The 113,760-nt window shown below is 70.6% G+C and carries 98 protein-coding genes and 2 tRNA genes; 57 read left to right on the forward strand and 43 right to left on the reverse strand.

Annotated elements, in window-relative coordinates:
• The coding region (locus ACZK5D_RS10970) for a transposase (RefSeq protein ID WP_463665297.1) at positions 1-503 on the forward strand (503 nt) is incomplete at its 5' end.
• Between the two features lie 124 nt (positions 504-627).
• The gene (locus ACZK5D_RS10975; RefSeq protein WP_463665298.1) at positions 628-1,299 is read left to right on the forward strand and encodes a hypothetical protein; all 672 of its coding nucleotides are present in this window, start codon (positions 628-630) and stop codon (positions 1,297-1,299) included.
• 187 nt (positions 1,300-1,486) lie between these two features.
• Here the strand turns inward: ACZK5D_RS10975 and ACZK5D_RS10980 are convergent, their stop codons facing one another.
• The 5 genes from ACZK5D_RS10980 to ACZK5D_RS11000 form a co-directional block, all read right to left on the reverse strand.
• On the reverse strand, positions 1,487-1,861 hold the full coding sequence (locus tag ACZK5D_RS10980; protein WP_463665299.1) for a hypothetical protein: 375 nt from the start codon (positions 1,859-1,861) through the stop codon (positions 1,487-1,489).
• A 234-nt stretch (positions 1,862-2,095) separates the two neighbouring features.
• Positions 2,096-2,326, reverse strand: a complete 231-nt coding sequence (locus tag ACZK5D_RS10985) for a helix-turn-helix domain-containing protein (protein ID WP_458995535.1) — start codon at positions 2,324-2,326, stop codon at positions 2,096-2,098.
• Positions 2,326-2,613: a hypothetical protein gene (locus tag ACZK5D_RS10990; protein WP_463665300.1), complete on the reverse strand. Its 288-nt coding sequence runs from the start codon at positions 2,611-2,613 to the stop codon at positions 2,326-2,328. The genes ACZK5D_RS10985 and ACZK5D_RS10990 overlap by 1 nt, the downstream gene beginning before the upstream one ends.
• Before the next feature lie 282 nt (positions 2,614-2,895).
• The gene (locus tag ACZK5D_RS10995) at positions 2,896-4,101 is read right to left on the reverse strand and encodes a tyrosine-type recombinase/integrase (protein ID WP_463665301.1); all 1,206 of its coding nucleotides are present in this window, start codon (positions 4,099-4,101) and stop codon (positions 2,896-2,898) included.
• Positions 4,102-4,248: 147 nt separating this feature from the next.
• Positions 4,249-4,321, reverse strand: a tRNA-Ala gene (locus ACZK5D_RS11000).
• A gap of 171 nt (positions 4,322-4,492) precedes the next feature.
• Between ACZK5D_RS11000 and ACZK5D_RS11005 the strand changes: the two genes are divergently transcribed.
• From ACZK5D_RS11005 to ACZK5D_RS11015, 3 genes are all read left to right on the forward strand, one after another.
• Complete coding sequence (locus ACZK5D_RS11005; RefSeq protein ID WP_463665407.1) at positions 4,493-5,800, forward strand: MFS transporter; 1,308 nt, start codon at positions 4,493-4,495, stop codon at positions 5,798-5,800.
• A gap of 103 nt (positions 5,801-5,903) precedes the next feature.
• Entirely contained in the window at positions 5,904-6,878 is a 975-nt protein-coding gene (locus tag ACZK5D_RS11010; protein ID WP_458995538.1) for a sugar-binding transcriptional regulator, read from the forward strand.
• 44 nt (positions 6,879-6,922) lie between these two features.
• A complete protein-coding gene (locus ACZK5D_RS11015; protein WP_463665302.1) occupies positions 6,923-7,849 on the forward strand; it encodes an enoyl-CoA hydratase/isomerase family protein in 927 nt (308 codons plus the stop codon).
• Positions 7,850-7,960: 111 nt separating this feature from the next.
• Here the strand turns inward: ACZK5D_RS11015 and ACZK5D_RS11020 are convergent, their stop codons facing one another.
• The gene (locus ACZK5D_RS11020; protein WP_463665303.1) at positions 7,961-8,296 is read right to left on the reverse strand and encodes a hypothetical protein; all 336 of its coding nucleotides are present in this window, start codon (positions 8,294-8,296) and stop codon (positions 7,961-7,963) included.
• 153 nt (positions 8,297-8,449) lie between these two features.
• Between ACZK5D_RS11020 and trxB the strand changes: the two genes are divergently transcribed.
• The 6 genes from trxB (at position 8,450) to ACZK5D_RS11050 (ending at position 13,467) form a co-directional block, all read left to right on the forward strand.
• On the forward strand, positions 8,450-9,385 hold the full coding sequence (gene trxB, locus ACZK5D_RS11025) for a thioredoxin-disulfide reductase (protein WP_463665304.1): 936 nt from the start codon (positions 8,450-8,452) through the stop codon (positions 9,383-9,385).
• A 68-nt stretch (positions 9,386-9,453) separates the two neighbouring features.
• A complete protein-coding gene (gene trxA, locus ACZK5D_RS11030) occupies positions 9,454-9,771 on the forward strand; it encodes a thioredoxin (RefSeq protein ID WP_458995542.1) in 318 nt (105 codons plus the stop codon).
• Positions 9,771-10,337, forward strand: a complete 567-nt coding sequence (locus ACZK5D_RS11035; protein WP_463665305.1) for a hypothetical protein — start codon at positions 9,771-9,773, stop codon at positions 10,335-10,337. The genes trxA and ACZK5D_RS11035 overlap by 1 nt, the downstream gene beginning before the upstream one ends.
• A gap of 183 nt (positions 10,338-10,520) precedes the next feature.
• Complete coding sequence (locus ACZK5D_RS11040; protein WP_458995544.1) at positions 10,521-11,825, forward strand: aminotransferase-like domain-containing protein; 1,305 nt, start codon at positions 10,521-10,523, stop codon at positions 11,823-11,825.
• An 11-nt stretch (positions 11,826-11,836) separates the two neighbouring features.
• The gene (locus ACZK5D_RS11045; protein WP_463665306.1) at positions 11,837-12,769 is read left to right on the forward strand and encodes a D-alanine--D-alanine ligase family protein; all 933 of its coding nucleotides are present in this window, start codon (positions 11,837-11,839) and stop codon (positions 12,767-12,769) included.
• Positions 12,770-12,786: 17 nt separating this feature from the next.
• Positions 12,787-13,467, forward strand: coding sequence for an SURF1 family protein (locus ACZK5D_RS11050; protein WP_463665307.1), 681 nt, complete (start codon positions 12,787-12,789; stop codon positions 13,465-13,467).
• 13 nt (positions 13,468-13,480) lie between these two features.
• On the opposite strand, the gene ACZK5D_RS11055 is transcribed toward ACZK5D_RS11050, so the two are convergent.
• From ACZK5D_RS11055 to rpmH, 9 genes are all read right to left on the reverse strand, one after another.
• Positions 13,481-13,864 (reverse strand): DUF3817 domain-containing protein, encoded by a 384-nt coding sequence (locus ACZK5D_RS11055; protein ID WP_463665308.1) that lies wholly within the window; start codon positions 13,862-13,864, stop codon positions 13,481-13,483.
• A gap of 64 nt (positions 13,865-13,928) precedes the next feature.
• Positions 13,929-14,816, reverse strand: coding sequence for a ParB/RepB/Spo0J family partition protein (locus ACZK5D_RS11060; RefSeq protein WP_463665408.1), 888 nt, complete (start codon positions 14,814-14,816; stop codon positions 13,929-13,931).
• Positions 14,816-15,799, reverse strand: coding sequence for a ParA family protein (locus tag ACZK5D_RS11065; RefSeq protein ID WP_463665309.1), 984 nt, complete (start codon positions 15,797-15,799; stop codon positions 14,816-14,818). The genes ACZK5D_RS11060 and ACZK5D_RS11065 overlap by 1 nt, the downstream gene beginning before the upstream one ends.
• A 1,579-nt stretch (positions 15,800-17,378) precedes the next feature.
• Complete coding sequence (gene rsmG / locus ACZK5D_RS11070; protein WP_458995549.1) at positions 17,379-18,008, reverse strand: 16S rRNA (guanine(527)-N(7))-methyltransferase RsmG; 630 nt, start codon at positions 18,006-18,008, stop codon at positions 17,379-17,381.
• Positions 18,005-18,475, reverse strand: a complete 471-nt coding sequence (locus ACZK5D_RS11075) for a Jag family protein (protein WP_458996475.1) — start codon at positions 18,473-18,475, stop codon at positions 18,005-18,007. The genes rsmG and ACZK5D_RS11075 overlap by 4 nt, the downstream gene beginning before the upstream one ends.
• A gap of 77 nt (positions 18,476-18,552) precedes the next feature.
• Positions 18,553-19,683 carry a membrane protein insertase YidC gene (yidC, locus tag ACZK5D_RS11080; protein ID WP_458995550.1) on the reverse strand — a complete coding sequence of 377 codons (1,131 nt, stop codon included), beginning with the start codon at positions 19,681-19,683 and terminating at the stop codon, positions 18,553-18,555.
• Entirely contained in the window at positions 19,684-19,983 is a 300-nt protein-coding gene (yidD, locus tag ACZK5D_RS11085; RefSeq protein ID WP_458995551.1) for a membrane protein insertion efficiency factor YidD, read from the reverse strand.
• Entirely contained in the window at positions 19,977-20,327 is a 351-nt protein-coding gene (gene rnpA / locus ACZK5D_RS11090) for a ribonuclease P protein component (protein ID WP_463665310.1), read from the reverse strand. The genes yidD and rnpA overlap by 7 nt, the downstream gene beginning before the upstream one ends.
• Positions 20,328-20,341: 14 nt before the next feature.
• A complete protein-coding gene (rpmH, locus tag ACZK5D_RS11095; RefSeq protein ID WP_182781119.1) occupies positions 20,342-20,479 on the reverse strand; it encodes a 50S ribosomal protein L34 in 138 nt (45 codons plus the stop codon).
• A gap of 344 nt (positions 20,480-20,823) precedes the next feature.
• Between rpmH and dnaA the strand changes: the two genes are divergently transcribed.
• Both dnaA and ACZK5D_RS11105 read left to right on the forward strand, forming a co-directional pair.
• Positions 20,824-22,197 (forward strand): chromosomal replication initiator protein DnaA, encoded by a 1,374-nt coding sequence (gene dnaA, locus ACZK5D_RS11100; protein WP_458995553.1) that lies wholly within the window; start codon positions 20,824-20,826, stop codon positions 22,195-22,197.
• A gap of 226 nt (positions 22,198-22,423) precedes the next feature.
• Positions 22,424-22,705, forward strand: a complete 282-nt coding sequence (locus ACZK5D_RS11105) for a metal-sensitive transcriptional regulator (RefSeq protein WP_458995554.1) — start codon at positions 22,424-22,426, stop codon at positions 22,703-22,705.
• Positions 22,706-23,019: 314 nt separating this feature from the next.
• On the opposite strand, the gene ACZK5D_RS11110 is transcribed toward ACZK5D_RS11105, so the two are convergent.
• Entirely contained in the window at positions 23,020-24,654 is a 1,635-nt protein-coding gene (locus ACZK5D_RS11110) for an FAD-dependent oxidoreductase (protein WP_463665311.1), read from the reverse strand.
• Positions 24,655-24,728: 74 nt separating this feature from the next.
• On the opposite strand from ACZK5D_RS11110, the gene ACZK5D_RS11115 reads away from it, so the two are divergent.
• The 9 genes from ACZK5D_RS11115 to ACZK5D_RS11155 all read left to right on the forward strand — a co-directional run bounded on the left by ACZK5D_RS11115 (position 24,729) and on the right by ACZK5D_RS11155 (position 36,310).
• Positions 24,729-24,896, forward strand: coding sequence for a DUF8730 family Cys-rich protein (locus tag ACZK5D_RS11115; protein ID WP_458995556.1), 168 nt, complete (start codon positions 24,729-24,731; stop codon positions 24,894-24,896).
• Positions 24,897-25,186: 290 nt separating this feature from the next.
• Positions 25,187-26,104: an ABC transporter ATP-binding protein gene (locus tag ACZK5D_RS11120; RefSeq protein WP_463665312.1), complete on the forward strand. Its 918-nt coding sequence runs from the start codon at positions 25,187-25,189 to the stop codon at positions 26,102-26,104.
• A complete protein-coding gene (locus ACZK5D_RS11125; RefSeq protein WP_463665313.1) occupies positions 26,105-28,669 on the forward strand; it encodes an ABC transporter permease in 2,565 nt (854 codons plus the stop codon).
• Between the two features lie 140 nt (positions 28,670-28,809).
• The gene (gene dnaN / locus ACZK5D_RS11130; RefSeq protein WP_458995559.1) at positions 28,810-29,970 is read left to right on the forward strand and encodes a DNA polymerase III subunit beta; all 1,161 of its coding nucleotides are present in this window, start codon (positions 28,810-28,812) and stop codon (positions 29,968-29,970) included.
• A gap of 36 nt (positions 29,971-30,006) precedes the next feature.
• Positions 30,007-30,888: a phosphogluconate dehydrogenase (NAD(+)-dependent, decarboxylating) gene (gnd, locus tag ACZK5D_RS11135; protein WP_463665314.1), complete on the forward strand. Its 882-nt coding sequence runs from the start codon at positions 30,007-30,009 to the stop codon at positions 30,886-30,888.
• A 133-nt stretch (positions 30,889-31,021) separates the two neighbouring features.
• On the forward strand, positions 31,022-32,176 hold the full coding sequence (gene recF / locus ACZK5D_RS11140) for a DNA replication/repair protein RecF (protein ID WP_463665315.1): 1,155 nt from the start codon (positions 31,022-31,024) through the stop codon (positions 32,174-32,176).
• Positions 32,177-32,908: 732 nt separating this feature from the next.
• Positions 32,909-33,436, forward strand: a complete 528-nt coding sequence (locus ACZK5D_RS11145; RefSeq protein WP_463665316.1) for a DciA family protein — start codon at positions 32,909-32,911, stop codon at positions 33,434-33,436.
• 679 nt (positions 33,437-34,115) lie between these two features.
• On the forward strand, positions 34,116-34,754 hold the full coding sequence (locus ACZK5D_RS11150) for an SIMPL domain-containing protein (RefSeq protein WP_463665317.1): 639 nt from the start codon (positions 34,116-34,118) through the stop codon (positions 34,752-34,754).
• A gap of 227 nt (positions 34,755-34,981) precedes the next feature.
• Entirely contained in the window at positions 34,982-36,310 is a 1,329-nt protein-coding gene (locus tag ACZK5D_RS11155; RefSeq protein ID WP_458995564.1) for a M23 family metallopeptidase, read from the forward strand.
• Between the two features lie 15 nt (positions 36,311-36,325).
• Here the strand turns inward: ACZK5D_RS11155 and ACZK5D_RS11160 are convergent, their stop codons facing one another.
• Positions 36,326-37,075 (reverse strand): sulfite exporter TauE/SafE family protein, encoded by a 750-nt coding sequence (locus tag ACZK5D_RS11160; protein ID WP_458995565.1) that lies wholly within the window; start codon positions 37,073-37,075, stop codon positions 36,326-36,328.
• 484 nt (positions 37,076-37,559) lie between these two features.
• Here ACZK5D_RS11160 and gyrB point away from each other — a divergent pair, with 484 nt between their 5' ends.
• From gyrB to ACZK5D_RS11180, 4 genes are all read left to right on the forward strand, one after another.
• On the forward strand, positions 37,560-39,557 hold the full coding sequence (gene gyrB, locus ACZK5D_RS11165; protein WP_458996476.1) for a DNA topoisomerase (ATP-hydrolyzing) subunit B: 1,998 nt from the start codon (positions 37,560-37,562) through the stop codon (positions 39,555-39,557).
• 492 nt (positions 39,558-40,049) lie between these two features.
• Positions 40,050-42,659 (forward strand): DNA gyrase subunit A, encoded by a 2,610-nt coding sequence (gene gyrA, locus ACZK5D_RS11170; RefSeq protein ID WP_458995566.1) that lies wholly within the window; start codon positions 40,050-40,052, stop codon positions 42,657-42,659.
• Complete coding sequence (locus tag ACZK5D_RS11175) at positions 42,652-43,545, forward strand: DUF3566 domain-containing protein (protein WP_458995567.1); 894 nt, start codon at positions 42,652-42,654, stop codon at positions 43,543-43,545. Before gyrA ends, ACZK5D_RS11175 begins: the two co-directional genes overlap by 8 nt.
• Positions 43,546-43,612: 67 nt before the next feature.
• Positions 43,613-43,686, forward strand: a tRNA-Ile gene (locus tag ACZK5D_RS11180).
• 186 nt (positions 43,687-43,872) lie between these two features.
• Here ACZK5D_RS11180 and ACZK5D_RS11185 read toward each other — a convergent pair.
• Together ACZK5D_RS11185 and ACZK5D_RS11190 are read right to left on the reverse strand one after the other, a co-directional pair.
• A complete protein-coding gene (locus ACZK5D_RS11185; RefSeq protein ID WP_463665318.1) occupies positions 43,873-45,312 on the reverse strand; it encodes a DUF2252 domain-containing protein in 1,440 nt (479 codons plus the stop codon).
• Between the two features lie 217 nt (positions 45,313-45,529).
• The gene (locus ACZK5D_RS11190) at positions 45,530-46,801 is read right to left on the reverse strand and encodes a glycosyltransferase (protein ID WP_463665319.1); all 1,272 of its coding nucleotides are present in this window, start codon (positions 46,799-46,801) and stop codon (positions 45,530-45,532) included.
• Positions 46,802-47,043: 242 nt separating this feature from the next.
• On the opposite strand from ACZK5D_RS11190, the gene ACZK5D_RS11195 reads away from it, so the two are divergent.
• The 3 genes from ACZK5D_RS11195 to ACZK5D_RS11205 are packed head-to-tail and all read left to right on the forward strand — an operon-like array spanning position 47,044 to position 49,781.
• A complete protein-coding gene (locus tag ACZK5D_RS11195) occupies positions 47,044-47,769 on the forward strand; it encodes a hypothetical protein (protein WP_463665320.1) in 726 nt (241 codons plus the stop codon).
• A gap of 16 nt (positions 47,770-47,785) precedes the next feature.
• Positions 47,786-48,268, forward strand: a complete 483-nt coding sequence (locus tag ACZK5D_RS11200) for a hypothetical protein (protein ID WP_463665321.1) — start codon at positions 47,786-47,788, stop codon at positions 48,266-48,268.
• Between the two features lies 1 nt (position 48,269).
• Positions 48,270-49,781, forward strand: a complete 1,512-nt coding sequence (locus ACZK5D_RS11205) for a multicopper oxidase family protein (RefSeq protein WP_463665322.1) — start codon at positions 48,270-48,272, stop codon at positions 49,779-49,781.
• Here the strand turns inward: ACZK5D_RS11205 and ACZK5D_RS11210 are convergent.
• Positions 49,743-50,381, reverse strand: coding sequence for a response regulator (locus ACZK5D_RS11210; RefSeq protein ID WP_463665323.1), 639 nt, complete (start codon positions 50,379-50,381; stop codon positions 49,743-49,745). The two genes, ACZK5D_RS11205 and ACZK5D_RS11210, sit on opposite strands and share 39 nt — an antisense overlap.
• Complete coding sequence (locus tag ACZK5D_RS11215) at positions 50,378-52,567, reverse strand: sensor histidine kinase (protein WP_463665324.1); 2,190 nt, start codon at positions 52,565-52,567, stop codon at positions 50,378-50,380. Before ACZK5D_RS11215 ends, ACZK5D_RS11210 begins: the two co-directional genes overlap by 4 nt.
• A gap of 246 nt (positions 52,568-52,813) precedes the next feature.
• Between ACZK5D_RS11215 and ACZK5D_RS11220 the strand changes: the two genes are divergently transcribed.
• The 4 genes from ACZK5D_RS11220 to ACZK5D_RS11235 all read left to right on the forward strand — a co-directional run bounded on the left by ACZK5D_RS11220 (position 52,814) and on the right by ACZK5D_RS11235 (position 56,724).
• Complete coding sequence (locus ACZK5D_RS11220) at positions 52,814-54,217, forward strand: ribulose-bisphosphate carboxylase (RefSeq protein WP_463665325.1); 1,404 nt, start codon at positions 52,814-52,816, stop codon at positions 54,215-54,217.
• 11 nt (positions 54,218-54,228) lie between these two features.
• Positions 54,229-55,296, forward strand: a complete 1,068-nt coding sequence (locus ACZK5D_RS11225) for a class 1 fructose-bisphosphatase (protein WP_463665326.1) — start codon at positions 54,229-54,231, stop codon at positions 55,294-55,296.
• 14 nt (positions 55,297-55,310) lie between these two features.
• On the forward strand, positions 55,311-56,201 hold the full coding sequence (locus tag ACZK5D_RS11230; protein ID WP_458995577.1) for a phosphoribulokinase: 891 nt from the start codon (positions 55,311-55,313) through the stop codon (positions 56,199-56,201).
• Positions 56,202-56,346: 145 nt separating this feature from the next.
• Positions 56,347-56,724: an SHOCT domain-containing protein gene (locus ACZK5D_RS11235; RefSeq protein WP_458995578.1), complete on the forward strand. Its 378-nt coding sequence runs from the start codon at positions 56,347-56,349 to the stop codon at positions 56,722-56,724.
• Between the two features lie 93 nt (positions 56,725-56,817).
• On the opposite strand, the gene ACZK5D_RS11240 is transcribed toward ACZK5D_RS11235, so the two are convergent.
• From ACZK5D_RS11240 to ACZK5D_RS11250, 3 genes are read right to left on the reverse strand one after another with little or no spacing between them, the layout of a single operon-like run.
• Positions 56,818-57,831 carry a serine hydrolase domain-containing protein gene (locus ACZK5D_RS11240; protein WP_458995579.1) on the reverse strand — a complete coding sequence of 338 codons (1,014 nt, stop codon included), beginning with the start codon at positions 57,829-57,831 and terminating at the stop codon, positions 56,818-56,820.
• A 46-nt stretch (positions 57,832-57,877) separates the two neighbouring features.
• Positions 57,878-58,795, reverse strand: a complete 918-nt coding sequence (locus ACZK5D_RS11245) for a CPBP family intramembrane glutamic endopeptidase (RefSeq protein ID WP_463665327.1) — start codon at positions 58,793-58,795, stop codon at positions 57,878-57,880.
• Positions 58,796-58,802: 7 nt separating this feature from the next.
• Positions 58,803-59,693 carry a hypothetical protein gene (locus tag ACZK5D_RS11250; RefSeq protein ID WP_463665328.1) on the reverse strand — a complete coding sequence of 297 codons (891 nt, stop codon included), beginning with the start codon at positions 59,691-59,693 and terminating at the stop codon, positions 58,803-58,805.
• 368 nt (positions 59,694-60,061) lie between these two features.
• On the opposite strand from ACZK5D_RS11250, the gene ACZK5D_RS11255 reads away from it, so the two are divergent.
• The 3 genes from ACZK5D_RS11255 (at position 60,062) to ACZK5D_RS11265 (ending at position 62,995) form a co-directional block, all read left to right on the forward strand.
• The gene (locus ACZK5D_RS11255; RefSeq protein ID WP_463665329.1) at positions 60,062-60,721 is read left to right on the forward strand and encodes a TetR/AcrR family transcriptional regulator; all 660 of its coding nucleotides are present in this window, start codon (positions 60,062-60,064) and stop codon (positions 60,719-60,721) included.
• The gene (locus ACZK5D_RS11260; protein ID WP_463665330.1) at positions 60,708-61,610 is read left to right on the forward strand and encodes a maleylpyruvate isomerase family mycothiol-dependent enzyme; all 903 of its coding nucleotides are present in this window, start codon (positions 60,708-60,710) and stop codon (positions 61,608-61,610) included. Before ACZK5D_RS11255 ends, ACZK5D_RS11260 begins: the two co-directional genes overlap by 14 nt.
• A 488-nt stretch (positions 61,611-62,098) precedes the next feature.
• Entirely contained in the window at positions 62,099-62,995 is an 897-nt protein-coding gene (locus ACZK5D_RS11265; protein ID WP_458995584.1) for an SGNH/GDSL hydrolase family protein, read from the forward strand.
• Between the two features lie 154 nt (positions 62,996-63,149).
• Here ACZK5D_RS11265 and ACZK5D_RS11270 read toward each other — a convergent pair whose 3' ends face one another.
• Together ACZK5D_RS11270 and ACZK5D_RS11275 are read right to left on the reverse strand one after the other, a co-directional pair.
• Entirely contained in the window at positions 63,150-63,941 is a 792-nt protein-coding gene (locus ACZK5D_RS11270) for a GntR family transcriptional regulator (RefSeq protein ID WP_458995585.1), read from the reverse strand.
• Between the two features lie 444 nt (positions 63,942-64,385).
• The gene (locus ACZK5D_RS11275) at positions 64,386-65,417 is read right to left on the reverse strand and encodes a LacI family DNA-binding transcriptional regulator (RefSeq protein ID WP_458995586.1); all 1,032 of its coding nucleotides are present in this window, start codon (positions 65,415-65,417) and stop codon (positions 64,386-64,388) included.
• A 115-nt stretch (positions 65,418-65,532) separates the two neighbouring features.
• Here ACZK5D_RS11275 and ACZK5D_RS11280 point away from each other — a divergent pair, with 115 nt between their 5' ends.
• From ACZK5D_RS11280 to ACZK5D_RS11310, 7 genes are all read left to right on the forward strand, one after another.
• Positions 65,533-66,708: a Gfo/Idh/MocA family protein gene (locus ACZK5D_RS11280; protein WP_458995587.1), complete on the forward strand. Its 1,176-nt coding sequence runs from the start codon at positions 65,533-65,535 to the stop codon at positions 66,706-66,708.
• Positions 66,705-67,709 (forward strand): sugar phosphate isomerase/epimerase family protein, encoded by a 1,005-nt coding sequence (locus ACZK5D_RS11285; RefSeq protein WP_458995588.1) that lies wholly within the window; start codon positions 66,705-66,707, stop codon positions 67,707-67,709. Before ACZK5D_RS11280 ends, ACZK5D_RS11285 begins: the two co-directional genes overlap by 4 nt.
• Before the next feature lie 152 nt (positions 67,710-67,861).
• Entirely contained in the window at positions 67,862-68,878 is a 1,017-nt protein-coding gene (locus tag ACZK5D_RS11290) for a sugar ABC transporter substrate-binding protein (RefSeq protein WP_458995589.1), read from the forward strand.
• Between the two features lie 4 nt (positions 68,879-68,882).
• Positions 68,883-70,397 carry a sugar ABC transporter ATP-binding protein gene (locus ACZK5D_RS11295; RefSeq protein WP_458995590.1) on the forward strand — a complete coding sequence of 505 codons (1,515 nt, stop codon included), beginning with the start codon at positions 68,883-68,885 and terminating at the stop codon, positions 70,395-70,397.
• Positions 70,394-71,398: an ABC transporter permease gene (locus ACZK5D_RS11300; RefSeq protein ID WP_458995591.1), complete on the forward strand. Its 1,005-nt coding sequence runs from the start codon at positions 70,394-70,396 to the stop codon at positions 71,396-71,398. Before ACZK5D_RS11295 ends, ACZK5D_RS11300 begins: the two co-directional genes overlap by 4 nt.
• A 70-nt stretch (positions 71,399-71,468) precedes the next feature.
• Complete coding sequence (locus tag ACZK5D_RS11305; protein ID WP_458995592.1) at positions 71,469-72,476, forward strand: Gfo/Idh/MocA family protein; 1,008 nt, start codon at positions 71,469-71,471, stop codon at positions 72,474-72,476.
• Between the two features lie 24 nt (positions 72,477-72,500).
• Positions 72,501-73,376: a sugar phosphate isomerase/epimerase family protein gene (locus tag ACZK5D_RS11310; RefSeq protein WP_463665331.1), complete on the forward strand. Its 876-nt coding sequence runs from the start codon at positions 72,501-72,503 to the stop codon at positions 73,374-73,376.
• Between the two features lie 279 nt (positions 73,377-73,655).
• On the opposite strand, the gene ACZK5D_RS11315 is transcribed toward ACZK5D_RS11310, so the two are convergent.
• The 4 genes from ACZK5D_RS11315 to ACZK5D_RS11330 all read right to left on the reverse strand — a co-directional run bounded on the left by ACZK5D_RS11315 (position 73,656) and on the right by ACZK5D_RS11330 (position 76,779).
• Positions 73,656-73,874 carry a YgaP family membrane protein gene (locus ACZK5D_RS11315; protein WP_458995594.1) on the reverse strand — a complete coding sequence of 73 codons (219 nt, stop codon included), beginning with the start codon at positions 73,872-73,874 and terminating at the stop codon, positions 73,656-73,658.
• A 217-nt stretch (positions 73,875-74,091) separates the two neighbouring features.
• Positions 74,092-74,979, reverse strand: a complete 888-nt coding sequence (locus tag ACZK5D_RS11320; RefSeq protein ID WP_458995595.1) for an ABC transporter permease — start codon at positions 74,977-74,979, stop codon at positions 74,092-74,094.
• Positions 74,951-75,730, reverse strand: coding sequence for an ABC transporter ATP-binding protein (locus tag ACZK5D_RS11325; protein WP_463665332.1), 780 nt, complete (start codon positions 75,728-75,730; stop codon positions 74,951-74,953). The genes ACZK5D_RS11320 and ACZK5D_RS11325 overlap by 29 nt, the downstream gene beginning before the upstream one ends.
• A complete protein-coding gene (locus ACZK5D_RS11330; RefSeq protein WP_463665333.1) occupies positions 75,727-76,779 on the reverse strand; it encodes an ABC transporter substrate-binding protein in 1,053 nt (350 codons plus the stop codon). The genes ACZK5D_RS11325 and ACZK5D_RS11330 overlap by 4 nt, the downstream gene beginning before the upstream one ends.
• A 295-nt stretch (positions 76,780-77,074) precedes the next feature.
• Between ACZK5D_RS11330 and ACZK5D_RS11335 the strand changes: the two genes are divergently transcribed.
• A complete protein-coding gene (locus ACZK5D_RS11335; RefSeq protein ID WP_458995598.1) occupies positions 77,075-78,679 on the forward strand; it encodes a peptide chain release factor 3 in 1,605 nt (534 codons plus the stop codon).
• 180 nt (positions 78,680-78,859) lie between these two features.
• Here the strand turns inward: ACZK5D_RS11335 and ACZK5D_RS11340 are convergent, their stop codons facing one another.
• Positions 78,860-79,459, reverse strand: a complete 600-nt coding sequence (locus tag ACZK5D_RS11340) for a TetR/AcrR family transcriptional regulator (RefSeq protein ID WP_458995599.1) — start codon at positions 79,457-79,459, stop codon at positions 78,860-78,862.
• Between the two features lie 391 nt (positions 79,460-79,850).
• Between ACZK5D_RS11340 and ACZK5D_RS11345 the strand changes: the two genes are divergently transcribed.
• From ACZK5D_RS11345 to ACZK5D_RS11355, 3 genes are read left to right on the forward strand one after another with little or no spacing between them, the layout of a single operon-like run.
• Positions 79,851-82,061 carry a beta-glucosidase family protein gene (locus ACZK5D_RS11345; RefSeq protein ID WP_463665334.1) on the forward strand — a complete coding sequence of 737 codons (2,211 nt, stop codon included), beginning with the start codon at positions 79,851-79,853 and terminating at the stop codon, positions 82,059-82,061.
• A gap of 15 nt (positions 82,062-82,076) precedes the next feature.
• The gene (locus tag ACZK5D_RS11350; protein WP_458995601.1) at positions 82,077-83,351 is read left to right on the forward strand and encodes an MFS transporter; all 1,275 of its coding nucleotides are present in this window, start codon (positions 82,077-82,079) and stop codon (positions 83,349-83,351) included.
• A gap of 37 nt (positions 83,352-83,388) precedes the next feature.
• Positions 83,389-84,129 (forward strand): TSUP family transporter, encoded by a 741-nt coding sequence (locus tag ACZK5D_RS11355; RefSeq protein WP_463665409.1) that lies wholly within the window; start codon positions 83,389-83,391, stop codon positions 84,127-84,129.
• A gap of 311 nt (positions 84,130-84,440) precedes the next feature.
• On the opposite strand, the gene cls is transcribed toward ACZK5D_RS11355, so the two are convergent.
• A complete protein-coding gene (gene cls, locus ACZK5D_RS11360; protein ID WP_463665335.1) occupies positions 84,441-85,892 on the reverse strand; it encodes a cardiolipin synthase in 1,452 nt (483 codons plus the stop codon).
• 448 nt (positions 85,893-86,340) lie between these two features.
• Between cls and ACZK5D_RS11365 the strand changes: the two genes are divergently transcribed.
• From ACZK5D_RS11365 to ACZK5D_RS11375, 3 genes are all read left to right on the forward strand, one after another.
• On the forward strand, positions 86,341-87,333 hold the full coding sequence (locus tag ACZK5D_RS11365; RefSeq protein ID WP_463665336.1) for a DUF4349 domain-containing protein: 993 nt from the start codon (positions 86,341-86,343) through the stop codon (positions 87,331-87,333).
• A gap of 210 nt (positions 87,334-87,543) precedes the next feature.
• Complete coding sequence (locus ACZK5D_RS11370; protein ID WP_463665337.1) at positions 87,544-88,815, forward strand: LssY C-terminal domain-containing protein; 1,272 nt, start codon at positions 87,544-87,546, stop codon at positions 88,813-88,815.
• 11 nt (positions 88,816-88,826) lie between these two features.
• Positions 88,827-89,840 (forward strand): alpha/beta hydrolase, encoded by a 1,014-nt coding sequence (locus tag ACZK5D_RS11375; protein ID WP_463665338.1) that lies wholly within the window; start codon positions 88,827-88,829, stop codon positions 89,838-89,840.
• Between the two features lie 166 nt (positions 89,841-90,006).
• Here the strand turns inward: ACZK5D_RS11375 and ACZK5D_RS11380 are convergent, their stop codons facing one another.
• Both ACZK5D_RS11380 and ACZK5D_RS11385 read right to left on the reverse strand, forming a co-directional pair.
• Positions 90,007-90,369 carry a DUF5997 family protein gene (locus tag ACZK5D_RS11380; protein WP_463665339.1) on the reverse strand — a complete coding sequence of 121 codons (363 nt, stop codon included), beginning with the start codon at positions 90,367-90,369 and terminating at the stop codon, positions 90,007-90,009.
• 56 nt (positions 90,370-90,425) lie between these two features.
• Entirely contained in the window at positions 90,426-91,433 is a 1,008-nt protein-coding gene (locus ACZK5D_RS11385; protein WP_463665340.1) for a magnesium transporter, read from the reverse strand.
• A 103-nt stretch (positions 91,434-91,536) separates the two neighbouring features.
• Between ACZK5D_RS11385 and ACZK5D_RS11390 the strand changes: the two genes are divergently transcribed.
• Entirely contained in the window at positions 91,537-92,196 is a 660-nt protein-coding gene (locus tag ACZK5D_RS11390) for a LysR substrate-binding domain-containing protein (RefSeq protein WP_458995607.1), read from the forward strand.
• A 434-nt stretch (positions 92,197-92,630) separates the two neighbouring features.
• On the opposite strand, the gene ACZK5D_RS11395 is transcribed toward ACZK5D_RS11390, so the two are convergent.
• The 7 genes from ACZK5D_RS11395 to ACZK5D_RS11425 all read right to left on the reverse strand — a co-directional run bounded on the left by ACZK5D_RS11395 (position 92,631) and on the right by ACZK5D_RS11425 (position 103,169).
• Positions 92,631-93,956: a lycopene cyclase family protein gene (locus ACZK5D_RS11395; protein ID WP_463665341.1), complete on the reverse strand. Its 1,326-nt coding sequence runs from the start codon at positions 93,954-93,956 to the stop codon at positions 92,631-92,633.
• A gap of 160 nt (positions 93,957-94,116) precedes the next feature.
• The gene (locus ACZK5D_RS11400; protein ID WP_463665342.1) at positions 94,117-95,802 is read right to left on the reverse strand and encodes a glycoside hydrolase family 10-like protein; all 1,686 of its coding nucleotides are present in this window, start codon (positions 95,800-95,802) and stop codon (positions 94,117-94,119) included.
• Between the two features lie 212 nt (positions 95,803-96,014).
• Positions 96,015-97,547 carry a serine hydrolase domain-containing protein gene (locus ACZK5D_RS11405; RefSeq protein ID WP_463665343.1) on the reverse strand — a complete coding sequence of 511 codons (1,533 nt, stop codon included), beginning with the start codon at positions 97,545-97,547 and terminating at the stop codon, positions 96,015-96,017.
• A 135-nt stretch (positions 97,548-97,682) separates the two neighbouring features.
• Positions 97,683-98,168, reverse strand: coding sequence for a VOC family protein (locus tag ACZK5D_RS11410; protein WP_463665344.1), 486 nt, complete (start codon positions 98,166-98,168; stop codon positions 97,683-97,685).
• Between the two features lie 209 nt (positions 98,169-98,377).
• Positions 98,378-100,294 (reverse strand): patatin-like phospholipase domain-containing protein, encoded by a 1,917-nt coding sequence (locus ACZK5D_RS11415; protein WP_463665345.1) that lies wholly within the window; start codon positions 100,292-100,294, stop codon positions 98,378-98,380.
• 2 nt (positions 100,295-100,296) lie between these two features.
• The gene (locus ACZK5D_RS11420; RefSeq protein WP_463665346.1) at positions 100,297-101,139 is read right to left on the reverse strand and encodes an HNH endonuclease family protein; all 843 of its coding nucleotides are present in this window, start codon (positions 101,137-101,139) and stop codon (positions 100,297-100,299) included.
• Complete coding sequence (locus tag ACZK5D_RS11425; protein WP_463665347.1) at positions 101,139-103,169, reverse strand: AAA family ATPase; 2,031 nt, start codon at positions 103,167-103,169, stop codon at positions 101,139-101,141. The genes ACZK5D_RS11420 and ACZK5D_RS11425 overlap by 1 nt, the downstream gene beginning before the upstream one ends.
• A gap of 283 nt (positions 103,170-103,452) precedes the next feature.
• Here ACZK5D_RS11425 and ACZK5D_RS11430 point away from each other — a divergent pair, with 283 nt between their 5' ends.
• The 6 genes from ACZK5D_RS11430 (at position 103,453) to ACZK5D_RS11455 (ending at position 112,219) form a co-directional block, all read left to right on the forward strand.
• Positions 103,453-104,442 (forward strand): LacI family DNA-binding transcriptional regulator, encoded by a 990-nt coding sequence (locus tag ACZK5D_RS11430; RefSeq protein WP_463665348.1) that lies wholly within the window; start codon positions 103,453-103,455, stop codon positions 104,440-104,442.
• 60 nt (positions 104,443-104,502) lie between these two features.
• Positions 104,503-105,387: a phosphatase PAP2 family protein gene (locus ACZK5D_RS11435; RefSeq protein ID WP_463665349.1), complete on the forward strand. Its 885-nt coding sequence runs from the start codon at positions 104,503-104,505 to the stop codon at positions 105,385-105,387.
• Positions 105,384-107,819 carry a glycoside hydrolase family 3 C-terminal domain-containing protein gene (locus ACZK5D_RS11440; RefSeq protein ID WP_463665350.1) on the forward strand — a complete coding sequence of 812 codons (2,436 nt, stop codon included), beginning with the start codon at positions 105,384-105,386 and terminating at the stop codon, positions 107,817-107,819. The genes ACZK5D_RS11435 and ACZK5D_RS11440 overlap by 4 nt, the downstream gene beginning before the upstream one ends.
• A gap of 8 nt (positions 107,820-107,827) precedes the next feature.
• Entirely contained in the window at positions 107,828-110,572 is a 2,745-nt protein-coding gene (locus tag ACZK5D_RS11445) for a glycoside hydrolase family 3 protein (protein WP_463665351.1), read from the forward strand.
• 357 nt (positions 110,573-110,929) lie between these two features.
• Positions 110,930-111,586: an SDR family NAD(P)-dependent oxidoreductase gene (locus ACZK5D_RS11450; protein WP_463665352.1), complete on the forward strand. Its 657-nt coding sequence runs from the start codon at positions 110,930-110,932 to the stop codon at positions 111,584-111,586.
• 138 nt (positions 111,587-111,724) lie between these two features.
• Positions 111,725-112,219 (forward strand): cupin domain-containing protein, encoded by a 495-nt coding sequence (locus tag ACZK5D_RS11455; protein ID WP_463665353.1) that lies wholly within the window; start codon positions 111,725-111,727, stop codon positions 112,217-112,219.
• Between the two features lie 77 nt (positions 112,220-112,296).
• On the opposite strand, the gene ACZK5D_RS11460 is transcribed toward ACZK5D_RS11455, so the two are convergent.
• Both ACZK5D_RS11460 and ACZK5D_RS11465 read right to left on the reverse strand, forming a co-directional pair.
• Positions 112,297-112,698 (reverse strand): hypothetical protein, encoded by a 402-nt coding sequence (locus tag ACZK5D_RS11460; RefSeq protein WP_463665354.1) that lies wholly within the window; start codon positions 112,696-112,698, stop codon positions 112,297-112,299.
• Between the two features lie 303 nt (positions 112,699-113,001).
• Positions 113,002-113,595, reverse strand: a complete 594-nt coding sequence (locus ACZK5D_RS11465; protein ID WP_463665355.1) for a carboxymuconolactone decarboxylase family protein — start codon at positions 113,593-113,595, stop codon at positions 113,002-113,004.
• Positions 113,596-113,760 lie beyond the last annotated feature (165 nt).

Below are 113,760 nucleotides of genomic sequence, written 5' to 3' on the forward strand. Positions count from 1 at the left end.
GGCAACGCGTCCAGCAAGAGACCCTCGGGCATCGGGGCCGCTCCGGGGACCCGCTCTACGGGATCCGTCGGGTCGCCCGGACCCGCGCTGGGCTGCTCACCGAGAAGCAACAGCACCGGCTCGCCAAAGTGCTCGCCGACCAGCGTCACGTCGCGTTCGAGACCACCTGGAGCGTCTACCAGGACGTGATCGACGCCTACCAAGCCGACGACCCCTCCGAGGGGAAGAAGATCATGACCCGACTCATCGACACCATCAAGACAGGAGTCCCCGCCGGCCTCGACGAACTCCGCGTCCTGGGCCAAACCCTTCATCGACGCCGCGACGACATCCTCGCGTTCTTCGACCACCCCCGCACATCCAACGGCCCCACCGAAGCGATCAACGGCCTCCTCGAACACCTCCGAGGCACCGCCAGAGGCTTCAGAAGCATCGTCAACTACATCGCCCGCTGCCTACTCGACGCAGGCGGGTTCAGACCCCAAATCCACCGCCTTCTGTGAAGAGCCAGTGAAGCCATCCCAGCACGGCGTAGGGTAACCCCCGTCGAGCCGGTTCGTGTGTCCCTTAGCCGCAAGGGAAAAGGTGGGCGAGAAGGCTGTGGTTGAAGGACAAGGTGGTCCCCTCATGTCAGATCCTAGGTCCGCAATCGCGAGCATCGAGGATTGGTGCCGGCCCAGGGCTCCGGAGGAGTGGCAGGACCTCTGGGGAAGGCTGGGCAATGGTCACGGCATTGACCCGTATCGCGAGTACTGGGTCATCTATCGTGGGTGGGGGCCTGAAGGTGTCGATCTGCGTTTCTCCGCTCACGCGGTAGATGTTCGTGAAGACTGGACGGCGTTCAGGGCCCTGTACGACTTGGCCTGCACCTCGGACGAGCGGCTGACCGCTCTGCGTGAGGCAGGTTATGGCTTCCAGATCGTGACGTCGACGGACAACACCCCTGAACAGGTCGCGGAGTACAGGCAATGGTTCTCGGAGATCGACCTTGGCGACTCGGAGGCTCAGGCCGAGTACTTGTATCACACGGTTCTGCTCGAAGTTGTTGACATAGACGCTGTTGAGGTAACTGAGGCAGATCTGGTTGAGTTCACCGGAGAGTTCCCATCCATCAAGGACTGGCGTCGAGCAACACAGTCGCTGTGGATGGTTGACTTCTCAGAGTATCCACGCCCGCTCAAACGGCGAGGTGTCATGGCGGTGAGCTTGGCCATCAACTATGAGCAGCACAACATCCTGCAGCGTGTGCACCGTCATCACAACGCGCACATCCGCGGAACTCACCGGAACGATGGTTGAGCACCTCGTCAGCAAACATGTCCGCTGGAGGACGGGCCTACCTGCCCACGCCCCGCCTAATGCTGTCCCATGAAGTGCAACCTCGCGGATCAGCGCGTTCAGGCATAGCGTCCGGCACGGCGCAGTCGCCGCGGCACGGCAATTGAGCGGATGGGCCGCAGTGCTCGCGACTGTGCTATCCAGCGCCTCACCCTATGGGGCCGAAAACGACGGCACCAAAGATGGCGAGCGGCGCGATCCACAGGGTGAGCGCGAATAGACCGAACGTTATCCACTGGGCGACCAAGGCCAGGCCGCGAATCGTCGCAGGACCCTTCGAGCCGGCGCGCTTGTGGAGTCTCCAGCCGAACCAGCCAGAGAGAGCCAAGGACAACGGCGTAGCGATTGTGAGCCACACGAACGCCCAATCGACGGTCATCGAGCTGGGATCAGAACTTCCGGTCAACCAGAGCCATGCCAGCGCCGCGATCAGGCAGACTTGGGCAGAGGCCACTGTCAGCCTCAGCTGCGTCGACCCCGGCTGCCTGCCCGGCACGTGCGTTGCAGCCATAGTGCTCTTCATTGCCACATGATCTCAGACGTCCGGACATGTCCACTCGCTCATCGGCATGAGAGTGAAGGTTGGAGAGTGAAACGCGAGCACCCCACTCTCATTCCTCGCGGTTGGCAAACTTCGAGAGCGACGTCGTGGGTAGGCAGAACCCGCCGCCCACGACGGTCGCGATCGATACAGCAACCGCGTCCTGGCTGTGGGCGTGCGGGCCAGGTCTGCTCCGTGGCTTCCCGGCCTACCGCGTCACCCAAGCAGCGTCTTGAGGCCGCCGGCGCTCGCAGTCACGAGATCGTCGAGTTCATCCAGGTCGACCATCACGCGTCGTCCCACGCGGTACCGGATCAAGGAACCGTCGCTGAAACGCCGCGTCAGGGTCTTGGGATGGACGCGGATGTACTCGGCGGCTTCTTTGAGAGAGGCCCAGCGTCGGGTCCTCACCTCCGGGGTGGGTGTCGAACTGTTGTGGCTCCTCATCATGGCTCCTCTCGATGGTTCTTCTTCAGCTTCGCCACTTCACGCGGTTCGAGTCCGCACAGTGCGGCGGCCTCCGCCGTGGTGACCGTCAGTTCCTCGAGTTCACACAACGCAGCGGCGATTCGGTGTTCGGTCAGGCCGATGACGCGCTCACGCTCCAGCAGCGCTGTGGTTGCCTCGAGCACGAGGTCCCGGATCCTGGCTTCGCGCGCCACGTGCTCTTCTCGACGCTTCTGGAACTGCTCGGCCGCGCGTCGTCTCGCGGCCTGACGCAAGGGCTGGGACATCGGTGTCTCCTACGGGATGTGACTCAGGTGAGTGACGGTTGGTCTGGATGGCTCGACGCGCACCTGGCCGGGCAAGTCGAAGACCGCGCCGAGACGAGCCGCCCGAGGTCCGCCTCCGTCGCGCTGCCCTGTGCCTTGTCCGTACGCCTACCCGCGTGTCGCATACCACTAGGAACCCCATCCAGACACCCCCAGCGTGAAACGGTGTCCCTCGACCAGCCCAGCAGGCCTCTCCCCGCCGAGACGGTCGCGCTCGACCATGGGGCCACGCCCGCCCGGGTCTCAGGCCACCACCACCGTCAGGCCCCTGAGGGCTTCATCCTGCTTGGGGCCCACACTCTCGACCCGGCGTGGGAAGACGCGGCTGTAGACCTCGAGCGCCATCCGCGAATCGCTCCACCCCAGCAGAAGCATGACTTCCGCGATCGTGTACCCCTCGCTGAAGAGCCAGGCGGCGTACGAAGCACGCAGATCGTGCAGCGTGATGTGGTCCTCCTTCGGTACCGGAAGCCCCTTCCGCCACAATCGGCGCCGCTCCGCCTCCGGGGTCCTCAACCCCATGTTGGCCAGCGCCCGGTTGTGCCGGCGATCGGCCTCGGCCGGCCCCATCGGTTTGCCATCCGCGACGGTGAACACCAGCTGCTCCGGCGACCGTGGGTACAACGCCAGGTGATCCCGCAGGATCGTCACCAAGGTCGTCGACATGGGCAGCGAGCGGATGCCGGCCGCGGTCTTGGGAACCTTCACCCCCACGCGGTAGGCGTTGCCGTCCTTGCCATGCTCGATCGCCTGGCGCACGAAGATCCGCCGACCCTCGAGGTCGAGGTCCATCCGACGCAAACCCCGGACTTCACCCGATCTCAATCCGCCCAACGCAACCGTGGCCAACATCGCCACGTGTTGGGGCTCCGCGGCCTGCAGATAGCGGCGCACATCGTCCAGGTCGAACACGTGCCGCTGCTCCATCGCCTTCGTCGTCCGCGGGATGCCAACCCCGGCGGCGGGGTTCTTGTCGATCCATCCCCAATGCGCAGCCTTCGCCAGCAGCTCGCTGAACAAGGCCAACGACGACCGGTCGCGGCGACGCTCAGCACCCAACGGACCCTGACGCCACTGCCACACGTCGTCGTGGGTGATGGTCTTCACGTCACGATCGGTCCCCCAGTGGGGGACGATGCGCAGCCGCCAATCCTGCTCATACGCGGTGAGGGTGGACAGCGCCAACGGCCGCGGACGCTGAGCCAGGAACCGCTCGTAAGTCTCCTGGAGGGTACGCACCATCGGCCGTCGGGCCTCAACCTCCGCGGCCGAGAGCCACTCACCTCGCTCAATGGCCCGCTCCTGCATCCTGAGCCAGTGCTCGGCATCGCCCTTGTGCGAGAACGTCGAGGGTGCCTTGACCCTCTGCCCTGGCGTCACGGGATCGGGGAAGGAAGCCTGGTACTTGTTGCTGGGCAGCTTCCGGACCCAGCCAAAATCGCGTCTCATGGAAGGTAGAACCCCACTCCAGGACGTGTAGCGCGTGCTGTGAACGTGCTGTTGGTGAGTCCTCTTCGGTCCCTCTGAGGGCTGTTGAGTCCAAGCTGAAACATACAAACTCCCTAGTCAAGGGCGTTTGACCAGGGAGTTCTGCTGTGGAGCATAGGGGACTCGAACCCCTAACTTCCACCTTGCAAAGGTGGCACTCTACCAATTGAGTTAATGCCCCGAATCGACGGCAAGTATAGGGCAGGGCGCGCCGGAGCCACCAACGGACGGCGGGTGGGCTGTCCAGTGTCGGTTCTTGCCGCGTCTGCCCGGGCAGAACCGACACTGGAGTTCGTCGTGGCGCTGAGCGGGCCCACCGGCGCCTCCGTGTCCTAATCTCGGGCGCGTGAGCATGTCCGACGCCCTCTACTCCAAGCTCGTCCGCCGCGACCCCGCCGCAGAGGCGGCCCTCCCGGGCCAGGGGGGCGGCAACGTGGCGCGCAATGGCCTGCGGCTGGTCACGTCGGGGGCGCTCCAGTCCTCGGGCGACCAGACGGTCAACGCCTCCACCGTCCTGCCCTGGCTGCTGCACGCGATGGGCGCGCCCGCGGCGCTGATCGGCCTGCTGGTCCCCATCCGGGAGTCCGGCTCGATGCTCCCCCAGGCGTTCCTCACGCCGATCGTCGTGAAGTTCCGCCGTCGCACGCCGGTTCTGGTGGTCGGCAGCCTGATCCAGGCGGCCGCCGTCGCGGTGATGGCCGTGACGGCCGCCGTCGGATCCGGCGTGGTCGGCGGTGTGGCGATCGTCGCGGCCCTGGCGGTGTTCTCCGCCGGGCGCTGCCTCACCTCCATCGCCTCCAAGGACGTGCAGGGCCGCGTCGTGCCGAAGGGCGAGCGCGGGCAGATCAACGGCCTCAGCACGACGGCGGCGGGCCTCGTCGCCATCACACTGGGCCTCGGCATCCGGCTGCTCGGCGGCGAGGATCTCTCCCCCGGCCAGATCGCGTGGCTGCTGGCGGGCGGGGCCGCGTTATGGGTGGCCACCGCCGTCGTGCAGGCGGGTATCCGCGAGCCCGAGGAGGACGTGAAGGACGACGACGCCGACGGATCCGCGCGCGGCGTGCTGCGCCTCCTCCGCGACGACAAGGAGTTCCGCAGCTTCGTCACCACCCGCAGCTTCCTCCTCGTCTCCGCCTTGAGCCCGCCGTTCGTCGTGACGCTGGCCGCCACCTCGGGCGCCACCGGGCTCTCGGGCCTGGGCGGCTTCGTCATCGCCTCCGGCGTGGCCTCGCTTATCGGCGGACGCATCTTCGGCCGATGGGCGGACCGGTCCAGCCGTCGGCTCATGGCCTTCGGCGGCGCCGCGGCCTCCACCGTCGTCCTGGTCCTCGTGGCCCTCGTCTCCGTGCCCGGCTTCGACGGCTCCACGACGGCGGGCGCGGTCACGCTGATCGGCGGCTACTTCCTGCTCACCCTGCTGCACACCGGGGTCCGCGTCGGCCGCAAGACCTACGTCATCGACATGGCCGACGGCGACCTCCGCACGGTCTACGTGGCGGTGTCGAACACGGCGATGGGCATCATCCTGCTCATCGTGGGAGGAATCAGCTCGCTGCTGGCCCTGGCCGGCGTGGCGTGGGCTCTGCTGTTCCTCGCCGGCCTCGGCATCCTCGGGGCGGTATGGGGGTGGCGCCTGCCTGAGGTGTCGCGGGGCCGGTAAGTCTGCACGTCCATGTCACCCCACCTGCACGTTCGTGCATGTCCTGGCCTAGACTGTCCTGACAGGCGGTAACGACACGACGAGGTGTCCCCAAGGAGGACGAGTGGTCACCAAGACGAGCGATTCGCTGCTCACCGTAGCCCGGATGTACTACGTCCAATCCGAGACCATGGACGCCATCGCGCACCACATGGGGGTCTCGCGCTCGACGGTGTCGCGGCTGCTGAAGGAGGCCCGCGACCGCGGCCTGGTGCGCGTGAGCATCGTGGACCCGGACCGCCCGCTCAACCGGATGGCCGAGCTGTTCGAGAAGTACTTCAACGTGCAGGCCCACCTCGTGCACGTGCGCCCCGGCGCGAGCAGCATCTTCCGGCTGGACCAGGTGGCCCGCATGGCCGCCGGCATCCTCGGCAACGCCGTCCACGACGGCGACGTGGTGGGCATCGCCTGGGGCACCACCGTCTCGGCCATCGCCACCCACCTCCGCCCGAGGGACCTCAGCGGCGTGACCGTCATCGGCCTCAACGGCGGAGCCAACCACCAGACCACCGGCCTGCCGTACGTGGGCAGCATCCTGCACAAGTTCGCCCAGGCGTTCGGCGGTCAGGAGCAGCTCCTGGCCTTGCCCGCCTTCTTCGACGACCCGGCCACCAAGGAGGCCATGTGGCGCGAGCAGAGCACCCGCCACATCCTGGCCGTGCGGGCGAACTGCCGCGTCGCCCTGTTCGGGGTGGGCGGGCTGCACTCGGAGCTGCAGAGCCACGTCTACTCGTCGAACTACCTGAGCGAGGCGGACCTCAAGCAGCTCCGCGACTCCAAGGTGGTGGGCGACGTGTGCACGGTCATGCTTCGCGAGGACGGCAGCTACCGCGACCTCGAGATCAACAAGCGCGCCACCGGCATGACCCCCGCGGAGCTGCAGGGCGTGCCGCGGCGCATCTGCGTGGTGAGCGGGCTGTCCAAGACGGCCTCGGTGCTGGGCGCGCTGCGCGCCGGGGTGGCCACGGATCTGGTGATCGACGCCGAGACCGCCCGAGCCGTCCTCAACCGGATGAAGCCCGGGATGCGCCTCCAGTAGTCCGCGGCTGACACCCTCCCCGGGGTTCACTTAGGCTTGCCCCCATGTCTGAATTCATCGTCACCGAGGTGCAGGACGGGATCGCCCGCATCACGCTGGACCGCCCGCGCGCGATCAACGCCCTCACCGAGGACATGTTCACCGCGATGTACGAGGCGCTGACCGCCTGGCACGACGACGACGCGGTGACCGCCGTCGAGCTCGCCGGCAACGGCGACCGCGGGTTCTGCGCCGGGGCCGACGTGCGCGCCCTGGCCCAGGTGGTGCGCGACGGCGGCCCGTTCCTGCGCTACCTGGAGACCGAGTACGCGCTCGACATCATGTTCGCCAACTACCCCAAGCCGGTCACCTCCTTCCTCCGCGGCATCGCGATGGGCGGCGGGCTCGGCATCGGCGGGCACGTGGACCGCCGCATCGTCTACGCCGACACGGTGATGGCCATGCCGGAGACGAAGATCGGCTTCTTCCCCGACGCGGGCGTCATGTACGAACTCTCCCGGGCGGGCGCGGTGGGCAAGCACGTGGCCCTCACGGCGGCCACCTTCACCGGCGGCGACGCCCTCCTCATGGGGCTCGCCGACGAGTCGGCCGACGGCGACCTCCCGGCCCCGCTGTTCGAGGAGTCCGCGGCCTGGATCCACGAGTGCTACGCCTCGGACGACGTGCTGGAGATCGTCGCCGCGCTCGAGAACCATCCGGCCGAGGATGCCCGGGCCGCGGCCCGCGAGCTGCGGGCCCGGAGCCCGTTCGGCGTCCACGTTGCGATGCGCGCGCTCGTGAGGGCCCGCCGCCTGCACCTCGCGGAGGTGCTCGCCCAGGACCTGCGGCTGGCCGAGACGGTCATCCCGTCGGGTGACTTCGTCGAGGGCGTGCGCGCCCTGCTGATCGACAAGGACAACACCCCCGTGTGGCGGCACGCCTCGCTCGAGGACGTGCCCGCCGACGAGGTGGACCGGGTCTTCGCGTACTGACCGCTCTGGTGTCAGAGCCCGGTGTCGGTCCACCGGGCGCCAGGGGCATCGAAGCGGCGGGGGCACTCCCCGCCGCTCAGGGTCACCAGCTGTCGGAACCCGCGCGCCGGCTCAGCCGGGCCGCTTGAACGCCATCGCGACGTTGACCAGCACGATGCCCACCCACACCATGAGCATCGCCGCGAAGCCGAACTGGCCCGTGATCGCGGTCAGCGGGATGGCCAGCACCAGCGACACGATGGCCAGCGCTAGCCGGCTCCCCTGCCCCTGCTTGTCCGCCACCCCGCGCTCCTTCGAGGCGGCGAGCTCCGCCTCGTAGCGGCGCCTCACCGTCGCCTCGACCTTCGCGGCCAGCGAGTCCACCAGCGCCGGCTCGATCTCCGGGCCCATCTCCCGCCGCACCTCGAGCGCGGCGTGGAGCTCCTCGCGGGACAACTCCTCACTCATGAGGCGAAGGCTACTCCGCGACACCCCGCCGCGACACCGTATCCCCCCGGGGGTATAGTTGACGTCCCGCAGCCCCGCCACGCAGGCGACTGATGGGCATCGACGGGAACGCATTACCATGGGGGCGGCTCACCGCCCCCGCGAAGGAGAACCATGCCCACCGTGCACGACGTCATCATCATCGGCTCCGGCCCCGCCGGCTACACCGCGGCCATCTACGCCGCGCGCGCGAACCTCAAGCCGGTGGTGTTCGAGGGCTCCTTCGAGGGCGGCGGCGCGCTGATGAACACCACCGAGGTGGAGAACTACCCCGGCTTCGCCGAGGGCATCATGGGCCCGGACCTCATGGACCAGATGCGCAAGCAGGCCGAGCGCTTCGGCGCGACCCTCATCACCGACGACGCCACCGCCGTCGACCTCACCGGCGAGATCAAGGTGGTCAAGGACTCCGACGACGTGGAGTACCACGCCAAGTCCGTCATCCTCGCCATGGGCTCGGGCTACCGCAAGCTGGGCCTGCCGGACGAGGAGCGCCTCTCCGGCCGGGGCGTGTCCTGGTGCGCCACCTGCGACGGCGCCTTCTTCCGCGACAAGCCCATCGCCGTGATCGGCGGCGGTGACTCCGCCGTCGAGGAGGCCACGTTCCTCAGCCGGTTCGGCTCCAAGGTGGTCATCGTGCACCGTCGCGACGAGCTGCGCGCCTCCAAGATCATGGTGGACCGCGCCATGCGTGACCCGAAGATCGAGTTCGCCTGGAACTCGGTGGTGGAGACCATCAACGGCGCGAAGTCCGTCGAGTCCATCACGCTCAAGGACACCCACACCGGCGAGCTGCGCGACCTCGACGTGCAGGGCGTGTTCATCGCCATCGGCCACGACCCCCGCTCGGCCCTCGTCAAGGACCAGGTGCACACCGACGCCGAGGGCTACGTGCTGGTCGAGGGCCGCTCCACCGCCACCAACCTGCCGGGGGTGTTCGCATGCGGTGACCTCGTCGATCACACCTACCGCCAGGCCATCACGGCCGCCGGCACCGGGTGCTCCGCGGCGCTGGACGCCGAGAAGTACCTGCAGGCGCTCGAGGACTGAAAACACGGGCCACCCACGCACGAACGCATAAACTGACGTGACCGAGCTTTCAACCGAGAGGCAGCACCATGGCAGTCATGGACGTGACCGAGAAGACCTTCGTCGACGAGGTCCTGATGGCCGATGGGCTCGTAGTGGTCGACTACTGGGCGGACTGGTGCGCGCCGTGCAAGCAGATGTCGCCGATCATCGACGAGCTCTCGTCGGAATTTGGCGCGGTGAAGTTCGTGAAGGTGGACACCAACACCAACCCCAACCTCGCCGCGGAGCAGGGGGTGCTGAGCCTGCCCACGCTCCAGTTCTTCCAGGGCGGACGCGTGGCGAAGTCCCTGTCGGGCGGCAAGACCAAGGGCGCCCTGAAGAAGGCCATCAACGAGCTGCTCTGATGAGCACGCCTTCGCCGGAGGACCCCGGCACCTGGACGGCGGTTCCCGCCGGGCAGGCCGATGCCCAGCCGTCGGCCCCGGCCTGGTCACGCTTCCTGGGCCCCGCCGTCGCGGCCGCCCTGGTGGTGACCGGCGGGCTGATCGGCGCCGGGCTGGGAGGACTCGACGGAGGGTCGGAGCCGGAGCCCGAGCCCTCCCCCACCCTGTCCATGGATCCTCCGGTGCAGGTGGGCGAGTTCGTGCGCGGCGAGGTGACCGAGAGCACTGGGCCCGCCCCCGAGAACCAGCGGATCGTGCGGGCGGACTACTCCGACGGCGCTGACAAGGTGATCTTCGTCATGACCTGGCCGGAGGAGGACCTCCCCACCTTCGTCGCCGACGCCGGTGTGCAGAGTGCCGCCGACGCGGCGGCAGGGACCCTCTGCGGCACCTCCGTCGACACCACGTTCCCCGCGTGCGGCCGGATCAAGGAGGAGACGGGCCTCCTCCTGCTGGCCGTGACCGAACAGACCGAGTCCTCGGTCCTCGAGCTCCTCGGCAGCTTCGACGCCGCCGTCACCCCCTGAGGCGACCACTGGTCAATCACGTCCCCGCGGCATCGCATCGGGCGATAGTGGCGCCCCTCCATCTGGATATGGACCGTGGGCGGCCGTGCGGTCCTTGCGGCACGGGATAGGGTGAGCGGAGCAACTCCCACGCGCGGGCGCGCCGTCGACGGCGATGCGCCCCGGACGGCAAGGTAAACGACAGTGACCGAACACTCCCGGCACGACACCCGGCTCGACCGGTTCGTCGACAGCTACTCACAGCGCACCAACGGCATGCGGGTCTCCGCCGTCCGAGCCCTGTTCGCCGTAGCCAACCGGCCGGAGATCGTCTCGCTCGCCGGCGGGATGCCCAACATCAAGGACCTGCCGCTCACCGAGATCGCCGCCTCGCTGTCCACCATGATCCAGACCAACGGCACCCAGGTGATGCAGTACGGCTCCGGTCAGGGTGAGCCGGTGCTGAGGGAGCAGATCCTCGACGTGATGGCGCTGGAGGGGATCACCGCGCACGCCGACGATGTGGTGATCACCGCGGGCTCGCAGCAGGGCCTGGACCTGGTCACGCGCATCTTCTGTGACCCTGGGGACGTGGTGCTGGCGGAGTCGCCGTCGTACGTGGGCGCGCTGGGCACCTTCCTCAGCTACCAGACCGAGGTGGTGCACGTCTCCTCGGACGACCAGGGGCTGGATCCCGTCGCCCTGCGTGAGACGGTGGGCCGCCTCCGGAAGGCCGGCAAGCGGATCAAGTTCCTCTACACGATCCCCAACTTCAACAACCCTTCGGGCACCACGCAGCCGTGGCAGCGCCGCCTCGACATCCTGGCCGCCTGCGCCGCCGAGGGGATCCTGGTCGTGGAGGACAATCCGTACGGGCTGCTCACCCTCGACGCCGATCCCATCCCGGCGATGCGCTCGGTGGACGCGGACGTGATCTACCTGGGCTCGTTCTCCAAGACGTTCGCGCCCGGCTTCCGTGTGGGCTGGGTGCTGGCCCCGCACGCGGTCCGCGAGAAGCTGGTGCTGGCGCAGGAGTCCGCCACGCTGTGCCCGCCCGTGTTCAGCCAGTTCGCCATCTCCACCTACCTGTCCACCCAGGACTGGAAGGGGCAGGTGGAGGTCTACCGGAGCATGTATCGCGAGCGGCGCGACACGATGCTCCACAGCCTCGCCGAGGAGATGCCCGACGGCGCCACCTGGACCAGGCCGGCGGGCGGCTTCTTCGTGTGGGTCACGCTCCCGGAGGGCGTGGATTCGCAGGCCATGCTGCCTCGCGGCGTCAACGCCCGCGTCGCGTTCGTGCCGGGAGGCGCCTTCTACGCCGACGGCCAGGGCGCCCGCAACGTGCGCCTCTCGTTCTGCTTCCCTCCGGCGGACCGCATCAGGACGGGCGTGCAGCGCTTCGCCGACGTGGTTCGCCGCGAGCTGGAGATGATGGACACCTTCGGCATCGCCTCCTCCCCCACCGACCGCACGCGGCCCGCAGGCCCGGGTCCAGACCTCAGCTGACAAGGAGTTTCATGACGATCATCGTGATTGCAGGCGGGCTGAGCCACGAGCGGGACGTGTCGCTGCGCTCGGGCCGACGGGTGGCGCAGGCCCTCCGCGACGTGGGCCGGGAGGTCATCGAGGCCGACGTCAACGCCGATCTGATCCCCCTCATCCGCCGCACGGCGGACGCCGTCGTGGTGCCGATGCTGCACGGCGGCCTCGGCGAGGACGGGGCCCTGCGCGAGGTGTTCGAGGTGCTGGAGGTGCCCTTCGTGGGGCCGGCCGGCGCGTCGTCGCGGCTCACGTTCGACAAGTCGATCGCCACCTCCGTCGTGCGGGGGGCCGGCCTGGCCACCCCGCGGCAGATCGCGCTCCCCCACGACATCTTCCGCGAGCTCGGCGCTCCCGCGCTCATGGAGGGCATCGGCGCGCAGCTCGGCTACCCACTCATGGTCAAGCCGTCGCGCAGCGGGTCAGCCCTGGGCGTCACGAAGGTCGACGACCCGTCGGGCCTGCCCGCCGCCCTCGTGGCCGCCTACGCCTACGGCTCCGTCGCGGTGATCGAGTCCTACCTGTCGGGCACCGAGATCGCGGTGACCGTCCTCGACGAGGGCGACGGGCCGGTGGCGCTCCCCGCCGTCGAGATCCGTCCCGAGTCCGGGGTCTACGACTACGAGTCGCGCTACACCGCCGGCGCCACCCGCTTCGTCACGCCCCCGGACCTGTCCGACGAAGCGCTCGAGGCGGCCGGGGCGCTGGCGGTCGCGGTGCACCGCGAGCTCGGGCTCCGGCACCTGTCGCGCGTGGACATGATCGTGGAGAGGTCAGGCCGCCCCGTCTTCTTCGAGGGCAACGTGGCGCCGGGCATGACGGAGACGTCGCTGGCCCCGCTGGCGTTCGAGGCCGCGGGCCGGGAGCTGGGCGAGGTGTTCGCCAAGCTGGTCGACCTCGCGCGCGGCTGAGAGGGGCCGTCGTGGGGGTGCGCGCGAAGCAGGTGGTCGCGGTGGTGGCCGGGTTCGTCGTCGCCGGGCTGATGCTGATGCTGGGGCTCTGGCAGATGTCGTCGTACCAGGAGTCCACCCGAGACGTGTCCGCCGAGCGGGCGGCGGAGGCCGCGGTCCCGCTGGCTGAGAGTGTCGCGGCAGACGGCGAGATCGCGGACGTGTACGGGCGTCGCGTCACGCTGTCCGGCGCCTACACAGCCGACGAGGTGCTCGTGGGCGAGGAGCCACCCCTGCGGGTGGTCACGGCCTTCCGGATGGACGACGGCCGGCACGTGGCCGTGGTGCGCGGCGCCGTCGAGCCCGGTGTCGCGGTGGGGCCGGCCCCGGCCGGGCCGCAGGACGTGACCGGGGTGTTCCTGGCCTCGGACTTCGCGGCCGAGGCTGTCGCGGAGGGGGCGGATCTGGGCTCCATCCGGGTGCAGGCGCTGGCACAGGAGTGGCCGTCGCCGCTCGTCGGGGGCTATGTCACCTTGTCGGAGGCGGATTCCGCGGCCCAGGGGCTGGCGGCGGCGGAGCTGGTGCTGCCCACTGCTGAAGGGTCGGCCACCCACCGGGGGTACGCCCTCCAGTGGTGGGTGTTCGCGGCTGGTGCTGTCGCGTTCGGCTTCTACGTGGCCCGGGGCTTCGGTAAGGAGTCCGAGGCGTCCACCCGCTGAGGCCCCACCGCTTCTAGAGCATCTCGGCGGCCTGGCTGGCGGCGACGGTGGCCCGCACGTTCTTCGTCGCGAAGTGCTCGGCGACGAAGGACAGGAACGGGACCGTTCCCGCCGCCATGATGAGCAGGAACCACTTGATGGACCACTTCACCCGTCGGCCCAGGTCGTAGGCCGTGATGAGGAGGATCATGTACAGCCAGCCGTGGGGCATGCCGGTCCACGTGACCACACGCCCGTCGCCCCAGATGTACTTGAGCGGCAGCCCCACACACACCAGCACGGCGAGCAGGATCCCCACCACGTACGCCATGATCCGGTAGCGCGTGAGGGCCCCACGGATCGCGGGGATGTCGGCTGGATCGACGGTGGCGGGGGCTGTTGGTGTCGCGGCGGTCATCGGTACCTCGTCATATGGTTCAGTCGTTTTGTCGTCAAAGTGATATACGTGTTTAGCGTCACATCTATACGGTTGTGCCGTCCAGGATCGCCATGATGCGCCCCAGGTCCTCCCCCGAGGCGAACTCGATGGTGATGCGGCCCTTGTTGCGGCCGATCGCCACCTTGACTCGGGTGTCGAAGTGGTCGCTCAGCTGCGTGGACAGGTCGAGCTCCTGTTCCGACGGCGTACGCGGGGCACGGGTGGTCGTGCGCCGGGGTGCACTCCCCCGGTCCAGCGCGACGATCTCCTCCGTCGACCTGACGGACAGGCCCTCGGCGATGATCCGTTCGGCCAGGCGCTCCTGCTGGTCGGCGTCGGAGAGGCCGAGCAGCGCCCGGGCGTGGCCGGCGGACAGCACCCCGGCCGCGACCTTCGTCTGGACCCGCTCCGGCAGGTTGAGCAGCCGGAGCGTGTTGGACACCTGGGGTCGGGAGCGGTGGATCCGCTGGGACAGGTCCTCCTTGGTGCAGCCGAAGTCCTGGAGAAGCTGCGCGTAGGCGTTGGCCTCCTCGATGGGGTTGAGGTTGGCCCGATGCAGGTTCTCGAGGAGAGCGTCGCGCAGGAGCGCGGTGTCGTCGGTACCACGCACGATAGCGGGGATGGTCTCGCGTCCGGCGAGCTGGCTGGCGCGGAGCCGTCGCTCCCCCATCACCAGCTCGTAGGTGTCGCGGCCGCTGCGCCTCACGACGATGGGCTGCAGAACCCCGAACTCGGAGATTGAGTCAGCCAGCTCGGCCAGATCGTCCTCGTCGAACACAGTGCGGGGCTGTTGGGGGTTCGGTGAGATCTGGCCCAGCGGGATATCGGCGAAGGTGGAGCCGTCGCTGAGCTCCTCGACCTCGTTGTCGTCCGTCCGGGCAAACAGGTCGCCCAGGCCTTGTCCGAGCGCGCTCTTCTTCATGCCGGCCATCATGCCTCCGCCTTCGTCGCCCGTTCGGCCATCTCCTTGGCGGCCGCGAAGTACGCGACGGCGCCGGGTGACTTGGGCTGATACGTCAGCACGGTCTGCTGGAAGCTCGGCGCCTCCGCGATCCGGACCGAGCGCGGGATCTCATTCGCCAACGTCTGTTCAGGGAAATGCTTGCGCACCTCCTCCGCGACCTCGCGGGAGAGGTTGGTGCGGCTGTCGTACATGGTGAGCAGGATGGTGCTCAGCTCCAGGTCGTCGTTGAGGTTGCCCTTCACGCGCGCAATAGTCCGCATCAGCTGGGTGACGCCCTCCAGGGCGTAGTACTCGGTCTGGATGGGCACCAGGATCTCGTTGGCCGCCACGAGCGCGTTGAGGGTGAGGAGGCCCAACGACGGCGGGCAGTCGAAGAAGATGTAGTCAACGCCCGACTCGTCCACGTACTGCTGGATGGCGTCGCGCATGCGGTGCTCGCGGCCTCGCATGTTGACCAGCTCCAGTTCGGCGGCCGCGAGGTCGATCGCGGCGGGCAGGACATGAAGGTTCGGGGAATGCGGCGACGGCTGGGCGTGCTCGATGATCCCGATGCCCTCGAGAAGCACCTCATATGTCCCCTTGGTGCCCGGCGTGTGGGCGACACCCAAGGCCGTGGATGCGTTCCCCTGCGGGTCGTTGTCCACCACCAGCACATTCAGTCCGCCCAGCGCGAGGGCGTGAGCGAGGTTGACTGTGGTCGTGGTCTTCCCCACACCGCCCTTCTGGTTCGCCACCACGACGATCCGCGGGCTCCCAGGACGGGGGAGCGTCGAGCTGGGGGCGTCGAAGTCCACGTACTCGTCGCCGTACTCCGACTCGACAGTGGCCCCGGCGTCGTTTACGGCGCGGCGGGGGAGCGACCCCGTTTCACGTGAAACGTTGCTGTGGGTCTTCCACAGTTCGTCGTCATTGGTGGGTTGGGTCTTTCGCTTGCGGAAGAACAGCGCCATCCGTGGCCTCCTCGGTGTCCGCGACGACTCTACCCAAGCTGATGAGGTCGCGCGATGTGAGCGTGTCGCGTTTCACGTGAAACGCGAGAAGACCTCTCCCATTCCGGCCACCAGTGTTCACTCCGCTAAGCCGACCACCCGGACACACACCGCCACCGACCGCGCCGAAGCCTCCGACCGCCAGCGGCTTGGCCCTGCTCAACCCAAGTCGACGCGCGCTGAGCCGCAGGCGGCGCGGTGCGGCTCAACCAGCGGAAGGTGCATCCGGCTCAACCACGCCGCTGGGTGAGCCAGTCGGACGCGAAGCGCCACCGACCGCGTCGAAGCCTCTCGCACCCGGTTCATGGACCCGGCCCGGGTCCATGGCGAACTCACGGCAGTTTCGACACGCGCTGAGCCGCAGGCGGCTCGGCGCGGCTCAACAAGCGAGAAGGACACGAGCGGAAAGGGCCCTGCTCAACCAGCGGAGAGGTGCCGGTCTCCGGGCGCGCAGGGGGTGAGGTGAGCACGAGGGTGGGGGACGGCAGGGCGGCTGGGCGCAGGGATGCCCAACCCGAGGGGCACCCAGAACAACCCGCCTGAAACAGACCCGGGCCAGGGCCGCCCTGCCGGCACACGCCCGGAGGGGACCACGCCACAGGCAGACGAGTGCAGGGAGACGTGGGACGAGGCCCGGGCGGCCTCAACTACCCAACCCAAGACCAACACGCCACCAACAAGCAGTAGGTAGTCAAGGGCCGCACGGGCCTCGTGTCAGGGCTCCCGGAACCCGCCGGTTGCTCAACCCACGCGTGTCGACGAGCACTCGGCGGCACTCAGCTCCACACGAAGCCAACGTTGGTTTCGACACGCGCGGAGCCGCAGGCGGCTCGGCGCGGCTCAACCAGCGGAAAGGGGACGGCTCGGCGCGGCTCTACCAGCGGAAAGGGGACGGCTCGGCGCGGCTCTACCAGCGGATGGGGGCGACGGGGTCGACGGTGGCGAGTGCGACGGCGGGGACGTGAGGTGGGCGCGAGGGTGGGGGACGGCAGGGCGGCTGGGCGCAGGGATGCCCAACCCGAGGGGCACCCGGAAGAACCCTCCTGAAGCATGCTCGAGCCAGGGCCGCCCTGCCGGCACACGCCCGGAAACGACCACACCACAAGCACACCAGTGCAGGGAGACGTGAGACGAGGCCCGGGCGGCCTCAACCACCCAACCCAAGACCAACACGCGGCCAACAAGCAGACGGCGGACAAGGGCCGGACGGGCCTCGTGTCAGGGCTCCCGGCACCGACAGCGTGACGCGGCGTCGGGGGTCGGTCCAGACGAAGCCAACGTTGGTTGGTTTCGACACGCGCGGAGCCGCAGGCGGCTCGGCCCGGCTCAACCCAAGTCGACACGCGCTGAGCCGCAGGCGGCTCGCCGCGGCTCACCCCGCGCAGGGGGCGGCTCGGCTCTGCTCAACCCCCGGACTCCTCGTGTCAGGGTTCCCTGCACCGACAGCGGGACGCGGCGGTAGTGCGGCCGCTTCGGGGTCGCGGCGTCGGTGACACCGTCACGGCAGTCCGCCTCGGGAAGGCCCAGCCACCCGTCGGGGTCAGTGGACGCGGATCGCGCGCGTGCCTTCGATGCCGGGGGCTACCGTCAGCTCCAGGACCTCGGCGACCAGGCGGGACCGTGCCAGGATTGCGCCCGCGTCACGGATCTCCTGCTCGGCCGACTCGCCCTTGAGGGCGAGGAGTTGGCCACCGTCGGAGAACAGGGGAGTGGTCCAGCCCAGGAGCCGCTGCAGGGGGGCGACGGCCCTGCACACCACCACGTCGAAGTGCCGCTTCATGTCCTCGGCGCGCCCACGGTGCACCTCCACGCGGTCCTCCAGTCCCAGCTCCTCGACGGCGAGGGTGAGGAAGTTGGCCCGCCGCAGCAGGGGCTCGATGAGGGTGACCCGCAGGTCCGGTCTGGCGATGGCGATCGGGAGGCCGGGTAGTCCGGCGCCGCTGCCGACGTCAGCGACCTCGACACCTGCGGGGATCGCGTCGATCAGCGCCACGGAGTTGGCGATATGCCTCTGCCACAGCTTGTCACCCTCGCGGGGGCCGAGAAGCCCCCACTCGAGCCCACGTGATGCCAATATAGCGACATATCGCTCTATCGTTTCAGCATTCTGCCCGTAAAGCGAGAGGAGGCCCTTGCGGGCCTCCTCCTCGACGACAGCCTCCTGCGTCACTTCGCCCGGACGACGACGCGACGTGCCGGGGGCTCGCCTTCGGACTCGCTCACCAGGCCGGCCGTGGCCACCTCGTCGTGCACGATCTTGCGCTCGTAGGCGTTGAGCGGGGCCATTCGCACCGGCTCGCCCGACTCCTGCACCTCGGCGATGGCGTCCTTGGCCATGGCGACGAGCTCCGCACGGCGGCGCGCGCGGTACCCCGCGACATCCACCATCAAGCGCGAGCGGTGACCGGTCTCCGTCATGACGACGAGGCGGGCCAGCTCCTGCAGGGCGTCCAGGACTTCGCCGTCCTTGCCCACGAGCTTGTCCGAATCGGTGTCGATCGCGACGAACGCGCGGCCGTCCTGGACGGAGTTCTCGATGTCGCCGTCGAGGTCGGCGATGTCCAGGAGCTCCTCGAAGTAGTCGGCGACCAGGTCGCCCTCCGCCAACAGGGCGGCTTCGGTCTCATTGTTCGACACGGAAGGTGTCCTCTCCTCGTGCCCGCGTGGGGGCGTGGTGGTCTCTGTGGGGGTGGGCGTCAGCGCCTCGGAGTCGGTCACTTCTTCTTGCGCGCCGAACGCGATGCCTGCTTGGGCTGCTGACGCGTGACGACCTGCTTGCCGTCCTCGGTGCGCACCGTCTGGCGCGTGACCTGCTGGCGGGCTACCTTCGTCGGCTCCTCGGTCTCCACCGTCGAGCCGTCCTCAGCCACAGTCGTGGCCTTCGCGACGGGGCGGGACGCCACGGCCCCGTTGCCGTTCTTCGGGGTGCGGCGACGCTTCTCCGCGCGGGCCAGCATGATGGCCTGCGGGTCCTTGCCCTTGGCCAGCATCCGCTCCTCCCACTCGATGAACGCGGGCGTGTTGGGAGCCGGGTTGTTGCGGATGAGCAGGCCCTGCTGCGCCATGGTCCAGAGGTTGGAGGTGAGCCAGTAGATCAGCACGCCGATCGGGATGACCACCGACGACGCGGCGTAAACGATGGGGAAGAAGTACAGCATCAGCTTCTGCTGCTGAGCCATGGGGCCGGTGAGCGACTCCGGGGGCAGGTTCTTGCGCATGAGCTGGAGCTGGGTGACGAAGAACACTGCGACCATGGCCACCACGAGGACGATGCCAACGGCCTGCGTGGCGCCGAACGAGGTCATGGGGAAGATGCGGTCCGCAAGGCGGGCGCCGAAGATCTCGGCGTTCTGCAGCGACGACACCAGGTCTGGGTTGATCTTGAAGAAGTGTCCGCGCACGTTGCCCGAGGACACGCCCTCAAGGACTCGGAAGAGGGCCAGGAAGATGGGCATCTGGAGCAGCAGTGGAAGGCACGACGCGGTGGGGCTGACGCCCTCCTCGCGGTACATCTTCATGGTCTCCTGGCCGAGCTTCTCCCGGTCGTGGCCGTGCTTCTTCTGCAGCTCGGCCATCTTCGGCTGGAGCAGCTGCATGTTGCGGGCGGAGTTGATCTGCTTGACGAACAGCGGGATGAGGAGGGTGCGGATCACCACCGTGAGGCTGATGATCGACAGCGTCCAGTTCCAGCCCGACTCGGCGCCGTTCGGACCGAACAGCGGCGTGTAGAGCCAGTGGAAGAACACGACGAGGCCGGACACGGCCCAGTAGAGCGGCTGCATCATGGCGGACAGCACTCCGTAGAAGCTGTCCCAGATGTTCAGCGTCACCAGCAGATCGACCACTTAAGCCACCTCAGTCTTCGGTTGGGACCCGTGCGGGTCCCGTGATTCGTTGGAAATCTCTTCGGCCCAGGCCGCCGCTTGGGGCGTCCCGGGTACATAGTCGACGCCGCCGGCCGCCCACGGGTGGCAGCGGACGAGCCGCCTCGCGGTGAGCCACACGCCCTTGACGGCGCCGTGCGTCTCCAGGGCGGTGAGGCCGTAGCTGGAGCACGACGGGTGGTACTTGCACACGTCCCCGTACGAGGGGGAGACGAACTTGCGCCACCCCTTGACGAACCAGATCAGCGGGTACCTCAGCATGCGGCCGCCTTGACGAACGCGCGACGCCAGGCGCTGGCCAGATCGGCGCCCAGGCGGTCGGGCGCGACGGCGGCCTCGGGCAACGCCCTGACCACCACGTCCGCCGCGACAGGTGTCTCCAGCTCGGCCACGAGGTGCCGCAGCCGACGCTTGACCCGGTTGCGGGTGACGGCGTTGCCCACCTTCTTGGAGACAACAAAACCCACCCGGCTCGCGTCGGGTGGATTCTGATCGGTGATGCGCTTCACGTGCACCACGACTGTCGGGGTGGCTGCTCTGGAGCCGTGCCGGACGGTGACACCGAAGTCAGCGGGCTTCTTGATCCGACGTGGACCTGGCAGCACCGACGCCCGGCCTCTTAGGCCGACAGCTCGGTGCGACCCTTGCCACGACGGGCCGACAGGATGGCGCGGCCGGCGCGGGTGCGCATGCGGGCGCGGAAGCCATGGGTACGGCTGCGACGGCGGTTGCTCGGCTGGAACGTGCGCTTAGTCATGGGATTACTCGCTCAGTTTCGTTGGTGTACAACTGCCCTGATGGGCAGGGGGGAAGAGGCCGCCTCAATGGCGACTGGTCAACGATACGTGCCAGACGGCTCGATGACCAAACCCGGCCGGGCTACGGCACCCACCGCCATGCAAATAACACTGATGTAGTCCAGTGACGCAGCGGCGTGTCGCGCAAATCGCCTTGCGCAGCGGCGCGGACGGTACTAACTTCGTTGTCCTGCCTTCCCGCTTATCCACAGGTGAGGGTCGGCCGACGGGGGGCTAGGGTGAGTTATACCCCCTTGTGGACAACCTTGTGGATTACTGATGATGGCGGACTTGCCGCCGGGAAGTGGGTGAGGTGAGCGAATCACCGACGCCAGACCTGGCGGGCTTGTGGGACGAGGTCATCGCCTCGGCCGACGCCCCCACGAAGGCCTGGCTGCGGCGGACCCGCCCACTCGACATGCACGGCAGCACCCTGATGCTCGCGGTGGGGGACGAGACCACCCGCGAGCGCATCGAGACCCGGCTGCGCCCCCAGATCGAGGAGCGCCTCAGCGACATCTGCGGGCAGAGCACCCACCTGGCGGTCATGATCAACCCGGAGATGGTCCAGCAGGCTGACAGCTGGTCGACGACGGAGACGGTCCCGGCCGCCGACGAGGAGCCGCGCCGCGCCGCTCCCCGGTCACGGCCGCAGGACGTCCGGCTCAACCCCCGCTACACGTTCGAGTCCTTCGTCGCCGGCTCGTCGAACAGGTTCGCGCACGCCGCGGCGGCCGCCGTCGCCGAGACGCCGGGCAAGTCGTACAACCCGCTGATGATCTACGGGCCCTCCGGCCTGGGCAAGACGCACCTGCTGCACGCCATCGGCCACTACGTCACCAGCTACTACGAGCAGCTGCGGGTCAAGTACGTCTCCACCGAGGAGCTCACCAACGACTTCATCAACGCCATCTCGTCGAACCGCACCGCGGAGTTCCGCAGCTCGTACCGCGACGTCGACGTGCTCCTGGTGGACGACATCCAGTTCCTGGAGTCGAAGATCCAGACGCAGGAGGAGTTCTTCCACACGTTCAACACGCTGCACAACGCGCAGAAGCAGATCGTGATGACCTCCGACCGCCCGCCGAAGCTGCTGGAGGCGCTGGAGCCGCGGTTGCGGTCCCGCTTCGAGTGGGGCCTGATGACCGACATCCAGCCGCCGGACCTCGAGACCCGCATCGCCATCCTGCGGAAGAAGGTCGCGTCGCAGCGGCTGACCGCCGGCACGCAGGTGCTGGAGCTCATCGCCTCGCGGATCCCCACCAACATCCGCGAGCTGGAGGGCGCGCTGACGAGGGTCGCGGCGTTGGCCAGCCTGAACCAGCAGGAGATCACCGTCGGGCTCGCCGAGCAGGTGCTCAACGACCTCATGCCCGACGACGCGGCCCCCGTCGACGCGCAGACCATCATGGACGCTGCCGCGAGGTACTTCTCCATCTCCCTGGAGGATCTGACGGGCAGCAGCCGCGTCGCCACCATCGCGTCGGCCCGGCAGATCGCGATGTACCTGTGCCGCGAGCTCACCGACATGTCCCTGCCGAAGATCGGCCACCGCTTCGGTGGCCGCGACCACTCGACGGTGCTGCACGCGGTGCGCAAGATCAACGAGAAGATCGGCCAGGACCGCGACCTGTTCAACCAGGTGACCGAGCTCACGAACCAGATCAAGCAGTCCTAGGGCGTCACCCGGATGGGGGACCCCTATCCCTGCGCTCCGCAGCCGGACCGTTCCCCCGTTCGTGTCCCTATGAGCTCGGCGGGCCTCTGACTCAGGACGCCGATCGCCCGGTAGTCCGGGGTGTGGTTGTCTGCGGTCACCGTCGGCGTGACAATAGACCCCTGCGGGGTAAACCCGCCGCCCGAGCAGCTAGGCCTACCTATACCGGTGGGGGTATACTCGGGTTATGGACGCGGAGGAAGACCCCATGCAGCTCGACCCGGAACAGATGACGTCGGTGGTCATGCGCCTCAAGCGCGCCCAAGGGCAGATCGGGGGGATCATCCGCATGATCGAGGAGGGGCGCAACTGCGACGACATCGTCATGCAGCTGGCCGCCGTCTCCAAGGCGGTGGATCGCGCGGGGTTCACCACGATCGCCGTCGGCCTGCGGCAGTGCATGGAGCAGCCAGATCCCGATCCGCTGGACACCGCCAAGATGGAGAAGCTGTTCCTCAGCCTCGCCTGATCTCAGACACGACGAAGGGCCCGAGCCACGACGGTGGACTCGGGCCCTTTTCGCGCGCCACGGCGTGCACGAAACGCCGCCTGGATCCGAGGCCGGACCCACATGGGGTCATGGGCGGGCATCCCGACGGCGTGTCGTGCCCCAGGGGAAGGGCCTCGGGGGAGGGGCGGGTGGGGGAGTGACGGGAGCGAGGGGAGTGGGCAGGTCCGCCCTGAGGCGGGGCGGGTCAGTGGACCGCGACCCCCGGCCGACCCTGATCAAGGCACCGCGACCCCCGGCCCACCCTGACCAGGGCACCGCGACCCCGGGGCGGGTCAGGAAACCGCGATACCCGCGCCGGCCTTCCACGTGGTGTAGCCGCCGTCGAGGTTGAGCAGCTTCCGGCCCGAGCTCTTCAGTGCCGAGAGCGCGGCATGGCTGCGGATGCCCACCCCGCAGTGCAGGATCAGGGGCACGTCGCCGCCCGGGACCTGGTCCAGCCGGTTGCGCAGCTCGTCGACCGGGATGTTGATCGCGCCCGGAATGGCGCCGGCCCTGAACTCGCCGGGCGTCCGCACGTCGACGACGACGGCGCCGGCGTTCTGCGCCTCCGCCACCTCGTGCCACTGGATGCTGTCCTCCCAGCCGCTGAGCCGGTTCTCGGCGATGAAGCCGAGCATGTTGACGGCGTCCTTCGCTGAGCCGAACTGCGGCGCGTAGGCCAGCTCGAGCTCGGCGAGGTCCTCCGCCCTCAGCCCGCCGGCCATCGCGGTGGCGATGACGTCGATGCGCTTGTCCACGCCGTCCCTACCGACGCCCTGGGCGCCGAGGATCTCTCCGGTTGCCGGCTCCACGAGCAGCTTGAGCGCCATCGACGAGGCGCCGGGGTAGTAGGTGGCGTGCGAGGAGGGATGGGTGTGGATGGCGAGGTACTCGCGGCCGGCGGCGCGCAGCCGCTTCTCGTTCCATCCCGTGGCCGCGACCTGGAGGCCGAGCAGCCCCACGATGGCCGTCCCGCGCACCGGGCGGGCCGGGCGGCCGCGGCCGGCGATGTCGTCGCCCACCCGTCGGCCCTGGAGGTTGGCCGTGTTGGCCAGCGGGACCAGGACGGACTCGTCGCTCAGGGCGTCGACCTTCTCGACGGCGTCGCCCACGGCGTAGATGGAGGGGTCGTTGGTGAGCTGACGCTCGTCGACGAGCAGCCCGCCGCGCGGGCCGACCCGCAGGCCTGCAGCCTTCGCTAACTCGGTGTCCGGCCGCACGCCGATGGCCGCGACCACCACGTCGGCCGGGAGCACCGTGCCGTCGGCCAGGGTCACGTCCTTCTCGCCGATGGAGACTACGCCGGAGCCGAGCCTGAGATCGATGCCCGCCGCGCGCATGACCTCGTGCACCGGGGCGACCATCTCAGGGTCAAGGGGGGCCATCACCTGGGGCAGGGCCTCGACGACGGCCACCTGCATCCCACGGTGCAGCAGGTTCTCGGCGACCTCGAGCCCGACGAATCCGCCACCCACGACGACGGCCGTGTGGGCGCCGGCGACGGCGGAGACCATCCGGTCGGTGTCCTCGACGTTGCGCAGGGGCAGCGCGCGCTCGATACCGGGGATGGGCGGCATCAGGGGCTTGGCGCCGGGGGAGAGGACGAGCTTGTCGTAGGCGAGGATCTCCTCGCGGCCGCCGGCGACGTGCCGGACGACGACCTCCTTGGCCTGGCGGTTGATCTGCACGGCCTCCACGCCCACCCGGACGTCGAGGCGGAACCTGTCGTGGAGCGCCTGCGGCGTCTGCAGGAGGAGGGCCGAACGGTCCTCGATCACCCCTCCCACGTGATAGGGCAGCCCGCAGTTGGCGAACGACACGTAGCCGCTCTTCTCCACCACGATGATCTCCGCGGACTCATCCAGACGACGCAACCGCGCCGCCGCGCTCATCCCACCAGCAACTCCACCGACCACAACAACTCTCATGTTGAAAACCCTATACCCCAGGGGGTATGGTTGGCGAACCGGGGTGACCCGAGACATCAACCAAGGAGATCATCATGTGCAGTCCCGTCAAGTGCCGCCAGTGCGGCAAGACCACCTGGGCCGGATGCGGCAACCACGTGGATGCCGTCAAGCGCTCCGTGCCGGCCGGCCAGTGGTGCGGCGGTCACCAATCCACCCAGAGCCAGGACAACGGATTCTTCAGCCGGATCATGGGCCGCTGACGCTGCGGACAACCATGTGAGACAGGCCGGGGCCGGGGTGTGGATAACTTCCCACCCCGGCCTTCTCCACAAATACTCCACGTGTAGTTTTCGATCCGTCCACAGCTGGTCCACACCTGGGAATCGGCGTTGACAAGCACGGACGCGGGTTATCCACCAGATCCACAGCCCCTATGAGTACAGCTGTTAAGTAATTACAAGAATCCCCTCAAAGTCAGGGCTGTGGTCAACGCCGGGAACCGTCGAAAATCGCCCCTGAGGCATCTGGTAGGCGCTGCTACCTTTGGGGCGTGAGCATCGCAGCGCGGGCCAGGGGCCTGACCAAGATCTACGGGTCCGGATCTGCCGTGGTGACGGCGCTCGACGACGTGGACTTCGACATCGTCGACGGCGAGTTCACCGCCATCATGGGCCCTTCCGGCTCCGGCAAGTCCACGCTCATGCACCTGATGGCCGCGCTCGACACACCGACCTCCGGCGAGGTGTACCTGGGAGACACCGCGGTCTCCACCCTCGCCGACACCCCGCTCACCGAACTCCGCCGCGACCGGATCGGCTTCATCTTCCAAGCCTTCAACCTCGTGCCCACGCTCACGGCCCGGGAGAACATCGTGCTGCCGCTGCGCATCGCCGGGAAGAAGGTCGACGAGGAGTGGTTCGACCGCATCGTCGACGTCCTCGCCCTGGGGGATCGGCTCACGCACAAGCCATCCGAGCTGTCCGGCGGCCAGCAGCAACGCGTGGCCTGCGCACGAGCGCTGATGAACCGCCCGCACATCGTGTTCGGCGATGAGCCCACCGGCAACCTGGACTCCACGTCGGCCACGGAGGTGCTCAACTTCCTGCGCCGCAGCGTCGACGAGTTCGGCCAGACGGTGGTCATGGTCACCCACGACGCGCACGCCGCCAGCTACGCGGACCGCGCCGTGTTCCTCTCCGACGGGCACATCGTGCATGAGATGCGCGGAGCCACCCAAGAGGACCTGTTGGGCGCCATGTCGCACATCTACCCGCGGCACACCCCCACCCACGGAGCCCCGGAACCGGTGGCGGATGAGCCCGCCGAGGTCGACGGTGTCGGCGCCGACGGGGCGGCCGTCTACCGCGACGGCGGCGCGGCCCCCACCTTCCAGAGCCCGGACGTGGCCGGCGACGTGGAGTCCACCCTCGAACGGTCCATCGCGCGCCGCGCCTCCCTGGACTCCTAGATGCTGCACGCCACCTGGAAGTCGCTCTGGGCGCGTAAGGTCCGCCTCCTGCTCAGCGCGCTGTCGATCGTGCTGGGCGTGGCGTTCGTGTCAGGCTCGCTCCTGTTCACCAACCTGTTGTCGTCCAGCTTCGACCAGCTGGTCAAGGGCGCCTTGGCGGACGTCAACGTCTCGCCCGAGGCCACCGGCATCGAGGGGTTCGACCCCACCGCGGGGCTGGCCCAGATCCTGCTCACCCCCGAGGAGATCGAGGCCATCGGCGCCGTCGACGGCGTCCGCGAGGCCGCCGGCCTCGTGTCCAGCAGCCAGGTGTTCCCCCTCGACAAGGACGACCGCCTGATCATGTTCCCCGGTGCACCGGGGATCGCGATGAACTGGATCGACGTCCCGGCGGCCGGCGGCCAGGTGGGCGCCCGGCTCGTCGAGGGTCGGGTGCCCGAGGCGTCGGACGAGGTGATGCTGGACCCGGCCACCGCGACCCGCGGCGGGTTCGTCGTCGGCGACAGCCTCAACGTCGCCACCCCTGTGGACGGCATCAGGACTTACACCATCGTCGGTCTCGGCACCTACGGGGCCGGCGCCACGGCGGGCGCGAGCTACCTGTTCTTCACGCTGGAGGAGGCCCAGGCGATCATCCAGGACGGCCGGCCCGGGTTCTACGCGGCGTGGGTGCAGACCGAGCCGGACGCGGACCCCGCCGTCGTGGCTGAGGCGGTCCAGGAGGTCCTGCCGGACGGTTTCGTCGCGGAGACCGGGGACGCCCTCTCGGACACCATCCAGGAGCAGCTCAACGTCGGGCTGGGCTTCGTCAACACGTTCCTGCTGGTGTTCGCCGGCATCGCCCTGCTGGTGGCCACGCTGCTGATCCTCAACACGTTCTCCATCCTGGTCGCGCAGCGCTCGCGCGAGCTCGCCCTGCTGCGGGCCATCGGCGCCACCCGCGCCCAGGTGCGCTCGTCGGTGCTGACGGAGGCGTTCGTGGTGGGCGTCATCGGCGCCACCGTCGGCCTCTTCGTCGGGTACGGGCTCGCCTGGGGGATCCTCGCGGTGATGCGGGTCTTCGGCATCGACCTGGGCACCGCGGTGCCCACCTTCACCTGGCAGTCGGTGGTGGCGTCGTACACCATCGGCATCCTGATCACCGTGGTCGCGGCGCTGCTGCCCGCCCGGAAGGCGTCGCGGACCCGACCCGTCGAGGCCATGGCCGCCTCCCAGCAGTCCGGCCCCGAGCGTCTCGGAGGGCTCCCGCTGCTGGGCGTGGGCATGATCGAGATCGGGATCGCCGCCCTCATCTGCGCCCTCTGGCTCGACGTGCCGCAGCCCCTCGTATGGGCGGGCGCGGGCGCCGTCCTGCTCCTCGTGGGCATGGTGTTCGCCGCCGTCGTGGTGGGCGGACCCCTGATCTGGCTCTTCGGCCACGCCTACCGCGCGCTGTTCGGGGAGGTGGGCAGGCTGGCCCGCCTCAACTCGGTGCGCCAGCCCCGCCGCACCGCCGCGACGGCCGCCACCCTGATGATCGGGCTGGCCCTGGTGGCCACCGTCGCCATCCTCGCCGCCAGCACCACCACCTCGATCCGGGACCGGCTGACCGCCGATCAGCGGGGAGACTTCACCATCAGCCCCGTGGCCTACCAGCCGTTCGACGCCGGCGTCGTCGATTCCGCGCGGGAGGTCGACGGGGTCGAGGCGGTCTACGAGTTCTTCCGCGGGGCGGCCGTCATCGACGGTGAGCCCGTCCAGCTGACGGGCGCCAGCGAGGAGGGCCTCGAGCGTGCCAGCAGCCTGGAGATCGTCGCCGGGTCGCTGAGCGGCGACGGCGGAGCTCCCCCCGTCGTGGTCTCCACGGACTTCGCCGACGAGCAGGACCTCAGCCTCGGGGAGCTCCTCGAGCTGCCCACCCCCACCGGCGGCACCGTCGAGCTGCTCGTCACCGGCTTCCACGACGGCGGCGGCGGGCCGCCCCCGCTGGGTGACCTCGTCGTTGACCTGGACACCTTCGCCCAACTCGGGGACCCCTCGCTCGTGCAGCGGGTCGTCATCTTCACCGAGCCCGGAGCGGACCTCTCCGCAGTGCGCGAGGGCCTCGAGGACGCCACCGCAGAGCTGCCCACCGTGGTGGTCGCTGACGTTGCGGAGTTCGTGGAGGCGCGGGTGGCCCAGTTCCAGCAGATCTTCTCCATCCTGTACGCGCTGCTGGCGCTCGCCGTCGTGATCTCGGTGCTCGGCATCATCAACACGCTGGGCCTGTCGGTGATGGAACGCACCCGCGAGGTGGGTCTCCTGCGCGCCGTCGGCATGACCCGGCCGCAGCTGCGCCGCATGGTCACCCTGGAGTCGGTGATGGTGGCCACCCTGGGCGCCACCCTCGGCGTGGTCCTGGGCGGCGTCTTCGGCACCGTGCTGGTTACGCTCCTGCGCGACGACGGCATCGACACGCTGGTGGTGCCGTGGCTGCAGCTCGGGGTGTTCGTCGTGGTCGCGGCCCTGTTCGGGGTGCTCGCGGCGGTGGGCCCGGCGCGTCGCGCGTCCCGGCTCAACGTGCTCGAGTCGATCGCCACTGAGTAGCGCTCCGGCCGGCATGGGGGGCCAGCCGCCCGGCTATGATGCAGGCGACGGCGTCCACGATGCCGTCATGATCGTGTGACCCTCCCAGGCCGCCAGCGGGGGCGTCGAGGGCAGGTAGGCAGCAATCGAAGGGGTGCTTTGTGAAGATTCGAGTTGAGCGGGACGCGTTGGCAGACGCCGTCGCCTGGGTGGCGCGCAGCCTCCCGACCCGCCCCACGGCGCCCATCCTCGCCGGCATGCTGCTGGAGGCGGACGCCGACGGCCTGACGCTCAGCAGCTTCGACTCGACCACCTCCGCCAAGGTCGTCATGCCGGCCACGGTCAACGACGAGGGCACGGTCCTGGTCTCCGGCCGCCTGCTCGCCGAGATCGCGCGCTCCCTCCCGAACAAGCCGGTGGACCTCGTCGCCGACCACTCGAAGGTGGAGCTGACCTGCGGCCAGGCGCGCTTCACCCTCCAGACGCTCCCCGTGGAGGAGTACCCCACGCTGCCGGACATGCCCACCCAGACGGGCGACGTCGACGCGGCCACGTTCGAGAAGGCCGTGGGCCAGGTGTTCGTGGCCGCCGGCCGCGACGAGCTGCTCAACGTCTTCACCGGCGTGAAGGTGGAGATCAACGGGGAGTCGCTGTCGCTGTTGGCCACCGACCGCTACCGCATGGCGCTCAAGGAGCTCACCTGGCACCCGTCGTCGCCGTCGGTGGAGGGCGCCGTCCTCGTGCCCGGCAAGGTGCTCGCGGACACCGCCAAGTCGATGACCTCGGGTGACAAGGTCACCATCTCCCTCTCCACCACCGAGGCCGAGGGCGAGGGCCTGGCCGGCTTCATCGGACAGAGCTCCAAGGGCTCCCGCGAGGCCACCACCCGCCTGCTCAGCCAGGCGTTCCCGAAGGTGCGCCACCTCATGGACGTGGACGCCACCGTCACTGTCCGCGTCAACACGGCAGACCTGCTGGCGGCCGTGAAGCGCGTGTCGCTGGTGGCCGAGCGCAACACGCCGCTGCGGATGCGCATCAACGAGGACCACATCGCGCTGGAGGCCGCCACGGGTGACCAGGCGCAGGCGTCGGAGGCCATCGAGGCCGAGGTCAGCGTGGTGGGGGACGAGCAGTCCATCACGGACGCCGGCTTCAACCCCCACTACCTGCTGGACGCTCTGACCGCCCTGGACGCGCCCTACGCGCAGTTCTCGTTCACGCTGCCCGGGAAGCCCTGCCTGATCATGGGCCTGCCCACGGCCGACGGTGACCCGCTCACCGACTACCGGCACGTGATCATGCTCATGCGCCTGCCCGGCTGACCCATCCCCCGCCATCCCGCCACTGAAGGAGCCCACATGCGCATCGGTCTGATCGGTCTCGGCAAGATGGGCGGCAACATGCGCGAGCGGCTCCGCCGCGGGGGCGTGGAGGTCGTCGGCCTGGACCACAATCCTGAGATCTCCGACGCGAAGGACGAGGCGGACCTCGTCGCCCAGCTGGGCGAGGGTCCCCGCGTGGTCTGGCTCATGGTTCCCATCCAGGCCGTCGACTCGCTCATCGAGACGCTCAAGCCGCTCCTGTCGTCGGGCGACGTCATCATCGACGGCGGGAACTCCAAGTGGACCCACGACGCCCGGCACGCCGCCTACCTCGCTGACAAGGGGATCCACTTCGTCGACGTCGGCACCTCAGGTGGCGTGTGGGGCCTGGAGAACGGGTACGCGCTCATGGTGGGCGGGCCGAAGGAGGCCGTCGAGCTGGCCATGCCCGCCTTCGAGGCGCTCAAGCCGGAGGGCGAGTTCGGCTTCGTCCACGCGGGGGAGAGCGGCGCGGGGCACTTCGCGAAGATGGTGCACAACGGCATCGAGTACGGCCTCATGCAGGCCTACGCCGAGGGCTGGGAGCTGCTCGAGGCCTCGGACGTGGTCACCAACGTGCCCGAGGTGTTCGAGTCCTGGCGCGAGGGCACCGTCATCCGCTCCTGGCTGCTGGACCTCATGGTGCGCGCTCTTGACTCGGATCCCCACCTGGAGGGCATTGAGGGGTACGCGGAGGACTCGGGCGAGGGTCGCTGGACCGTCAACGCCGCCGTCGACCTCGCGGTGCCGGTGCCGACGATCGCGGCCAGCCTGTTCGCGCGGTTCGTGTCGCGGCAGGAGGACTCGCCGGCCATGAAGATGGTCGCGGCCATGCGCAACCAGTTCGGCGGCCACGCGGTGGCGCCGTCGAAGGACTGATGGTCGGTGACCTGCCGAGGTCCGCTGCGCCCGACGCCCAGGGGGCTCGCCGCGCTTGCCCGGCTCGTCGACCCCGCGACGCATCTGCTGTGACACCGCCCTTCATCCACCCACTTCTGACGCAGGACACCGGGTGTTCGTCACCGAGCTCGCACTGACCGACTTCCGCAACTACACGCAGGCGTCGCTGGCGCTGTCGTCGGGCGTGACGGTGTTCGTCGGGTCCAACGGGCAGGGCAAGACCAACCTGGTGGAGGCGGTGGAGTATCTGTCCACCATGTCCTCGCACCGGGTCGCGGCCACGGCGCCGCTGATCCGGGCCGGCGCGGAGACGGCGGTGGTGCGGGCAAAGGTGCAGGCGGGCCGTGAGGATCCGCGGGTCATCTCGCTGGAGCTGGAGATCGCGTCGGGCCGCTCGAACGTGGCGCGGCTCAACCGGGCGCCGCTGGCCCGGCCGCGGGAGTTGATCGGCGCGTTGCGCACCGTCGTGTTCTCGCCCATCGACCTGGCCATCGTGCGCGGGGACCCGTCGGACCGTCGGGCGTGGCTGGATTCGCTCGTCGTGACGCGCTGGCCGCGCATGGCGGGGGTCAGGCAGGACTTCGACAGGGTGCTCAAGCAGCGCAACGCCCTCCTCAAGGCGATGGCGGGCCGGTCGTTCGTGCCCAGCGGCGGCGACGAGGACGTGACGCTGGAGGTGTGGAACGACCAGCTCGCCACCCTGGGCGCGGAGCTGCTCCACGCGCGCCTCGACACGCTGGCGGACGTGGTCCCGCATGCGCAGCGCGCCTACGAGACCATCGCCCCGCTCAACAACCAGATCTCGGCGGCCTACAAGACGGTCCTCGACCTCGACGGCGTGGCGGAGGAGGCGGACGTCCGCGCCGCGCTGCGCGACCGCCTGCTGGGGGCGATGGAACGGCTGCGCAGGGACGAGGTGTCGCGGGGCGTGACGTTGGTGGGCCCGCAGCGCGACGACGTGGATCTGGGGATCGGCGCACTGCCCGCCAAGGGGTACGCGTCGCACGGCGAGTCGTGGTCGTTGGCGCTCTCCCTGCGGCTGGGCGGGTTCACCCTGGTGCGCGACGACGGCGTGGAGCCCGTGCTGGTGCTGGACGACGTGTTCGCGGAGCTTGACGTGTCGCGGCGGGAGCGTCTGGCCGCGGCGATCGCCGACGCCGAGCAGGTGCTGATCACGGCGGCCGTGGGTGCGGACGTGCCCGATTTCCCCGCGGAGCGTCGCTTCCGCGTCGACTCCGGCACCGTCACCGCCGAACCCCCCGCCTGACCGCCTCTCCAAAGACCGGGTACCACTGTCGGTGCCGGGAGCCCTCCCGCGGTTGAGCTGCGCCGAGTCCCTTTCCGCTGGTTGAGCCGCGCCCTTTCCCGCTGGTTGAGCCGCGCCGAGCCGCCTGCGGCTCCGCGCGTGTCGAAACCAACGTTGGCTTCGTGTGGACCCGACCCCGACGCCGCGTCGGTCAAGTCCCGCCGTCGGTGCAGGGAGCCCTGACACGAGGCCCGTGCGGCCCTTGTCCGCCGTCTCCTTGTCGGTCGCATGTTGGTCTTGGGCCGGGTAGTTGAGGCCGCCCGGGCCTCGCCTCACGTCTCCCTGCACTCGTCTGCCCATGGCGCGGTCATTCCGGGCGGGTGCCGGCACGGCGGCCCTGGCTCGGGTCTGCTTCAGGCGGGTTCTTCTGGGTGCCCCTCGGGCTGGGCATCCCTGCGCCCAGCCGCCCTCCCGGCCCCCACCCTCCTGCGCATCCCACGTCTGGCTCGTCGCACAGTGCCTTCCTACGCCTAGCCGCCCTCCCGACCCCCACCCTCCTGCGCATCCCACGTCTGGCTCGTCGCACAGTGCCTTCCTACGCCTAGCCAATCTCCCGTCACCCACCCTCCTGCGCATCCCACGTCCGCTTCGTCGCACAGCGCCTCCCTGGCCAGGGAATAGCGCGTCGCCCTCCGGCCCTACCGAGTTCACCCGCGATCTCGGGGCCTGTCCCGCGCGAGTAGTCTCGGCGGCATGAGCGAGGAGGCGCACGACCCCACAGGGCTGGACCTGGCCTCGGAGATCGCCCGCGCCGCCGTCGAATCGGCGGCTTACGGCGTCGTGCTCCCGGAACTGTCCGCACCGAGGACCCCCCGCCGTCGCCAACGGCCCATGGAGCAGCAACGCTCCGGCGCCGGCCCCGACGACCGCGACCCGCAGCTCGTCGGCGACGTCCTCAACTCGGTCATCCAGGCCCGGGGATGGCAGCGGCGGATCAGCCTGTCGCACGTTCTGCGACGCTGGCCAGAACTGGTGGGCGAGTCCAACGCGCAGCACTCGACGCCGGTCAACTACGCCGACGGTGTGCTCATCGTGGACTGCGACTCCACCTCCTGGGCCGCCGCCATGAAGTACGCCTCGTCCCAGATCGTCGCGCGCCTCAACCGCGCTCTGGGCGAGCAGACGGTGCTGCGTGTCGAGTTCCGCGGACCCAAGGCCCCGAGCTGGAAGAAGGGGAACCGGGCCGTGCAGGGTCGCGGTCCGCGTGACACCTACGGATAGGAGAGCGGACGGCGGGGTCCACGGACTGGCGCGGGATGGTTTCGACACGCGCTGAGCCGCAGGCGGCTTGGCGCGGCTCACCCAGCGGAAGGGATGGGCTGCGATCTGTGTGGGCCAGCAGGGGCGCTGCTCGACGAACAGACGTGAGATGCGCAGGAGGGTGGGGGCCGGGAGGGCGGCTGGGCGCAGGGATGCCCAGCCCGAGGGGCACCCGGAAGAACCCGCCTGAAGCAGGCTCGAGCCAGGGCCGCCCTGCCGGCACCCGCCCGGAGCTGGCCACGCCATAGGCAGACGAGTGACGGGAGACGTGGGACGAGGCCCGGGCGGCCTCAACTACCCAACCGTCGACAAGCACGCGGCCGACAAGGTGACGGCGGACAAGGGCCGCACGGGCCTCGTGTCAGGGCTCCCGGCACCACACAGCGAGAGCTCCGATCGCGAGAACCTCGGCCAACTCCATGGACTGGTGTCAGTTGGGTGGTTTCGGCGCGGGCTGGGCCGCTTCGCGGCTCGGCCCGGCTCAACCCAAGTCGACACGCGCTGAGCCGCAGGCGGCTCGGCGCGGCCCAACCAGGGGGAAGGGGCCCGGCCCACCCAGGGAACGGCGTCCGGCACGCGACGAATCCCCAGCGCGTCACCGAACGGCGCGCGGCGTTCGCCCGGCTCCTAAGCTGGGCGCATGCGCATCACCGTCACCGGGACCAGCCGGATCAGCCTCCCTGCCGAGTGCGTCGCGGTCAACCTGACCCTCGGCTTCACCGGCCCGGACCGCGACTCTGTCGTCGCCGACACCGCCTCCGTCACGGACCGGACGAGGGCGCGCCTCGAGGCCGCGGCGTCCACCGGAACCGTCCGCGACATCAAGCTCACCAGTCTCCGCACCTGGACCTCCACCCCGCTCAACACCCGCGGGCAGCCGCAGCCGCCGCAGCACACCGCAGAGGTCCGCGGCTCGTTCCTGGTGCTGGAGCTCTCCGCCCTCGGGGAGCTGCTGGGGGAGCTCGCCGCGACACCTGGCGTCCAGGTGGGCTGGCTGGACTGGCGTCTCCGTGAGTCGACCCTGGCCGAGGTGCAGCCACGGGCCCTGGCAGATGCGTTCGACGACGCCCACCGTCGCGCCGAGTGGATCTCGACGGCGGCCCGCCGGGGCGGCGTCGAGGCCGTGGCCATCCAGGACCAGGGTGGCGGCATCGCGCCGGTCGCGTTCGCCCGGAAGGCCTCGCGGGAGATGATGATGGACTCGGCGCCGTCGATCGATCTGGACCCGCAGGACGTGGAGATCTCCGTCAGCCTCACGGTGGAGTTCACCGCCGCCTGACCAACCACGGATCACTCACCTCCTCTCCGCGAAACACCCGAGGGCGACTTGGCAGGCCTCCTCCTGGGAGGAAATCCGGGTCACAACCATCCCTGACGCGGGCAGGCGAAACCCGCGTCAGTCCCAGTGGTGCAACTCCTTCCAATCCGGCCCCCAAAGTGATTCGATGGATGGGCACGAGCGAACCGGTATCGGGGGACTGGATGAAGCTTCGAGGGCTATCGTCGGTGATCGCCGCAGCGATCTCGGCGGCCCTTGTGGGAGGAGCCGTCAGTTATGGGCAGGACCCGCTGACGGCGGTCGAGGCCGTGCCCGTTCCCCCGGTGATGCTCGTGGCGCCTGGCCCCATCGCCGCGCCCACCTCCACGTCGTCGCCGACGGGGCCCATGGGCTACCGCCTGGAGGGCTGGTCGTTCGACGAGGCGCCGGGCGAGTTCGATCCCTTCAGCGCGCCCACCCCGCAGATCGTCCCGCTCGACGGCCCCCGTCCCGCGGAGGCCCCTCCGCCCCCACCCCCCAAGAGCATCCCTGAGGAGAGCTCCCTCGGGTCGGTGGGGAAGGCCGGCAGCGACGACCTGCTCTCGATGCCCGTCAACGGGCGCCGCACGTCGGTGTTCGGCATGCGGTACCACCCGATCCTGCGCGTGTGGAAGCTGCACACCGGCCTCGACTTCGCCGCCTCCTGTGGCACCCCCGTCGGCGCCGCTGCCGCCGGGCGCGTCGTGTCCTCGGGCTGGGCCGGGGGCAACGGCGTGCAGGTCAAGATCGACCACGGGATGCTCGGCGGGTACCGCGTGGTCACCACCTACAACCACCTCTCCGCCATCGGTGTGCGGGTGGGCCAACAGGTCGACGCCCTCGACGGCGTGGGGCGCGTGGGCAACACCGGCTACTCCACCGGCTGCCACCTCCACTTCGAGGTGATCGTCAACGGCCGGTTCACCAATCCGGAGCCGTGGCTCAACGGCCAGGCGTCGCGGGTGGACCTGCGTGACATCGCCTTCCTGGACGTGAACGGCTCGCCCACTACCCCCAGCCTGATCCTGGGTGCCTCGCCCAGCGACGGCTCCTCCGCCGTGCCCAGCGAGAGCGTGTGGGACAGCCTCATCGCCAGCCTGGTCGGAAGTCCGAGTCCTTCACCCAGCGGGAGCCCGTCGGCGAGTGACAGCTCGTGGCTCCTCCCCTCCCCGAGCGACAGCCCCAGCCCCAGCCCCTCCAACCCGGCGTCGCCCAGCCCCTCGGATTCGCCCACCACCGCGAGCCCGGACCCCTCGGTCAGCGACACACCGTCCTCCGCTCCCTCCAGCACGGCGCCGGAGAGCTCGCCGCCACCGTCGACGACGGTGCCTGAGCCGACCACCCAGGCCCCGGCGCCGGATCCCACTACCCAGGCCCCCGCGCCGGATCCCACCACGCAGGCGCCCGCGCCCGATCCGACGACTGAGGCCCCACCGCCCCCGCCACCGGAGCCTGAGCCCGAGCCCGAGCCTCCTCCGCCACCACCGCCGGAGCCCGAGCCGGCGCCCACCTCCGACAGCGGGTCCGCCACGCCCTGAGGCCGTCGCGCATCGCTAGATGATCAGCAGCGCCCCCGCCGCGATCACCGAGGTGAGCAGGGTCAACACGTCGAAGGTGCGCTGAGGCACCCGGTGGATGAGCGCCACCCCGATGACGGTGCCGAGCAGCACCACGGGAATGCCCCAGGCCACCGTCGTCATCACCTGCGGCGTGAACAGGCCGAGCGACGCCGTGAGCGGGGTCTTGGCCACGTTGACGATGAAGTAGAACCAGGCCGAGGTGCCGAGGAAGCGCATCTTCTCCACCTTCGCCAGCTGCAGATAGACCGCCATCACCGGTCCCGCGGCGTTGGCCGCCATGGTGGTGAACCCCGCCGCGACACCAGCGCCCACCGTCAGGGCACGGTGCGGCGGACCCATGTCGACGGTGGGGTCAGGCGCCCGCCGTCGCGCCAGGGTGGACAGCACGAGCTGGATGAGCACCGACGCCAGGAGGATGGCGCCGATGGAGCGGCGCAGCACCAGGTCGTCGACGAACTGGATGAAGAGAGCGCCCAGCAGGATGCCGGGGACCACGGAGGGCAGCAGCGCCTTCAGCAGCGACCAGTCGGCTGAGCGGCGGTAGCGCAGGACGCCGATGATGTCGCCGGTGATGAGGAGCAGCAGCGCGGCCGCCGTCGACTCCTTGGTGGGCAGCGCCAGCGCGAGCAGGGCGACGGCCAGGGAGCCGAGGCCGCCGAAGCTGGTCTTCGCGATGCCGATGATCAGCGCGGCAGCGGCCGCCGCGATCCACGTCCACTCCACGGGGCGCCTCCCTCTGTCGCGGGCAGGCTACTCGATCGCCCCGCTGTCGCCCCAACCGCGCAGCGTTGTTGCCACGGCCACGGACCACCCCGCCATGCCGCGACAGCCAGGTGAGCCGGACGCGGCCGCCGAGTGCAGGGACTGCCACTTGAGCCCGCGCCGCGCCACCAGCCGATGATTCGTCGATTTGAGCGTTTCAAGCCCGTCGACCCCGGAATTCGGCCCAACGCCTCGCCGCCGATCTGGCGCGCTGCGGGCTCCGGAGGGATAGGGGACCATGCATCTGCCCCCAGTATCGGCGCCAATGGGTCGCTGGGCCCGTCCCAGGCCGGTTTCACCCCTCCACGATGTCCGGTTTTGTGCGCGAACGCGGTAGAATTGGCACGATCAACGGCGCCGGCCAGCCCGGCGCCCGTTTGTGTGGACAGGAGCTTTTGTGACGGACGACGTGCAGGTGGACGAGGACTACGCCCCGAGTGAGCGCATGGAGGGCCTGCAGGACTCAGCAGACAACACGGTCACCGGCAGCTACGACGCGGACCAGATCTCCGTCCTCGAGGGCCTCGAGGCCGTCCGGAAGCGCCCCGGCATGTACATCGGCTCCACCGGCGAGCGCGGCCTCCACCACCTGGTCTACGAGATCGTGGACAACTCCGTCGACGAGGCCCTGGCCGGCTACTGCGATTCCATCGAGGTGGAGCTCCTCGACGGCGGGGGCGTGCGGGTCAAGGACAACGGCCGCGGCATCCCGGTCAAGGAACACCCCATCGAGAATATCCCCACCGTCACGCTGGTGCTGACGGTGCTGCACGCCGGCGGAAAGTTCGGCGACGGCGGCTACAAGGTCTCCGGCGGCCTGCACGGCGTCGGCTCCTCGGTGGTCAACGCGCTGTCGGACAAGCTCATCGTCGACGTCTCGCGTGACGGCTACCGCTGGCAGCAGACGTTCCACCTCGGCACCCCCGTGACCGAGCTCCAGCAGATGGAGGAGACGGACCAGACCGGCACCACCATCACGTTCTACCCGTCGAACGAGATCTTCGAGACCACGCACTACAACTACGACACCCTCGCCACCCGCTTCCGCGAGATGGCGTTCCTCAACAAGGGCCTGCGGATCTCGCTGATCGACCTCCGCGAAGACCGCCAGGTGGCCACCGGCGACGAGGGGGAGACCGACACCCCCTACGACGAGTTCCAGTACATGGACGGCCTCATCGACTACGTCAAGTACCTCTCCTCCGGCAAGGACGCCATCCACCCCACCGTCATCGCCGTCGAGGCACACGCGCCCGAACAGGGCATGGGGGTGGAGATCGCGATGCAGTGGAACACGTCGTACACCAACAGCGTCTACACCTTCGCCAACACCATCAACACTCATGAGGGCGGCACCCACGAAGAGGGCTTCCGGGCGGCGCTCACCAACACCGTCAACCGATGGGGCGAGTCCTGGGGTCTGATCAAGAAGCGCGAGGACCGCGTCTCCGGCGACGACATCCGCGAGGGCCTCACCGCCATCGTCTCCATCAAGGTGTCCGAGCCGCAGTTCGAGGGCCAGACGAAGACCAAGCTCGGCAACACCGAGGCCAAGTCCTTCGTGCAGCGGGTCCTCAACGACCGCCTGGGGGACTGGTTCGAGCGCAACCCTGCCGAGGGCAAGGACATCGTCCGCAAGTCGCAGTCCGCGGCCGCCGCGCGGATCGCCGCCCGCAAGGCCCGCGACATGGCCCGCTCCCGCAAGGGCCTCCTCGGCGGCTCCGGACTCCCCGGCAAGCTGGTGGACTGCCAGTCCACGGACCCCAGCGAATGCGAGCTGTTCATCGTCGAGGGCGACTCCGCAGGCGGCTCCGCCCGCTCCGCCCGCGATCCCCGCACGCAGGCTATCCTCCCCATCCGCGGCAAGATCCTCAACGTCGAGAAGGCGCGCATCGACCGCATCCTCGCCAACAAGGAGGTCGAGGCGATCATCAACGCCCTCGGCGCCGGCATGCAGGAGGACTTCGACCTGGACAAGCTGCGCTACCACAAGCTGGTCCTCATGGCCGACGCGGACGTCGACGGCGCCCACATCCGCACCCTGCTGCTCACGCTGCTGTTCCGGTTCATGCGGCCGCTGATCGAGGCCGGCCACGTGTACCTCGCCCAGCCGCCGCTGTTCAGGCTCCGCTGGAGCAACGCGGCCCACGAACTCGCCTACGGCGACGCGGAGCGCGACGCCCTGCGTGACAAGGGGCTGGCCGAGGGCAAGAAGCTGCCGCAGGTCAACCCCATCCAGCGCTACAAGGGACTCGGCGAGATGAACGCCGACGACCTGTGGGACACCACGATGGACCCGGACAACCGGATCCTGCTCCAGGTCACCATCGACGACGCCGCCATGGCGGACCAGATGTTCTCCATCCTCATGGGCGAAGACGTGGAGCAGCGCCGCACGTTCATCCAGCGCAACGCGCGCGATGTGCGGTTCCTTGACATCTAACACTGGGGGGCTTCGCCCCCCACAACTACACACCGGGGGGGAGAAAACCCAAACCCCCCACGTGTTGGGCGCTTCTTTAGGATTTAGCGTTGTGTGTTTTGTCCCCCCAGGCCCCCCACTGGGGGCTACGCCCCCAGACCCCCCACTGGGGGCTACGCCCCCAGACCCCCCACTGGGGGCGATGCCCCCAGGCCCCCGCGGAGCTCGCTTCGCTCGCACAACTTCATAGGCCAGGAGACAGGCTCCTTCGGAGCGTCTCCTGGGCTCGCTTCGCGAGCGGGACAGCCTCTCCACGTTTGGGGGTTGGTTCTGGTCGCACAACTGAATGGCTAGCAATCAGACCCCTTCGGGCGTTTGCTGGGCGCTTCGCGAGCGGGACAGCCTCTCCAGGTTTCGGGGGTTGTTTTGGTCGCACAACTGAATGGCCAGGAATCAGGCTCCTTTCGGGGCGCCTGAGCCCGATCACGATTCCACCCGGAAGGTTCACTACGCATGGCTGACGACGGCACCCTGATCCCGCCCTCGCTGGGCCGGGTCGACCCCATCGACCTGCAGGTGGAGATCCAGCGCTCCTACCTCGACTACGCGATGAGCGTCATCGTCGGGCGCGCCCTGCCGGACGTGCGCGACGGGCTCAAGCCGGTCCACCGTCGCGTCCTCTACGCCATGTGGGACGGCGGGTACCGCCCGGACCGCGGATGGAACAAGTGCTCCCGCGTCGTCGGTGAGGTCATGGGCCTCTACCACCCCCACGGCGACACCGCCATCTACGACACCCTCGTGCGTCTCGCGCAGCCGTGGGCCATGCGGCACCCGCTGGTGACCGGCCAGGGCAACTTCGGCAGCCAGGGCAACGACAAGGCCGCCGCCATGAGGTACACCGAGTGCAAGATGGCGCCGCTCGCCGTCGAGATGGTGCGCGAGATCGAGCAGAACACCGTCGACTTCAAGCCCAACTACGACAACCGCGAGGAGGAGCCCGTCGTCCTCCCGGCGCGCTTCCCGAACCTGCTCGTCAACGGCTCCACCGGCATCGCCGTCGGCATGGCCACCAACATCCCCACGCACAACCTGCGCGAGGTCAACGACGCCGTCCAGTGGGCGCTGGCCCACCCCGAGGCCACCCGCGAGGAACTCCTCGACGCGGCCATGCACCGCATCCAGGGCCCCGACTTCCCCGGCGGCGGCCTCATCGTCGGCCGCTCCGGCATCGAGGAGGCGTACCGCACCGGGCGCGGCTCGGTCACCATGCGCGCCGTCATCGACATGGAGGAGGACCCGAAGGGCCGCCAGCTCCTCGTCGTCACCGAGCTGCCCTACATGTGCAATCCGGACGCGCTCGCGCAGCGCATCGCGGACCTGGTCAACGCGGGCAAGCTCACCGGCATCGCCGACGTCCGCGACGACACCTCCGCCCGCACCGGGCAGCGCTTGGTCATCGTGCTCAAGCGCGACGCCCAGCCGCGCGTGGTGATGAACAACCTGTACAAGCACACCGCCCTGCAGGACACGTTCGGCTGCAACATGCTCGCCATCGTCGACGAGGTGCCCCGCACCCTGAGGCTGGACCAGTTCATCTCCCTGTGGATCAAGCACCAGCTCGAGGTCATCCGCCGCCGCACCCAGTTCCAGCTCGACGACGCCGAGAAGCAGGCCCACATCTACCGCGGGCTGGTGAAGGCGCTCGACGCGCTCGACGAGGTGATCGCGCTCATCCGGCGCTCGCCGTCGACCGACGAGGCCCGCGAGGGTCTGATGGACCTGCTCGACATCGACCAGGTGCAGGCCACCGCGATCCTCGACATGCAGCTGCGGCGCCTCGCGGCCCTCGAGCGGCAGAAGATCATCGACCACCTGCTGACGCTCGAGGCGAAGATCCAGGACCTCAAGGACATCCTGGCCAGCGAGGAGCGGCAGCGCAGCATCATCGCCACCGAGCTGCAGGAGATCGTCGACAAGTACGGCGACGACCGGCGGACCCGGATCGTCGCGGCCGACGGGGACTTCTCGGACGAGGACTTCATCCCCGACGAGGACGTGGTGGTCACCATCACGCACGGCGGCTACGCCAAGCGCACCCGCGCGGACCAGTACCGGGTGCAGAAGCGCGGCGGCAAGGGCGTGCGCGGCGCCACGCTGCGCGCCGACGACGAGGTGCAGCACCTCTTCATGACCACCAACCACCAGTGGCTGCTGTTCTTCACCAACTTCGGGCGGGTCTACCGCGCCAAGGCGTGGCAGCTGCCGGAGGCCGGCCGCGACGCCAAGGGCGGCCACGTCGCCGGGCTGCTGAGCTTCCTGCCGGACGAGCGGATCGCGCAGGTGCTCGCCATCCGCAGCTACGAGGACGCCGAGTACCTGCTCCTGGCCACCAAGCACGGCCTGGTGAAGAAGACCGAGCTCAAGGCGTACGACTCGCCGCGGCAGGCGGGCGTCATCGCGGTCAACTTCCGCGAGGAGTCCGACGAGTTGATCGGCGCCTCGCTGGTGAGCTCCGACGACGACGTGCTCCTCATCTCCCGCAAGGGGCAGGCCATCCGGTTCAAGGCCGACGACTCGCAGCTGCGCCCCATGGGCCGCGCCACCTCCGGCGTGACGGGCATGAAGTTCCGCCGCGGCGACGAGTTGCTGTCCATGGCCGTGCTCCGGGCTGACGAGGACCTGGAGGGCCAGTTCGTGTTCACGGTCACCGACGGCGGGTTCGCCAAGCGCACCGCCGTCGAGGACTACCGCGTCCAGGGTCGCGGCGGGCTGGGCATCAAGGCCATGCGCCTCAACGAGGACCGCGGCTCCCTGGTGGGCGGGCTCATCGTCGGCGAGGCCGACGAGGTGCTGGCCATCAAGGTCTCCGGCCAGGTCACCCGCTCCGCCGTCGCGGACGTGCCCGTCAAGGGGCGCGACACCATGGGCGTGAAGTTCGTGGGCGTCAAGGGCGACGACTCGGTGGGCGCCATCGCGCTCTACCCGGAGTCAGAGGCCGGCGAGGCCGAGGATCCCAGCGGCGAGGACGAGGCGACAGGTCACTCAGAGGGTACGGTAGAGGACAGCGACGCCACCCTGGCGGAGCAGGAGCCGAACAGCGAGGAGGGCGCAGATGAGTGACAACTCGCCGCGCTGGCCATCAGCCTCCGGGGCCCCCGGCCTCGACTTCTCCCCCCAGCGGAAGCCGGACGACGGTGCCGCGCACGCTTCTGCGAACGGCAGCGCGTCGGAGTGGAGCCCCACGCCCAGCGGCGACGCCTCGCCGTCGGACTGGGACGCCAGGGGCTCGTCGGCCCCGGTGCTCCCCTCCGGCCCCTCGTTCGAGTCACGTCCTGCCGCCCCAGCCGGCCAGCCGGCGGTGAGCGACGACGACGCAAAGGATCAGACCCGCACCATCCCCGCCGTCGCGGGGCGGGCGTCCAGGGTGGCGCAGGAGTGGGCCACCAAGGCGAAGGTCGCGGTGGCGGGAGCCGTCGCGCGCCCCGCAGCCGCACCGGGCGAGGACCCCGCGGTCGCTGCGTCCGGTGAGGCCGCTTCACCCGTGGTGCCCGGCGTGGTGACCACGCCGTCGCGCGCCGCCACGTTCGTGCCCGTGGAGGGCGGGGCGTCCGAGGTGGCCCGCCCGGCCAGGACGGGTCGTCGCACCCGCAAGGCGCGGCTGAGGCTGTCGCGGATCGACCCGTGGTCGGTGATGAAGACCACCTTCCTGTTCTCCATCGCGTTCGGCGTGATGATGGTGGTCGCGGCCTTCGTGCTGTGGTCCGTGCTCGCCGGGTCCGGCGCGCTGGAGTCCGCCAACACCTTCATCAACACCCTCATCGGCGACCAGGACACGGCGTTCAACATCGGAGACTTCCTCAGCGCCTCCCGTGTGCTGGGCTTCGCGACGGTGGTCGCGGCGGTGGACGTGGTGATCATCACGGCGGTGGCCACGCTGTTCGCGTTCCTCTACAACCTGGCCGCGACGGTGATGGGTGGCCTCGAGATCACCCTCGCCGAGGACTGATCCGTCGATGTGGGAGGCCGGTTTGCCGTCCCGTGAAGCGGTGCGCTAGAGTTACGCGTCGGTGAACGGGCCTATAGCTCAGACGGTTAGAGCGCTGCCCTGATAAGGCAGAGGTCACTGGTTCAAGTCCAGTTAGGCCCACCGATAGAACCCCTAGGTGACTAGGGGTTTTGTTTTTCCTCTCGACAGTGAGTCGGAGTTGGGTCGGTGTGGAGCACCTGGTTGGCGCGCCAAGGGACGCCAGGCTATTCGGCGGATCTGGTGCCGACTACGCCACCGGATCCGCCGCTTTGCGTCGTCTCCTCCCCGGCCGGGTCAGTCCTCGCGCTAGACGCCCTCCTGGGCCTGGATCCGTCCGTCGTCTATGGCCGCGCGGAGCGCGGCGTGGTCCTTGTCGTTCTGGTCGGCGTAGGCGACGGCGAACTCGGCGACGGCGTGGTCGAACGTCTCGCGCTTTCCCAGGTAGGACGCGATGGCCACCCGCTCGCCCGACCGGGCATGGGCGCGGGCGAGGGTCCACCCGCAGATTCGGGCGTAGACGCGTGATCCACTGGGGCGGGCGCCCTCCACCTCGGCGGAGGCCTTCCAGTCGCGGAGCTGCCGGACGTAGTAGTCACGATCGACCCCGTCGAGACCGTTGGTGCGCTGCCAACCGAGGAAGATGTCGCTGGCCGCCTGGAGGAGGCGTTGACCGGCGACCACCCGCTCGCCGTGGTTGGTGTACTCGCTGACTCCCAGGAACTGCTCGAGCACCGACGACTGCGCCTCCTTGGCCTGGAGGACGAGCGGGTCACCCGCGCCCGCCCCCTCGAGGAGGAGGATCCACGCCCTGGTCCCGACGCTACCGACGCCCACCACCTTGCGGGCCATATGCACGAAACGGTACTGGTCGAACAGGTGCTGCCGGTCGGAGGACAGGCTGCGCCGATACGCCGCGAGCAACTCGCCCATCTGCGCGAGCAGGGCCTCCGCGACCTCTGCGGGGAGCAGGTCCTCCAGCGTCATGATCAGAGGGGGCACGGAGATGATCCTGGGCTGCCCGTCCACGATGTCCGTGAACTTGCTGAACGCTTGCACGCTGTCCCGAGTGGGCGCCTTCTCCAGCAGCGTCTGGGTCTTCCGCAGCCGCTGCGGGCTGGTGTTGCCGCGTAGCTCGGCCAGCAGGTGCTTCGCGTCGAGCCGCGAATACCAGACCGCCTGGGTGGGCATCGCCGCGAACTCGATCATCGCCTCCCGGTAGCCACGCACCGCGCTCAGCACGATCGACCTCGCATCGCGGTCGCTGAACGACTGGCTCCGGGCGGCGATCTCCAGGCTGGCGGCCAGTCGCTTCACGTCCCACTCGAACGGCCCCGGCAACGTCTCGTCGAAGTCGTTCAGGTCGAAGACCAGGTTGCGCTCGGGCGAGGCGTAGAACCCGAAGTTGCTGACATGCGCGTCCCCGCAGAGCTGCACCCGGAGGCCGGAGTTGGTCGTCGAGGCCAGGTCTGCCGCCATCAGCAGCGCGCCGCCGCGGTAGAAGGCGAACGGCGAGGACACCATGCGCCCGTACCTGATCGGCAGGAGCTCGGGCACGCGGTCGGCCCCCTGACGCTCGAGAAGCTCCAGCGGATCCGGCCGCAGCGACGTGGGGCTGAAGACCGCATGATCCTCGAGGGGAACCTCCTCCCTCGCCTCCCGCCCCCTCGCCCGACTCGCCGTGAACGTCGCGGACTTCGCCGTGGAGCCCTTCCGCCGCGCGGGGGTCAACGCCTCGACACTGCTCATTCGACCCTTTGCCACATCACCCTCGATTCAGGTGGCTCCCTCAGCCGGGCGAATCACCGCGACACCCCCCAGTGCAGGATCGGCTGCGCGAGATGTCCGTGAGTTCGTGTGTGCCGCCACCGTTGGCCGACGGCTCATCCTGGCGGAGGCCGATCCGGCGGTCATCACCCCCACGGGGGGATTCCGGCCCCGGGTGGGGCTGGGTTCATGGCTGGGCTCAGGGGGACGGCACCCTCGCGAGCAGACGCCGGTAGACGGCGGTGCGGTCGAACTGCAGGGCGTGCGCGAGGGCGCGCCCTGCCAGCTCGCGGCGTTCGTCGTCGGTCATCTCCACCACCGCCCGGTCCAGCGCGGCGGCGATGCCGTCGGGATCCTCGACGGCGACGAGGAGCGCGGTGTCGCCGACGGCCTCGCCGATTCCCCCCGTCGTCGTCGTGATGACCGGTCCACCGCCGGCGAGCATGCTCTCCGCCAGCGCGATCCCGAACGTCTCGACGAACTCCGGGATGGGCTTGCTGGGCAGCACGAACGCCGCGCTCCCCGCCATGAGGTGGGGCTTCTCGTCGTCGCTGACGTCGTCGAGGAACGTGATGCGGTCGGCGACGGGTGACCCGGCGGCCAGCTCCCGGAGCCCGGCCGCCTCGGGTCCGTTGCCGGCGACGACGAGCCGGACGCGTTCGCTCGCCGCGCTGCGCCCGAAGCCCTCGATGAGATCGTCGACGCCCTTGGCCAGGCTGAGCCGCGAGAGGAAGAGGACGTAGCCCCGGCGCGACAGGCCGCGCGCCGCGAGGGCGGCGTCGGTGACCTCCGGGTCCAGGTCGGTGAACTGGGCGGCGTTGATGGCCGGGTAGGAGATCTGGACCCTGCGACGACACTGCTCGGCGAAGTCGGTGCCGTGGTCGGCGTCCAGCAGGGCAGCCTCGGCGACGATCAGGTCGCGCGTGTACTCCGAGACCGCCACGCACAGGTCGTTGGCGAGGTAGGTGGTGAGCAGGTGGGCGGCCGCGCCGTAGCGCCCAGACTCGATGCAGTTGCAGACCACGTTGGTGATGTCGGACCCGACGGCCTCGGCGATCGTGACCACCCGCACCGGGAGCCCCGAGCGGTGCGCCGCGCGCAGGGCATCGTCGACCGCCACCGCGTGGGGGGTGAGGTACAGGGACATGCAGACGGTGGGGACGCCGTCGGTGAACAGCTCGAAGAGCCGGCCGGTCAGCCCGGCGAGGTAGCGGCCGTCGAGGATCTTGTAGTTGCCGACGGGCTCGGGGCGCTCGACCGTGATCCCGTCGCGATAAGGGGTGATGGAGTCGAGCGGCTTGAGCGGCAGCTCGGACTCGATCAGCCGCTCCAGCGGCCACGTGACGATGCGGACGTCGTCGAATCCCTGATCCAGGGCGGCCTCCGCCAGGTTGCGCGCCTCACCGGAGTGGCCGCAGATCACTGGGTCGGCGCGCACGACGAGGACGAGCCTGCGTGTGGGACGGGTCACGGGTTCCTCCTGGCGATCCACCGGGTGCGAGACGCACGGTACGCGACGTTGCCGCGCCCCGGCGACTCGGGCGCCCGTCCTCTCAGGAGGGATGGCCGGGCGGCGCCGGGAGCGCGACGCGGCCGACCGCGCGAGGGTCGCGGCAGGCGCGGGATCCCGGCCGGTCGGGACGGTTGTCCCGTGACGCCCGGGACAACCGCGGCCAAGACTGGAGGTCAACGCACCGTCGGAAGGAGCAGCAGATGTCCAGCACCCCCTCACCCGGCACGGGTCAGGACCGGCCCGGCGAGCCGAGGGTCGCCGTCGTGTTCGTCGCGCCGGAGCCCGACCAGGGCGACGCGGCCCGGCTGGTGGCGCTCGGCGTGGTGATGCTCGCCTCCGGGGCCTTCCTCATCGTGATGTTCGTCTCTCTGGCGCGGGGCGGAAGCGCTGCGCCCTGGGGGCCGATCAACGACCTCCTCAGCGCGGCGGGCAACGTGCTCCTGGCCATCCTGGTGCCGCGGCTCAGCGGTCGGGCCGCCCGGACGGCGCGGGAGCGGGGCTTCGTCCAGCTGATCACCGGCACGTGCCTGGTGGCGGCCGCCTCCGGGGTGCTCCTGGTCGCCCAGGTGCTGCCGTTCGAGCCGTCGACGGCGATCTCGATGGCGGCCATCACGCTCCAGGCGGCCTGGATGGCCTGGCTGAACACCGCGTACTCACGCGATCCCCGGATTCCCAGATCCGTCTGGAGGACGGGCGGGGCCGTGGGCTACGGGTTGGCCGCGGGGCTCACGCTGACCGGTGCCTCCTTCCTGTTCCCCTGGGGCTCGACGGCGGCGAAGGCGCTGCTGTACCCGGGAGTCGCGATCGGGGGCGCGCTCTGGCTCGCCTGGCCCCTCTGGTTCGTCCTCCTCGGCCGCCACCTGCGGCCCGCCGCCCCGTCGACACCTCCACCCATGACCAGCCGGACGCAGCAGGCGTCCGCGTAACGGAAGGACACTGAACATGGTCACCGTCTACCGCATTCTTGCGGGCACAGTCGCCGCCCTCGTGGGCGTGCAGGCCGCCTCCCACGCCTGGGCCTCCGCGGGCCTCGGCGCCTACATCATGGGCGGCGCCGTCGTGGACAAGTCGATGATGGAGGACACTGGCGGGCCTCTCCCGTTCCCGGAGGTCCTGGGCATCCTCATCCACGGCCTGAACGGCGGCATCGTCATCCCCGCGGTCGCGCTGGCGCTGATGGTGGTGTCGTTCTTCACAAGGGTCCCGCGCGCAATCGTCCGGGCCGCGATCGTGCTCGGGCTCGTCGCGCTGCAGATGACCCTCGGGTACGCCGCGCACGGCCTGGCGGTCCTGGCGATCTTCCACGGCCTCAACGCGCTCGTGCTGCTCCTGGCGGCCGTGTCCGCCATGCGCCATGCGCGGACGCCGCTCGCGGCGGCCGGCGTCGCGGCACCGGAGACCGCCAGGGGATCGGTGGCGGTGTGACGTGAGCGGCACCAGGGCGTCGGTGTCGCGGCGGGTTGTCGGCGCCGGGGTCCTGGTGCTGGCCCTCGGGTCCTCCGCCTGGGCGTTGGCGGCCAGCCTGCTCCCGGACACGTACTCCATGACCTCGATGGGCTACCCGGACTACGGCGGCGGCCCGCGGCCGGAGGGGGCGGGCCAGCACCATCACGGCCAGGACGGGGTGGACATCGCCACCCTCGTGCCGGACCCCGACCGCGCGCCGGACGTCCTGGTGGACCTGGTGGCGAGGGCCGAACGGGTGACGCTGGCCGGGGTCCCCCCGTTCGACGGCTTCACCCTGAACTCGACTACGCCGGGGCCCACCATCCGCGCCCGGGCCGGGGAACTGGTCGAGGTTCAGGTCACCAACCAGAACGTGGCGGACGGGATGACGCTCCACTGGCACGGCGTCGACCTGCCCAACGCGATGGACGGCGTCGCGGGCGTGACGCAGGACGCGATCGCGCCCGGGGAGCGGTACGTCTACCGCTTCGTCGCAGAGGAGGGCACCTACTGGTACCACTCGCACCAGGTGTCCCATCCGCAGGTCAGCGGCGGGCTGCTGGGCGCGCTGGTGGTGGACCCCGCGGCGCCGGGTCCGCGGGTGCAGGACGTCACCGCGTTGGTGCACGCCTACGCCGGGACCCGCACGGTCAACGGGGCGGCAGGCGGCTTCGCGCACCCGGCACGCCCGGGGGACACCGCCCGGGTGCGGGTGATCAACACCGACGCGGGCCCGATGCCGGTATGGGTGTCCGGGGCCGCCTACCGGGTGGTCGCGGTCGACGGCCGCACGGTGCACCGTCCCGATCCAGTGGAGGGGAAGGCCCTGGTGGTCACCGCGGGCGGGCGCGCGGACCTGGAGGTCGTGGTGCCGACCGGCGGAGCCCGGGTGGAGTTCGCGGGGGCGTCAGTGTCGCTGGGCGGCACCGGGGCGCCGCACTCGCCCGCCCCCCGGGCGCTGGTGGACCTCCTCGGCTACGGCGCCCCGGACCCGACCGTCGGGAGCATGGGGCAGCCGGACCGCACCTTCGAGTACCGCATCGGGCGGGGGATCGGGCTCCTCGACGGCCGGCCGGGCTCGTGGTGGACGATCAACGGCGGCCTGTACCCCGACGTGCCGATGTTCATGGTGCGCACCGGGGAGCGCGTCCGGTTCCTGGTGTCGAACGAGAGCGGCGAGGTGCACCCGATGCACCTGCACGGCCACCACCTCCTGGTGGTCGCCCGCGACGGCGTACTGGCCACGGGATCGCCGTGGCTCGTCGACTCGCTGAACGTCGAGCCGGGCGAGACCTATGAGCTGGAGATGGTCGCCGACAACCCGGGCATCTGGATGGACCACTGCCACAACCTCCCGCACGCGCGGGAGGGGCTGATGACCCACCTCGCCTACGAGGCTACCGGAGCCCCTACGTTGTGGGCGGCGAGCACGGGAACCACCCGGAGTAGGCGGTCAGCCAAGCCCGGCCCGCCGGGCCTTCTCGATCGCTGAGGCGCGGTCGGCCACCTGCAGCTTGACCAGGATGAGCGAGACCAGGTTCCTGACGGTCTTGTCCGCGATCCCGAGGTGCCGTGCCATGCGGGGGTTGTCCCAGCCCTTGGCGATGAGCGCCAGGGCCTCCCGCTCCCTCGTCGTCAGCTCGACGAACGGCGCCCGCCCGCCGCCGCCCGCCACCATCGCGGAGAGCCGCGACGCCAGGGCCGCCGAGAAGATGATGTCGCCCTGCGCGACCGACCGGATCGCGGCCAGCGTCGCGTCGGGGGTGGCCGACTTCACCACGTACCCGCGCGCCCCGGCCGCCACGGCATCCGCGACGCTCGCGTCGTCGAGCATGCTCAGGATGAGGACCCGCACGTCGGGCGCGGCCGCGACGATCTGCCTCGTCGCCTCGATCCCGTCGAGTCCGGGCATGGTGACGTCCATCACCACGACGTCGGGCGAGAGCTCGGACGCGAGCCTGACCGCCTCGATGCCGTCGGCCGCCTGGCCGACGACCGACAGGTCGTCCGTGGTGCCGAGGAGGCCCACGAGGCCCTCGCGGTAGAGCGGGTGGTCGTCGACGACGAGGACGCGGAAGGCGGTGGGGCTCATGGTTCCTCCATCGGTAGCACGGCGCGCAGCACGGTGCCGCCGGAGGGCCGGGCCTCGATGGTGCAGGTCCCGCCCAGCTCGGCCGCCCGCTCCCGCATCGCGGTGATCCCCACCCCCGCGTGGAGGTCTGCGGGTGGGCCGACACCGTCGTCGGCCACCTCGATCTCCAGCGCCGCGTCGACGCGGCGGAGCGTCACCCAGCACGACTGCGCCTGGGCGTGCCGGGACGCGTTGGCCAGGGCGGAGGACACGATGCGGTAGGTCGCCACCTCGACGGCGGGCGGAAGCGGGGCGCCGGGCGATCCGAGGCCGCCGGGGTCGAGGTGCACGGCCATCGGCGCCAGGCTGACGGCCAGCTCCTCGAGCGCCGAGGCCAGGCCCAGGTCGTCGAGTACGGGCGGACGGAGGTCGTAGGCGAGGTGCCGCACCGCGTCCGCGGCACGGCCCGCATCCTGCTCGATCCGGTCCAGGATCCCCGCCACCTCCGCGCTCGCCCCGCGCGACGCCATCAGCCGGCGGACGGTCTCGGCGCGCAGGGGGATGGACGCGATGGTGGGGCCCACGTCGTCGTGCAGGGTCCGGCGGAGCATCCGCCGCTCGTCCTCGCGGGCCAGAATCAGGCGCTGCCGGGAGGCGCGGACCTCCCGGTCGAGTCCCTCCTCGTGGAGCGCCGAGGCAACCTGGTTGCCGAGGTCCTGGAGCAGCCGGCGCTCGGCCGGGGCGAAGCCGCCACCACGGCCGCGGGTGGCCACGACGAGGCTGCCCAGCGTGACGTCGGCGTGCACCAGGGGGGTGACGCGAAGCCGGGCCTCGTCGTCCGGCCGGATGCCGGCCTCGGCGAGCGGGCCCTGCTCCGTCGTCACCGACACGTAGGGCACGCGCAGCGCCCGGCGGAGGTCGGCGGCCACCTCGCGCCACGACACCTCGCGCGCCCCGAGCAGGCCCGCCAGCCGGGCCAGCGCCACGTAGGGATCGTCGCGGTCGCCGTAGAGGCCCCGGCTGACCAATCGCTCCAACCACACCCGGACGGGATTGACCAGGATCGCCACGGCCACCGCGCCCGCCACCGCGACACCGGTGGGTTGGCCGGCCACCAGGGTGGTCAGCACCGCCACCGTGAGGAGGTACACGCTCACCGCGACCACAGTGAGCGCGGCGTAGACCAGCGTCCGCCCGAGGACGACGTCGAGGTCGAACAGGCGGTAGCGCAGCATCGCGATGCTCATCCCCGCCACGTAGAACAGGCCGGGCAGGCCGATCAGCTCGTCGGGCAGCAGCGACGCCCCGATGAGGAGCGACGGCACCATCCAGAACGCCAGCGCCAGGAGCCCCGCGACGATCCCGGAGCCGCCCAGCCACGCCAGCTGTTGCCGGTGGACGGGGTCCACGCCCAGGCGGCGGGCGCGCGACAGCCGCAGGACCAGCACCCCCAGCGAGCCGCACAGCCCGGCGAGGGTGAAGGCGGTCTGAAGGGGAACCGCCCGCGCCATCCAGGCGGGGAAGGCCGCACCAGCGCCCACGACGATCGCCAGCGCCGCCCACAGCAGCGGCGGCACCCAGGTGATCAGGACCCTGGCCCGGAGCCCGCGCAGCCAGGGCGTCAGGGGGGTGGGGAACTGGAGCGCCCACGCGAGCATCGAGCTCCACGCCAGCGTGTAGAAGAAGCCGACGTTCGCGACGAACAGCCAGCGCAGGTTCCCCTCGAAGGCCCACGACGGCGGCAGCCCCGCCACCGTGACGACGGTGCTGCCGAAGAGGGCCGCCCCGAAGACCAGGTTGGAGCCGGCCGCCGGGTCCTGCTGCCGCCGGCTGAGCGCGAAGCCGGCGAGCGCGAAGAGCGCGGTGACGAACAGCAGCGTGCCGCCCGCCCGCCAGCCCTGGAGCGCCAGCGGACCCGCTTGGGCCACGAGGTCCAGAGGCACCACCGTCGACCCGGGCTGCACCGTCAGGTCGGCACGCCCGTCGACCACCTGCGCACCGGTGACCAGGCTGCCGGCGGGCAGGGGGCAGTCGGGGTGCACCTGGGGGAGCACGCCGTCGGCGCTGAACGCGGCCGCCTGCGGGGTGAGCCACGCGCACTCGGCGGGGATCACGAGCCGGAACCCCACGAACACGACGGCCGTCAGGCATGCGAGGAGCGCGCCCACGAGGGCGTCCCACTGCGGACCTCGGGCTGGCGGCGACACCGGAGTCTCCTCCCGTTCAGGTCATCGTCCCAGAACACCCATCCGGTGACCAGAGGCCGGGCACCACGGCCCCCCGGGGGTGGGGCACCGCCGCGACCCTTGGGGTCCCTGCCCATCTGTGCAGGCGTGCCTCGCCGACGCGCACCAACGCGACCCGCCCGAGGTACTACGCGATGTAGTGACCTACCCTGAGGGTCACCGCAGGCTGCAGCACCGAAGCTCGACCCGTCCCTTCGAGGAGTCACCGTGGACCAAACCGCCCGCTACACCGATCTCAGCCTCCGCGAGGACGACCTCATCGCCGGAGGACAGCACATCCTGTGCGCCTACACCATGAAGCCGAAGTCCGGCTCCTACCTGGAGGCCGCGGCCCACTTCGCCGCCGAGTCCTCGACGGGCACGAACGTGGAGGTGTCCACCACCGACGACTTCACCAAGGGGGTCGACGCGATCGTCTACCACGTCGACGAGGCCAACGAGGAGATGCGGATCGCCTACCCGCTGGACCTCTTCGACCGCAACATCACCGACGGCCGGATGATGATGGTCTCGTTCCTCACCCTGACCATCGGCAACAACCAGGGCATGGGTGACATCGCCTACGCCAAGATGTACGACTTCTACGTGCCGCGGGCCGCGATCAACCTGTTCGACGGCCCCGCCATGGGGATCGCGGACCTCTGGCGGATCCTCGGCCGGCCCGTGACCGACGGCGGCTACATCGCCGGAACCATCATCAAGCCGAAGCTGGGCCTCCGCCCCGAGCCCTTCGCGCGGGCCGCCTACGAGTTCTGGCTGGGCGGGGACTTCATCAAGAACGACGAGCCGCAGGGCAACCAGGTGTTCTCGCCCATGCGCACCACCATCCCGCTGGTCTACGACGCGATGAAGCGGGCGATGGACGCCACCGGCGAGGCGAAGCTGTTCAGCGCCAACATCACGGCCGACGACCACGCCGAGATGATCGCCCGCGGCGAGTTCATCCTGGAGGCCTTCGGGCCGGACGCGGACAAGGTGGCGTTCCTCGTCGACGGCTACGTCGGCGGCCCCGGCGCCGTGACGACGGCCCGCCGGTACTTCTCCAGGCAGTACCTCCACTACCACCGCGCCGGCCACGGCGCGATCACCTCGCCCAGCTCGAAGCGCGGCTACACCGCCTACGTGCTGGCCAAGATGGCGAGGCTGCAGGGCGCCTCGGGCATCCACGTCGGCACCATGGGGTACGGGAAGATGGAGGGCGCCCGCGACGATCGCGCCATCGCCTACATCTGCGAACGCGACGAGTACCAGGGCCCCGTCTACCACCAGGAGTGGTTCGGGATGCGCCCCACCACCCCGATCGTCTCCGGCGGCATGAACGCGCTGCGGCTGCCCGGCTTCTTCGCCAACCTCGGCCACGCCAACGTCATCAACACCGCTGGCGGCGGCGCGTACGGCCACCTCGACGGCGCCGCCGCTGGCGGGCGGTCGCTCCGGCAGGCGCACGAGTGCTGGGCGGCGGGCGCGGACCCCGTCGAGTGGGCGCTCGAGCACCGCGAGTTCGCGCGGGCCTTCGAGTCCTTCCCGGCCGACGCGGACGCGCTCTTCCCAGGCTGGCGCCAGAGGCTGGGCGTCTCCGGCGGACCCGCCCCCTCCGTCGGCACCCCCTGAGGGGGACGGTCATGGCGCCGCGGACCTTCACCCAGTACCTCCTGGACCTCCACGACGGGCGCGACGACTCCCCGGCCCACGACTACGCCCACATCCTGAGCGCGGTCGCGGTGTCGGTGAAGCTCACCGCCGCCATGGTGAGCCGTGGCCCGCTGGCGCTGGGCGCCGTCGCGGACGACGGCCAGGGGGATCACGCCCAGCTGCACCGGGGGCTGCGCCGGCTCGCCACCCGGATCCTGCTCGAGCAGGCCGCCGGCATCGAGCAGCTGGCCGCCGTGTCGGTGGCCGGGGACCCGAGCATCCACCCGGTCTCCCGCTCGTCCCGCGCGCGGTACCTCCTGCTCTTCGAGGCGCTGCACGGGTCGGTCAACCTGTGCGAGAACCAGACGGCGGGGCTGGCGTTCTCCATCCTGGAGCGCCCGGACGTCGACGTGCCCTGCACCGAGGCCGACTTCCTGCAGCCCGGCACCAGGCAGCTGTGCGCCGGGCTGGGGCTGTACGGGCCCAGCACGCTGCTGGTGCTCACGACGGGGCGTGGGGTGGACGGCTTCACCCTGGACCGCGACGTCGGCAACTTCGTGCTGACCGATCGGGGGATGACCATCCCCAGCAGGTCCGACAGCTTCGCCATCAACCCGTCGGAGGCGATGCACTGGCCGGCGCCCACCAAGCGCTACGTCGACGAGTGCCTCCGCGGGAAGGAGGGACCGCGCGGGCGTGACTTCAAGATGCGCTGGAACGCCTCGGCCGTCATCGGGGCGTTCCGCATCCTGGTCCACGGCGGCATGTTCATGGCGCCCGACACCGGCCGTCGCGGAGCCCTCTGGGGGGTGCCGCTCATGCACAACGCCGGGCCGCTGGCGCTCCTGGCGGAGCAGGCGGGCGGCGCGGCCACCACCGGCGTCCAGCGCGTCCTCGACGTGGTTCCCACCTCGCTCACCCAGCGCCTGCCCATCCACTTCGGAGCGGCCGACGAGGTGGCGCGCGTCGAGCGCTACTTCGTGGAGCACGAGCAGGGGCTCGACGAGGGCTCGTCGTATCCCCTGTTCCACAGCCGCACCCTGTTCATCGAGCCATAGGAAGACGGAGAGCCATGTCCGATCAGCATCCAGTCGTCGCCATCACCGGCTCCTCGGGGGCGGGCACCACCACCGTCACCCAGACGTTCGCGCAGATCTTCGCCCGGGAGTCCATCACGTCGTCGGTGGTCCACGGCGACTCCTTCCACCGCTACGACCGGGAGGAGATGAAGGCGGTCTACGCCGCTGCCCTCGACACCGGCGAGACCGCGCCCAGCCACTTCGGGCCGGAGGCGAACCTCTTCGCCGAACTCGAGCAGCTGTTCGCCGAGTACGGCCGCACCGGCACGGGACGGGTGCGCCAGTACGTCCACGACGACGAGGAGGCCCGGGCCTACGGCCGCCCACCGGGCACCTTCACGCCGTGGCAGGACCTGCCCGGCGGCACCGACCTCCTGTACTACGAGGGCCTGCACGGCGCGGTGCGCACCGACACCGTCGACGTGGCCCGGCACGTGGACCTGCGGATCGGGGTGGTGCCGATCATCAACCTCGAGTGGATCCAGAAGCTGCACCGCGACCGGAACACGCGCGGCTACTCGACGGAGGCGGTCACCGACACGATCCTGCGCCGCATGCCGGACTACGTGCACTACATCTGCCCGCAGTTCTCCAACACCCACATCAACTTCCAGCGGGTGCCCGTGGTGGACACCTCCAACCCGTTCATCGCCGGATGGATCCCCACGCTGGACGAGTCGATGGTGGTGATCCGCTTCGCGGACCCGCGCGGCATCGACTTCCCCTATCTGCTGTCGATGATCGACGGCTCGTTCATGTCGCGGGCCAACAGCATCGTCGTGCCCGGCGGGAAGATGCACCTGGCCATGCAGCTGATCTTCACCCCGCTGATCTGGCGGCTGGTCGAGGCGAGCAGGAAGGCGAGGGCCCGCGCCGGCGGCTGAACGGGCCGTCGGTCGTCGCGGAATCACCCGCAGTGGGTGATGCCGGGAGGACGGACGGGCCGGATGATCTGTTCGGCTGGTGCGTCTGCGCCAGTTCTGTGAGCCGTGCGCCGCACGGCTCCGACACGAGTAACGAGGACGACAAATGAACTTCTGGGACTTCTTCTGGCTGATGGTGTGGGGCTTCATCTTCATCAGCTACCTGATGGTGCTCTTCCAGGTGATCGTCGACATCTTCCGGGATCCGGGGCTCAGGGGCGTGACCCGTGCGCTGTGGGTGGTGGCGCTGTTCATCGCGCCCCCGTTGACGGCACTGGTCTACCTGCTGGCCCGGGGCCGCGGCATGGCGCAGCGGCAGCAGGCAGGCGCCGCCGAGGCTCGCGAGGCGACGGACAGCTACATCCGCTCCGTGGCCGCCGACGCCGATCCCAGCGCGCAGATCGCGCGCGCGAAGTCGCTGCTGGACAGCGGTGCGATCAGCCCCGCCGAGTACGATCAGCTCAAGGCCAAGGCCCTCGCCTGACACACTCCCCTGGTGGGACCGGATGATCCGGCCCCGCCGAGGATACGAAGCCCCCGCCCGGATCGGGCGGGGGCTTCGTGCGTTCAGGGGGCCTCAGGCGAGCTCGGCGTCGATCGCCTCCGCGAGGACCCCGATGACCGGCCAGGCGCCCTCGGAGCTGTTGCCGAGGACGGTCGCGGTGGTCCGCGTGGCGGGGATGTGGGTCGAGCGGAACGAGGCGCCCGCGTCGTAGCCCTCCAGGACCAGCGCCGGGCCCGTGCGGTGCAGCCAGAGCCCCATGCCGTAGCGCATGTCCTCGTCCGGCACGTCGTTGCGGGGACGGGTCATCGCCTCGACGGTGGCGCGGGAGACGATGCGGCCCTCCAGCAGGGCGCGCCAGAAGCGGTGCAGGTCGTCGGCGGTGGTGAACGCGCCGCCGTCGCCGTTGCCGAGGACGGGAAGGTGCAGCGTGTTGACCAGGTCGCCGTCGTCGTGGATGTAGCCCAGCGCCGCGTCGGAGGGGAGCTCGTTGAGGGGGAGGAAGCCGGTGCTCTCGAGGCCGGCGGGCTCGATGACCAGCCGCCGGATCACGTCGTGGTACACCTCGCCCGTCACCCGCTCGAGCACGAGACCGAGCACCATGTAGCCGCCGTTGCAGTACGCGAACCGCTCGCCGGGGTTGAACTTCGGCTCGTGCCCCTCGAGCAGCGGCAGGAACGCCTCGGCCGAGGTGAGGGTGTGCACCGGCACGGTGAGGACGTGGTCCGCGACCTCCCAGTCGCCGTCCTCGTCGAGGTAGTCGCCGATGCCGGAGGTGTGGGTGAGGAGGTGCTCGATCGTGACGGCGTCGTCGACGAGCGGGAGGTCCTGGCCCAGAATCTCGCGTACGGGCTGGTCGAGCCGCAGCCGGCCCTCCTCGACGAGCCGCAGGACCGCCAGGGCGGTGAACGTCTTGCTCCCGCTGGCGACGGCGATCCTGGCCCGGGGCACCATCGGCACGCCGAAGGCGCGGTGCATGAACCCCTCGCAGCGCTCGAGGACGCGTTCGTCTCCCACGTCGACGGTGATGACGCCGGTGAACGCGTGCTTGGCGACGGCGTCGTCGAGGGTGTGTGGATCAACCTGCATGTCTGCCCCCTGGGGAGTGCGGTGTGAGCTTCGATTGTCCGCCAGGTCAGGCGCCGCCGGGGGTGATCGAGCCGATCGCCAGGAACGAGAAGATGATGACGTCCTGGCAGAAGTGGATGAACCAGGCCCAGAACAGCCCCCTCGTCTCCACCATCGACCTGGCCAGCAGCCACCCCAGCGCGAACGCCATCGAGACGCCGATCACCCCGTAGGGGATGCCGTAGTAGTGGCCCATCCCGAAGTAGGCGGCCACCATCAGCACGGCCTGCCGCGGGCCCACCGGCCCCTCGAGGACGGAGAGCAGCGAGGCCTTCCAGGCCACCTCGTCGCTGAAGGCGTTGAGTGTCGCGGCGAGGAGGATGACGGGGACCAGCGGCAGGGCCCGGGCGAGAACGTCCGGGGCGGGGGCGCCCGCGAGGAGGACGAACGTGAGGGTGCCGGCGCTCAGCCCGGCCGCGGCCAGGGGGCCGAACCGGCTCCACCTGGTGCCGTCCTTCACGCCCAGCCATGGGATCCGGCGCATGGGGGCGTGCAGGTCGCCGACGGTGAGGAAGAAGCGCGACGGCCGCCGTCGCAGGACCATCAGGGCGGCGATCATGAGGGCGGTGACCATCAACCGGAGCGACTGCTCGGCCAGCATGTAGACCGAGAACGACGGGTCCGCCAGCCACGCACGGTAGGCGGGTGCCTGGTCGATCACCCGGTACACCAGCGCCTCCGCGCCCACCAGCACGGCAAGCGCAACCAGGAACGGCACCAGGGGGCGGAGCCGCGCCCACACCGCCGTCGCGACGAGCGCCGTCGCGATCACCGAGGCCGAGACGAGCAGGCGGGCGTCGTCGGTGAAGTCTCGGCGGAGTACCTCCTGGACGACGACCCGGGGGAGGAGCGAGGCGCCCAGCACCACCACCCACGCCACCGCGACCAGGTGAGCTGGGGCGATGAGGCCCTTCGTGGTGGTCACGGCCGGGTTAGGACTCGACATCGCGGGGTAAGGGTGTCGCGGTGGTGGGGGCGGGCTCCGGCGGGCGCTTCTCGGGGCGGGTCATGGCGAGCGAGATGAGGACCGGCAGGATGGGCGCCAGGAGGGCGTAGGTCCATCCCGCCGAGCCGAGCACGACGGCCTGGTACAGCGCGAGGGCGGCGGCAGACGCGACGTAGAGCACGGCGTGCTTCGGCAGCCACCACCGCTCGACGGTGACCAGCACGGCCGCGATCGTCAGGACGAGCGGCGCGACGAACTGGCCCAGCACGCTGAGATCGGATCCGGCCTCCAGGCCGACGCCCGCCGAGAACGCGAACGCGAGCGAGACGGCGGTGTAGCCCAGGAACGAGATGCACGCCACGGACACGGCGCTGAGCAGCGTCCGAGCCCACCCGGGCAGCGGGTGCTCGGCCGAGCGGAGCGTGCGGTGCACGAGGAAGCTGAACGCCAGGGTCTGCAGGAGGATCTCCGGCATGCCGACGGCGTGGAACCACAACGGGATCTGGGTGTAGATGACGCCCTCGAGTGAGGCGGGCGCCGCCGCGGGCGTGCCGAGGATGCCGATGACCACGAAGAGCAGCCACAGCCACAGCCAGCCGAACCGGGTCGCGGCGAGGGGCCGTCGGAACGGGAGCAGCACCAACCCGAAGAGCGCGCCGCGGACCACCTGCAGCCCCCACGAGAGCGCCACGTCGGGCGAGGCGTAGGGAAGGTAGTAGTCCCGGATGACGGGCTCCTGGAAGATCGCGGGGTAGTCGAGGACCCGCGAGGCGATCACCCCGGCGAAGAGGTAGGTGACGACGTGGCTGACCGCGACGAGGAAGACGAACCGCGCTGCGCCCCTGGCGCCGGTGAGCGGTGATGTGGGTGTGGCCATGGTGACCCTCCGGTCTCCACAGTACGCCTGAGTGTCGCGGCATGGGGGGTGGGGCCGATGGTCCGGTGGGACCATGGAACATGACCAGGGAAACCGCAAAATTCTTCGCCGGAGTCACCGCGTGGGAGGCCGTCACGCACGCGTCGTTGGCCGCCAGCGGAGTCCTGCCCCTCAAGCTGTGCGGGGTCACGATCACCCCGAGGGTCAACGCCGTCCAGGTTGTCATACCGGCAGTGGCAAGCCTCTGCCTTGCCTACATGGGATGGGGTCGGGACGCCCGGACCCCGAGATCGCGGTAAGCGATTCGCACCTCTGCACCTCTTGACTCCTTATGCCATTAGGATTACCTTGTGGCGTAAGGAGAAGCGATGGACACCACGACACCGCGTCGGCGACGACGCCACGACGAGACCCGCGAGGAGATCCTCGCCTTCGCCGTCGAGATCATGGCGGAGCAGGGGGTGGCCGGGCTGTCGCTGGGCGAGGTCGCGCGCCGCCTGGGGGTGCGGACGCCGTCGCTGTACACGTACGTCGCCTCGAAGAACGCCCTCTACGACGAGCTGTTCCGACGGGGATGGCAGGCCTGCCGCGACGCCGTCCTCTCGCATCGGGACCGGCTCGGTCCCGTCACGGCGGCCTCGGACGCGGTCGGGCGCGCGGTCGAGACGAACGCGACGTTCGTGCGCTGGGCGCTGGCCAATCCGGAGCTGAGCCAACTCATGCTGACCCGCCCCGTTCCCGCGTGGCAGCCCAGCCCGGAGGCGTTCGAGCCGTCGCTGGCACTGTTCGCGGCCCTCACTGCCGAGGTGGTGGGCCTGCGCGATCACGGGCTGCTGGAGGCGGACGTGGACGTCGACGAGCTGACGCAGAACCTGGCCAGCGCGGCCACCGGCGTGATCGTCCGCCAACTGGCCAACGAGCCCGGCGTCGCGTACGACGAGGGCACCGCCTCACGGCACTTCCCGGCGCTCATCCGGGCGCTGATGCTCGCCCATCTCCCCGAAAGGACCTCCCATGCGAGCGACTGACACCGCCCTCCCTGGCCACGGCGCGACGAAGGACGAGACCATGACCGAATCCGGCAGCGCCCCGCGCGGCGATGACGATGCGACGGGCCCGCTCGTGCGGGCCGTCGACATCCCCCTCCCCGGGCCCGGCGAGGGCCTCCGCGTGGGCCGGGCACAGCACCTGCGGCTCATCGACGAGGTGCGCGACCTCGCCCCCGAGCAGTGGGCCACCGTCACCGAGTGCCCCGCGTGGACCGTCCGCGACATGGTGGGCCACGTGGCCTCGGCGGCCCGCTTCCCGGGCAACCCGCTGCTGTACGTCGTCGACGCGCAGATCGGCCGGTTCCGCTACCGGGGGCGCAGCTCTCTGGACGCGGCCAACGAGGTGGGCATCGACCGGCATCGTGCGCTCTCCACCGACGAGCTGCTGGAGCGGATCCGACGGCGGGCGATGTCGGGCCGCGACACGCCCGGCTGGATGCGCCGTCGGCTGACCAACGACGCGGCGCTGCCGTCATACACGACGATCGGGTCGTTCGTGGACACCATCCTGACCAGGGACACGTGGCTGCACCGCCAGGACATCGCGCGGGCGGTGGGCCGCGAGCCGGCGTCGGACCCCACGGACGCGGAGGTGGTGGAGCAGGTGATCCGCGACCTCGGCCTCGCCTGGACCAGCCCCGCCGTCGTGCTGCGCCTCACGGGGCCGGCGGGCGGCGCGTGGCTCCTCGGCCCCGACGCCGGGGCGGGCTCGGTGCCGGCGCGGGCGGACGATACCCCGTCCGAGGTGGTCCTGCCGGCGGTGGAGTTCATGCGCCACCTGTCGGGCAGGAGTGTCGCGGCGGGGCTGTTCGACGGTGTCGCGGCAGAGCTCCGCCCGGCCGTCGAGGCCGTCCGGACCCCCTTCTGACCGCCTCCCGACCCACCGCTGACCCCTCCCGACCCACCGCTGTCCCGACCCACCGCTGACCCCTCCCGTGCACGACACGCCGCCGGAGTCGGTGCCCGACGTCACCACGGGCGTCGAGGTGGATTCGCGACGGTGTTTCGTGCCCGCCCGCCTTGGAGGTGCTGCCCGCGCAACCCTGTCCCGACCGCCCCTCCCGGGCACGACACGCCGTCTGAGTCGGTGCCCGACGTCACCACGGGCGTCGAGGTGGATTCGGGACGGTGTTTCGTGCGCGCCCGCCTCGGAGGTGTCGCCCGCGAAACCCCGTCCCGACCGCCCCTCCTGGGCACGACACGCCGTCTGAGTCGGTGCCCGACGTCACCACGGGCGTCGAGGTGGATTCGCGACGGTGTTTCGTGCGCGGGGTCGGCGCGACTGCGGTGAGGACGACCCGAGAACGACGGCAAACGCCCATTGCCGGGGCACCCGCGCGGGTATAGCTTGACGACATGAACCGCAGGGGCATCCGCGGCATCGGGGCCGCGTTGGCGACGCTCGTCGTCTTCCTCTCCTTCAGCGTGACCGCTGAAGCTGCCCAGCCCAAGTACGTCGCGCTGGGCGACAGCTACGCCTCCGGCAACGGAGCCGGCAGCTACCTGACCGGTACGGCCAACGCTGGGTGCTATCGCTCGCTCAAGAGCTACCCGGGGCTGATCGCGACCGCCTCCGGCCTCCAACTCGTCTTGGAGGCGTGTTCGGGCGCCACCATCAACGACGTCACCACCAAGCAGATGGGCAATCTCGGAGGCGCCGCCTACGTCACCATCACCATCGGCGGCAACGACATCGGCTTCTCCTCGGTGGTGTCGACCTGCCTCGGCACCAACACCACCGCCTGCCTCAACGCCGTCGCCACCGCGACCTCAAAGGCGGGCTCCACTGCCTTCCGCGCCCAGCTGGCGACCCTGTTCAGCGCAGTGAAGGCGGAGGCGCCGGGGGCGAAGGTCGTGGCCACGTCCTACCCACGGCTGTTCAACGGCAAGGACTGCAGCATCCTGACCAGCTTCACCAGCACGGAGATGACGCAGCTCAACAAGGGTGCCGACGTGCTCGCCACGGCCATCTCGAATGCGGCAGGCGACGCCGGGGTGACCTTCGCCGACGTCCGGACCCCGTTCGTCGGCCACGCCGTGTGCGACCGCTCGCCGTGGATCCTCAACGCCTCGCTGTTCAAGTCCTACGAGTCGTTCCACCCCAACGCCACCGGCCACTCAAGCGGGTACAGGCCCGTCGTGGCCACGGCTCTCGGCCCGATCGCCTCCACCGGCACCACCGCGAAGGTGACCACCAGCGGCATCGGCTCCAGCGACACCACCAGGGGCCACGTGAAGGTCCCGAAGTCCTGACCTACTGAAGTGGAGCGCATGCGGCGGCCTGAGGGCCGCCGCATCCGCGTGTCCGGCAACTATTCGGTGTCGACGGGGGATCCGGCGCGGACGGCGAGGTCGAGCTCCGACGGCTGGCCCACCTCGTCGAGATGGGCCGCACCGTGTCCGGCGGCTACGAGGGGTCGACGGGGGACCCGGCGCGGACGGTCAGGTCGAGCTCGTAGCGGTCCCCGCGGAAGGTGTGCTCGGCGTACTCCACCGGCTGGCCAACCTCGTTGAAGGAGAGTCGCGTCAGGGTGAGCACCGGGTCGAACCGGCCGATCTCCAGCGCCTCGCGCTCCTGTGGGGTGGCCCGCCGCGAGCCGATGCTCTGCGTGGCCAGCTGCGGGTGGATCCCGTGGCGGCGCATGGTGGCGTAGAGGCCGTGCTGCTCCAGGTCGGTGAACCGGACGGCCGACGCCGACGGGGGGAGCCAGTTGCGCAGGATGGCCAGCGGGGCGCCGTCGGCCAGGCGGAGCCGCTCGACGGCGAGCAGCGGGGTCTTCGTGCCCACCTTCAGCAGGGTGGTCACGCGGACGTCGTGGCTGGGGTACACCATCGACAGGAGACGCGTCGACGGGTTGTGGCCGGCCGCCGCGAGGTCGTCGTGGAGGCTGCCCAGCCCGTGGCGCTGTTCCATGGAGCGGTGTGCGACGACGGTGCCGACCCCTCGACCGCGAACCAGGAGCCCGTGGTTGACGAGTTCCCCCATCGTGCGCCGGATGGTCAGGCGGGACAGGCCGAGCCGGTCGGCGAGGGAGAGCTCCTGTTCGAAGCGCTCGCCCGGGCTGAGGGTGCCGTCGAGGATGGCGGCGGCGAGCTGCTCGTAGAGCTGGTGGTAGAGCGGGATGGGGCTCTCGCGGTCCAGCGTGACGGGGACCCGCTGGGCCTCGGCGTGGAGGACCTGTCGTGGTGCGACGCTCATGCCGTCCGCCTCTCCGGTGAAGCTAGGTGTCATAACAATGTCCAGGGTAATATGGAGCGCTCCAAGTTGCAAGGGCTGGGGTTTGACAGGTCGAAGAAGAGTTCGGCTCGGACGATCTCCGCTGGCTTGAGCGGACTCGTCTTTTCCGACGTGAGCTGGCCGCCCCTCTCCCGCTGGTTGAGCCGGGCCGAAGGAGCGAAGCGACGCGCGCCCGTGTCGAAACCAATGTGACGGACCGCTCGGACCTGGGCCAGGTCCTCGAACCGGATGCGGGTGGGTGGTTTCGGCGCGGGCTGCGCCGCTTCGCGGCTTTGCCTGGCTCAACCCAAGTCGACACGCGCTGAGCCGCAGGCGGCTCGGCGCGGCTCAACCAGCGGAATCCCACCCGGGCCGCAAGGAGCGGAGCGACGCGCGCCCGACCGGCTCACCCAGCGGAAGGGCTCGTTAGACGGCGTTTTCCGGCGGCTGGGGGCGGGGGACGGCGGCGGAGGAGGAGCGGACCACCAGGCGGCTCGGGATCACCACGGACGTGGGCGGCGCCGTCGGGTCCGCCAGGCGGCGGATGATCGCCTCGCCGCACGCGACACCGACGTCGAAGCCGCGGTTGTCCACCGTCGTGAGGTCCAGGAAGCGGCTGCGCGCGAACTGCGAGTTGTCGTAGCCGATCAACGCCGCGTCGGCGGGCACCTCGCGGCCGACCTCGCGGAGGGCGGCGCGGGCGCCGAGCGCCATGGTGTCGTTGGCGGCGAAGACGGCCGTGATGTCCGGGAATCGGCGCAGCAACTCGACGGTGCCGGCGTAGCCACCGTCCTCGTTGGTGGTGTTGCGCTGGCCCGCGACACACGGCTCCTGCCCGATCGAGGCCATGAACTCGAGGTACGCGTCGCGGCGCTTCGCCGCCGCGCCACCCTCGCCGGTGACGTGCCCGATGCGCGTATGCCCTAGTGAATGCAGGTGCTGCATGAGGAGCCGCACCCCCAGCTCCTGGTCGCTGGCCACGTGGTCCGCCCCGGCCACGTCGTGCAGGCGGGTCCCTTCGACCACTGTCGGGATGCCGAGATCAGGCAGGTCGCGGCCGGGCTCCGCCGCGATCACCAGCGCGTCCACCTGATTGTCCAGGAAGCCGTCGATGGCGCTGACCAGGACGCCGCCCACCGTGAACTGCTCCCGGATGGCGACGTGCATCCCCTCAGGCCCGAGCGCAGCCCTCAGCCCGCGCAGGACCTCGACGAACCACGGGTTCTGGAAGTCGTCGATGATCAGCCCGACAGTCTTCGTGCGCTGGCTCGCGAGGTTGGCGGCGGCGCGGCTGCGGCGGTATCCGAGCTTGTCGATGGCCTCCAGCACGGCCGTGCGCTTGGCGGCGGCCACCAGTTCGGAGTCGTTGAGAACCAGGGAGACCAGTGACTTGGACACGCCGGCCTCACGGGCGACGTCGTAGATCGTCGGCCGTGACGTGCGTGGGGCGGGGGTCACCGGTGTCTCCTTCCGTGTCCGGACAGCTTATCCAAGATCCCTATTGACAGAACATTTTTCATGCGCCTACAGTGATCCTACTTGGAACGCTCCAAGCATACATCAAGGAGGATGAATGACCATCGGCATCGCCGTGATCGGGGCGGGTATGGCGGGCAAGTCCCATGCCGCCGCCTATCGCGTGGCCCCCACTCTCTACCAGCCCACGCTGCCCGAACTGCGTTACGTCTCCATCGGCGACGTCAACGCCGCCGTCGGCGAGGCCACCGCACGCCGCTACGGCTACGAGCGCAGCGACACCGACTGGCGCGCGATCGCCGAAGACCCCGACATCCAGGTGGTCAGCGTCGTCATCGCCAACAGCCTCCACCTCGAGGTGGTCAAGGGCCTGCTCGAGGCCGGCAAGCACGTGCTGTGCGAGAAGCCCCTCGCCGACACCCTCGAGTCCGCCCGCGAGATGGCCCGCCTGGCCCGCGAGGCGTCGTCGCTCGCCCGCATCGGCCTCACCTTCCGCCGCCAGCCCGGCATCGCGGCCATCAAGAACTGGATCGAGGACGGGACCCTCGGCAAGGTCCTGCACTACTCCGGCCGCTACTGGTGCGACTACGGCTGCAACCCCAACGGCCCGATCAGCTGGCGCTACAAGGGCCCCATGGGCTCCGGCGCGCTCGCCGACGTCGGCAGCCACCTCACCTACCTGTCCGAGTTCCTCGTCGGCGACGACATCCGCTCCGTCGCGGGCGGCGCCTTCGTCACCGCCGTGAAGGAGCGCCCCGTTCCGCTGGGCGCCGTCGTCGGCCACGGCCTGGCCGCGGTCTCCGACGTGATGGAGCCCGTCGAGAACGACGACTACGCCACCTACACCGCCCTCTTCGGCGAGGTCCGCGGCAGCCTCGAGGTCTCCCGCGTGGCGGCCGGCTACCCCAACGGCCTCAACTTCGAGGTGTTCTGCGAGAACGGCGCCGCCAGCTTCCACCAGGACACCCCGTCGCAGGTGCGCCTCTACCTCCACGACGACGAGCCCGGCAAGAACGGCTACCGCACCGTCAACCTCGGCTCCGACCACCCCTACGTCGCCGGCGGCATGGCCATCGACGTCTCGGGCGTGGGCTTCGGCCAGAACGAGGGCTTCGCCTTCCAGGCCCGCGCCTTCCTCGAAGAGGTGGCCGGCATCCCCGAGTCCGAGTCCCTCCCCCGCAACGCCTCGTTCGACGAAGGCGTCCACAACATGGAAATCCTCGCCGCCGTCGCTGAGTCGGCTGCCAACAACGGAAAGACGGTGAACCTGTGAAGCTCGGTGTCTACAACGCGGTCCTCCACGACCGCCCCCTCGAGGAGGCGCTCAAGGTGATCGGTGGTCTCGGCCTCAACGGCATCGAGATCAACTCGGGCGGCTTCCTGCCCCCCACCCACATCCAGGAGATCGACGAGATCGTCGCCAGCCCCGCGGCCGCCAAGGCGTACCTGGCCCGCTTCGAGGGCACCGGCGTCGAGATCGCCGGCCTCAACTGCAACGGCAACCCGCTGCACCCCAACCCGGTGATCGGCGAGAAGCACGCCGAGGACATCCGCCGCTCCATCCGCGCCGCCGCGGCGCTGGGGCAGAACCGCGTGGTCACCATGTCGGGCCTGCCCGGCGGCGAGCCCGGCGCGAAGTACCCCAACTGGGTGGTCAACGCCTGGAACTCCGCCGCCCTCGACGTCCTGGACTACCAGTGGGAGATCGCCGCCGCGTTCTGGAGCGACATCGACCAGCTGGCCAAGGACCACGGCGTCAAGGTGGCCCTCGAGCTGCACCCGCAGAACATCGTGTTCAACGCCCGCGACATCCGCAAGCTCGTCGACCTGACCGGCGCCACGCACGTCGGCGTCGAGATGGACGCCTCGCACCTGTTCTGGCAGCAGGCCGATCCGGTAGCCGTGGTGCGTGAGCTCGGCCCGCTGATCTTCCACGCCGCGGCCAAGGACATCCGCATCAACACCGAGAACGCCAAGCTCAACGGCGTGCTGGACAACGGCTTCCGCCGCATGGGCGCCGACGAGGCCCGCGTCAACCTCGGTGGCGACGAGTGGGCCAACGAGTGGCCGAAGGACTCCTCGTGGGACTTCGTCGCTCTCGGCAAGGGCCACGACACCGCCTACTGGACCGAGTTCATCCGTGCGCTGTACGAGGTGGACCCCGACATGTGCCTCAACATCGAGCACGAAGACACCGAGCTCGGCCGCATCGAGGGCCTCGAGGTGGCCTCGAAGGTCCTGCTCGACGCCTGGGCCGCCTTCAAGGGCGAGTGACCCCTCCCGTCAGTCGATCGGTCCTCACTCGAGGGTGAGTGAGGACCCCTACCCACCCACGGTCCGTCGGGGACATCCCCGGCGGGCGTGTGGGACCCGCCCCCGGCGGGACCTCCCCCCTCCGCGCACATCCCCAACGAAGGAGATCCTCCATGCGCAAGACATTGACCACCACGATCGCCGCTCTCAGCGTGCTCGCGCTGGCCGCCTGCAGCGGCACGGCAGACCCCGCGACCTCCGGCTCCGCCACGGGCGACGGCGGCAACGGCGACACCATCAAGCTCGGCATCGCGCTCCCCGCCGGCAACCAGCTGTTCTGGACCGGATGGATCAAGGGCGCCGAGGCCGAGGCCGAGAAGCTCGGCGTCGAGCTCACCATCACCGACGCCAAGAACGACGCCCAGACCATGAACGACCAGGTCAACACCATGATCGTCAGCGGCATCCAGGGCCTCGCCGTCGCCTCCGTCGACCCGACGGCCAACCAGCCGACGGTGCAGGCGGCCAACGACGCCGGCATCATCATGATCACCTCCAACCGCACCCTGGACATGGAGTACGGCGGCGTCGACGGGGCCAACCCGATCGTGCACACCGGCTTCAACGACTACCAGATGGGCGGCTTCCAGGGCGACCTGCTCATCCAGGCCTGCGAGGGCATCGACCCGTGCCGCGTGGCGCTGCAGGTGGGCACCCTGGGCGCCACCCCGCAGGTGAACCGCTCCGCCGGCCTCAAGGACAAGATCGCCGACCAGGCCAACATCGAGATCGTGATGGAGGAGACCAACGACTTCGACCCGGTCAAGGCCGCCGACGTCACCCAGACGATGCTGCAGAAGGACTCGAACCTCAACTTCATCCTCGCCCAGACCGACCCCGAGGCGCTGGCCGCGGCCACCGTGCTCAAGGAGCAGGGCCTGGACACCAAGATCGGCGTCATCGGCATCGGCGGCTCCCTCGAGGGCACCGAGGCGGTTGCCTCCGGCAAGATGTTCGGCACCGTGAAGGTCTCCGGCAACGACGACGGCGCCACCTCCGTGCGCACCCTGGCCGCGCTGGTCCGCGGTGAGGAGATCCCCGTCGACGACTCGGGCGACCGCCCGACCGTCATCGTCGAGGCGCTCATCATCACCAAGGACAACGCCGCCGACAACCCCGGGGACTGGTGATCTGATGACCGTCGACCTTCCCCGCATCGAAGCGCGCGGGATTACCAAGATCTTTGCCGGGTTCCGGGCACTCGACGGTGTGGACCTCACGCTGCACGCGGGGGAGGTCGTCGGTCTCCTCGGGGAGAACGGCGCAGGCAAGTCCACCCTCATCAAGGTGCTCGCCGGCGTCTACATCCCCGACGGCGGCGAGATCCGGGTCCGGGGCGAGCAGGTGAGGTTCTCCGAGCCGATCGACGCCCTGAGCCGCGGCATCGCGACGGTGCACCAGCACAGCTCGCTCGCCGACAACCTCACCGTCGCCCAGAACCTCATGATGGGCCGCGAGCCGGGCGTGTCCTGGCTCCCCTTCTGGATCCGCCAGAAGGCCATCCTCGCCAAGGCCAGGGAGGTGACCGCGCGTTTCGGCATCGAACTGCCGCTCACCACCCTGGTCCAGGACCTGAGCGTCGCGCAGAAGCAGCGCGTCGAGATCGTCAGGGCGGCCGCCGAGGCCGACACCCTGATCATCCTCGACGAGCCGACGGCGGCGCTCAACCCCGACGAGGTGGACGAGCTGTTCGAGCTCATCGCCACCCTCAAGGCCACCGGGATCCCCGTGCTGTACGTCAGCCACCGCCTCGACGAGATCCCCCGCATCTGCGACCGCGTGGAGGTGCTGCGCGACGGGAAGAACGTCGGCGGCCTCAACCACGAGGACTCGGTGCCGGCCAAGATCATCCCGCTGCTCGTCGGCCGCCAGATGGGCGACCTGTTCCCGGCCCTGCCCACCGTCACCGACGAGGTGGTCCTCAAGGCCGAGAACGTCACCGGCAAGCTGGCCAGGAACGTGTCCATGACCGTGCGGGCCGGCGAGGTCGTCGGCCTCACCGGCGCCATCGGGGCAGGCCAGCGCAACTTCGCACGCATCGTGTTCGGCGCCGACACCGGCACCGGCCGCGTCGAGATCCGGGGCCGGGCCCTGACGCTCGGCCACCCGGACCGGGCGGTGAAGGCAGGCATCGGGTACGTCAGCGGCGACCGCAAGACCGACGGCCTCTTCCCGATCCTCCCCGTGTGGCGCAACGCCACCGTCGTGAAGTCCGACGAGCTCGCCAAGGCCGGCATCCTCATCCCGGCCCGCGAGCGCAAGGTGGGCCTCGAGCTGATCAAGCAGTTCGACGTGCGCACCTCGTCGCCCAACAAGGTGATCGGGGAGCTGTCGGGCGGCAACCAGCAGAAGGCGCTCCTGGCCCGCTGGGCCGCCGTCACGCCGAAGCTCCTCATCCTGGACGAGCCGACGCTCGGCGTCGACGTCGGCGCCCGCCGGGAGATCTACGACCAGATCGTCGCCCTCGCCGAGACCGGCATGGCGGTGCTGCTGGTCTCCGCCGACCACGCGGAGCTGCAGGGCATGAGCCACCGCGTCATGGTCTTCGCCGACGGCGAGGTGGTCGCCGAGATGGACGGCAAGGACGCCACCGAGGAAGCCGTCCTCCACGCCCGCATCCGTACCGACAACGACAAGGCAGCATCATGAGCACACACACGTCAACGCCGACGTCCACCTCACCGGCGCCGGCGCCGGCCGCGAAGTCCGCCTCGCCGGACCGCTGGGCCTGGGTGGGCCCGGTCCTCCGCCGCAACGGCCTCCTGTTCTTCTTCGCGATCCTCCTGGTGGTGTTCACCATCTCCCGGCCGGAGTTCATGAGCCAGGCCAACATCCGCAACATCCTGCTCAGCGCCTCCGTCATCGGCGTCCTGGCGCTGGGGCAGACGGTGGTCATGCTCACCGGCGGCTTCGACATCGGCATCGCCAAGACCGCCGTCGTCGCCGGCATGGTGGTGGCCCTGACCGCGCATCTGGGCCCGATCGCCCTGGTGCTCGCCATGGCGGCCACGGCCCTGATCGGCCTGGTCAACGGCGTCCTCATCTCCCGCGCCAAGGTGAACCCGTTCGTGGTGACGCTGGGCATGTACACGATCCTCACGTCGGTGGCGCTGCTGCTCAACGACGGCGGCTCCGTGATCAACCTGCCCGAGTGGCTGATCGGCCTCGTGCAGTGGCAGTGGTTCGGGCTTCCGGGCATCATCTGGTGGTTCGCCGGCATCGCCGTCATCACGCACGTGGCGCTGGCCTACACCCGCTGGGGCGGCCACATCTACGCCGTCGGCGGCAACGAGGAGGCCGCGCGCCTGGCCGGCATCAAGTCCAAGAACGTGCTGGCCTCGGCCTACGTGGTCGCGGCTGTGGTGGGCGGCTTCGCGGGCGTCCTGCTGACCTCCCGCCTCGGCACCGCCTCCCCGGTGGCGCTCCCCGGCGCGGAGCTGCAGTCCATCGCCGCCGTCGTCATCGGCGGCACCAAGCTCAGCGGCGGCTTCGGCTCGATCCCGCGCACCATCGTCGGTGTGCTGATCCTCGCCGCGCTGCAGAGCGGCCTGGTGCTGATGGGCGTCAACCCCTACTACCAGGGCATGTTCAACGGCGCCATCCTGATCCTCGCGGTCGCGGTGGACGTCGTCTTCAGCAAGAAGAAGTAGCTCTCTCCTTCAGGGGCGGGGCTGTCGGAGGGGGCGGCCCCGCCCCGTCAACTTTCTCGAAAGGACTGTCATGACGGTACGGATCGGCCTCATCGGGGCCGGCGGGATGGGCCGCGCCCACGTCGAGCGGATCGAGCAGGAGCTGGCGGGCGGCCGCGTCGTCGCGGTGGCTGACGTGAACCTCGAGGGGGCGCGCGCCGTCGCCGGGCCGCTCGGGGCCACGGCCTACGCGACGGGGGCCGAGCTCATCGCCGACCCGGAGGTGGACGCGATCCTGATCGCCACGTTCGGCAAGGTGCACGCGCCGGACCTGCTGGCGGCGATCGCCGCGGGCAAGCCGGTGCTGTGCGAGAAGCCGATGGTCACCACCACGGCCGACGCCCTGCGCGTGCTGGAGGCGGAGCAGGCCGCGGGCAGGAAGCTGGTCACGGTGGGCTACATGCGCCGCTTCGACAAGGGCTACCAGCAGATGCGCGCCGCCGTCGAGGCGGGCGACTGGGGCTATCCCACGCTCGTGCACTGCCGGCACCGCAACCCGAGCGTGCCGGAGAACTACACCACGCGGAACATGATCGACGACACCGCCTCGCACGAGATCGACATCTGCCGCTACCTGCTGGGCGAGGAGATCGTCCGGATCCGGATCGACACCCCGCGCGCCACCAGCCACCGCTTCCCCCACCTGCAGGACCCGCTGGTGCTCGTCGCCTACACCGAGTCCGGTGTGCGGATCGACGACGAGGTCAACGTCAACCTGCAGTGGGGCTACTCAATCGAGTGCGAGGTGGTGATGGAGACCGGCACCATCCGCCTCGGCGACCAGGAGCAGACCCACATCCGCGACGGCGCCGGCAACCGCAACCCCATCTGCCGCAGCCACATCGACCGCTTCCACGACGCCTTCAACGCCGAGGTCCAGCAGTGGATCCGCGCCGTGGAGCGCGGCGAGCACACGGGCTCCACCGCGTGGGACGGCTACGCGGCTGTCGCGGTGGTGGAGGCGGCGCTCGCCTCGCTGGACAACGGCGGCGGGGAGGTCGCCGTCGAGATGATCCCCAAGCCCGGCTTCTACTCCTGAGACTCTGAGAAGGAAGACACCCCGATGGTCGACATCGCCCTTGACCCCAACATGTACTACGCGTCCATGTCCACCGCCGACACCCTCCGCAAGGCCGCGGAGCTCGGCTTCCGGTACGTGGAGCTCTCGCCCAACACCGAGTTCCACTTCTGGCACCGCTACCCGAAGGCCGACGACGACTTCGTCGCGGGCCTCAACAAGGCCCAGGCGGAGACCGGCGTGAAGGTGCGCACGCTGAACCCGGTGTTCAACTGGTCCAGCACCGACGAGACCGAACGCCGGGCGCAGGTGCGCAACTGGCGCCGGCTGCTGGAGCTCGCCGACCAGATCGACGTGCGCGAGATCACCTCCGAGTTCTCCGGCAACCCCAACACCTACCGCGAGTGCGAGGCGCAGTGGTACCGCTCCGTCGAGGAGCTGGCCCCGGTGTTCGAGCAGTACGGCATCCGGCTCAACATGGAGGCGCACCCGTACGACTTCGCCGAGCTGCACGACGACGCCATGAGCCTGATCCGCGGCGTGAACCTGCCGTGGATCGGCTACGAGTTCTGCTGCCCGCACGCCTTCCACCTGTCCGACGGGGCGGGCGACGTGGAGCGGATGATCCGCGACGCGGCGCCGAAGCTGCGGGAGGTGCACGTCGCGGACGCGCTCAACCACCGGGCCAACGACGGCAACCGCTACATCGTCAACCCGCCGGGCGTCGACGCCCGCGTCCACCAGCACGCGGAGATCGGCAAGGGCGAGGTGCCCTTCGACCGGGTCTTCTCGACGCTGCGCGACATCGCCTTCGACGGCGTGATCTCGGTGTGCGTCTTCGGCTGGCACGAGGACGCCGACAACATCAACCGTCGGATGCTGGCCCGCATCCAGGAGGAGTTCGGCGTCGCCGCTGACTGAGGTCGCGCAGCACCACGGCCGCCGTGGGGGAGGCGGCGACTATCTCCGGCCCGTCAGAATGACCCACCGCGCGGAGGCGGGACGCCAGTGCAGCCCTCTACGCTCAGGCGAGGGGAGGGTGACCCTCGCTGCCGGCACGTTTCCGCGGAGAGGGCACCCTGCCGCTGCAGGGTCGCGTGGGCGGCGGCGCGGAATCGTGCCCGTAGTGGCACCCTCTGGTGCCCTGCCTGAGCGTGGGGCCCGGAACTGGGGCCCCTCCTCCGCGGTGGGGCGTGAGGGTCAGCGCAGGGAGGCGCGGACGTCGGCGCCCTTGAACGGCTTCCCGAAGAGCGGAGCGAGCAGGCACACGTCCGCGACACCCACCGTCACGAACACCGCGCCCAGGATGCCGAGGACCCAGCCCCACACCCCGCCGACCACGAACGCGACGATCAGCAGCACCGCCCCGACAGCTGCGCGCGTGATCCGGCCGGCGGTGGAAGACATGAACTCGATCATGGGTGGGCTCCTTGCTAGGTGACCCCAGCATATACCCCCTGGGGTACCAGCAGCGGCACGGGCGCCGTGGTCGGGGAGCAGTTGAGCCGATGGATGGGTTCGCGGAGCGGGTCACGCTCAGTTCACGCGGGGGCTCCGCCGCGAACCCATCCATCGGCTCAACGCACAGGCCCGCCCGCGCCCGGGCCGCCCCCCATGCCACTGGCCGAGGGGGCGCTCAGCCGTGGGACTCGGCCGGGGTTGCCAGCCCGCGGCGACGGCGGATCCGCCGCGCCAGGGCGCTGAACCCCGTGTCGGCGAGCATGCCGACGATGAGGATGACGATCATGTACGCCATCAGGCCCGTCGCGTCGCCGAACTCCTGCGCGTAGGACAGCCGGTTGCCGAGCGCGATCGCGCCGGGGATGACCACCAGCAGCTCGCCCGCCATCAGCGAGCGCCAGGCGAAGGCCCAGCCCTGGCTGAGGCCCGCGACATACGACGGCAGCGCGGCCGGGACGATGATGTGCCGGTACAGCGTCCAGCCGTGGGCGCCGAGCACGTCGCCGAGCTTGTGGTAGGCGGGCGGCACCTGGTCCACGCCGGTCAGCACCCCGTTGGCGATGCTGGGCGCGGCCCCGAGCACGACGACGAACATGATCGCCTGCTCGCCGAGGCCCATCAGCAGGATGGCCAGCGGGAACCACACCACCGACGGCATGGTCTGCAGGCCGGTGACGAGCGAGCCGATGGCCGAGCGCAGCAGCCGCGACCGCGCCGTCGCCAAGCCGATGGCCGTTCCGATGATCAGCGCCAGCGCGAACCCCGCCACCGCGCGGGTGAGCGTGCGGCCGAGCGCCTCCCAGAACGACCCTTCGGAGGCTAGGCGGCCCAGCTCTCCGAGGACCGCGACGGGGCCGGGGAGCAGGTAGTCGGGCTTCCAGCCGGTCCACACCACCACCTGCCACAGTGTGAGGAAGATGCCGGTGGCGAGCAGGATGGGGAGGGCGCGACGCCAGCGGGGGGTCCCGGCGCGTTCGGCAGGGGACTCGACGGCGGCGTCGTCGGCCACCTCCAGGGGATCCGTGACGTCGGTCTCAGATCTCGAAGTAGTCGGTCTCGTCATGGCGTGCGACCTCCTCTCGCAGGCGTTGGGTGAGGTCGGCTGCGAGCGCGACGCAGGCGGCCGACTCCATGGCCCGGGGGCGGGGCAGGTGGATCTCCTGTTCGTGGATGATCCGGCCCGGCCGCGACCCCATCAGGATGGTGCGGTCCGACAGCCGGACCGCCTCGCGCACGTTGTGGGTGACGAACACCACGCTGAACCCGGCGTCGAGCCACACGTCCTCAATGAGGTCGTGCATCTGGTCGCGGGTCATGGCGTCGAGCGCGCCGAGCGGCTCGTCCATGAGGACGACGGCGGCGTCCTGCGCCAGCACGCGGGCCAGCGCCACGCGTTGCCGCATGCCGCCGCTCATCTCGTGGGGGCGCTTGTCGACGTGTCGCCCCAGGCGCACCTTCGCCAGGAGTTGGCGGGCCAGCGTGCGGCGCTCGGCCTTCTCGACCCCCCGCAGCTGCAGCGCCAGTTCGACGTTGCCGGCGGCGGTGAGCCACGGCAGCAGGGTGCTCTCCTGGAACATCAGGGCCACCTTGCCGCCCGCCTCGATGGTGCCGGAGGTGGGCGTCTCAAGCCCGGCGGCGAGCGTGAGCATCGTCGACTTCCCACACCCGGAGCCGCCGACGAGGGCGACGAACTCGCCGGGCGCCACGTCGAGGTCGAGGCCGCCGAGGGCGGTGACCTGCTGCTCACCCTCCCCGAACGACTTGGTCACGCCCCGCAGCCGGAGCCCCCCGGTCCTGCTCTCAGTCGTCGTCATGAAGCCACCTCCGCCGAGCCGCGGGCCACGAGGGCCTCGTTGAGGACGTCCAGGTCCCAGAGGCGGGCGAAGTCGTCGTTGGGCTTGTCCGGCAGCAGGCCGACGGCGTCCGCGTGGGCTGCCGACTCGCGGAGGGAGTCGGCGAGCGGGTCGGCGGTGAACTCGAGGCTCTGCCAGGCTGCCTCGAGCGTCGCGGGGTCCATGTCCTGCTCGGTGAGCGCCTTGATCTGGGCGGCGACGGCGGCGCGGGCGGCCGCCGGCTCCTCCTCGATCAGGGCCAGCGCGTCGAGGTGGGCGTCCAGGACTGCGCGCACCAGGTCCGGACGCTCCTCGACGAACTGCGTGCTCGCGATCACGTTGGTGGTGACGAACAGGCCGTCCGGCCACAGGTCGCGCTCGTCGACCAGCACGACGCCGCCCGCCTCCACGAGACGGGCGACGAAGGGCTCCGGCACCCAGGCGCCGTCGAGCTCGCCGGCCCGGAACGACTGCAGCGCCGCGGAGTTGGGCTGGGGGAGCACGTGCACGTCCCCGCCGCCGTCGTCGGTGGCCGTGAGGCCCTGCGTGCCGAGCCAGTGCCTGAGCGCGATGTCCTGCGTGTTGCCGAGCTGCGGGCTGGCCAGGCTGGCGCCGCGCAGATCCTCGGCGGACTCGATGCCCTCCCGGACCACGAGCGCGGCCCCGCCGGAGGTGGAGCCCGAGATCACGCGGGCTGCCTCGCCGCCCGACTGCAGGTACGCGGTCACCGTGGGATTCGGCCCGATGTAGGCCACGTCGACGGAGCCGGCCAGCACCGCCTGCAGTGCCTCCGGCCCCGCGCGGAAGGACTGGGTGGTGACGGTGGCGCCGGCCTCCGTGAGCCGCTCGTCGAAGAGGCCGATGCCGTCGGCGACCAGCGCCGGGGCGTGGGTGACGTTGGCGAAGTAGCCGATGGTGACCACGTCGTCGGCCGCCGCCGTGTTCGCGCACCCGCTCAGCATCCCGAGGAGCGTCATCAGGCCGACGGCGGCTGCCGTCCGCCGCGACAGCCGGGTGCTGCGGTGGGCCATGGGGTCTCCTGGTGAGCGGGTTAGGCTGAAATTAGGCGCGCCCACAGGCGCAGTCAACGCTCTCGCCCGCGGTGAGACGGGCGCTGAGCGTGGGGGGCGCTCATCTTTCGCTGACTGCTGAACACGGGAATATCCGCCGGACCCGGCCCGCCGCCCGCGCCGGCGGGCCACGCCGATGTCGGCACCGCCGTCGCGGCCGGGTACCCTCGACCGAGATGTTTTCCACCCTGAGCGCCCCCGCGCGCGCCCGCCTGCCCCGCCTCGCCCCGCGAATCGCCCGCGGAGGTGCCTCGTGGTGAGCCCCGCCGAGGTCTCGGCCCAGGCCGCCCGCCGTCGGACCATCGCCGTCATCAGCCACCCCGACGCGGGCAAGTCGACGCTCACCGAGGCCCTGCTGCTGCACGCCCGGGCGATCGGGCAGGCCGGCGCGGTACACGGCAAGGCGGGCCGCCAGGGCACCGTGTCCGACTGGATGGACATGGAGAAGGACCGCGGCATCTCGATCAGTTCCTCGGCCCTGCAGTTCCCCTACCGCGACTGCGTCATCAACCTCGTCGACACCCCGGGCCACGCCGACTTCTCGGAGGACACCTACCGGGTGCTCACCGCCGTCGACAGCGCGATCATGCTCCTCGACGCCGCGAAGGGCATGGAGGCGCAGACCATGAAGCTGTTCGAGGTGTGCCGCTCTCGGCGCATCCCGATCATCACCGTCATCAACAAGTGGGACCGCCCCGGCCACGAGGCGCTGGCGCTGCTCGACGAGATCGAGAAGCGCACCGGTATGGTGCCCACGCCGTGGACCTGGCCGGTGGGGATCGCGGGGGACTTCCACGGCGTGATCGAGCAGTGGAGCGACGAGTTCGTCCGGTTCACCCGCACCCCGGGCGGCAGCACCAAGGCCATCGAGGAGCGGTTCGACGCGGGCGCCATCCCCGAGCGGGACCTGGCCGACTACGACGCGGCCCGCGAGGAGCTCGACCTCCTGGCCGGCGACGGCTACGTGCACGACCAGGAGCTGTTCCTCGCGCAGGGCACCACGCCGGTGCTGTTCACCGCCGCCGTGTCCAACTTCGGCGTCGGGCACCTCCTCGACGTGGTGGCCGACATGGCCCCCGCCGCCACGCCCAGGCGGGACCGCGACGGGGTGTCGCGGCCGGTCGAGGCGGCCTTCAGCGCGCAGGTGTTCAAGGTGCAGGCGGGCATGGACCGCGCCCACCGCGACCGCCTCGCGTTCGCGCGGGTCTGCTCGGGCGTCTTCCACCGCGGCGACGTCATCACCCACGGCGGCACGGGCAAGGCGTTCACCACCAAGTACGTGAGCAGCGTCTTCGGCCGCGACCGCGAGACCCTGGAGGAGGCGTTCCCCGGCGACATCATCGGGCTGGTCAACGCCGGCACCACGCGCGCGGGGGACACGCTGTACGGCGAAGACCCGGTCGACTTCCCGCCCATCCCGTCGTTCGCCCCCGAGCACTTCCGCGTGGTCCGCGCCGCCGACCCGTCGAAGCACAAGCAGTTCCAGCGGGGGATCGAGCAGCTGGACCAGGAGGGCGTGATCCAGGTGCTCGACGCGGAGTCGCGCTCCCGCCAGAACCCCATCCTCGCCGCCGTCGGCCCGATGCAGTTCGAGGTGGCCGCGCACCGCATGGAGAACGAGTTCAACGCGCCCGTGCTGTTCGACCAGCTGCCCTACACCGTCGCGCTGCGGACCCGCGCCGAGGACCTGCTGGGCATCAACTCCATCATGGGCGCCGAGGGCGTGGAGCGTCGGCAGGACGGGGCGTTCCTGGCCCTGCTGTCGGGCAAGTGGCAGGTCACGACGATCCGCCGTAACTTCCCCGACGCGGTGCTCGAGCCGATCAGCACCGACGTCGAGGATCTGCTCCCGTCCGGCTAGGCCGCGGGCTCGTGGGCCTTGACGCGGTGCTCGAGCCGATCAGCACCGACGTCGAGGACCTGCTGCCGTCCGGCTAGGCCGCGGGCTCGTGGGCTTTGTGCGTCCGTCGGTCTGCGGGCTCGCGCTGATCACCCGGCGTGGCCGGCCCAGTACCCATCGTCGAGGATCGTCGCGCACCGGCTAGGCCGGGATGATGCGTGCGGCGGCGCGCTCCCAGTCGGCGGTGAGGTCGAGGCCGGGGTCGCGCAGCCAGCGCAGCTGCACCCCGTCCATCGCGGCCAGCACCAGCCGCGCCAGCTCGGGGGAGTTGCCCCCGGGCACCTGCGCGGAGGCGAACGTGCGGATGGCGGTGGCCTCCCGCTCGTTGAAGTACGTGTGCGCCGGGTGGTCCGGCTCCAGCGATTCCGCGCTGAGCAGGGCGTACAGGCGCACGATCTCGGGCTGCTGCGCGTTGCGCCGCACCATGGCGGCGCAGATGGCGGTGAGGCTGATCGTGGGGATGACGGCGTACAGGTCCCCGCGGTCAACCCCGAGCTGGGCGGCGAGCGCGAGGCGGTCCGTCTCGTCGCGGTGGGCGAGGACGGCCATGAGGAGCTTCTCCTTGGAGCCGAAGTGGTGAAGGACGGCCGCGTTGGTGACGCCGCAGCGGACCCCGATGTCGTGGAGGGACACGGCCCAGTAGCCGCTGGTGGAGATGAGCTCGGTGGCCACCTCGATGATCTGCGTCCGCCGCTCGGCGCCCGCCAGGCGGGTGCGGCCGCTGGAACCGCGAGCTGCCACGTGGGGTGCCTTTCGTCGAGGGGGTCGCTCCACGGTACTCGACCCTCCCCACACGGCGGCCGAGGTGCCGCGCAAGAGCGTCGTCCCCACCGCTGGCTGCGAACCGGCGTCCCCACCGCTGGCTGAGGTGCCGCGTAGCGGCCTCGAAGCCGAGGAAACGTGAGCTGACAACGTACGTTTTCTAGGCTTCGAGGCCCGTCGCTGCGCTCCTCGCACCTCAGCCAGCGGGTAGTGGGGGCTCGCCTCTCGCTCCTCGCACCTCAGCCAGCAAGGCGGGGCGGTGGCGCGGCTCAACCAGAGGTATCAATAACGGACCCCCCTGTTCAGGGGCCTCAAGCTCGTGTTAACTTAATACCCGTTAAGTACAAAGCAACTCAATGTGGAGGAACGCATGACCCAGGTTGACGACGCCACGCTCGCCGCGACACTCACCGGCGCCTCGACGTTCGACCAGCTCGTCCGCGACGTCCGCGCCGGGCTCTCCGCCTCCGCCGCGGCCGCCGCCCTCGTCGAGGCCATGACCCCCGACGAGCAGCTGGCGATCCTGCACGGCGACGTCGAGTTCTGGCCCGGACGCGGCCGGATCATGGAGCACGGCTACAGCCACGTGCCCTTCGTCATGGTCGCCCTGCCGCGACTCGGGATCCCCGGGATCAGCTTCATCGACGGCCCCCGCGGCGTCGTCGTCGGCGACGCCACCGCGTTCCCCGTGTCGCTGGCCCGCGGCGCGTCCTGGGACCGCGACCTCGAGGAGGCCATCGGCCTCGCCATCGGCCTCGAGGTCCGCGCCACCGGCGGCAACCTGTTCGGCGGCGTCTGCATCAACCTGCTGCGCCATCCCGCCTGGGGCCGCGCGCAGGAGACCTACTCCGATCAGCCGCTCCTCCTCGGCGAGATGGGCGCCGCGCTGGTCCGCGGCGTCCGCCCCAACGCGATGGCCTGCGTCAAGCACTACGCGCTCAACTCCATGGAGAACGCGCGCTTCGACGTCGACGTCACGTGCGACGAGGAGACCCTCCACGAGGACTACCTCCCGCACTTCGAGCGCGCGCTGGCCGACGGCGCCGAGTCCGTGATGTGCGCCTACAACTCGGTCAACGGCGAGTGGGCCAGCGCCAACACGCACCTGCTCACCGACGTGCTCCGCGACGAGTGGGGCTTCGACGGCTTCGTGCTGAGCGACTTCATCTGGGCCATCCGCGACGCCGCCGGCTCCCTCGAGGCCGGCCTCGACCTCGAGGCCCCCTTCGCGCAGCTCCGCGCCGAGCGGCTCCCCGCCGAGATCGAGGCCGGGCTCACGTCCTGGGAGACGGTGCGCACGTCGGCCCGCCGGATCGTCGCCGCGCAGCTCGCCCACTACGCCCGCCGCGACACTCACGCCCCCAGCCCCGCACTCATCGCCGGCCCCGATCACGCCGCGCTGGCCCGCCGCGCGGCGCAGCAGTCGATGGTGCTCCTCAAGAACGGCACCGCCGACGCGCCCCTCCTGCCCCTGGCCGACGCCTCCGGCCACACCGTCGCGGTCATCGGCGCGCTGGCCGACACCGTCAACCTCGGCGACCGCGGCTCCTCCAACGTCACCCCGCCTCACGCCGTCACCGCGCTGGAGGGCCTCTGGGCCCGGTTCAGGCGGACCGCCGTCGTGCACGACGACGGCCGCGACCTCGCCCGGGCCGCCGCGACCGCCGCGGCCGCGGACACCGTCGTGCTCGTCGTCGGTTACACCGCCGCCGAGGAGGGCGAGTGGGTCAACGGCCGCGTCTACGCCCGCGACGACCTCATGGCCCTCTACCCCGAGCCGCGCACCGACGAGGACCGCGCCGTCCTGGCGACGATGTTCGAGCGCCTCGAGGCCGCCAAGGGCCGGCCGGAGGCGGGCGGCGACCGCCGCGACCTCCGCCTCCTGCCCCACGACGAGGAGCTGATCCACGCCGTCGCCGCCGCCAACCCGCACACCGTCGTCGTGCTGCAGACCGCCGGCGGGGTGATCACCAGCGCCTGGGACGACGAGCCCGCCGCGATCGTGCTCGGCTGGTACGGCGGCATGGAGGGCGGCCACGCCCTGGCCGACCTGCTCACCGGCGCCGTCGACTTCAGCGGCCGCCTGCCGTTCGCCATGGTGCGCTCGGCCGACGACCTGCCCGAGTTCGACGTCGACGCCACCGCCATCGAGTACGACCGCTGGTACGGCCAGCGCCGCCTCGCCAAGCAGGGCCGCGAGGCCGCCTACCCGCTGGGCTTCGGCCTCTCCTACGCCTCGCACGAGCTCGCCGGCCCCGTCGGCGTCGAGCTGCTCGGCATGGAGGGGCGGGTCACCGCGCAGGTCACGCGCGACGGCGGCCGCGCCGGCCGGTTCGTCGCCCAGGTCTACGCCACCCGTCTCGACGGCGACCGCGCAGGCGAGCGGGAGCTCATCGGCTTCACCGTCGCCGAGCTGGCCGCCGGCGCCACCGCGACCCTCACCATCCCCGTCAGCCTCCAGCCTCTCGCCCGCTGGAACGCCGCCGACAAGGCCTTCGACCTGCCCGCGGGCGAAGTCCACATCGAAGTCTCGCGCCACTGGGGAGACCCCCGCAGCGCGTCCACCACCATCACCCTCTGAAAGGTAAGAACACCAATGCAACGAAGCATCGTCATCGACGAGGCGCCCGTGTGGAGCGCCCGCACCGCCGACGAGGAGCAGCCGCGGTTCCCGTGGCGCCTCGCCGTCGGCCTGGCGTTCGGCGCCTTCTGCTGGATCGTCGCCTACCTCGGCGCCGTCGGCGTCCTGCTCCCGGCGCGCATCGCCGAGATCGACAGCGAGAACAAGGCCGCCATCGTGGCCCTGAACTCGACCGTCTCGATGGTGGTGGCCACGCTGGCCAACATCATGATCGGCGCGTTCTCGGACCTGTCGCGCACGCGCTTCGGCCGCCGCACCCCGTGGATCTGGGTGGGCTCCGTCGGGTCCCTCGTGGCGCTGATGGTGCTCGGCCAGGTGCAGACGGCGACGGCGCTGGTGCTCACCTGGGCCGTCTACCAGGTGTTCCTCAACGCCATCATCGCGCCGCTGCTGGCCACCATCTCCGACCGCATCGCCCCGCAGCACCGCGGCAGCGCCGCGTCGGCCTACGCGCTCGGCATCGGCGTGGGCACCGGCCTCGGCCAGGTCATCGGCGCCCAGTTCCTCGGCAACACCTCGACGGGGTTCATGGTCCTCGCGGTCCTCACCGCGCTCGCCGGGCCGCTGGCGTCGATCTTCTTCCGCGAGGCCTCCAGCATCGCGATGCCGAAGAAGGCCTTCGACAAGACGATGGTGCTGGAGAACTTCGTCTTCGCCACCCGCAACTGCCGCGACTACTACCTGGCGCTGGCCGGCAAGTTCCTCATCATGGTGGCCAAGTTCTCCATCCAGGGCTACCTGCTCTACATCCTCACCGACTACATGCTGCTCGAGAAGGCCGACACCGCCCGCTACATCGGCCTCACCGCGACCATCATCATGGTGGCCGGCATCGGCATGGCGTTCGTGGCCGGTCCGGTCGCGGACAAGCTGGGCCGCCTCAAGCTGCCCGTCGTCCTCTCCGCCGCGCTCATCGGGGCAGGCGTGTTCATGCCGTTCCTGTCCGCCTCGCCGACGATGATCATCGCCTACGCCGTCCTCGCCGGCATCGGCTTCGGCGCGTTCAACGCCGTCGACCAGGCCCTCAACATCTCGGTGCTGCCCAACCCGGAGACCGCCGCCAAGGATCTCGGCATCCTCAACCTGTCCAACACGGGCGGCCAGATCGCGGGCCCGCTGCTGGCGGCGGCCGTCATCACCGGCTTCGGCTACCACATGGTCTTCGTCGCGGCGGCCGTCGCGGCGGGGCTGGCGATCTGCTGCTTCCTCCTGATCCGCAGCGTCAAGTGATCGCAGGGGCCACCACGGTCGACGGGTCCCGCCCGTGATGCCGCTGGTCTTCGCGTCGGTTTTCGTCGGCGCGGTGCTCCAGCGCACCTCGGGCATCGGGTTCGCGATCGTGGTGGCCCCCTTCGTCATCCTCGCCGTCGGTCCGGGGGAGGGGATCACGCTGGTGCAGCTCTTCGGGGCCACGTCGGCACTGCTCGTCCTCGCCCGGGTCCTCCGCGACGCCGACTGGCGCGCCTACCGCCTCCTCGTCCCGCCCAGCCTCGTCGGCATCGCCGTCGGGGCAGGGGTGTCGACGGTAGTGGCCAGGGCCGAGGCGCAGGTGGTCGCGGCCGGCGTCATGCTGGTGGCGCTCGTCGGCTCGACGGTGGTGGGCAGGTCCCGCGCCGTCGCGCGCAGCGCCCCACTGCTGGTGGGCACCGGCGCCGTGGCGGGGGCCATGACCAGCCTCGCCGGCGTCGGGGGAGTGGCGCTCACCGCCACCCGCGACCTCACCGGCTGGGAGCAGCGCTCCTTCCTCGCCACGCTGCAGCCGTACCTGGTGACGCTGTCTGCCGCCACGGTCGCGGCGAGGGTGTGGGCGGACCCGACGACGTGGCCCCGCCTCTCGCTTCCCGAGTGGGGGGTGGGTGCCGTGGTCCTGCTGGTGGGCATCGTCGTGGGTGACCTGGTGTCGCGGCGGGTGCCCACCCGGGCCGCCGCGGCCGTGACCTGGACCCTGGCCCTCACCGGCGCCCTGCTCACGCTGTGGGACGGGCTGGGTGCCCTTGCCACCGCTTGACCCCCTGGCCGCTGGCGAGGCGCTCGGTGTCAGCGGCCGCTTCGTAGCCCCTGAAGAGATACTTGTCAGCTTGCGTTTCTTAGGCTTCGAGGCCGCTTCGCGGCACCTCAGCCAGCGATTGATGCGGGTCCTCGGCCCGCCGTGGGCGTCGGGAGTCAGAGGGTCGCGTCACCTCAGCCAGAGATAGGGGCGGGTGGGCGTCGGGGGTCAGAGGTTCGCGGCACCTCAGCCAGCGATAGGGGCGGGTGGGCGTCGGGAGTCAGAGGGTCGCGGCACCTCAGCCAGCGATAGGGGCGGGTCGGCGTCGGGAGTCAGAGGAGGTTGGAGGTGAGCCGCATCGTGGCGTTGCGCAGCCGCCTGGCGGGGGTCCAGCCGCGGATCATGTCGATGGTGATCTCCTCGCAGTCGGCCATGTCGGCCTCGAACAGCTCCTCCTGCTGCACGGCGATGGCCGGGTCGTAGAACCACGTCATCAGCTCCTTGTGGAGCACCAGGGAACGGACATCGAAGTTGAGGGTGCCGATGGCGCTCACCTCGCCGTCGATGGTGATGGTCTTGGCGTGGAAGAAGCCCCTGGTGTAGCGGAAGACGCGCACGCCGGCGGTGGCCAGCTGCTCGAAGAACGTCTCGGCCGCCCACCAGGCGATCTTCTTGTCCGGCATCCCCGTCATCATGAACCGCACGTCGACGCCCGACAGCGCCGCGTCGATCATGGTGGACTGGATGTCGGGCGTGGGCACCAGGTACGGGGACTGGATCCACACGCGGGAATGCGCGTTGGCCATGGCGACGACGTGGGCCCGGCTGGCCGGGTCCCACGCCACGTCGACGCCCGTGGCCACCGTCTGGGTCAGGACGCCCGGACCCGTCCCGGGGTAGGACGCGGGGAAGAACCGCTCGGTGTGGAGGTCCTCGCCGTCGACGTCCATCCAGCGCCGGGCGAACAGCTTCTGCAGCTCCGCGACGGCGGGGCCGTCGAAGCGGACGTGCGTGTCGCGCCAGTGGGGGTAACGCTTGCCCCCGTCGATGTACTCCTGGCCGACGTTGATGCCGCCGGTGTAGCCGCGGGTGGCGTCGATGATCACCATCTTGCGGTGGTTGCGGTAGTTGAGCTGCCGTGGGTCCGTGACGTCGTAGTGGAACCGCATGCCCGCCTGCTGCAGCCGCTTGATCTCGTCCTTCTTGTACATGATGTTGCCGGCCCAATCGTTGAGCATCCGCACCTCGACCCCGGCGGCCAGCCTGTCGAGCAGGATCTCGGTGAGCTCGGCGGTGAGCTGGTCCCGCTCCCAGATGAAGTACTGGATGTTGATCGTGTCGGTGGCCGCGGCGAGGTCCGCCTTGAGGGCGTCGAACTTGACCTGCCCGTTGACAAGGATCTCCACGTTGTGGGCGGGCAGGACGGTGGCGCCGTCGGTGCGCTCGATGAGACGGATCAGCTTGTCGTGGCCCGTCTCCTCGGCCGCCGTCACGGCGCCCTCGTGGACCTCCCGGTACTGGTCGCGGATCCGGGCGAGCGTCGGCGCGGCGGCGGCCGCGCGTGCGGCGACCCTCGGGTCCCGCGCGGCCCGTTTCTTCCAGTTGCGGCCGAACATCACATAGAAGACCAGGCCGACGAGGGGAAACGCCAGCAGCACGAGGAGCCAGGCGAGGGTGGTGGTGGGGTCGCGGTCGTCGGTGATCAGGACGATCGCCACCACGATCCAGTAGGCGACGAGCAGGACGGTGAGGATCGCGGTGATCGTCGACCCGTCCCAGGTCACGGCTGGCTCCGGGCGGTGGTGGGGGCCGGCTCGGTCATGGACGCCTCCTTGGGTGGTCTGCTCGGGATACTAGGGCCGGCGCGTCGCTCCGCAGCTCACCCATGGAGGGTGAGATCGGGCCGGGGAACCCCCGAGGGAGGGAGCCGAGCCGGAAGCGCCGGCGACTCCGTGCGGTTCGTGTTCCTCCAGACGGATGCCGGGGCGCCATGGGGCGACGACGAGCGGCCTGGCGGAACAGGAACCGCAGGGTGGGCGCCCGAGCGGGGGTCCAGTGCCCCACTGTGGGCGAGGGACTGGCGCCCAGGTCTGAGTGGACGCGAGGAAGGAGCCGTCCGGCAACGGGTCCCGGTCGGGGCCGGGTGTAGGCTCGATGCACCGAAGATCCGGCCCGCGACACCGTCGAGACGGCCCGGCCTCCGGCCCGGCGGAAGTCCTGCGAGGAGGCACGATGAAGCTGAATACGTGGCTGCGGAGGGTGCTGGCGGTGGTGGCCGCGATCCTCATGACGGTCCTGGTGGCGGGGTGTTCCGGGGCCGGATCCAGCAGCGAGGAGATGCCCGCTGTCGATCCCGCGCCCGCGCAGGACGGTGGGGTCGCGATGCCGGAGAAGGGTGGCGACGAGGACACCGCCGGCGACGGGGACCGCCTCATCATCCGCAACAAGACCATGCGGCTCGAAGTCACCAGCACGGCGGAGGCCGTGACCGGCATCCAGGACCTCGCCCGCACCTACGAGGGCACCGTCGTCAACATGCAGGTGGCCACGGACAACGGCGAATGGCTGTACCACTACGACGAGCGCGGCAACCTCGTCGGCGACGGCACCGCCCTGCGCGGCTGGGTGACCGTCCGCGTCCCCACCGATGCGTACGAGGACTTCATCGCGGACGTGGCCAAGATCGGGAAGGTCACCTACCAGTCCGAGGCCACCGACGACGTGACCCAGGAACACGTGGACCTGTCCGCCCGCCTGGAGAACATGCGCGCCCAGGAGGTGCGGCTGAGGGAGTTCTTCGAGGCCGCCAAGAACGTCACCGAGATGCTGGCCATCGAGACTGAGCTGGGGCGCGTCCGCGGCGAGATCGAGTCGCTCGACGCCCAAGTCACCTGGCTGGAGCGGCAGGCGGCGATGGCGACGGTGTCGGTGGAGCTCACCGAGCCGCAGGCTGTGGTCAGGCCCGACGGCGGGTCCTGGGGCTTCGTCGACGCCATCACGAGCGGCATCCGCGGCGCGGCCCAGGTGCTGACGGTGACGCTGACGGTGCTGATCGCCTCGTCGCCGCTGTGGCTGACCGCGCTGATCCTGTTCTTCCCCATCCGGGCGTGGATCCGGCGTCGTCGCGCCAGGGCCGCCGCGCCCGCGGCACCGGCGTCGGTGCCCCCCGCCGCCGCCCCAGCCCCGGCGACCGACGGGGACGCCACCCCGCCCCCCGCCGGCTGACCTGAATGTCACGCTGAGGGTCGAGTACGCCACTCAGCGTGACAATCAGGCGATGACAATCAGGCGAACCACTGATCGGTCATCATCCGATCCGGCACGTCCCTGCCGAGAAGAGCATTGATCAGCAGCTTCCGCGCATCCCGGCGCGCGATGCCTGCTGAAGCCCGCAAGGCAGCACGAGCAGATCGGCCGACGGTGCAGGATGTCCCTGTGACGACTGCCCACCATCTCCGGCCCGTGCGATGGCCGCAGCGGTGGCTGGCGCGGATCGACACAGCCCTGTTCATCATCGGTGCCCTTGCAGCCATCTGGCTGGCGTACCTGACCTTCGTCGAGGGCATCCGCCCAGGCTGGCCCATGCTGCTGATGGTCGTGTTCTGGGCGCTGGTGGCCTACCTCGTCCTGCCCCGCGTCCACCGCATCCTCACCCGGATCTACCTGCCCGACTACTTCATCGGCCGCACCCGCACCTCCGACGGCCTGCTGGGGGACCCGGTGAACCTGGCCTTCTTCGGCGACGAGGCGCAGATCCACCGTGCCATGGTGGCGGCCGGCTGGACCAGGGCGGACGACCTGAGCCTCCGCACTGGCTGGGGGATCGTGACGAGCACGCTGCGCCGTCGAAGCTACGCCGCCGCCCCGGTGAGCCCACTGTTCCTGTTCCGCCGCCAGCAGGACTTCGCCTACCAACAGGAGGTCGCGGGGAGCCCGTCGAAGCGGCACCATGTGCGGTTCTGGCGCTGCCCCGACGGCTGGCTGCTGCCCGGCGGGTTCGCGGTGGACTGGCTCGCCGCCGGCACCTACGACCGGCGGGTGGGCCTGTCGCTGTTCACGCTCCAGGTGACCCACAAGATCGACCCGTTGGTCGACGACGAGCGCGACCACATCATCGCCACCGTCCGGGCCGCCGAACCGCAGGCCCACCTCACGGTGCTGAACGACTTCTTCACCGGGTACCACTCCCGCAACGGCGGCGGCGACCTCATCCAGACCGACGGCGACCTGCCGATCCTCAACCTGACCGCGCTCGACGTCGAGCCCGACACGACGGCGCCGGCCCAGGTGCCGGTCGTCCGGCGGGCCCGCCGACGTCCCGCCCAGGTCACGTTCGGGGTGGTGGTCACGAGCCTGCGGGCACTGTCGTTCCTGAGTATCGGCGCGCTGCTGCTCGTGGGCAGGTCGGCGCTGGCGGGGGCCGGCGGGCAGGACCAGCGGGCGGTCACTCTCCTCGCGATCGTCGCCCTCGTCGCCGGCCTTGCGGACGTGGTCTTCGCCGTCGGCGTGTACCGCGGCCACAACTGGGCCCGGCTCGCCCTCTGCGCGCTGAGCGTGATGGGCCTCGGTGCCACTTTCACGTCCCGCACGTTCGGGGAGGAGCAGGGTCCGCTGGGCCTGTCGCTCATCCCGCTGGCGATCAGCGTGCTGATGCTCATGGCCCTGTCCAGCGAGGCTGCTCGCGGCTTCACCACCCGAGATGACTGAGGAGACACCGGATGCGCGCACGACTGATCGCGGCCCTGGGAGCGGGGGCGGCCATAGCCGGGGCGGTGGCCCTGCGGCGACGCGTTGAGCGGCGGCGCCCCGCCGTCGACGCGGTGGCCCCGGACCTCCGCGCCCCGTGGCTGTACCTGCTACCGGAGGAGCACTCGGGACGGCCTCCCCGTCGCCATCCGGCGGTCGAGCAGTTCGCCAACCGCGCCATCGTCCGCGGCGGCGCGGTGCCACAGCGCTTCGACGAGTGGAGCACCGGGTTCCTGTACGAACCTCCCGGGCGCGCCGGGCCGTCGGGGGCCGTGCTGTGGATCCACGGCGGCGGAATGATCACGGGCATGGCGGCGATCAACCACGGGGTGGGGATGAGGGTGTCGCGCGAGTTGGGGATCCTCGTCGCGACGGTGGACTACCGCCTCGCTCCCGAGCACCCCTTCCCGGCCGCGCTCGACGACTGCATGGCCGCGCTCCGATGGCTGCAGGACAACGCCGAACGCCTGGGGATCGACCCATCACGGATCGCGGTGGGCGGGGAGAGCGCCGGCGGCGGCCTGGCCGCGATGGTCACGCAACGCGCCCTCGACGAAGGCGTCCCCGTCGCGTTCCAGGTCCTGATCTACCCCATGCTCGACGACCGCACGGTCCTCCGCGACCCCGGTCACCGCGGCCAGATCCTCTGGACGTCGTCGCACAACCGGCACGCCTGGGAGTGGTTCCTCGGGCATCCGGTGCGCGAGGAGGAGGACCGTCCCTACGCGTCCGCGGCCCGCCGCCGCGACGTCACCGGCCTGCCGCCCGCGTGGATCGGCGTGGGTGACCTGGACCTGTTCCACGACGAGGACCTCGAGTACGCGCGGCGGCTCGAGGAGGCGGGCGTGGCGGTCCAGCTCGAGGTGGTGCCGGGAATGCCGCACGGCATGGACATGGTGCCGGCGCCGTCGATGAAGGCGTTCACAGCGTCCTGGGTCGCGGCCCTGCGGCGCGCCCTGGCGGACCCGGACTCCACCGGTCAGTGACCCGCGCCATGTAGCCGATCGCCCCGCGTGGGCGGGGTGGGTGGGTGGGTGGGTGTGGTTTGAGCCGATGGATGGGTTCGTGGCGCGCCCCACGCTCAGGCTGAGCGCGCGCCGATCCGCGAACCCATCCATCGGCTCAAACCACACCACCGACGGGGGCGGCTACCTACCAGGATCCGGCCTTGGGCTGGCGTGCCTGCTCCTCCTTCAACACCTTCTTGTGCGTCTCGCGCTCGTCGGTCAGCCATCCCGGCGGGTCGGCGATCAGCGCGCCGATCTGGTCCGCGGTCAGCGCCTCGGTGATGCCGCCCCGGGCGAGCCCGGAGCGGGAGACGCCCAGCTTCTGGGCGACCACGTCGCGCGGGAAGGGCCCGTTGCGGCGGAGCTCGACGAGCCACGACGGCGGGTTGTCGCGGAGGGCGTCCAGCTCGTCGCGGCTGATCGGCGTGGTCTGGAACTCCTCCGGCGCCGCGGGCAGGTAGATGCCCAGCTTGGCGGCCGCGGTGAGCGGCTTCATGGTTTGGCTCATGCCGTGAGCCTAGCCGTGCGCCGTCGTCTCGGGGAGGTGGCGATGCGCCCAGGCGCTCACCCCACGAGCGGGACGGCGATGACGAAGAACGCCAGGAGGGAGAGCAGGTCCTGGATGACGGTGGCCAGCGGGCCGCTGCCGAAGGCGGGGTCGCGGCCGGCCCTCGCCATCGCCCAGGGCAGGAGCATCGCGACGATGGTGGCCAGTGAGCAGGCGGCCAGCAGGGCGAGCGCGAGCGCCAGGGCAAGGTTGACCGAGCCGAACGCGAGCCACACCGCCGGGAACGCCAGCACGGCGAGCAGGAGACCCATCGCCAATCCGGTGAGCGCTTCGAGACGGAACGCCCGCCGCACGTGGGCGTTCACCGACAGGCCCCGGATGATCAGCGCCTCCGTCTGGGTTCCGACGGCGTCGGCGAGGTACACCACGCCGGGCACGAAGAACGCGAGCCGGATGTCGGACTCGATGGCCTCCTGGTACCCGCCCATCATCCAGGCCGACAGCGCCGCCCCCACCAGGCCGGCCAGCAGCCACGGGAGGCGATGCCACAGCCGCCGCTTCAGCGGCTCCTCGAAGGCCCGCCGGGCGGACGCCGTCGACCTCAGGTAACCGCCGAGGCGGGCGAAGTCGGCGTCGTGGTCGCGGAGGAGGGCGCCGATGAGGCGCGTCGGGGGGACCAGGCCGCGGAACCGGCCGTCATCGTCGACGACGGCGAGGCTCGACTCGCCGTGCCGCACCGCCTTCCACGCGGCCTGCTCCTCGTTGAACCCGCCGTGGATGACGGGGGGATCCGCGTCCATGACGTCGGCGGCGGTGAGGTGGCCGGGGGCGGCGAGCAGCGCGGCGATGGGGATGAGCCCGAGGAGGCGGGAGTCGGGGGAGGAGAGGACCACCACCTCGTCGACCGACTCGTATGCCCGTCCGGCGAGCGTCGCCCGGATGTCTGCGACGGTGTCGCCGGGGTGGCAGGTGGGCACGTCGGCGATGACGTACTGCTCGATCGAGCCGGGGAGCAGCGGGGCCTCGGTCGCGACCGGGCCGGGGGTGGAGTCTGTGGTGTCCATGGTGTGGCCTCCGTGCGTCCACGCTAGTGCGCGCCGACGGCGGGTGCTGGCGATCCGGGGCGTTGCGTCCGGGCCGCGGCCGGGCGCGGGGTAGCCTGCGCGGGTGGACACACCGTCGAACCCCTCCTCCGGCCTGCGCATCGGCTTCGTGCCCGGGGTGACGCTGACCAAGTGGCGGCGGATCTGGGAGGAGCGGTTCCCGCGGGTGCCGCTGGAGGTGCTGGAGCTGACGGTCCCGGAGCAGCGGCGGGCGCTCGTCGACGACGCCGTCGACATGTGCTTCGTCCGGCTCCCCGTCTCCACCGAAGGCCTGCACGCGATCCCGCTGTACGACGAGGTGCCGGTGGCATGGATGTCGAAGGACCACGAGCTGACGGTCCTGGACGAGCTGACGGCGGAGGACCTGGCCGACGTCCGCGTGATCGACGACGCGGAGCCCGAGAGCATCGAGCTGGCCAGCTACTCGGCGGCGGTGCTGCGGGTGCCGATGTCCGTGGCCCGCTCGGGCAGCCGCCGCGACATGGTCTACCGCCCCGTCGTCGATGCCCCGCCCACGACGGTGGCGCTGGCCTGGCGCGCTGACAACGACAGCGAGTGGATCGAGGAGTTCATCGGCGTGGTGCGCGGCCGGACGGTGAACAGCTCCCGGTCGGCCCGCGAGCGCGGGGATGAGGCCAAGCCCGCCGAGAAGGCGCGGAAGGCGACCGCGCCGGGGAAGACGATGCGCCCGCCCGCGCGCGGGAGGCGGCCGCGTCGCCGGTGACGGTGCTGCGAGGCTGCCGGTGTCGCGGATGAGGGCGTCGCGCCGGTGTCCGCCGTGCCTGGCCCGCTGTGCGCTGGCCGACTTCTGCGGTTTCTGTTCCTCCAGGCTGCCCCTCGATGCCGATGGGGCCCCGGGGATCGGTCTGGAAGAACAGGAACCGCAGCGTGCGGCTCGCGGCCCCCAGCGGCTTAGGCGTCGTCCGGTCCCCGCGCCAGCCCTATGTCCCTGCGCCTGCCTGAAGTCTCTGCGCCTGCCTTGCGTCCGCGCGCCTGGCTTGCATCTAGGCGCCTGTCCTGGAGCGCAGGCGCGGAACGATAAGGCAGGCGCCTATAGCCCGGGCGGGCGGACTGGTCGACGGGCGAGCGGGCGTGCAGGACTCGGACTGCCCGGCGGTGAGTGGTCCACTTGGCGGCGGGACGCGCCGTCGGCCAACCTCAGGACCGTGGTCCGCGACGCGGAAGGCGTGAGGAGCCGAGCGACGGGGGGCCGAGGGTCGCGGCGATGAGCCGACCCTTGTCGCGCACCGGCATCCGGGCGAACATTCCCCACATGGCCTTGGCGAGCCCGGGGGCGGTGGAGTCGCGGGACATGAAGTCGCGCTGGGCGGACGCCGGCAGGCGGCCGAAGGCGTCGAACAGTCCCAACGTGCCGGCGACGTCCAGACGCAGCAGCGCACGGAGCCCCATCTCTCGGAACAGGTCCGCAGGTCCGAAGGGGTCGGCTGCGCCGGCCCGATCCAACTTGCTGGCCCTGGCCGACGCCCCCGCCTGATCCGACGCTCCGGCCCGACCCGACGCGCCGACGGACTGGGCACGCCCGCCGCGACCTTGACCTCCCGCGACTTCGCCACCCAGGGACCCCGCTTTCTCACCTGAGTGACCGCCCGCGACCCTCGCCGCGACCTCACCAGCCAGACTGCCCGCCCGGGCCAACGAGTGCGCCACCGAGTACCCGGTCACAAGGTTCCCGCCGCGACCCGCCGTCCCCACCGCCAACGTCCCCGGCACCGCTGGCGCCCCGCGACCGCGCATGGGGATCCGCACCACCTCGCGCTCCAGCGGCGCGTTGACGACGCCCTCCGCCACCCCCCGCGACACCAGACGCCGCCGTAGCCGCGCCTTCAACTCGTCGATCGGCAGGCCCGGCGCCGCCGCGAGGCATGTCTCCTCGAGCAGCATCCGCCCTTGTCCCAAGGGGATGGCGTAGAGGAACGACGGCGTCCCCGTCGGCTCGGCGTCCGCGGACCAGTCCGTGCGCCAGTCCATCAGCAGGGCTGGGGCGCCGGCGAGGGCCGGGGCCGCATCGTCGGCCGAGACCACGATCCCGTACGCCGTCTGCGCGGGAGAGGGATCATCCGGCACCAGGCCGCCCGGCCGCGCCCCCCGCGCGTCGACCACCACCCGCGCCTCGCCGCGCAGGTCCGAGACCTCGTCGTCGGTGAGGCGCCCCCGTCGGACCTCGACCCCGTCGAGGGGGAGAGCGGCCTGGAGGGCGGCGTTGTCGAGAACCAGATAGTCGCGGGGGAGCCGGTACTCCCCGTGCGCCCGGAGCACGGGCCCCGCCACCCGCGACCTCACCACGGACTCGGGCAGCGCCCCCAGCTCGTCGCCCCAGATGCCGTAGGTGGGGATCCACGCCGCGCCTGGGCGAGGGTCGACGGCGAGCACCCGCAGCCCCAGCGCCGCGCACCGTGACGCCAGCGCCCGCCCGGCCGGCCCCAGCCCCACCACGGCGACGTCGAATCTGGTTGCGCTGCTCACGCGGCCATGGTGCCACGGGTTTGAGCCGATGGATGGGTTCGCGACGCGGCCCACGCTCAGCTCACGCGGGGGGCCGCGCGCGAACCCATCCATCGGCTCAAACCCCTCCCCCCCAGCCCCCGCTCCTGCAGCGGATTGCCGCCTGGACGGAACCTCGCAGCTACTGCTCGAACCGCACCATGTTGTTGAACACCCACTGGTCGGCGCGGAAGTAGTACCAGGTGCCGTCGGTCCTCTGCGCGGCCTGCACCACCCCCAGCGACAGGATGTAGCTGCGACACCCGCCGCGACCCGTGACGGCCGTGTCGCACTCCGTCTTCCACTGCCGGCCGCCGGAGATGAACACCCGGCCGCCGGAGTCGTTGGCCAGCGGGTTGTCCCCCCACTGCTCGCGGGGCATGTACGGCAGGTACGTGAGATTGTTGAACACCCATGCGGTGGTCTTGACGTACCGGCCGCCCGTGTAGGTCACCGTCGTGGCCCAGATCTCGGTGCGGCACCGCACCGTCTGCGAGTACGGCTCGCACGTGGTGCGCCACTCGCGGCCGTTGACCTGGTGGTAGCCGGGGGTGGAGTAGACGTCCACGTCCGGCTTCCACGTCATCTCCGGCACCGACGACGGGCTGGGGAACACGCTCGCCTTCAGCGCGGAGGCCAGGGCGCGCCGCTCGTCGGCCTTCACCGTCGTGGACGTGGAGGCGGCCGCCGCCTGGCTGGCGTTGGCGTACGAGTAGCCGGACCAGCCGAGCCCGGCCGACGTGACGGCCCGCGCCTGGGCCACCGAGTTGGGGATGGTGTTGAGGTAGAGCGCCGCGCCGGAGACCATGTGCCGGCCCGTCTCGCTCTTCACGCGCACCAGGAACTGGTTCCAGGACGTGAACATCGCGGCCTGGGCGGTGTCGTGCTGGCGCTTGTAGTTCATCACGACGACGGCGTCGACCAGCTTCGCGCACGCCCAGCCGTACCAGTCCTGCAGGACGCTGACGTAGGGCTCGGTCTGCTGCCAGGTGCGGGTGGCGGAGGGCCCGTAGCCGTAGGAGACGGCGTTAACCGTGAACACCACCGACGGGTCCGCGGCGGCCACCGTCTGGCCGGCGCGGCGGACGACGGCGGTCACCTGGTCGCGGCGCCACTGCGCGAACTGCTGGTCCGACGGCAGGGGCTTGTCTGAGCGCCCGGTCGCGGCTGCGAACCGCTGCAGCGAGGTCGCGGAGTAGCCCCAGTCGTTGCCGGCGATGGTGCCGCTGCGGTCCGGGTAGCGGATGTAGTCGAGGTTGACGCCGTCGACGTCGTAGTTATCGACGATCGACCTCACGCCCGCGACGATGTAGTCCACGGTCGCCGGGTTGCCCAGGTCCACGTAGGAGTTGGCGCCGACGATCTCCACGCCGTCGTACCGCTTGTCCAGCCAGCGATTGCCGCCCGAGGCGGACGGGCCGTGGGCGTTGTACGCGTGGGCGGGGTCGGCGGGCGCCGTCGCGCTGTTCCACAGGGTGCCCACGTTGAACCAGGCGTGCACGCGCAGCCCGGCGGCGTGGGCCTGGCGGATCACCTCGGCGAGCGGGTCGAAGGGGGCGGGTGTGCCGATCGTCGAGCTGCGCGGGTAGGTGGACTCGTTGCAGAAGCAGTCGAACCGGCGTGCGGTCTGCACGAGGATGGTGTTGTAGTTGGCGGCCTTCGCGTCGGCGACCACCTGGGTGATCTGCTGAGCCGACGACAGGCCCGGGTTGAACGCGTCCACCCAGACCGAGCGCCACTGCGAGGCGGGGGCGGCCGACGCCGGTGTCGCGGGGAAGGCGACGGCGGCGAGCAGCGCCGCGAGGACGACGGTGATGAGCCTTCTCATGTGATCCTCCGAACCGTGGACCCGGGGTCTGGGAGGAGAGTCGCGGCGGGCGCGGACGGTGCGGGCGTCGGGGCTGCTCGAGGAGCCACCGGGGCTCCCATTGTACGCCGGCGGGCCGGTTCATCCTGCCCTTACGGGGAGCCGGGTCACCCTGCCCCTACGGGGAGCGGGGTCGCCCTCTGTCCGTTGTTTGAGCCCGGCCGCGAGGAGCGTCAGCGTCGAGGCCGCCTTCGGCCACGCACCGCCGCGCCCACCGCGGCCACGACGAACACCGCCGACAGCACCAGCATCGCCGCCACCGACACCGCCAGGTCGGGCACCGAGGACATCCATCGATGGTCGAGCAGCGGCATGCCCGTGCGCGGTGGCACGAGCACCAGCGCGAAGACGAGCGCGAGCGCGGTCGCGACCCCGGCCGCCCCGAAGGCGATCCTCGCCATGGGCCGACGGCGGCGTGTGACCGCCCACCAGATCAACGTGCCGGCCTGCGCCACCGGCAGCCCCAGCATGAGGAGGGGCGCCGCGCTCACCAGAAGGTCCGGCTCCGTCGGGAGGCCGCGGGTGCCCAGGATCGCGTGATGCAGGTCGTAGCGGAACCGCCACCAACCCGGCTGGTCCGTGCCCGCGCCCGTGTTGGCGAGCGCCACCACCCCGAGCCCCAGCTCCGGGGCGAGGGACAGCGAGCTCAGCGCCCGCGGGATGCTGCCTTCGTGCTCCCACAAGGTGGGACGGTCCGGGGAGTCCCAGCCCACGTCGTCGTCGGTGAGCTCCCACAGCCCGCGCACCAGCCACCCGCTGGCGTAGTCCGAGTGCTCGTCGGCCGCGCCGAGGGGTTCGCGCGCGGCGCTCAGCACCTCTGGGTCCATGGCGGTTGGGGTGCCGAGGTGCGCGCGGAGCAGGGTGGTGAGGTCGCGCGCGGTGGAGGTGAGGAGTGCCGACGGGGCCGCGTACGGTGCCGCGGGGCTGGGGGTCGGCGCGTTCACCCGTCGGAACCACGTGTAGTACGGCTCGGCGAGACCGTTCGCCTCGGCCGCCGCGAGGTCACCCGTCGTGGCGGTGAGCCCGAGCGGCTCCGCAACCAGGGTCTGCAACGCCCCCTCGAACGGCATCCCCGTCACCTGCTCGACGACGGCGCCCAGGACGGTGTAGCCCGAGTTGACGTAGGCGTAGGTGTCACCGGGCGCCGTCGCCAACGGCACCCCCGCGAGGTGGCGCGCCTCCTCCTGGAGGGTCGCGGACACGGGCCACGGCGACCACTCCAGGCCGACCTCGGCCAGCCCCGAGCGGTGCGCCAGCAGCTGCGCGACGGTGATCTCCGAGTGCGGCGGCCCGACGTCCGCGAAGGCCGTGAGGATGTCGCCGACGGGGGTGTCGAGGCCCAGCTCACCGTCGGCGATCAGCTGCTGGACGGCCAGGCCGGTCAACTGCTTCGACGTGGACCCCAGGACGAACGGAGTGTCCACCGTGACCGGGACACCGGGCCGCGCCTCGCCGTAGGTGCCCTCGAAGTGCACCTCGCCGTCGACCACGACCACCACCGCCAGGCCGGGCAGCCGCATCTCCTCCACGCGCTCCGAGAGGAAGGCGTCCAGGTCCTCCTCGGAGGCCCACGCCGGCTCCGGGGCGGCGACGGCGAGCGGCGAGATGCTTCCCCACAGCAGGGCCGCGACGACCGGCGCCATCGCCCACCGGACGGCCGCGCCCCCAGAGCGTCGTCCAGCCCGTGACGCGGTCCGCGGTGCCATGTCGCCTCCCTGCGCCTCAGTATCTGGGCGACACCGCGGCCCGACAAGGCGCGGATCTCCCGCGCACCGCGGCGCGCCGACCGGTTCGTTGCCCCGCGACCCGATCCACGCCCTGGTCGCGCTCGGGCGGGGGCGTCAGTCTCCGGCGACCGCGCGTTGGATCTCCGCCACGTCGATCTTCTGCATCGTCATCATGGCCGCGAAGGCCCGCTCCGACACGCCCGGCTCCTCGGACTCCATGGCGTCGGTGAGCACGCGAGGCGTGATCTGCCACGACATCCCCCACCGGTCCTTGCACCAGCCGCAGGCGCTCTCCTGCCCACCGTTGCCGACGATCGCGTCCCAGTAGCGGTCGGTCTCGGCCTGATCGTCGGTGGCGATCTGGAAGGAGAACGCCTCGCTCTGGGGGAAGTTGGGGCCGCCGTTGAGGCCCATGCAGGGGATCCCGCAGACGGTGAAGTGGACCGTCAGGACGTCGCCCTCCTTGCCTCCGGGGAAGTCGCCGGGGGCGCGGTGCACGGCCTCCACCCGGCTGTCGGGGAACAACGAGGCGTAGAACTCGGCCGCCGCCTCGGCGTCCTTGTCGAACCACAGGCAGATCGTGTTCTTGGGCGTCGCCATGTTCCATCTCCTTCGATGTGGACAGGCAGCCACGGTAACCCGGGTGGGGTGTCGCGGCAATGGGTTTGGCCTGCTGGTCGGCGGATCTGGTGGCGTAGTCGGCACCAGATCCGCCGGTCAGGCGCGCCCGACGGCGACGACGGGGTGAGGACCCCGCTGCGGTCGGCGTAATACGCCGGAGCGCATGATCCGAGCCCCGCAGCGGCGTCTCAATCCTGGGCGTCCAGGCCGGCGGCGGTGCCGTCGTCGGGCACCAGGCGCAGCCGCGGCGCGGGCTTGGGGGCCGGAGGGATCGTCGAGGCGCCCCAGGCCCCGGCCACGCCGATCAGTTCGTCGGTCCGCTCGTTCAACGCGTCCCGCTTCACCCCGGACAGCGGATACGACGGCAGGGGGGCGTCGGCGCCCGGCCCGGCGAGGTCACCGTAGGCGGTGCCGCCGGAGGTGGTGTCCTGGTAGCTGGCGTGGAAGCCGTTCAGCCACCCCGACAGGCCCCCCACCGCGGTGCGGAAGCGGATCCACCGGTGGTTGTCCCATCCCCACGTGGGCACCTCCCCCGGCCGGTCGCCGGCGAATGCGTTGACCAGCTTCACCGCGCCCAACCGGCCCCGCTCCGCGAGATCCGTCACCACCTTCGGCGGCATGGACAGGTTCATGCCGCCCTCGGAATGGTCGTGGTGCACGGTGACGATGCGGTCGCGGTACCCGGGCATCACCAGCTGGGCCCCGTCCACCCACTCGCGCGCGGTGTGGACCATCAGCAGCCCGAACGACACCCAGGACCCCACCCCCTTCGTCGGCAGCGGGAACCAGGGGCGCTGGAGGCCGGCCGAGTTGCTGGTGGGCAGGTAGCTGTTCTCGGACTGGTCCTGCGACTTCGACCTCCCCGGGGGGAACCCGCCCAGGTTGAACGCGAACGTGGGGTGCTTCGGCAGCGGGGAGTCGAAGAAGTGCACGGGCAGGTTGGCGCAGAGGCCGCCGTCGGTGAACCACACGCTGGAGAACGTCAGCCGGCTGGAGTCGTCGCGCTGATTCTCCGGCAGGGTGTAGTCGACGGCCCACAACCGCACCGCCGAGATGAGCACGGGGAAGCTGAGCGACATGCGGGTGGGCACGATCACGGGCAGGTCGTCCGGGACGGGCCACGGGTGGAGGGTGCGCCCGTCGAACTGGCGCGTCTGGGTGGCGGCCTGATCGTCGCCGCCGACGGACCCGCCCGAGGGCCCGGCAGCGGAGCCCGCCTCCGGCCGCGGTCGGCGGGTGGGGGGATGGGCCACCATCCAGTCCACGACGTCGGCAGGGAACAGCTCGCGCATCTCGTCGGGGTCGAAGTAGAACTCCTGCGTGGTCCACGGCATGGCCATGGGCTGGTGGCGGGTCAGGTTGGTCGTCATCACGCGCAGGGTCACCCCGCCGCGACGCAGGTCGCCGAACGTCAGCGGCTCCGCCCCGGGCGCGCGCCCGGCCAGCGACTGGATCTTCTCGTACAGCCACGGGGTGAGCGGCGTGGCGTCGCCAGCGCCGACGCCCTCCATGCCCGTGCACATGCCGAAGCCCTCCTCCGCGACCCGCCCGAACGTCCGCAGCGCGCCCAGCAGCACGCCCACCGCCGCCCCGAGGAGCAGCAGGAGGAGGCCGCCGACGATGCCCGCCACCGACGCGATCCCCTCGCCCAGCGCGCTCACCACCACCAACACGAGCCCCAGCAGCGCCCCGATCAGCGCCTCCTTCCAGAACGCCCGCAGCAGGCCGCCCACCAGGGCGCCCGCCTTGCCGTCCTTCTTCGCGGCCACCGACATCAGCAGTCGGAAGAGCGGGGCTGCGGTCGCCGTCGGCTGGAAGAAGGAGGCGAGCTTGGACTGGCCGCCGGGCCCGACCGAGGCCAGCTCGTCGGGCATGGTGTCGAGCCCCTCGAACCCGCCGGAGTGTCGCCCCAGCTCCGCGGCGGCCGCGGCGGCGGCGGCGATGGCCCCGGCGGAGGCGCCGCCCACGTTGGTCAGCGTGTAGGTCTTCGCCAGCTCGGAGACGGCGCGGGGGTAGATCACGCCGCTGGTGATGCCGCCCTTCATGACGATGTCGCAGCGCAGCGACGGTGCGGCGAACGGGCTGGTGGATGCTGCGGTGGTCATGGTCACTCCTGGGTTCCGAAAAGCTTGGCGTGGTAGCTCGCCACCACTTGGCGGCACATGGTGCTGTAGGGGGCGTGGTCGGCGACAAACCGGCTGACCTCGACGAGCCGTCGCTCGTACTGCGCGAGCAGCTCCGGGTCGTCGGGGTGCCTGGCGGCGTTGTTGCGCGCCTCCACCACCGACTCGAGGTGCGCGATCAGGTCCAGCAGGCGGTCTCGGCGGTTGGCCCGCACCCCGCGACGCTGGAGCGCGCACACACGGATCGTCTCGGCGCCCTTCGCGCTGCCGTTGCGGGGCCGCACCCAGCCGTCGTCGACGGTGCCGGTGCCCCACACGAACTCCAGGTGCTTCTCCGGGAAGTCGAGGTAGGGGTGCAGCAGCAGGCGCTTCTCGCTCCTCTCCGACCCGGGCGACGTGGCCCTCGGCGAGCCGGGGGCCAGTGGGAACGCGTTCGCCTTGCCAGCGGTGCGCGACTCCTCGGGGAGGTCCTGTTTGCGGGGGCTGTTGCAGTCGGTGCACGACGGCAGCAGGTTGGTCCACTCGCTGGCCAGCCAGTAGTAGCCGGGCGGCACGCGCTTGCCGTCGATCGTCACCTCACCCTTGGGGCGGTAGTGCTCGATGGCCACCGGCTGGGTTGCGGCGTAGTACGTCTCGCAGTAGGCGCACTTGCCGCCGAACGCCGCCTCCAGCGCCGCGCGGATGTCGGGATTCTTGTAGGCCTTGAAGCCGTCGTACTTCGCCTGGCCGTCCCAGGCGGCGTAGAAGTCGAGCGCGTCCTGCCGCTCCTTGAGCGTCTTGGCGTCCTTGAGGCTGGCCGGCTCGGCGGGCCGGGGGACCCGGCGCATCAGGAGCTCCCGGGCAGGTACCTGCCCCACAGCTCGGAGAGCTTGGCGGTCATCTCCTTGCTGGTGGGGGCGACGGTGTCGCCGGTCTCGCGGCGCTGGGCGATGTAGTCGGCGGCGGAGGTGAGGAGCAGCCGCTCGCGTTCGGTGGTGCCGAACTGCTCCAGCTCGTCGAGCCGCGCCCGGACGCGCGCCAGGCGGGCGGTCTGCTCGGGGGTGGGGTGTTTGAGGGCCATGAGGCGGTAGTAGCTCTCCCACAGCTCGGCCACCTCGGGGTCGTCGGTGGAGCCGAGGCCGAAGTGCTCGGAGGTGAGGAGTTGGTCGATCCGCATGCCGGTGACCGGGGGCAGGTCCGAGAGCGAGATGACGTCGCCCTGGCTGTTGCGGCGCATGACCACCACCTCGCCGTCGACGATGCCGCGCAGGCACAACGGGTCGTGTGTGGTGACGATGAACTGGATGCGCGGCATCAGGTTGCGTATCGCGGTGACGATCCGCAGCCGCCAACGCGGGTGGAGGTGGGCGCCGATCTCGTCGATCAGCACGATCCCCTCCGCCAGAGCCGACTGCGTCCACAGCCGCATGGTGGAGCGCAGGATGTCGCAGGCCATCACCACCATGGACTGGTAGCCGTCGCTGAGGGTGACGATGTCGGAGCGGGTCCGGCCCTGCCTGAGCAGCACCTGGTCGTCGTCGCGGAGGAGCTCGGCATCCTGGTCGAGGGCGAGCATCTCGTGGATGCCGCCGGCCACGTCGTCGAAGGTGTCGTCGTCGAGGGAGAGCAGCCAGGAGGTGGGGTCGGTGAGAGGGGCGACGGGGTCGAAGAGGTTGTCGACGCGCACCACGCGGTCGTCGCTGTGGGGCGACGGGGTGCGCGGCAGCAGCCGGACCGCGCCGTAGCCGAGCATCAGGGCCGCCACGGGCTCGGGGCCGGTGAACTCTTGTTGGCCCTTGGCCCATTCCAGGCGCAGCGGCTCGGTGCGGCCGGAGAGGTAGACCTCGACCACCCCCTTGCGGGCGCCGTCGCGCAGGAACTTGCGGGCGTCGATCCCGAGCTGGCGGCGCTGCTCGCCGCCCATCATGGTGAGCGCGATGGCATGCAGGACCGAGCTCTTGCCGCAGCCGTTCTCGCCGAGGAGGACGGTCCAGGGGCCGCGGTCGCTGGTGGAGCGGGCCAGGTCGATCTCGAGGTCGCGGATGGGGCGGAAGTTCTTGATCACCACCCGCTCGATCCACTGGGTGGCCTGGTAGTAGTTGCCGCGATCCGCCCCTCCCATCGTTGCGTTGAGGTCGTAGGCCGGCGCGCCCGGTTCGGCGCCGGACATGGGTGGGAGCTCGGGGCCCTGGGGTCGCGGCGGGGGTGGAGCGGGGGCGGGGGCGGCGGCCTCCTCCGGGGGCATGGACTCGGCGTAGCCGCCGAACTGCCGGTGGAGGGTGGGAAAGCCGTTGTCAGGGGCCGAGTTGAGGGCGGTGAGGCGGGCCTTGATGAGGAAGTCCCGGTTGAGGGCCAGGATGTCGCAGGTGACGCGCCCGCGCTCGGTCAGCGCCGTGATGGTGCCGTCGGCCTGGTAGCGGAGGTGCTCGTCTGGGTCGTCGACGAGGGGGTCGAGCAGGAGCGGCTGCTCCGCGGCGAGGCCGTCGGGGGAGGATGCGCGGTCACCGGCGACGGGGAACCGCGTGCCGCGGGAGCGGACGCAGTCGGCGCAGGCGGGGTAGAGGTTGTCCCACTCGTAGGTGAGCCACCAGTAGGCCTGGAGCGCGACGTCGCCGTCGGTGCCGACCGCCCCCCATGTGGGGCGATGGTGGGTGACGACGGCGGAGTCGGGCCCCTGCGCCTCGAGGGGGCGCTCGCAGTAGGCGCAGGTGCCGTTCGTCATGCCGAGCAACGAATCCAGGATCTCGGGGGCGTGGAGGACCGGGTCCGGATCCGGCCCGCGGAACCGCTTCTGCCGCCAGGCGTGCGCGGTTTCCTCGGTGAGCCTCTCCTTGTCAGCGGCGAGGACTTCGGGTTCGGCGGGTCGTCGGAGCCACATGGCACACCCCCTTGTTGCCGCGATTATTGCCGGGTTCGGCCGGGCTGGGAAGGGGTCGAACGGCGACATTTCGGGGGCCCCCCGGCCTGCCCCGTCGTCGCGGGCCCGTAGGGGTGGGGGGAGTTGAGCCGATGGATGGGTTCGCGGCGCGGGTCACGCTCACGCCACGCGGGAGCCCCGCCGCGAACCCATCCATCGGCTCAACGCACATCCCCGCCGCCACGAAAGCAACCATTGACACGCGTAATTGACACGCGTCAACACTCTGGGTTATCGTCGTGGCATGGTCACACCGTCGTCCCACGAGGCGCCCGAGAACACGCGCCCGGCCACCAGTGCCGACGTGGCGAAGCGTGCCGGCGTGTCACGGGCGACGGTGAGCTACATCCTCAACGGCAAGCAGGGCGTCAGCTTCACCGCCGAGACGCGCGAAGCGGTCCTGCGCGCCGCCGCGGAACTGTCCTACCAACCCAACGCCGCAGCCCGGTCCCTCGTGTCGGGGTCGGGGCCGATCGTCATCGTCATGTCGCACCTGCCGCAGAACGAGACCACCACCAGCGCGGTGTGGGCGCTGGCGAGCGCGCTTGCCGGCCGCGGGCTCCTGGCCACGTTCCTGCAGGTCTCCGGAAGTGTCGAGGAGACGGTGGACGCCGTCGTCGCCCTCAAGCCCCGTGCCGCGATGCTGGCATTCCCGGCCGCCGGCGACCTGGGCCGCCGGCTCACCGAGGCCGGGGTGAAGGTGGCGGGCCTGGGCAGCGAGGGCCTGGACTTCTCGATGGGCCGGGCCCAGGTGGAGTACCTCGTCGGGCTTGGCCACACGCGGCTTGCGTTCGCCGACGTGGTCGACAGCCAGGCTTTCGGGGTCCTGCCCCGCCGGGCCGAGGTGATCGCGGCCTGCGAGCAGGCCGGCATCCCGTCCCCAGTCGCCGGCGAGGTCGCCCGCGACGGAGTGGGGGCGAAGGACATCGTCGCCGCCTGGCACCGCGACGGCGTGACCGCGGTGTGCTCCTACAACGACGAGGTGGCCCTCGCCGTCCTCTTCGGCATCCGCGAGGCGGGGCTGCGCTGCCCGGAGGACATGGCGGTGGTCGGCTGCGACGACATCCCGGCCGCAGCCGTCGCGTATCCGCCGCTCACCACCGTCGCCCTCCACATGGACCGCGACGTCGGCTGGATCGTCGACGCGCTCCTCTACCAGTTGGGGATCACGGCTGCGCCGCCCGCCGCGCCGCCGGTCCCCCCGATCGGCATCACCCGTCGGGCGTCCGCCTGACCCTCACCACCATCCGGGTCGCCGACGACCCGGTTCTGCCCACGAAAGGGAAACCCTCCTATGCGCGCGCGCACACGGACCTCCATCCTCGCCCTCCTGGGCATCCTCGTCCTCCTGTTCCTCATCGGGTCGCTATGGGACCTGCAGATCTCCGAGAGATTCCACGACCAGTCCAACCTCTTCGGCGTTCTGGGCGCCGCATTCGGTGAATGGCCCTCCGGCCTGGCGCTGGTCATCGCAGGAACCATGCTGATCCTCGCCCGCAACCGGGAGCGACGCGCCGCAGGCGTCGGCCAGATCGTCGGAGGTGTGGTGTTGGTCCTCCTGGGGGCGGTCCTGACCGTGCTGATGCCGGGCCGCTACATCGACCTCAACCTGGCGCTCCTCGTCGTGATCGGGCTTGCCGCAGTAGCCGGGGCCGTGTGGCTCGCCCGCTGGCTGACCACGGAGGCGGATCGGAAGGTGGTCGTGCGCACGGCGCTCGTGCTGTTCCTCGTGGTGCTGGCCGAGATCGTCCTGGTCAACGTCGTCAAGGTGGTGTGGGAGCGCCCCAGGCTGCGGTTCCTCGCCGAGTTCCCCGAGGTGGCCTTCCAGCCCTGGTACGTCATCGGCAACGACGCCAAGGAGGCCTGGCTGGCCAAGGGCATCGACTCGGAGGAGTTCAAGTCGTTCCCCTCGGGTCACAGCGCCAACGCCGCGGCCCTCATGCTCCTGGTGATCCTGGCACCGCTCAAGCGGGCGTGGGCCAGGCACGAGACGCTGCTGCTGTGGATCGGGGCGGTGTGGGGCCTCCTCATCGCGCTCTCCCGCATCATCGTCGGCGCCCATTTCGTCAGTGACACCGTGGCGGGTTTCGCCATCACGTTCGCGATGGTCCTGGTGGCCGTGCGTGTTCTCAGGACCCGCGTGGGGTCGGCACCGGCACTCGAGACGGCCGCGGCATGATGGCCGCGCTCAAGCACCGCGACCTCATCAGCCGCCTCACCCTCGAGGAGAAGGCCGGCCTGACGTCCGGAGCCAACTTCTGGAACACCAAGGCCGTCCCCCGAGTCGGGATCGAGTCCATGATGCTCACCGACGGCCCCCACGGCCTCCGCAAGCAGGGCGGCAAGGCGGACCACCTGGGCCTCAACAAGTCCATCCCCGCCACCTGCTTCCCACCCGCCGCGACCCTCGCGAACAGCTGGGACGTCCGCCTCCTCGACGAGGTGGGGCAGGTCCTCGGCGCCGAGGCCGCCGCGGAGGACGTCAGCGTGCTCCTCGGCCCGGGCCTCAACCTCAAGCGCAACCCGCTCGGCGGGCGCAACTTCGAGTACTTCTCCGAGGACCCCTACCTCTCGGGCACGCTGGCCGCCGCGATGGTGCGCGGCATCCAGAGCGCAGGCGTCGCCGCTTGTCCCAAGCACTTCGCGGTCAACAGCCAGGAGACCCACCGCATGAACGTCGACGAGATCGTCGACACCCGCGCCCTCCACGAGCTCTACCTCGAGGGGTTCCGCATCGCCGTGACCGAGGGCCGCGCCCGCACCGTCATGAGCGCCTACAACCAGGTCAACGGCACCTACGCCCACCAGCACGAGTACCTGCTCACCGGGGTGCTGCGCCGTCGGTGGGGCTTCGACGGCATGGTGGTCTCCGACTGGGGCGGCACCGTCGACCGCGTGGCCTCCCTCCAGGCAGGCGGCAGCCTCGAGATGCCCTCGGCCGACGGCATGACCGACCGCGACGTCGTCGAGGCCGTACGCGCCGGCCGCCTCGACGAGGCCGTCCTCGACGCCCGCCTCGACGAGGTGCTCACGGTGCTGGCCGACAGCCGCGAAGCGATGGGCGGGGGCCGCCGGATCTCCGAGGCCGACGCGCACCGGGCCGCCGTCGACGCCGCCCAGCGCTCCGTCGTGCTGCTCAGCAACGACGGCGTCCTCCCGCTGGTGGACCCCGCGCAGCGCGTCGCGCTGATCGGCGAGTTCGCCGACGTGCCCCGCTACCAGGGCGCGGGCAGCTCACTGGTGAACCCCACCCGGCTGACCACCGCGCGCGAGGAACTCGCCCGGAGCGGGCTGCGCATCGCGGGCTACCAGCCCGGCTTCGACCGCCTCGGCGCCCCCTCCCCGCGGAAGCTCGAGAGGGCGCTCAGGCTGGCGTCGCGGGCTGACGTCGTCCTGCTCTTCCTCGGCCTCGACGAGGCCGGCGAGACCGAGGGCCTGGACCGGACCCACATGCGGCTGGCGGAGAACCAGCTGGAGCTGCTGCGCCGCCTGATCGCCATGGACCGCCGGATCGTGCTCGTCCTCTCGGGCGGCGCACCGGTGGAGCTGCCGTTCGCCGACGACTTGGCCGCCGTCGTGCACGGCTACCTCGGCGGCCAGGGCGGCGGGGAGGCGATGGCCGCGGTCCTGACCGGCCGCGTCAACCCGTCGGGCAAGCTGGCCGAGACCTACCCGCTGCGCTACGAGGACGTGCCGTCGTCGGCCTACTACGCGCGGGCCGAGGCCACCGCCGAGCACCGCGAGTCCATCTTCGTGGGCTACCGCTACTACGACGCGGTCGACCGCCCCGTGCAGTTCGCCTTCGGGCACGGGCTCAGCTACACCACGTTCGAGTACTCGGACCTGGCCGCGACACCCCGGCTCGCCGAGGTGACCGTCACCAACACCGGCGCCCGCGCCGGGGAGGAGATCGTCCAGGTCTACGTGTCGGGGCCGGACCGGGCGTTCCGCGCTCCGCGGCAGCTCGCGGGCTTCGCCAAGGTGGCGCTGGCCGCCGGGGAGTCCGCCCGGGTCGCCGTCGAGCTGCGCGAGCACGCCTTCGACTACTACAACGTCGACGTCGACGGCTGGGTCACCGAGCCGGGCCGGCACGAGGTGCTGGTGGGGGCGTCGTCGCGGGACATCCGGCTCAGTGCCCCCCTCGACATCGACGGTCAGGAGATCCCCTTCCCCTACCGCGACCTCCACCTCCCCGGCTACGGCACCGGCGACGTCAAGGCCGTCACGGCCGACGAGTTCTCGGCGCTGCTGGGCAGGCCGCTGCCGCCGTCGTCGTGGGACCGGACGCGCCCGATCGGCCGCACCGACCTCATCGCCCAGCTCCGCGGGCGCCGCGGGCCGGGCCGGGCGCTCGTCGGGGCGATCTCGCTCGCGCACCGCGTCCTGATGCGGGCCGGGCGCCCCATCGAGGCCAACTACACCCACTTCATCCTGGACCTCCCGTTCCGCAGCGTCGCGCGGATGTCGGGCGGCCGGGTGGACATGCCGATGCTCGACGCCGTCCTCCAGATGGTCAACGGGCACCTGATGCGCGGCCTCGGCCGCCTCATCCCCGCAACGCTTCGGCACCGACGCTCGCAGCGCACCTCCCACCAGCCCGAAACGAAGTGAGGACACTCGTGAACACCCGTCGTCAGAGGAAGGCTGCCGTCGTCGCCGAAGTGTCGGCTGACAAGGCACTCAAGAAGCAGAGGGCGGCCGAGCTGGCCGCGATGCCCCCCGCCGAGCGGAACGCGGCCAAGGCCGCCGACCGCGCCGCAGCCAAGGCCGCCGCGGCCCAGCGCAAGGCCGAGATCAAGGCCATGCCCCGCGCGGAACGCAAGGCCGCCAAACGCCACGACCGCGTGTACCGCATGGTGTGGCACCGGCCGCGCCGGGCCGTGGTGTGGGTGGCGGTGCTGCTGGTGGTGGCCCTCATCGCCGCGACCGTCGCGCCCTACGTCCGCGACTTCTCCCGCATGTTCTCCATCAGCATCGACTCCTCCACCCCCGCCGGCGAGGCCGCACGCGCCCAGGGTGCCCTGATCGCGGAGGAGATCTCCGACGAGGGGATCGTCCTGCTGCAGAACGACGACGCCCTGCTCCCGCTGGGTGACAAGGGCGTCAACGTGTTCGGCTTCTCGTCCTACACCATGCGCTTCGGCGGCGGCGGCTCCGGCGGCGCCGACCAGTCCGCCTCCAAGGACCTCTTCCAGGGCCTCGAGCAGGCCGGCGTTGCCTACAACGAGGACCTGCACGCCTTCATGCAGGCCGAGGGGGCGGGGGCCTCCGGGGGCAGCGGCAACGGCCTGCTCCAGATCCTCTGGTCCGCTGTGACGGGGGGCGGCGACGAGCCGCACGAGCCGGACATCGCCTACCTCACCGACGACGTGGTGGCCCAGGCGCAGTCCTTCTCCGACGTCGCGCTCGTGGTGATGGGCAACGACGGCGTCGAGATGCAGGACTTCACCGTCGACGAGCTGCGCATCACCGAGGGCCAGCGCGCCCTGCTGGACCGGGTGACCGGCGCCTTCGACAACGTCATCCTGGTGGTCAACAGCGGCAACGTCATGGAGCTGGGCTTCCTCGACGACTACCCGCAGATCAAGTCCGCGCTGTGGATCGGCACGCCCGGCCCGCTCGGCACCGTCTCGCTCGGGAAGATCCTGAGCGGCGAGGTGAACCCCTCCGGCCGCCTCACCAGCACCTACGCCTACGACGTGTCCAGCAACCCCGCGGCCGAGAACTTCGGCAACTACCGCTACGACAACATCAAGGGTCGCGGCCTGCTCGAGTACGAGGAGGGCATCTACGTCGGATACCGCTACTACGAGACGCGCTACCAGGGCGACGAGGCGGCCTACGCGGCGGCGGTGCAGTTCCCCTTCGGCCACGGCCTGAGCTACACGTCGTTCGCCCGTGAGGCCGCGGAGATGATGGTCACCGACAAGACGGTCACCGTCGACGTCGAGGTCACCAACACCGGCGAGGTGCCCGGCAAGGACGTGGTGCAGGTGTACTTCTCCGCGCCGTGGACCGACGGCGGCATCGAGAAGTCCGCCGTCGAGCTGGCCGGCTACGCCAAGACGTCGCTGCTCCCCCCGGGCGCTTCGGAGACCGTCACCGTCGAGTTCCCGGTGCGCGACATGGCCTCGTGGGACATGGCCGGGCAGGCCTACGTGCTCGAGCAGGGCGCCTACGAGATCAAGGTGGGCCGCGACGTCCACACGTTCGACTCCACGTTCCCCTTCGACGTGGCCGCGGACGTGGTCTTCGGCACCGACGAGGTCACCGGCACGGCGCTCGAGGGTCGCTTCGACTACGCCGACGGCGGCCTCACCTACCTGTCGCGTTCCGACTGGGACGGCACCTGGCCCACCAGCGACGACATGGAGCTGACCGCCTCGCAGGAGCTGCTCGACGCCATGGCCGCCGCGACCCCCGTCGCCGACGGCGAACAGCCCACCTTCGGCGCTGACAACGGCATCCAGCTGGCCGACCTCAAGGGACTCGACTACGACGACCCGGCCTGGGATCAGTTCCTGGACCAGTTCACGCCCGAGGAGATGATGAACCTGTTCAGCCGCGGCGCCTACCAGACCTACGGCGTGGAGCGCCTCGGCGTGCCGGAGGCGATCCTCCTCGACGGCCCGGCCGGCATCAACTTCCTCTTCGGGCAGGTCACGGCCGCGTCGTACCCGACTCAGGTGGTCATCGCCTCCACCTGGAACGACGACCTGGCCCGCCGCATGGGCGAGAACGTGGGCGACGAGGCCAACGCCTACGGCGTGCAGGGCTGGTACGCGCCGGGGATGAACCTCCACCGCACCGCCCAGGGCGGGCGGAACTTCGAGTACTTCTCGGAGGATCCGCTGCTGTCGGGGAAGATGGGCGCCGCGATGACCGCGGGCGCGCAGAGCAAGGACGTGCTGGTGTTCATGAAGCACTTCCTGCTCAACGACCAGGAGGTCAACGCGCGCTCCGGCGTCAACGTGTGGGCCAACGAGCAGGCCATCCGCGAGCTGTACCTGCGGCCGTTCGAGATCACCGTCAAGGAGGCCGACGCCAGCGGGGCGATGTCCAGCTTCGTGCACATCGGCCACAAGTGGTCCGGCGGCAACCCCGAGCTGCTGCAGGACGTCCTGCGCGGCGAGTGGGGCTTCGACGGCGTGGTCAGCACCGACGCGGTGCTCGGCGGGTTCATGGACAACCGGCTGGCGGTGCGCAACGGCAACGACCTCATGCTCGACGTGCTGAGCCCCAGCGGCAACATCCGGCAGTTGGAGAAGGCGTACGAGGAGGACCCCGTCGGGATCGGCAACGGGTTGCGGGACCGCGTCCACACGCTGTGCTACTCGCTGCTCCGGACGACGCTGTTCCAGTAGGTGCGAAGGGGGCGCGGCCCTGGTCTGGTGGCCGGGGTCGCGCCCTCCGTGCGTCTGCGGGGGTCGCGTCTGGCGGCTGGGTGGGGGGAGTTGAGCCGATGGATGGGCTCGCGGCGTGGGTCACGCTCACGCCAAGCGTGAGTCCCGCCACGAACCCATCCATCGGCTCAACGCACACCCCGGCCAGGGGTCCTCGCCGGGTCTGCAGGGTTCTCCGGTCCGCGCAGGCCTGTGCGGTGGATCTGGTGGCGACTACCCGCCCACTCCTGCCGGTGAGGGCCGGCCCCCGACGGGCCCCACGCGGGCCCCGCGGTGGTTGAATCGGAGACATCCGTCCCCGACCCTCGAGGAGTTCCCATGGCCCGATCCCTGGAGGGCCGCGTCGTCGCGGTGGTGGGCGCCACCGGCGTCCTCGGCGCGGAGATCTGCCGGGTGCTGACCGCGCGCGGCGCCGTCGTCATCCGTTCTGGCCGTCGCGGCGAGGTCGACGTGGTGGTGGACCTGCAGGATGCCGGCTCGGGTGACGCCCTCGTCGCTCACGCCCGGCAGCGGCACGGCCATCTCGACGGTGTGGTGATCGCCGCCGGGGTGGTGGCCTTCGGTCCGCTGGCAGACACCGAGGACGAGGTGATCGAGGAGTTGTTCCTCACCAACGCGATCGGCCCACTGTGGCTGGCTCGGCGCCTCATTCCCGCGCTGGCGGAGACCCGCGGGTTCCTCGTGAACCTGAGCGGGGTGGTGGCCTCGCAGCCGGTGGCGGGCATGGCCGCCTACTCCGCCTCCAAGGCCGCAACGGCGGCGGGGTTCGCGGCGCTGGGCCGCGAGCTGCGACGCTCCGGGGTGCTGGTGTGCGATGCCCAGCCGCCCCACACCGAGACTGGGCTGGCCACCCGCCCCCTCTCCGGGCAGGCGCCCGCGATGCCGCGCGGGCTGGACCCCGCCGTCGTCGCGGAGCGCGTCGTGGCCGCGGTCGAGCGCGAGGAGTCCAGGGTGCTCGCCGCCGAGTTCGTCTGACTAGGGCGGTTTCTCGTCACCCTGAACCCGTTGCCCCGAGAAACCAAACCGAAGCCAAACCCGCTGGTCAGCAGGCGGTCCCGGTTTCCGCTCCGCCGAGCGGGTCCCGCCGCCGGACCGTCCGCCTAGCCTGACTGGATGAACGACAGGTTCGCAGGCCCCCGAGTACTCAGATCCGGCGACGGCGACGTGACCGGCGCAGGCAACAACCTGGATCGATACCTGCTCGAGAGCGCCGCCTCGGGCGGGAGTCTCGCCGTGGTTGAGCACACGCTTGAGCCGAAGGTCCTGGCCGCTCCGGTGCATCGCCACAGTAGGGAGGACGAGTACAGCCTTGTGCTCGACGGCACCCTCGCCGTGATGGAGGAGGGCGAGGTGGCCACGGCCACCCGCGGAGACTTCGTCTTCAAGCCGCGCGGACGATGGCACACATTCTGGAACGCAGGCGAGGACCAGCTCCGCGTGCTGGAGATCATCTGCCCCGGGGGGATCGAGGCACTCTTCAGACGGCTCGCCGAACCCGGCGGGGAGTACTCGCCGGAGACGCTCCCCGCCCTGGCTGCGGAGTACGGGGCAGAGGTGGATTTCGACGCCACCATGGTCCTGGTGGAACGGTACGGGCTCAACTTCTGAAGCGCCGGCCTGGGACAGCTCTCGACTGGGTTCGCGGTGTGGGTCACGCTCACGCCACGCGGGAGACCCGCCACGGGTCAGGCCGGCGCGACGATGTTCCCGGCCAGGAAGAACACCCAGAACGCGACGGTCAGGCCGCTCGCGGCGATGCCAACCCACACCGGCCAGTGCCGATCCTGACGCTGGATGGCGTACACGCCGAGGGCGAGTCCGACCAGCGAGAACGAGATCGCGGCCAGCGGCAACAGCTGCGAATTGGATACCGTCACCTCGCCCTCATCGGCCGACGGCGCGGTCCAACTCATCAGCAGCGGCACAGCCAGCGCGACGAGGGCCACAAGACCGAATCCGAAGGAGGACCACGCCGCAAGGGTGGGGCGTGGAGCGGGGCCAGGTGGGGCCGGATTCCTCCGGTCGATCACGACGATCACCCCGACGATAGCGATGGCGAGCACGACTGCCACAAGTGTGACGAACATGGCCCCTCCCGGGATCTCACCGCCCTTACGGGCATATTTACATGCTATTCCTGGCTGAGGCCGCCCGTTCGTCATCGAGCATGTCCTCTGGCCCGAATGCCCTTCGTTCATCTACCCGGGGGGAGCCGTCTGTGCATATGCACGCAGAACGCTCCACAGGGAGAATTGCGCAGGTCTCGAAGGGTTCGACCGCGACGCCCACGACGCCTCATTGAGTGTCGGATCTCGGACGACAGACCGACCATGATCCGACACTCCGCGGCGCCTTCGGCGCGCCCGGCGCCGGGGAGCCGAGACTCCCCCTCAGCCCTCGTCCCCGACCGGGCGGCCCACCGTCATGACCTGCAGGGTCTCCGGGTCGAACCGCGCCGCGATGCCCGGGTCGAGGCGCGCCCCCAGGCCGTCGAGGACGGTGGTGAAGAAGGCGCGTGCTGCCACGGCGAACACGATGTCGGCCACCTCCGCTTGGGACAGGCCGGCGGCCGTCAAGGCATCGACGTCGGCCTGCTCGACGGTGCTTGGATCTGTGGCCACCTTCGTGGCGAAGGCGTAGACCGCCGCGTCCGAGGCGTCCAGCGTGGAGCCGTCGGGTTGATCGACCAGGTGCTGGAGCGTGTCCGGATCGTTGCAGACGTCGCGGAGGAAGCTCGCGTGCGCGACCGAGCAGTAGGTGGAGCGGAAGGCGCGGGCGGCCGCGATCGTCGCCAACTCGAACCTCCGTCGGTCCATGCCGCCGCGGATGGTGAGGTTGAGGGAGGCCCAGGCGTGGGCCACGTCCGGGCGGGACGAGAAGCATCCGGCGTAGTCGGGCAGGAGCCCCCAGGCCTTGCGCTGGGAGGCGTACCAGTCGGCGAGCGGGCCCTCGGCCTCGGACTCGGGGATCGAATCGATGAACATCCCCCATTCTCACGCCCTGCCGGGGCCGGTAGCACCGTTACGGGGGATTCAGCGCCGTGACACAATCTCCCATGCGAATCGCGCGACGAGGGGTGCTCGGGCTCGGCCTTGCCGGCCTGGCCGGCTGTGCCGCCGCGCCGTCGGTGTCGGAGTCGCCGAGCGCGG

This window comes from Tessaracoccus yangjingae (assembly GCF_055326235.1).

Excerpts from the sequence above, each read along its gene's own strand:
- ACZK5D_RS10975 (WP_463665298.1), top strand. The coding sequence starts at position 628 with ATGTCAGATCCTAGGTCCGCAATCGCGAGCATCGAGGATTGGTGCCGG.
- ACZK5D_RS10980 (WP_463665299.1), bottom strand. The coding sequence starts at position 1,861 with ATGAAGAGCACTATGGCTGCAACGCACGTGCCGGGCAGGCAGCCGGGG.
- ACZK5D_RS10985 (WP_458995535.1), bottom strand. The coding sequence starts at position 2,326 with ATGAGGAGCCACAACAGTTCGACACCCACCCCGGAGGTGAGGACCCGA.
- ACZK5D_RS10990 (WP_463665300.1), bottom strand. The coding sequence starts at position 2,613 with ATGTCCCAGCCCTTGCGTCAGGCCGCGAGACGACGCGCGGCCGAGCAG.
- ACZK5D_RS10995 (WP_463665301.1), bottom strand. The coding sequence starts at position 4,101 with ATGAGACGCGATTTTGGCTGGGTCCGGAAGCTGCCCAGCAACAAGTAC.
- ACZK5D_RS11005 (WP_463665407.1), top strand. The coding sequence starts at position 4,493 with ATGTCCGACGCCCTCTACTCCAAGCTCGTCCGCCGCGACCCCGCCGCA.
- ACZK5D_RS11015 (WP_463665302.1), top strand. The coding sequence starts at position 6,923 with ATGTCTGAATTCATCGTCACCGAGGTGCAGGACGGGATCGCCCGCATC.
- ACZK5D_RS11020 (WP_463665303.1), bottom strand. The coding sequence starts at position 8,296 with ATGAGTGAGGAGTTGTCCCGCGAGGAGCTCCACGCCGCGCTCGAGGTG.
- trxB (WP_463665304.1), top strand. The coding sequence starts at position 8,450 with ATGCCCACCGTGCACGACGTCATCATCATCGGCTCCGGCCCCGCCGGC.
- trxA (WP_458995542.1), top strand. The coding sequence starts at position 9,454 with ATGGCAGTCATGGACGTGACCGAGAAGACCTTCGTCGACGAGGTCCTG.
- ACZK5D_RS11035 (WP_463665305.1), top strand. The coding sequence starts at position 9,771 with ATGAGCACGCCTTCGCCGGAGGACCCCGGCACCTGGACGGCGGTTCCC.
- ACZK5D_RS11045 (WP_463665306.1), top strand. The coding sequence starts at position 11,837 with ATGACGATCATCGTGATTGCAGGCGGGCTGAGCCACGAGCGGGACGTG.
- ACZK5D_RS11055 (WP_463665308.1), bottom strand. The coding sequence starts at position 13,864 with ATGACCGCCGCGACACCAACAGCCCCCGCCACCGTCGATCCAGCCGAC.
- ACZK5D_RS11060 (WP_463665408.1), bottom strand. The coding sequence starts at position 14,816 with ATGGCCGGCATGAAGAAGAGCGCGCTCGGACAAGGCCTGGGCGACCTG.
- ACZK5D_RS11065 (WP_463665309.1), bottom strand. The coding sequence starts at position 15,799 with ATGGCGCTGTTCTTCCGCAAGCGAAAGACCCAACCCACCAATGACGAC.
- yidD (WP_458995551.1), bottom strand. The coding sequence starts at position 19,983 with ATGCTGAGGTACCCGCTGATCTGGTTCGTCAAGGGGTGGCGCAAGTTC.
- rpmH (WP_182781119.1), bottom strand. The coding sequence starts at position 20,479 with ATGACTAAGCGCACGTTCCAGCCGAGCAACCGCCGTCGCAGCCGTACC.
- ACZK5D_RS11105 (WP_458995554.1), top strand. The coding sequence starts at position 22,424 with ATGGACGCGGAGGAAGACCCCATGCAGCTCGACCCGGAACAGATGACG.
- ACZK5D_RS11110 (WP_463665311.1), bottom strand. The coding sequence starts at position 24,654 with ATGAGAGTTGTTGTGGTCGGTGGAGTTGCTGGTGGGATGAGCGCGGCG.
- ACZK5D_RS11115 (WP_458995556.1), top strand. The coding sequence starts at position 24,729 with ATGTGCAGTCCCGTCAAGTGCCGCCAGTGCGGCAAGACCACCTGGGCC.
- ACZK5D_RS11125 (WP_463665313.1), top strand. The coding sequence starts at position 26,105 with ATGCTGCACGCCACCTGGAAGTCGCTCTGGGCGCGTAAGGTCCGCCTC.
- gnd (WP_463665314.1), top strand. The coding sequence starts at position 30,007 with ATGCGCATCGGTCTGATCGGTCTCGGCAAGATGGGCGGCAACATGCGC.
- ACZK5D_RS11145 (WP_463665316.1), top strand. The coding sequence starts at position 32,909 with ATGAGCGAGGAGGCGCACGACCCCACAGGGCTGGACCTGGCCTCGGAG.
- ACZK5D_RS11150 (WP_463665317.1), top strand. The coding sequence starts at position 34,116 with ATGCGCATCACCGTCACCGGGACCAGCCGGATCAGCCTCCCTGCCGAG.
- gyrB (WP_458996476.1), top strand. The coding sequence starts at position 37,560 with ATGGAGGGCCTGCAGGACTCAGCAGACAACACGGTCACCGGCAGCTAC.
- gyrA (WP_458995566.1), top strand. The coding sequence starts at position 40,050 with ATGGCTGACGACGGCACCCTGATCCCGCCCTCGCTGGGCCGGGTCGAC.
- ACZK5D_RS11175 (WP_458995567.1), top strand. The coding sequence starts at position 42,652 with ATGAGTGACAACTCGCCGCGCTGGCCATCAGCCTCCGGGGCCCCCGGC.
- ACZK5D_RS11185 (WP_463665318.1), bottom strand. The coding sequence starts at position 45,312 with ATGAGCAGTGTCGAGGCGTTGACCCCCGCGCGGCGGAAGGGCTCCACG.
- ACZK5D_RS11195 (WP_463665320.1), top strand. The coding sequence starts at position 47,044 with ATGTCCAGCACCCCCTCACCCGGCACGGGTCAGGACCGGCCCGGCGAG.
- ACZK5D_RS11200 (WP_463665321.1), top strand. The coding sequence starts at position 47,786 with ATGGTCACCGTCTACCGCATTCTTGCGGGCACAGTCGCCGCCCTCGTG.
- ACZK5D_RS11210 (WP_463665323.1), bottom strand. The coding sequence starts at position 50,381 with ATGAGCCCCACCGCCTTCCGCGTCCTCGTCGTCGACGACCACCCGCTC.
- ACZK5D_RS11225 (WP_463665326.1), top strand. The coding sequence starts at position 54,229 with ATGGCGCCGCGGACCTTCACCCAGTACCTCCTGGACCTCCACGACGGG.
- ACZK5D_RS11230 (WP_458995577.1), top strand. The coding sequence starts at position 55,311 with ATGTCCGATCAGCATCCAGTCGTCGCCATCACCGGCTCCTCGGGGGCG.
- ACZK5D_RS11235 (WP_458995578.1), top strand. The coding sequence starts at position 56,347 with ATGAACTTCTGGGACTTCTTCTGGCTGATGGTGTGGGGCTTCATCTTC.
- ACZK5D_RS11240 (WP_458995579.1), bottom strand. The coding sequence starts at position 57,831 with ATGCAGGTTGATCCACACACCCTCGACGACGCCGTCGCCAAGCACGCG.
- ACZK5D_RS11250 (WP_463665328.1), bottom strand. The coding sequence starts at position 59,693 with ATGGCCACACCCACATCACCGCTCACCGGCGCCAGGGGCGCAGCGCGG.
- ACZK5D_RS11255 (WP_463665329.1), top strand. The coding sequence starts at position 60,062 with ATGGACACCACGACACCGCGTCGGCGACGACGCCACGACGAGACCCGC.
- ACZK5D_RS11260 (WP_463665330.1), top strand. The coding sequence starts at position 60,708 with ATGCGAGCGACTGACACCGCCCTCCCTGGCCACGGCGCGACGAAGGAC.
- ACZK5D_RS11265 (WP_458995584.1), top strand. The coding sequence starts at position 62,099 with ATGAACCGCAGGGGCATCCGCGGCATCGGGGCCGCGTTGGCGACGCTC.
- ACZK5D_RS11270 (WP_458995585.1), bottom strand. The coding sequence starts at position 63,941 with ATGAGCGTCGCACCACGACAGGTCCTCCACGCCGAGGCCCAGCGGGTC.
- ACZK5D_RS11280 (WP_458995587.1), top strand. The coding sequence starts at position 65,533 with ATGACCATCGGCATCGCCGTGATCGGGGCGGGTATGGCGGGCAAGTCC.
- ACZK5D_RS11290 (WP_458995589.1), top strand. The coding sequence starts at position 67,862 with ATGCGCAAGACATTGACCACCACGATCGCCGCTCTCAGCGTGCTCGCG.
- ACZK5D_RS11295 (WP_458995590.1), top strand. The coding sequence starts at position 68,883 with ATGACCGTCGACCTTCCCCGCATCGAAGCGCGCGGGATTACCAAGATC.
- ACZK5D_RS11300 (WP_458995591.1), top strand. The coding sequence starts at position 70,394 with ATGAGCACACACACGTCAACGCCGACGTCCACCTCACCGGCGCCGGCG.
- ACZK5D_RS11305 (WP_458995592.1), top strand. The coding sequence starts at position 71,469 with ATGACGGTACGGATCGGCCTCATCGGGGCCGGCGGGATGGGCCGCGCC.
- ACZK5D_RS11310 (WP_463665331.1), top strand. The coding sequence starts at position 72,501 with ATGGTCGACATCGCCCTTGACCCCAACATGTACTACGCGTCCATGTCC.
- ACZK5D_RS11315 (WP_458995594.1), bottom strand. The coding sequence starts at position 73,874 with ATGATCGAGTTCATGTCTTCCACCGCCGGCCGGATCACGCGCGCAGCT.
- ACZK5D_RS11320 (WP_458995595.1), bottom strand. The coding sequence starts at position 74,979 with ATGACGAGACCGACTACTTCGAGATCTGAGACCGACGTCACGGATCCC.
- ACZK5D_RS11325 (WP_463665332.1), bottom strand. The coding sequence starts at position 75,730 with ATGACGACGACTGAGAGCAGGACCGGGGGGCTCCGGCTGCGGGGCGTG.
- ACZK5D_RS11330 (WP_463665333.1), bottom strand. The coding sequence starts at position 76,779 with ATGGCCCACCGCAGCACCCGGCTGTCGCGGCGGACGGCAGCCGCCGTC.
- ACZK5D_RS11345 (WP_463665334.1), top strand. The coding sequence starts at position 79,851 with ATGACCCAGGTTGACGACGCCACGCTCGCCGCGACACTCACCGGCGCC.
- ACZK5D_RS11350 (WP_458995601.1), top strand. The coding sequence starts at position 82,077 with ATGCAACGAAGCATCGTCATCGACGAGGCGCCCGTGTGGAGCGCCCGC.
- ACZK5D_RS11355 (WP_463665409.1), top strand. The coding sequence starts at position 83,389 with ATGCCGCTGGTCTTCGCGTCGGTTTTCGTCGGCGCGGTGCTCCAGCGC.
- ACZK5D_RS11365 (WP_463665336.1), top strand. The coding sequence starts at position 86,341 with ATGAAGCTGAATACGTGGCTGCGGAGGGTGCTGGCGGTGGTGGCCGCG.
- ACZK5D_RS11375 (WP_463665338.1), top strand. The coding sequence starts at position 88,827 with ATGCGCGCACGACTGATCGCGGCCCTGGGAGCGGGGGCGGCCATAGCC.
- ACZK5D_RS11380 (WP_463665339.1), bottom strand. The coding sequence starts at position 90,369 with ATGAGCCAAACCATGAAGCCGCTCACCGCGGCCGCCAAGCTGGGCATC.
- ACZK5D_RS11385 (WP_463665340.1), bottom strand. The coding sequence starts at position 91,433 with ATGGACACCACAGACTCCACCCCCGGCCCGGTCGCGACCGAGGCCCCG.
- ACZK5D_RS11400 (WP_463665342.1), bottom strand. The coding sequence starts at position 95,802 with ATGAGAAGGCTCATCACCGTCGTCCTCGCGGCGCTGCTCGCCGCCGTC.
- ACZK5D_RS11405 (WP_463665343.1), bottom strand. The coding sequence starts at position 97,547 with ATGGCACCGCGGACCGCGTCACGGGCTGGACGACGCTCTGGGGGCGCG.
- ACZK5D_RS11410 (WP_463665344.1), bottom strand. The coding sequence starts at position 98,168 with ATGGCGACGCCCAAGAACACGATCTGCCTGTGGTTCGACAAGGACGCC.
- ACZK5D_RS11415 (WP_463665345.1), bottom strand. The coding sequence starts at position 100,294 with ATGACCACCGCAGCATCCACCAGCCCGTTCGCCGCACCGTCGCTGCGC.
- ACZK5D_RS11420 (WP_463665346.1), bottom strand. The coding sequence starts at position 101,139 with ATGCGCCGGGTCCCCCGGCCCGCCGAGCCGGCCAGCCTCAAGGACGCC.
- ACZK5D_RS11425 (WP_463665347.1), bottom strand. The coding sequence starts at position 103,169 with ATGTGGCTCCGACGACCCGCCGAACCCGAAGTCCTCGCCGCTGACAAG.
- ACZK5D_RS11430 (WP_463665348.1), top strand. The coding sequence starts at position 103,453 with ATGGTCACACCGTCGTCCCACGAGGCGCCCGAGAACACGCGCCCGGCC.
- ACZK5D_RS11435 (WP_463665349.1), top strand. The coding sequence starts at position 104,503 with ATGCGCGCGCGCACACGGACCTCCATCCTCGCCCTCCTGGGCATCCTC.
- ACZK5D_RS11440 (WP_463665350.1), top strand. The coding sequence starts at position 105,384 with ATGATGGCCGCGCTCAAGCACCGCGACCTCATCAGCCGCCTCACCCTC.
- ACZK5D_RS11450 (WP_463665352.1), top strand. The coding sequence starts at position 110,930 with ATGGCCCGATCCCTGGAGGGCCGCGTCGTCGCGGTGGTGGGCGCCACC.
- ACZK5D_RS11455 (WP_463665353.1), top strand. The coding sequence starts at position 111,725 with ATGAACGACAGGTTCGCAGGCCCCCGAGTACTCAGATCCGGCGACGGC.
- ACZK5D_RS11460 (WP_463665354.1), bottom strand. The coding sequence starts at position 112,698 with ATGTTCGTCACACTTGTGGCAGTCGTGCTCGCCATCGCTATCGTCGGG.
- ACZK5D_RS11465 (WP_463665355.1), bottom strand. The coding sequence starts at position 113,595 with ATGTTCATCGATTCGATCCCCGAGTCCGAGGCCGAGGGCCCGCTCGCC.